Here is a 115,343-nt window from a genome sequence, read left to right as displayed (position 1 = left end):
TCATCCCACTTATCGCACAAGCCCTGCAAATCTTTGTTCCGACAGAAATCAGAAGTTTCCGAAACTTATTCCAATACCTAATGCAGCTTTCGACTCAACGGACTTTCAATCTGGTTATTGATGAATTTCAGGAATTCTATACTATTAATGAATCCATATTCAGCGATATGCAAAATATTTGGGACCAATATCGGAAGTCCTCACACATGAATTTGATCGTCAGTGGTTCCATCTATTCTCTGATGCAGAGAATTTTCCAAGACAATAAAGAGCCGCTCTTCGGAAGAGCTGATAACATAATCAAGCTGTCAGCATTCAAGCTCTCTGTTCTGAAAGAAATCATGTGTGAATATGCCCCGGCACATTCGAATGATGATCTTTTAGCACTTTATACTTTTACTGGCGGGGTACCTAAATACGTGGAACTTTTTTGTGACAACCATACGCTCCACGTGGAAAGCATGATCCATTTTATGGCTCGCGACAATTCTCCCTTTACCGAAGAAGGAAAAAATCTGTTGATAGAAGAATTTGGGAAAAATTACGGGACCTACTTTTCTATTTTAAGTGCAATTGCCGGAGGTAGAAATACACAAGCAGAAATTGAGGCAACACTAGGAGAAAAAAGCGTAGGAGGCTATCTGAAACGCTTGATAGACGATTATAATATTATCATACGCCAACGTCCCATTTTAGCTAAAGAAAGCTCAACAACTGTCCGATATGAAATATGCGATAATTTTATTAGGTTTTGGTTCAATTACTTCGACCGTAACCGTTCATTGATAGAAATTAAAAACTTTGTAGGGCTACGTAATATCATAGAAGCTGATTATCCAACCTACAGCGGAAAGATATTAGAACTTTACTTCAAACAGAAATTCGCTGAAAGTTATCAATTCCGTGCTATCGGGTCATGGTGGGAAGCCAAAGGGAATCAAAACGAGATAGACATTGTTGCACTCTGTCTTGAAAAAAACAAAGCAGTAGTTGCTGAAGTAAAACGCCAACGTAAAAATTTTAAGTCGGAGTTGCTGGAACAGAAAGTTGAACATTTGAAGAAAAAGCTACTGCCTCGTTATACCATTGAAACAATGTGTTTGTCGTTGGAAGATATGTAGTACTTAGTCAGGCACGGATTACAGGTTTTCTATGAGATCAGTACCTCATCACCTGCATTCCGTGCTCAATATAATATCATTGTTGGTTTTCTTCCCGATCTGTCCGGATAAACTCCAGAAGTCGTTCCACCGCCTCTTCTTCAGGAATATTTTTCTCTACGCACACCTTACCTTTATAGAGACTGATTTTCCCCCGTCCTGCTCCTACATAGCCGTAGTCTGCATCTGCCATCTCACCGGGACCATTCACGATGCATCCCATGATGCCGATCTTCAGCCCTTTCAAATGTGAAGTGGCTGCCTTGATACGGGCAATGGTCTTTTCCAAGTCGTAAAGTGTACGGCCGCAACCGGGACAAGATATATATTCCGTTTTGGAGGTACGGGTACGTCCGGCCTGCAAGATTCCGAAAGCAGTGGCATCGACCACGGCATGGCTCAAGTTGCCCTGATTGAACAGGAAGATGCCATCACAAAGACCGTCAAAAATCAAGGCTCCCATATCGGCTGCGGACTTTATCTGCAAATTCTCCGCATCATCTTCCGAATAATGCTGGAAGAAGACAACCGGATTTTGCAACCCTTCCGTCATTAGTTGATGAACCAGTGCACGGTGCTCACCCAAACGGTTCGGATGATTGCTTTGGGAAACCACCGCCACTTCCGGATGATGTTTCAGGCAGGCTATCACTTCGTCCGTTTGTGCCATGTAGGGCATAAACAGGAATTTAAGCTCTGCATTGCATTCTCCCATTAACGGCAACTGTGCATGATTGAATGCAGGCCAAGTTCCGTCTTCTCCCTGCCATACATCCGCATCAAGAATATATTCCACTCCGTCTTCCCGTTGATCGGGCAAAGCTCTTCCGGCATAAATATAGTCCGGTGTGAATTGCGGGTTTACCTCTGTCTTCCCGTCCATGCGGTCGGCAATAACCACAGGCACATGTTCACCTCCGATATTACGGACAGCTTTTGTCTTGCGGCGTTCGGGAGACAAATAATTGAATTCCGGCGCTTCCAATCCCGGGATATAAGGATGGTCCTGCCTCAACAGAACATAATCCACCAATTTGCGGGCTACCGGGATTTCAGCTTCAGGAGCTTCACTCAAAGATACCCGAATGGTATCTCCCAATCCGTCACTCAACAATGCACCGATGCCAAGGGCGGACTTGATACGCCCATCCTCTCCGTCTCCGGCTTCTGTCACTCCGAGGTGTAACGGGAAAGCCATCCCTTCTTTCTCCATGACGTCTACCAACAGGCGGACGGTTTTTACCATGACCACCGTATTGGAGGCCTTGATGGAAATCACCACATCTGTGAAGTTTTCCTCTACACAGATACGGAGAAACTCCATGCAGGACTCCACCATTCCTGCGGGGGTATCGCCATAACGGGACATGATACGGTCGGACAGAGAGCCATGATTTACTCCGATCCGGATAGCCGTGTGATTCTCTTTACAGATATTCAGGAACGGGACAAACCGGTTATGGATTTTCTGTATTTCCTGCGCATACTCCTCGTCTGTATATTCCAGTTTCTTAAAAGTACGCGCAGCATCTACATAATTTCCCGGATTGATTCGCACCTTTTCCGCATATTGAGCAGCCACGTCCGCCACTTTCGGATTGAAATGCACATCGGCAACCAACGGAACCATATATCCCTGGCTACGCAGTCCGATATTAATGTTCATCAGGTTCTCGGCTTCTTTGATGCCCTGGGTTGTGAGGCGGACATACTCTCCACCTGCATCAACAATACGTTTCGCCTGTTCCACACAAGCCTGTGTATCCTGCGTAGACGTGTTTGTCATCGACTGGACACGAATAGAATTGGGGCCGCCCAACGGCACAGCCCCAATATTTACTTCTGTGGTTTCTCTTCGAAAATAATTGAATAGATCAACCATTTTAATTTACGATTTAACGATTTACGATTAAAAGCACTTTGAGTATAACAAATGTGCAGACAATAAACGATTCGCGAAGATATTTCAATCGTAAATCGAAAATTGTCAAATCGTAAATCACATTAGTTTGTTTTATATTCAAACTTCACTTCTTTCAGTTCTTCGTTTGCTTTTACGATTTTCTTTTTCAGTCCTTCCTTGTAAGCAGCAAAAGCTTCTGCCAGTTTCTCATCGCTCAATGCCAGCATCTGGATGGCAAGGATAGCGGCATTCATCGCTCCGTTAATGGCAACCGTTGCTACAGGAATGCCCGGAGGCATCTGAATGATAGAATAAAGTGCGTCCACACCATCGAGCACGGAACCTTTTACAGGTACTCCGATCACCGGCAATGTAGTATTAGCCGCAATCACACCGGGAAGGGCGGCAGCCATTCCGGCAGCAGCGATAATTACTTTAATGCCACGGTTGCGGGCATTCTTCGCAAACTCTTCCACAGCCTCTGGCGTGCGGTGAGCAGAAAGAGCGTTCATTTCGAACGGTACATGCATATCATTCAGTAGCTGTGCAGCCTTCTCCATAACAGGAAGGTCGGACGTGCTGCCCATGATAATACTTACAATTGGAGTCATTTCAATTTACTATTTTACAATTTACTATTTACAATTTAAGTACGGTAAGAATTATCCGTTTACCACAGCTTTATAGGCTTCGGCATCCAGCAAATCTTCTACCGCTTTTACATCGGCCGGTTTCACTTTAATCAGCCAACCTTCGCCATAGGGATCTTTATTTACCAGTTCCGGGTTTTCTTCCAATGCTTCATTTTGTTCGAGCACCTCACCTGCTACAGGCAGGAAAAGATCGGAAATAGTTTTCACTACTTCAATCGTTCCGAAAGTTTCACCGGCTTCCAACGTTTCACCAACAGTCGGGATATCTACGAACACAATATCGCCCAATTGTTCCTGTGCATAATCGGTGATACCAACGTATGCAATGTCTCCTTCAACGCGAATCCATTCGTGTTCGTTCGTGTACTTCAAATTCTGTGGAAAATTCATAATGATTAGTTTTTAGGATTTATACTGTTTTAAAATAAAAATACTCGAAATAAGATGTTACTCACCGGATGAAGTACCAAAAGGGCACATATCAGACCGACAGCAAAACCGGAAAGCACCTCACCCAGCGTGTGATGCCCCAACACAATGCGCGCAGAACCTAATATACCGGCAATCAAAATAAACAGGCATAGCCATGCGACCGGATTGTAACCGAACAAGGCGCTGAAAGAAATCAATCCCCCGATCACTCCGCCCATTCCTGCCATGTGTTCGCTCAACTTCCATTTCAGGTTTACCGCAATGCAAATGATGGACACTACCAGAGAAGCAAGAATGATACCGGTCATATACCACGGGAGATTCAGCTTGCGCATCATCAGCAGGCAGAACACATACGAGATGATGGTCAGCAGGATAGGCACATAACGTTTCTTACGTTCACTCAACTCCTGACGGGCGAATCCATTGATTTTACGAAACAGGAAAATGGTAATAGTAGGTGTCAGTATGGTGAAGCAGTAAACGATTCCCAACACTATCAACTTATATTGTATCGGCATGATACGAAGATAAGAAAACAGGAATAACACCAGAAACGATAAAAACGGAATAGAAAATGGAGTAAAGACCATCGAAGTGACTCTCGCCACCTGCAACATCGTCTTATCCGCTATGATATGTTCTCTCTCTCTGTCCATCAGCACTAATACTTAATACTTTATACTTAATACTTAAAAAACTCTCATTTCCGCAGTCGTGCTACGGGGATATTCAGCTGTTGACGGTATTTGGCTACTGTCCTGCGGGCAATGGGATACCCTTTCTCCTTCAATATATCCGCCAATTCATCATCGGTCAGGGGTTTCTTCTTGTCCTCGCCTTCAATACACTCTTTCAGAATCTTACGAATCTCACGGACAGACATCTCTTCGCCATCCTCTGTAGTATATCCGTCGCTGAAAAAGTATTTGAGCGGATAGATACCGTAATTCGTCTGTACATATTTACTGTTACTCACACGGGAGATGGTCGAAATATCCAATCCCGTACGTTCCGCCACGTCTTTCAGAATCATCGGTTTCAACAGCGATTCATCTCCTTCCAAAAAGAAAGGACGTTGTAGGTCGATAATCGCCTGCATGGTAGTCATCAAGGTATTCTGACGCTGACGGACAGCATCGATAAATCCTTGTGCCGCATCCATTTTCTGTTTCAGAAACATCATCGCTTCTTTAGATTCCTTAGACTGGTTAGCCCTATTTTTTGTATGCTCCTCCACCATTTCCGTGAAATCACGACTCATACGGAGTTCGGGAACATTGCGGTTATTGAGGCTTACATTGATGGTTCCGTCATCATACGTTTCCACCATAAAGTCGGGAACTATTTGTTGGAGATTCCTGCCGATTGCTTCTCCCAAAGAAGCACCCGGACGTGGATTCAGTTTGGTTATTTCAGTAATGGCTTCCCGGAAAGTCTCTTCATCAATATCCAGTTTCTTTATAATCTTCTCCCAATGTTTACGGGTGAATTCTTCGTAACATTCTCTGATAATCCTTTCTTCCAGATTCAAGATAGGACTGGGAGTTTTCTCTTCTTCTTTTTTCCGGCAAATCTGTATCAACAGACATTCCTGAAGACTACGCGCACCGATACCTGCCGGATCGAAGTCCTGTAAGATGCTCAATGCTTCTTCCAGTTCCTCCTCGGTCGATTCGATACCGGCATAAATCGCCAGTTCGTCGCAGATACTTTCCAAAGATTTGCGAAGCAATCCGTCATCATCCAATGAACCGATCAGATATTCCACCAAGTCACACTGGTGCTCTGTCAGGTTACGTTCACGCAACTGTTCTTTCAGGATTTCATAAAAAGAGGTGGAGTCGGAAAATGGAATATCCTCCGCCTGTTCATCTTTCGAACGGTTGTTCTCTTGCAATTTATAATCGGGAATATCATCTTCTGTCAGATAGTCACTCAAAGAATCATAGTCGTTGGCATCGCTATCCATGCCATCCTCTGCATTGTCGGTATCAGAATATTCATCATCCGTAGCATTCTCTTCTTTACCTTCTTCAAGTGCCGGATTTTCAAGCAGTTCAGCATGGATACGGTCTTCCAGCTCTACTGCGGGAAGCTCCAACAGTTTCACGACCAGAATCTGCTGGGGCGAGAGCGTCTGTACCTGCTGTTGCGCCTGAGATTGTATTTGACGGGAACCTTGTGCCATATTCGTTTTTGCTTTCTACTGTTTCTCGCTACAAAAGTAACTTTTTAACGAGAGATTACACAGATTAGGGAGATAATTTTTAATCCTATAACACAAAATTCGTTATCTTTGTTGCACGAACTTAAAAACTAGGACCATATGTTTGCCAAAGAAACGTATATGCAGCGGAGAGCCCTGCTGAAAAAGAACTTAGGCTCCGGAGTGTTGTTATTTCTCGGAAATGACGAGTGCGGACTGAATTACGAAGATAACACGTTCCGTTATCGTCAGGATTCCACTTTCCTTTATTATTTCGGACTTTCATGTGCCGGACTTTCGGCTATTATCGATATAGATGAAGACAAAGAAATCATCTTTGGTGATGAGTTGTCTATCGACGCAATCGTATGGATGGGGTCACAACCGACATTGCACGAAAAATGCGAACGTGTAGGCGTAAAAAATCTGATGCCGTCTGCTGACATTGTAAGCTATCTCCATCAGTGTGTGCAGAAAGGGAAAGCAGTTCACTATCTGCCTCCTTACCGCCCCGAACATAAGCTGAAGCTGATGGACTGGCTGGGTATTCCTCCCGCACATCAGGAAGGTTCTGTTCCATTCATCCGTGCCGTGATCGCTCAACGCAACTATAAATCTGCAGAAGAAATCGCAGAGATAGAAAAGGCTTGCAATGTTACTGCCGATATGCATATTACAGCCATGAAGGTACTTCGTCCGGGTATGTATGAATATGAAGTGGTAGCTGAAATGAACCGGGTGGCCGAATCTAACAACTGCCAACTTTCATTCGCCACCATCGCCACTATCAACGGGCAGACTCTGCACAATCATTATCACGGAAATAAAGTGAAACCGGGTGATTTGTTCTTAATCGACGCCGGTGCAGAAGTTGAATCCGGTTATGCGGGTGATATGTCGTCTACCATTCCTGCCGATAAGAAGTTCACCACCCGTCAGCGTGAAGTATACGAAATTCAGAATGCGATGCACCTGGAATCTGTAAAAGCTCTCCGCCCGGGTATTCCTTATATGGACGTATACGAACTGTCGGCCCGCGTCATGGTGGATGGCATGAAGACGCTCGGATTGATGAAAGGAAATACCGAGGATGCTGTACGCGAAGGTGCCCATGCGTTGTTCTATCCACACGGATTAGGTCACATGATGGGATTGGATGTACATGATATGGAGAATCTGGGAGAGATATGGGTAGGTTACAACGGCCAGCCGAAGAGCACACAGTTCGGTCGCAAATCGCAACGCCTCGCCATCCCATTGGAGCCAGGATTTGTACATACCGTAGAACCGGGTATTTACTTTATTCCTGAATTGATCGATATGTGGAAAGCAGAAAAGAAGTTCACTGATTTCATTAACTATGATGTAGTGGAAACTTATAAAAACTTTGGTGGTATCCGCAATGAAGAAGATTATCTGATTACAGAAACCGGTGCCCGCCGATTAGGCAAAAAGATTCCATTGACACCGGAAGAGGTGGAAGCCTTAAGATAAAAGGTTCCATCCTAATAAAAGAAGAACCTTTCTTCTGTTCAATAGCGGAAGCTTTTCATCCGGGTGAAAAACTTCCGCTATTTTTGTCAGAGTACCAAATAGTCCATCTAAAATCACATTTTTTCTACCCTCCTTTTCCCGAATCTTGCGTAATATTGCAACAGAATTAAAACAACTTACTATTTCAAATCCATAAAAACAATGAATAACACCATGAAGAGACTACTTTTATCCGTATGGCTATTGTCACTAACTTTGTTATCCGCCGTAGCCGAAAACTACCCTTATAGAAGTGACGTTCTTTGGGTCACAGTTCCCAACCATGCCGACTGGCTCTATCAAACAGGAGAAAAAGCAACTGTAGAAGTACAATTCTATAAATATGGTATACCCAGGGATAACGTAACCGTCACCTATGAAATAGGGGGAGACATGATGCCTAACGCTGACACCAAAGGGAGTGTGACTTTGAAAAACGGCAAAGCCGTAATTCCTCTCGGCACAATGAAAGAACCCGGATTCCGTGATTGCCGGCTGAAAGCGACCGTAGATGGAAAGACTTACTCACATCATGTAAAAGTCGGTTTTTCGCCGGAAAAGCTTCTTCCATATACTACCATGCCTTCGGATTTCAATGAATTCTGGGAAAAAGCAAAAGCGGAACAAAAAGAATTTCCTCTAACGTACACCAAAGAGCATGTAGAAAAATACTCAACCGATAAAATAGATTGTTATCTCGTAAAATTGCAGCTGAACAAACGCGGGCAATGCGTCTACGGATATTTGTTCTATCCCAAGAAAGAGGGCAAATTTCCGGTTGTATTATGCCCTCCGGGAGCAGGAATCAAAACAATCAAAGAACCACTGCGACACAAATATTATGCAGAGCAAGGCTGCATCCGTTTTGAGATGGAGATACACGGCCTTCATCCGGAAATGAGTGACGAAGCATTCAAAGAAATCAGCAATGCTTTTAATGGCAGAGAGAACAGCTACTTAACCAATGGACTCGACAGCCGCGACAATTATTATATGAAACGGGTATATCTGGCCTGTGTACGCGCTATTGATTTCCTGACTTCCCTACCTGAATGGGATGGTAAAAACGTAATAGCACAAGGAGGTAGCCAGGGAGGAGCCTTGGCATTAATCACTGCCGGACTGGATCAACGGGTGACAGCCTGTGTCGCCAATCATCCTGCATTAAGTGACATGGCAGGCTATAAAGCCGGACGTGCCGGCGGATATCCTCATTTCTTCAGGAATTCGGTAGATATGGATACTCCTGAAAAAATAAAGACAATGGCCTATTATGATGTTGTGAACTTTGCGAAATTAATCAAAGCAGATACCTATATGACATGGGGATTCAACGATGATGTATGTCCTCCGACAACCAGCTACATCGTATACAATGTACTAGACTGTCCGAAAGAAGCACTGATTACTCCCATTAATGAGCATTGGACTTCCAACGATACCGAGTATGGACATCTGCTTTGGATAAAGAAGCATTTAAAGTGAAGTTTTAATCATTCCATCTGGATGCGGGCAATTCTTTCTTCCCGTACCATTTCTTCCAGGCATACGCTTTTCTCTTCCTGAGATAAAGCGTATCGCCACTATGCTTTATCGCCTCCCAATTAAAGATAGAATGAGGACGGAGGATCTTTTCAAACCAATAAAGTATGTGATAAGTCACGAATGGCAACACCATCCACCACCATGAAAACAGGATTGATAAAATAAGTGCTGGTATCAGGGTTAAAGAAAAACATTCCCAATACTGTCTGGCATGAATCCGTAGTTCCATTTCTTCCCAGACTTCCAGATATTTATAGCGGGTAAAGAAAAACCAGCCTAACATAAAATAGTGTTTCTTCCCTTTTCCTAAGAACCACTTCGCTAAAAGACTATTATAAAAAATCATATTCACATTTTTTTGTTGCATGTAGTCCCTTCTTAACAGCAAAAGCAATCAAAGGTTCAATATTTTAAAGTTTTGTATAACAACCATAACATTCTTTCCCTAAATATCACTCAAATATTGTTTATTTTTGTGTTCCTTTGCTTCACTACAACAAAAGGTTTATTTGTATTTTCTGCAAAGGAAATACAAATCACGAATATATCCTAATTTTTCTACTTAATATTTAAAGCTGCTTCCTCCTAAAAATTCACGCAACAAAGAAGTAGGCGGAATTTCCTTATCCTGCACCGGAATAAAATATTTGATAAACTTCAGTAACCGGTAGGCCTCACAATATTCAGGACAGTTTCGCGGGACACCCATCAGAATAGGTTCGGCATGCAAACGAAGTACGGCAAATTCAAAGAGTAGTGCTGAATTAAACATTACATCAGCATTCTCCTGATAAGGAAATATCCATTTATCTTCACCGGCACGCACACTAGGCCAACGTGATATGGTTTCACGTGCAGAGTATCCCCGATAATTAAAGTCGCGGATAATGCGGCGCAACAAACGGTTGTCAGTAGTCGGAATCCAGTTATGATCATCCAACGAAATAGTGGTCAATGCTGAAACGTAAATCTTGAATTTCCGTTCAGCCGGTATATGCGGTGTCAGTTCCGGATTTAGGGCATGAATACCTTCCAGAATCAGAATTGTATTATCTTCTATTTTCAGTTTATCCCCTTTATATTCCTTTTTGCCTAGAGAGAAATTAAAACGGGGCAGTTCCACCTCTTCGCCACGGAGAAGCGCCTGCAACTGTTGATTAAACAATTCCAGATCGAGCGCATAAAGTGATTCATAATCATAGTTTCCGTTTTCATCCAAAGGGGTTTCTTCACGGTCTACAAAATAATTATCCAAAGAGATCGGGAATGGCTTCAATCCATTTGTCATCAGCTGAATAGAAAGCCGTTTGCTAAAAGTTGTCTTTCCCGAAGAAGACGGTCCGGCAATCAAGACCAGTTTTACCCGGTTACCATTTTCGCCACGATGGAAAATAGTATCGGCTATCTGCGCTATCTTTTTCTCTTGCAATGCTTCCGCAACATTAATCAAGTCAGTGGCATGTCCTTCCTCACAGGCAAGATTAAAATCTCCGGCATTATTAAGTCCCATGATATAACTCCAGTTCAGATATTCCTTAAAGACATCCAGCATTTTCTCCTGTTTCACGACCTCTTCGAGCATATCCGGATTTTCCCGGCTCGGAATCCGGAGCAGCAGCCCGTCATAATACTTCACAATATCGAATAATTTAAGATATCCGGTGCTGGGCAGCAGATTACCATAATAATAATCAACAGTATCACCCAACGTATAATAATAGGTATAAAGGGAACCGGAAGTTTCCAATAACCTCACTTTATCATTCATCCCCCGCTCACTGAAAACCCGTACTGCCTCTGCCGTATGACATTCAATGCGGTGATAAGGAATATTTTCCGCAATGATCTCCTGCATCCGTTGCTTGATACGCTTCACATCCTCAAGTTCAATAGGGCGCCCAATCCGCAAATTACAGAAATAGCCTTTTGACACAGGATGTTCCACAAACAATTTTCCCTCGGGAAACAATTCCGTGACAGCTTTAAACAAGACAAAACAAAGCGAACGGACATAAGTACGCATACCGGACTGATCTCTCACATCCAGAAACTCTACATCCTTATTGTTATATACTCTGAAATTAAGTCCCTCGGAGCGATTATTGACCTTGGCACTCACTACTTGATAAGGAAAATTAAGATTAAAACCGTAATAAATATCCAAAAGTGAGCTTCCGATAGGGAATTCTTTAGAAATATTGTTATTTTTGCAACATATTTGTAACATCTGTTTCATCGAGTTCGTTAAAAGGTGAATAATTTGGTACTAATATACTTATAATCAGATAGAGAACAAATAACCATTAAAAATATTATAGATGGAATATTCTTTTTATGATTTTTTAAAGCTCATAGGCTCATTAGGACTCTTCCTCTACGGAATGAAAATCATGAGCGAGGGCTTACAAAAGGTCGCGGGTGATAGATTGCGAAGTATTCTAACGGCAATGACCACCAACCGGGTAACGGGAGTTCTAACAGGAGTGTTAATCACGGCCCTTATCCAGTCTTCTTCAGCAACGACGGTAATGGTCGTCAGTTTCGTTAACGCCGGACTACTCACACTCGCCGAATCCATCAGCGTCATTATGGGTGCCAATATCGGTACTACCGTAACCGCCTGGATCATTTCAATTTTCGGATTTAAGGTTGATATGGCTGCCTTTGCCCTTCCTCTCCTGGCCATCGCCCTTCCATTTATCTTCTCCGGTAAAAGTAACCGCAAATCCATCGGTGAATTCATTTTTGGTTTTTCTTTCCTTTTCATGGGGCTTTCTTATCTGAAATCAAATGCACCCGACCTGAATGCCAACCCGGAAATGCTTGCCTTCGTACAGAACTACACGGATATGGGATTTTTCTCCATCATTCTGTTCTTGCTTATCGGTACGATACTGACGATGATTGTGCAAGCCTCCGCAGCCACCATGGCAATCACATTAATTATGTGTGCCAACGGATGGATCAGCCTGGAACTGGGAGCAGCACTCGTATTGGGAGAAAACATCGGAACTACTATCACGGCCAATCTTGCCGCACTTACAGCCAACACACAGGCTAAGCGGGCAGCATTGGCCCATTTTGTTTTTAATGTGTTCGGCGTTATCTGGGTATTGATTGTCTTCCATCCTTTCATGGAACTGGTAAATTGGGTAGTAGATACTTTTTTCCAAAGCAATAATCCGGAAGTTGCCATCTCCTACAAATTGTCGGCTTTCCACTCAATCTTCAACATCTGTAACGTTTGTATACTGATATGGGCTGTGAAACTGATTGAGCGTACCGTATGTGCTTTAATTCATCCGAAAGAAGAAGACGAAGAACCCCGCCTGCGATTTATCACCGGCGGTATGCTTTCCACTGCCGAACTTTCTATCCTTCAGGCACGCAAGGAAATCCATCTTTTCGCAGAACGTACACACCGGATGTTCGGCATGGTGCAGGATCTGTTGCATACGGAAAAGGATGACGATTTTAATAAATTGTTCAGCCGGATAGAGAAATATGAAAATATCAGTGACAATATGGAACTTGAAATAGCCAACTACCTGAATCAGGTGTCCGAAGGCCGTTTGAGTTCTGAAAGTAAGCTACAAATACGTGCTATGTTGCGTGAAGTGACAGAAATCGAAAGCATCGGCGATAGCTGCTATAACCTGGCACGTACCATCAACCGGAAACGCCAGACTAATCTGGACTTTACCGAAAAACAATACGAACATATCCACTTCATGATGAAACTGACTAACGATGCGCTTGCTCAAATGATTGTGGTGGTAGAGAAACCGGAACATCAAAGCATCGATATTAACAAATCCTTCAATCTTGAAAACGAAATCAATAACTACCGCAACCAATTGAAGAATCAAAATATTCTGGATGTGAACAACAAAGAATATGATTATCAAATGGGAGTTTACTACATGGATATCATCGCCGAATGTGAAAAACTTGGTGACTATGTGGTGAATGTAGTGGAAGCCAGCAGTGATGTGAAAGAGAAAAAAGCTTCTTAATAGATAAAATAAAGAAAATAAAAGGAGAATCAAGTATGTATTGATACAACTGATTCTCCTTTTTATTTATAGCATTATCTTTTATAAATTAATTGTATATGTATGATTCAGCCAAGCGCCAAAATAACGTAGATTCCGGAACAGTAGTTGTACGAAGCACTTTTGCAGTCCCGTCTTCCGAGGTCGGATTGATATTGGCAAATATATTCCACCCTTTATTAAAAGAACAATTATTATAATAATACGATTTGTCACTGCCTGTCAACGTAAAAGGACGGTCGGCATACTGATACCCCACCAGTGTAGCTTTTCCGGCAGAAGACTCTTTACCGGACCAGTTAGAAATAGCAATCCGTCCCACTCTCTTATCGCCATTAAAAACAAAGAAATCCCCTAGGGTCGCCACAAGAGCATCCGCATCATCCGAGGTCCCGGTCCAGTAACCGCCCATGCCATTACGCCGGTCTACCGCCTGAAGCTTTTCCGAAGGAAAACTCGTGGGAAGTATCATCACAATCTGTCCGTCCTTATAAGGAAATTCAAGAGTCTCAATCACTTGCCAATCCGCCCCCGTCACTTTCACCTCAACCCGGTCGAATGTAAAATCCGCAGGTATATTCTGTATATCTTTCACTATGATCGTGCTATAATCCGGAACATCCGGAGCAGGAGGCTGTTCTTCATTTTCATCATCACTACAACCAGCCATCAGAAGGCCGCATATTAATAACAGAGAGAGAGATAAAAAACACCTCAGATCGGTCATAACAGTTGCTTTATTATACATAACTTCCGATTTTTGCGTCAAAGATATTACATTTATAATCAGCAGAATAATTTCCAGCCATAAAAATAAAAAAATGACCGGGCATATATTCATACACCCAGTCATTCTCCTCTTAATAATTCTCTCTCTTGGTTTTATCCTTCGTACGGTTCAAAGTCTTCTTTTCCGACTCCACATAATGGACAAGTCCAATCATCAGGAATATCTTCAAATGCTGTTCCTGGCTCAATTCCGCTTTCCGGATCTCCTTGTTCGGGGTCGTAAATATATTCACAGACCGTGCAAATGTACTTTTTCATAACGTTCGTATTTTTAATTGGTTTTCTAAATAATATAACACAAACAGCAAGATATTTGTTCAACACTATTTCCAAACTAAAGAAAAAAACTATCTTTGTATCCATATTATCAAGCTAAAACAACAATATCATACTATGCTTATAGCACTATTGTCTACCTTAATAGTTTTATGCGCAGTCCTACTAATCAGTTTTTTATGGGAGCGTAGAAAATGCCTGCGGATGCAACAACGATTGTTCCGTGAATCCAGAAAGTTGGAACGCACCAGCCATATCGCCGGTGCCATCTTAAAGAATGTACACGCCTTTATCCTATTAATAGATAATGACTTTAAAGTTCTGAAAACCAACTATTACCAAAAAACCGGAACCAAAAAAGGAACAGAAGAAAAAAGAGTGGGCGACCTGTTGCAATGTCGCAATGCATTAGCAGCCGAGGGAGGTTGCGGCACACATAGCTTCTGCGGTTCTTGTCCGATACGTACCGCCATACGCCAAGCTTTCGAACAGAGACGAAACTTCACGGATCTGGAAGCCACTTTATCCGTAGTTACGTCTGATAATACTACCGTAGAATGTGATGCTGTCATATCCGGTTCTTACTTCCTCCTTAACGAAGAAGAGAATATGGTAATCACCGTACACGATGTTACCCGGCGGAAACAAGCTGAAAAGGAACTGCTACTAGCCAAGGAAAAAGCAGAAAAAGCTGATATTTCAAAATCTGCCTTCTTAGCCAACATGAGCCATGAAATCCGTACCCCTCTCAATGCTATTACCGGATTTGCAGAGGTATTAGGCAGTGCAACTACAGAAGAGGAGAAAGCTCAATATCAGGAAATCATAAAAATGAATGCCGACCTCCTGATGCAACTGGTCAACGACATACTCGATATGTCAAAAATCGAAGCCGGAACATTGGAATTTGTGCAGGCAACAGTCGACGTCAATCTGTTACTCTCAGATTTACAACAACTTTTTCAAATGAGAGTTGATGACGTCGGAGGAAAGATACAAATTATAGCAGAGCCGTCTCGCTCTTCCTGCATGATTCAAACAGACCGGAACCGGGTGGCACAAGTGCTTTCCAACTTTGCCGGCAACGCCATTAAGTTCACCCATGAAGGTAGTATCCGCCTCGGCTATGAAGCCAGAGACACCGAACTTTACTTTTATGTCAAGGATACCGGAGCCGGAATTCCGGCAGAGAAATTACCGGATGTATTCGAGCGCTTCGTGAAACTGAACAAAGATAAGAAGGGAGCGGGACTGGGACTTTCCATTTCTCAAACCATTGTCGCCAAACTTGGCGGGCAAATCGGGGCGGATTCCGTAGAGGGCAAAGGCTCCACATTCTGGTTTACAATCCCTTATCGGTCATGCGGTAAACCACGCTAACATATTCGACTTCATAAAAAGTTTTAATTAAACATTCTATCACAATTATATGTTGTATTTTTGCAGTTCAAATTAAACGCATGTATCTGCATGAGTACAAATAAAAATGACTATTATCATTTAGGACTTACGGATAACGAAGTCCTACAAAGCAGGGAGAAAAATGGTATTAACCTGTTAACGCCCCCCAAGCGTCCTTCTCTCTGGAAGCTCTATCTGGAAAAATTTGAAGACCCGGTTGTGCGTGTGTTATTAGTGGCAGCCGCTTTCTCGTTAATCATCTCCATCATCGAAAACGAATATGCTGAAACGATCGGAATCATAGCCGCTATCTTACTGGCTACCGGAATCGGTTTCTTTTTCGAATATGATGCCAGCAAGAAATTTGACTTGCTGAATGCAGTCAATGAAGAAACATTGGTAAAAGTGATCCGGAACGGACGTGTACAGGAAATCCCTCGTAAAGACATAGTGGTAGGTGATATTGTGATTCTGGAAACAGGTGAAGAAATTCCCGCTGATGGAGAGTTACTGGAAGCTATCTCTCTGCAAGTGAATGAATCCAATCTGACCGGAGAACCTGTTATCAATAAAACCACTGTAGAAACGGATTTTGATGAAGAAGCGACTTATGCTTCTAATCTGGTGATGCGTGGTACTACAGTAGTGGATGGTCATGGAACCATGCGTGTGCTGCATGTGGGTGATGCTACTGAAATCGGGAAAGTAGCCCGGCAGAGCACAGAGGACAACCTCGAGCCCACCCCGCTGAACATACAGTTGACCAAACTTGCAAACCTGATCGGAAAGATCGGCTTTACCGTTGCCGGTCTTGCTTTTCTCATATTCTTTGTCAAGGATGTATTGTTATTTTTTGATTTCGGTTCGCTGAACGGGTGGCATGAGTGGCTTCCGGTTTTCGAACGGACACTGAAATATTTTATGATGGCAGTTACACTGATTGTAGTAGCTGTGCCTGAAGGATTGCCAATGAGTGTCACGCTTAGTCTGGCATTGAATATGCGCCGTATGCTTTCCACCAACAACTTGGTGCGGAAAATGCACGCTTGCGAAACAATGGGAGCCATCACCGTGATTTGTACGGATAAAACCGGCACACTGACGCAAAATCTGATGCAAGTGCACGAACCCAATTTCTATGGTATCAAAAATGGCAGCGACTTGTCTGATGATGATATCAGCGCACTTATCGCAGAGGGAATCAGTGCTAATTCAACAGCTTTCCTTGAAGAATCAACCCATGGAGAGAAACCGAAAGGTGTAGGAAATCCAACCGAAGTGGCTTTATTGCTCTGGCTTAACAAACAGGGAAGAGATTACCTGCAACTCCGCGAGCAAGCACATGTCCTCGATCAACTCACCTTCTCTACCGAACGGAAATTCATGGCAACTCTTGTTGAATCTCCCCTGATCGGCAAAAAAATACTTTATATAAAAGGAGCTCCTGAAATTGTTCTGGGCAAGTGTAAAGAAGTTGTTCTGGATGGACGGCGAGTGGATGCGGTAGAGTATCGTTCTACAGTGGAAGCACAACTGTTGAGCTATCAAAATATGGCTATGCGTACACTTGGATTTGCATTCAAGATTGTCGGAGAAAATGAGCCGAACGATTGCACGGAACTAGTTTCAGCCAACGACCTCAATTTCTTGGGAGTGGTTGCCATCTCCGACCCGATTCGTCCGGATGTGCCTGCTGCGGTTGCGAAATGCCAGTCTGCAGGTATCGGCATCAAGATCGTGACCGGTGACACTCCGGGAACTGCCACGGAAATCGCACGCCAGATCGGTCTCTGGAACCCCGAAACTGATACGGAACGAAATCGAATCACCGGTGTTGCATTTGCCGAATTGAGCGACGAAGAAGCACTGGACAGAGTGATGGACTTAAAAATCATGTCCCGCGCCCGCCCGACAGACAAACAGCGTCTGGTACAACTGCTTCAACAAAAAGGAGCTGTCGTAGCTGTGACCGGAGACGGAACGAATGATGCCCCGGCTTTAAATCATGCCCAAGTAGGCTTGTCAATGGGTACAGGTACTTCTGTAGCCAAAGAGGCCAGTGATATCACATTGCTCGATGACTCCTTCAACAGTATCGGAACCGCTGTTATGTGGGGACGTTCATTGTATAAGAATATCCAGCGTTTCATAGTTTTCCAGCTGACAATCAACTTTGTGGCATTGCTTATCGTTCTGCTAGGCTCCGTAATCGGTACGGAACTTCCGCTGACTGTAACACAGATGTTATGGGTGAACCTGATTATGGATACTTTTGCCGCTTTGGCTCTTGCCTCCATTCCACCCAGCGAAACTGTCATGCTTGAGAAACCCCGTCGCAGTACCGATTTTATTATCAGTAAGGCAATGAGATCTAATATAATAGGTGTGGGCTCTATCTTCCTCATCGTATTGCTCGGAATGATTTATTATTTCGACCACAGTACACAAGGAATGAATGTGCACAACCTGACCATTTTCTTCACCTTCTTTGTCATGCTGCAATTCTGGAATCTGTTCAATGCCCGTGTATTCGGCACTACCGATTCGGCATTCAAGGGACTTTCCAAATCGTATGGAATGGAACTTATTGTACTGGCTATTCTTGGCGGACAATTCCTCATCGTACAGTTCGGTGGAGCTGTATTCCGTACGGAACCGCTTGACTGGCAAACCTGGCTTCTTATTATAGGCGTTTCGTCCACGGTGTTATGGGTTGGAGAACTTATTCGCTTTGTTCAACGTATTATTCACAAAAAAAACAGAAATGAAAAGTAAAGGAATAAAAAACCTTCTTATTGATTTGGGTGGTGTACTTATCAATCTCGACCGCCAACGTTGCATTGAGCACTTTCAGAAGTTAGGGCTCCAAAACGTGGATGACTTGCTGGATATCCAGAATCAGGACGGAATCCTGATGCAACAAGAAAAAGGATTGATTACACCTGCCGAATTCCGTGACGGAGTTCGTAAAATGATAGGCAAAGCAGTTAGCGACAAACAAATAGATGCAGCCTGGAATAGTTTTCTAGTAGATATACCCACACAAAAACTTGATTTATTATTAAAATTACGTGAGAAATATGTCGTCTACTTATTGAGCAATACTAACCAAATTCATTGGGAATGGACATGCGCTCATTTGTTTCCTTACCGCACCTTTAAGGTGGAAGATTATTTTGAAAAAACATACCTCTCTTTTGAAATGAAAATGGCCAAGCCCGAACCGGAGATCTTCAAGGCAATCATAGAGGATGCCGGAATCGAACCGCAAGAGACGCTCTTTATTGATGACTCTGAAATGAACTGTAAGACAGCCCAAAATTTAGGAATTTCCACCTATACAGCGAAAGCAGGCGAAGACTGGAGCCATCTTTTCAACCTTAAATAAATTTAGAGATATGCAGATTATACGTGACACATCGGCAATTACCCCGGAACCCTGCGTAGCTACTATCGGTTTCTTTGATGGGGTGCATGCAGGACATCGCTATCTGATTCAGCAAGTGAAGGAGATAGCCGCCGCGAAAGGTCTACGCTCTGCATTGGTTACTTTTCCCGTTCATCCCCGAAAAGTGATGAATGCGGAGTATCGTCCGGAACTGCTGACTACTCCCGAAGAAAAAATAAGCCTGCTTGCAGACATCGGGGTAGATTACTGCCTGATGCTTGACTTCACTCCTGAAATTTCCCGGCTTACTGCCCGGGAGTTTATGACACAGCTGTTAAAAGAGCGTTATCAGGTAAAATATCTGGTTATCGGCTATGACCATCGTTTCGGACATAACCGCAGCGAAGGTTTCGAAGATTATGTACGTTATGGAAAGGAAATTGGCATAGAAGTGATTCGCGCCAAAGCGTATACCAGCAATATAGAAATAGGGAATGAACCCAACATTCCGGTGAGTTCTTCCCTGATCCGCAAACTTCTTCATGAAGGAGAAGTTAGCCTGGCCGCCCATTGTCTGAAATATGAATATTTCCTCGACGGGATAGTAGTAGGCGGCTATCAGGTAGGCAGAAAAATAGGTTTCCCAACAGCCAATTTACGAGTGGATGATCCCGATAAACTGATTCCTGCCGATGGCGTATATGCCGTATGGGTGACATTTGACGGGAAAACGTATATGGGAATGCTGAATATAGGCGTCCGCCCGACGATTGACAACGGTCCGAACCGGACGATTGAGGTGAATATCCTCCACTTCCATTCCGACATATATGATAAATTCATCCGGCTTACTTTTGTAAAACGGACACGTCCCGAACTGAAATTCTCCAGTATCGACGAGTTAATAACACAGCTCCATAAGGATGCTGAAGAGACAGAAACAATTCTTAAAAAATAGATTCTTATGCAAAAGTCATTTATGAGTATCTCTTTGGTGGTAATAGCTATATCCATGTTAGCAATGTTTATCTATAGTTTCTTTACCACTAAATAAAAAACCATGAAAACGGCTATCAAATTAGTATTAATAGACCTTCTCATTGCGCAGATTGTTGCTCCAATCCTGATTATGATTCCTTGTACGATCTATTTGTTCGTCACCACGGGAAATCTGGATAAAGTCACTCTGACGCAAATGATTATGATTCCGGCACAGCTAGCCGGTCAGATTATGATGGGTATTTATCTATGGAAAGCCGGTTATATCAGTAAAAAGAGGGCAACATGGTTACCAGTATCGGCCTCTTATCTGGTTTGCAGTGCCATCGCAATCCTCACTTGCGGGTTTGCAGTCTCCTCATTAATGAGCCTGCTGGATTGGATTCCTAATATCATGGAACAATCTTTCAACATTCTCCAATCCGGCTGGGGCGGTATTCTTGCAATAGCTATCGTAGGCCCCGTACTTGAAGAGTTATTGTTTCGCGGAGCCATCACCCACGCTTTACTTCAGCAATACAATCCGACTAAAGCAATTCTGATTTCCGCACTTCTGTTCGGTGTCTTTCATATAAATCCCGCCCAGATCCTTCCGGCATTTCTGATCGGTATCCTGTTGGCATGGACTTATTACAAAACAGGCAGTCTGATACCTTGTATACTCATGCATGTACTAAACAACTCATTGTCAGTCTATCTTAGTATCAAATATCCCGAAGCAGAAAATATGGACGACCTGATTAACGGTACCCCGTATCTCATCGTCCTATTCGGGTCAATCCTCCTGTTTATCGGTATCATACTGACCATGAATTTTCACCACAGAGGACTCAGAGGACACAAAGGTTTATACTGACAAGGGATATGTAGTAATCGCAAAATGTGTAATTCAAAAAAGACTCTGTGTACTCAGCGTCCTCTGTGGTGAATTTTATTTCTCTTTCGCTTTGAATGCTAATGCATACATTCGTATTTGTTTTACCATCGACAGCAAACCATTGCTACGCGTTGGCGATAGATGCTCTTTCAGTCCGATCTTGTCTATAAAATAAAGATCTGCATTCAAGATTTCATCAGGAGTATGTCCGGAAAGGACTTTAATCAACAAGGCAATAATTCCCTTTACAATCAAAGCATCGCTTTCTGCTTTAAAAACGATTTTACCATCCACATCATCCGCTTGAAGCCATACCCTGCTCTGGCATCCTTCAATCAGATTTTGTTCCGTCTTATATTTTTCTTCAAGTGGTTCCTGCTCATTCCCCAGATCAATAAGTAATTGATAACGGTCCATCCAATCGTCGAAGTCACTGAATTCCGCAATCACTTCATCTTGTAGTTCATTAATTGACATTATAGTAATTATTTAATTAGACAATATACCAATGTGCGAATAACAGATGCCGTATTTAAAAACGGCACACCAGTATATCGACACCTTATTATATTATTTCTCGATTCTATTATTTCTCATTGTAAATCACTTCCAATACGGTCTGACCGACTGCTTTCAACGTATTCTTATCAATATGTTCCATATTGTCATTGACAGTATGCCATGTCGGGGTAAAGTCACCCTCCTGATTATATGGAATAATATCAATCGTTTTAATACGTGCCAGACGATTAATGAACAGATGGTCGTCTGTTACAAATCCTCCGTTTCCATCCATGAAAGTCTTTCCGTAACCCGCTTTTTTTGCCGCTTTCCAAACCTTCTTATTTATGTCCGGAGCAAATTCCTCCGAATATCCTTCTTTCATAAACACACTGCCTTCACCTCCTACCATATCAAGCAGGATACCAAAACGTGCATTATATCCTTGTACATGAGGATTACGTGCCCAATACTGCGATCCCAGACACCAGAACTCCTCCTTGTGCTGCCCCGTGTAAAACTGTGGCGCACCATAGTCTTCTGCATCCAATAGAATGATGTCAATTCCCAATTCCGGTTGTTGCTGATTGACCAGACGGGCTATTTCGAGCAAAGCTCCTACCCCACTGGCACCATCATTTGCACCCAGAATCGGAGTTTTATGGTTCTTCTCGTCAGAATCGTTATCCGCCCATGGACGTGTATCCCAATGTGCAAACAAAGCGATTCTCTTTTTACTTTCCGGCTTATAAGAACCGATAATGTTTCTCGCTTTCAACAACGTCCCGTCATAAGCAATCAAATCGGCATATTGGTTAGTCACTTGAGCACCGAAAGCCTCCAACTGACCGGCAAGGTAATTGCCACAGGCAACATGTTCTTTTGTATTAGGAACACGAGGTCCGAAATCTACCTGATTCTTTACATACAAATAAGCACTATCCGCATCAAATTGAGGTACATTCACGACAGTTTCTTCATTTTGTTCACTCGTACTATTTGCCTTGTTACCTCCACCGCAAGAGAATGCTGACAATAACAAAAAGGCACTCATTAATACTATCATAGTTTTCTTTTTCATCGTCCTTTTATCTATTAAAGCCTCAAAATTAGTCATTTTCACCACAGCATCGTTCAGATGGAATGGATTATTAACATATAAACTTCAGTTCCACATTTTTCTTTCCCACCACAAGCTCTACTTTTGCACCGTTGATAAGCGGGAGATTATGAGTCACATGCCCCACCGGGAAATTGAAACAGACGGGATAATCATACTCTTTTACTAAATCTGCCAAAGCGGCATACAATTCCTTACCCAGTGAACAGTCTTCTTCATATTCCGTAAATTGACCGATAATCAATCCGGACAGTTTTTCAAGTACGCCTCCTAGTTTCAAATTATACATCATACGCTCGATAGCATGCGGACGTTCGCTAACATCTTCAATAAACAGTATAGTCCCTTCCGCCGGAATATCATAAGGAGTCCCACGCAAACCGTAGGCTACCGCCATATTACCGCCATGCAAAACACCTTGTGCAGTTCCCTGCTTGTTCAATTTATGCTTCTCGCACGTGTAAGAAGGAATATTTCCCAATAAAATATCCTTCAGATAGTTTGCACAAAGATCATCTTCGGGTTCCACCGTAAGATGACGGGCCATCAATGAATGAAGGGACGCATATCCATTTTTCTGAAACAGATTGTGCAAGGCGGTTATATCGCTAAACCCCAGTAACCATTTCGGATGCTCACGAAAGGCCGTAAAATCAATTTTATCGATCAAATGTACCGCCCCATACCCTCCACGGCTACAAAGAATAGCTTTCACTTTAGGGTCGTCCATCGCATCCTGCAAATCTTTCAGCCGCTGCTTGATTGTCCCGGCATATCTTCCGGACGAACTTCCGGCATGTTTTCCTATAGCCACTTTCAAGCCCCATAATTCCATCCGTTTCTTGGCTCCTTTCAGGAATTGTTGGTCTATCTTACTCGAAGGTGATACAATAACCACTTTATCACCATTCTGCAAAAAGGGAGGAAATTGAATATCCATATATGTTCTTATTTTATTGACTTTCGTTGATAAAAACGTACCCAGTCCACTTCCATTTCTACCGGAAGATCCTTGGGAGAGACTGCTCCCACCCACGAGCCTCCCAACTGCATATCAATCAGCAGATAAAATGGCTGATTAAAAGGGAATTGTCCCTCTTCTTGCGTTTGTATGCGGGGGTAAGTAAACGTATGCACATCATTGACATAAAATGAAAGACTGTCAGGATACATTTCGACTGCAAAAATATTGTAGCGGTCGGGGTGAATCACTCCCGTAGAATGTGATACCGGGTGATCCTTGATTCCCAGCGTATAAGTGTAATGGGAATGAACGGTCTGATAAGCAATAGAATCATTATTCAAACGTTCCATGATATCAATCTCACCACCGGATGGCCATGCCGCTCCTTCAGGCAGCATCCAGATGGCAGGCCATGCTCCTCCCGCCGCATTCAACTTGGCACAAATCTCAATACGCCCGTTCGTAAAAGCCTTTTTACCTTTCGTATAAACACCACCTGTCAAATAAGGGGCAGTGTCATTGGGTTGGGTATGATTGACAATACCTCTCAACACCAGTTTGCCTTTACGCATGGCATAACAGGAATCAAAGTCCGTCATATAGTTATTCCAGTCTGACTTTCCTCGTGGAATCTTGCTCCAGACCTGTGAATCAAAGTTCTTTTTCTGATTAAAGTTCTCTTCCCAGATCAAAGACCAACCGGAAGATATCTTGCTGCTTTTACAGGAAACAAGCGTCCAACAAAGGAAAATTAAGCTAAGAAATAATAGATTTTTAAACTGTTTCATGGTACTTTTATTTTATTGGGGGATTTATTTGCAAAAATACAGGAAAAAACGGTTCCATGCACATCCAACGGCCAAAACAAATAAAATATAGCAAAATGTTACATAATGGATGTAATTTTTCGGGTTATAATCGTTATTTTTTCAATCATTTTTCTGATATTTGCTAAAAATCTAACGTTATGGAACCTATTCTAAATTTTGCCCAGTTAACGGCTCATCTTAAAAAACTAAACCATAGAAAACGAATTGCCGTGGTCTGTGCGAACGATCCTAATACTGAATATGCCATCTCCCGTGCTTTGGAAGAAGGGATTGCAGAATTTCTGATGATTGGAGATTCTACCATTCTGAAGAAATATCCCACGCTCAAGCAATATCCCGAATACGTAAAAACCATCCACATAGAAAATCCGGATGAAGCGGCGCGCGAAGCTGTCCGCATTGTCCGTGAAGGAGGAGCGGATATTTTGATGAAAGGGATTATCAATACGGACAACTTACTGCGTGCCATACTCGACAAAGAAAAAGGTTTGTTACTGAAAGGGAAAATTCTCACGCATCTGGCAGTAATGGAAATTCCGACTTACCATAAACTGCTTTTCTTCTCGGATGCTGCTGTCATTCCGCGTCCCACGCTACAGCAACGTATAGAAATGGTCTGGTATGCTATCTGTACCTGCCGTCACTTTGGTATCGAACAACCGCGTGTCGCACTGATTCACTGCACAGAAAAAGTGAGTGCCAAGTTCCCTCATTCACTAGACTATGTGAATATCGTAGAACTTGCCGAAGCGGGAGAATTCGGAAATGTGATTATTGACGGTCCGCTGGATGTACGTACCGCCTGCGAACAAGCAAGTGGTGATATTAAAGGAATTGTATCTCCTATCAACGGACAAGCGGATGTATTGATATTCCCGAACATTGAATCGGGTAACGCATTCTACAAATCCGTTTCCCTGTTTGCACAGGCAGAAATGGCAGGATTGCTGCAAGGCCCCATTTGCCCTGTAGTGCTTCCATCGCGTAGTGATTCCGGCTTGTCCAAATATTACAGCATTGCGATGGCATGCTTACAAGTGTCAGGAGATTGCAAATGCAGAAAACAAGTCAGCCAAGTCACCGGCTCATCATTCTAAATTCACCACTAAAAGCCTACCATTCATGAAAATTCTGGTCATCAACCCCGGTTCTACTTCTACCAAAATAGCGGTTTACGAAAATGACACTCCTCTGTTCGTCAGCAATATAAAACATTCAGTAGAAGAACTATCCGCTTTTCCCGAGGTGATAGACCAGTTTAAATTCCGGAAAAACCTGGTGTTACAAGAATTGGAAAACAATAAGATACCTTTTTCTTTTGATGCCATCATCGGACGCGGCGGTTTAGTAAAACCGATACCAGGCGGAGTGTATGAGGTAAATGAAGCCATGAAACGTGATACCGTACATGCCATGCGTACCCATGCCTGTAACTTAGGAGGATTGATTGCCAGCGAACTGGCGGCTACATTGCCCGGCTGTCCGGCTTTCATTGCTGATCCGGGAGTGGTGGATGAACTGGAAGACATAGCACGCATCACAGGTTCTCCTTTAATGCCGAAGATTACTATCTGGCATGCATTAAACCAGAAAGCAATCGCCCGCCGCTTTGCCAAAGAGCAGGGAACCCAATACGAAAAGCTGGATTTAATTATCTGCCATCTGGGAGGTGGCATCTCTGTCGCAGTCCATCACCACGGACGAGCCATTGACGCCAACAATGCATTGGACGGTGAAGGTCCTTTCTCACCGGAACGTGCCGGTACACTTCCCGCCGGTCAACTGATCGACCTATGTTTTAGCGGTCAACTCACCAAAGACGAATTGAAAAAACGTATCTCCGGACGCGCCGGACTGACCGCCCATCTAGGTACAACCGATGTTCCCGCCATTATACAATCTATCGAAGAAGGAGATAAAAAAGCGGAACTGATACTGGATGCCATGATTTACAATGTTGCAAAAGCAATAGGAGCTAGTGCCACCGTACTTTGTGGAAAAATAGATGCCATCCTTCTGACAGGAGGCATCGCTTATTCGGACTATGTGATTTCAAGACTGAAAAAAAGAATTTCTTTCCTGGCTCCCATCTACGTTTATCCCGGAGAAAATGAAATGGAGTCGTTAGCATTTAATGCCGTAGGAGCACTAAAGGGGGAATTGCCGATACAAATCTATAAATAGGCAGTCGCACAAAAAGGCTATTTAGTAACCAATCACCAAGCAGTTGATTGTTTCTGTTTCTAATTGGAAACGGCTAACTGTACAGCACCATTCACAATGCTTGCTAATATAAAGCCTTGAGCACATAAATGGTTTGACAAAAAAAGAACACTAATACAAATAATAACAGTAAGGTATATTTGTCTATTTCACATAGATAGTTGAATAACATAGTAAAAAAATACTTTTGCGATAGTTTCTTTAGCGGGGTTAATAAAAAAAGCGCCTATTAGCCATCGCATTAACCACGATTTTAACCACGACCTTAACCACGAAGCTATACTTTTGTCATGTCTCAACCCGTTGGAACATTCAACGTTGGCAACGCATGAAAACGCTGTGATTACTTCGCAAGCTATAAACTCAAAAAGAAAATTATGAAGAAATGTTGGTTATTATTTTCAGTGCTTAGCTGCACGCTTCTTGCCCAGTCCAAAGACTGGACACAATACGTTAATCCGTTAATGGGAACACAATCATCTTTTGAATTATCAACAGGTAACACCTACCCTGCCATTGCCCGCCCTTGGGGAATGAATTTCTGGACGCCACAGACCGGAAAAATGGGAGACGGATGGCAATATGTCTATACAGCCAATAAAATCCGTGGATTCAAACAAACCCATCAGCCCAGCCCATGGATAAACGATTACGGACAGTTCTCCATTATGCCGATGGTAGGTAAACCTGAATTCGACGAAGAAAAGCGGGCTAGCTGGTTCGGACATAAAGGAGAAGAAGCAGCTCCTTATTACTACAAGGTGTATCTGGCCGAATACGATATTGTCACGGAGATGTCTCCTACTGAACGTGCTGTACTCTTCCGGTTCACTTTCCCGGAAAACGAACATTCGTATATTGCAGTCGATGCATTTGACAAAGGGTCTTTTATTCAGATTATCCCAGAAGAAAACAAAATTATCGGTTATAGTACACGCAATAGCGGAGGAGTTCCCGAAAACTTCAAGAACTATTTCATTATTCAATTCGATAAGCCTTTCACCTATAAAGCCACTGTGAATAATGGAAGTATTCAAGAAAATGCAACCGAACAGACTACTGACCATGCAGGAGCCATTATAGGTTTTAAAACTCAACGTGGAGAACAAGTACATGCACGCATCGCTTCTTCCTTTATCAGCTTCGAACAGGCTGCAAGGAATATGAAAGAATTAGGAAATGACAATCTGGAGCAGATAAAACAAAAAGGACAGAAAGCATGGAACCAGGTACTGGGAAAAATCGAAGTGGAAGGAGGAAATCTCGATCAATACCGCACTTTCTACTCCTGCTTATACCGTTCGTTACTTTTCCCCCGAAAATTCTACGAACTGGACGAAGCCGGAAAACCTGTTCATTACAGCCCCTATAACGGGCAAGTTCTACCGGGATATATGTTTACCGACACCGGGTTTTGGGATACCTTCCGGTGTCTTTTCCCATTACTGAATCTGATGTATCCGTCGATGAATAAAGAAATGCAGGAAGGGCTCATCAATACCTACAAAGAAAGCGGATTCTTCCCCGAATGGGCCAGCCCCGGACACAGAGACTGCATGATAGGAAATAATTCGGCTTCCATACTGACAGATGCTTATTTAAAAGGTATTAAAGTAGAAGATGTGAAAACCTTGTACGAAGGGTTAATACATGGAACAAAAAGCGTACATCCCACCGTATCTTCCACAGGAAGACGCGGATACGAATATTATAATAAGCTAGGCTACGTCCCTTATGACGTAAAAATCAATGAAAACACTGCCAGAACTTTGGAGTATGCCTACAACGACTGGTGTATCTATCAATTAGCCAAAGAATTAAAGCGACCGGAAAAAGAAATACAGCTCTTTGCCAAACGGGCGATGAACTATAAGAATGTATTCGATAAAGACTCCAAGCTCATGCGAGGAAAAAATGAAGATGGAACATTCCAATCTCCATTCTCACCATTGAAATGGGGGGATGCATTTACCGAAGGAAACAGCTGGCACTACTCATGGTCTGTATTCCACGATCCACAAGGATTAATTGACTTAATGGGAGGAAAAGATATGTTTATCACTATGCTGGATTCTGTATTCTCCGTACCTCCTGTCTTTGATGAAAGTTATTACGGGCAGGTTATTCATGAGATTCGTGAAATGACAATCATGAATATGGGGAATTACGCACATGGCAACCAACCAATCCAACACATGATCTACCTATACAACTATGCCGGTCAACCCTGGAAAGCGCAGTATTGGCTACGCCAGGTCATGGATAAAATGTACACACCGGGTCCTGACGGATATTGTGGAGATGAAGATAATGGGCAGACTTCGGCATGGTATGTTTTCTCCGCATTAGGTTTTTACCCCGTATGTCCGGGAACCGACGAATACGTCGTTGGTGCTCCTCTTTTTAAAAAAGCAACCTTACATCTTGAAAACAGTAACAGCCTCATCATCCAGGCAACCGATAACAGCAAGAAGAATATGTATATTCAAACAATGAATCTGAACGGCACAGAATATAAAAAGAACTATCTACGCCATGAAGACTTATTAAAAGGAGGAAACATCAACTTCCAAATGGGAAGCCAGCCCAATTTAAGCAGAGGAACAGAAGAGGAAAGCTTTCCTTACTCCTTCTCTAAAGTCCTAAAAAAGATTCATTAAATTCATAAAAAACAAGAGACTGTTTAATTAAGTCTCATGTTGATAAGTTTGCCTCTATTATGGGAATCCATAGCAGAGGCAAATTTTATTCTTCAAGACTTATTAGAGATATTCATTAAAAGGAAAAAGTTATCTCCTTATTCATCAACGTTTCAAAATCAGGCAAAAATAGATGAACCGCAAACCATCTAGCAACATTTATGGTATTTGTATTTTAAGAAAGAGTAACTTCTTCCAATAAGGCAAGCTCCCAACTACGCCAAACAATCGTAATTAACTTCAACCCACCTTTCGCTCTGGCTTCTGCCACCAGTTCGTCTTCGCTGTAACGCAGCAACTGACCACGTGCCTCATCGGCAAGGGTACGTATTTCTTTTTCCGAAGCACCGGCTTTTGCATATTTCACCTCAAGCAGATAGGTGAAAGGAGGCAGTACGGGAACCGACGGACTAGGTCTGAATAAGAAGTCTGCGAAGCCTTTATTCAATTCGTATTCCGGGTAGAGCTGATAATACCGATACATTCCTAAATAAGCAAGCAAGAAGCCTTTAATATGCGCTTCACCTTCAATATATTCACGAATACGGCTTTGCTCACGAACAGCGTCGGCAATAAAATCGAACAACGGTTTCCAGTCCCCTCTGAAAGCCATATTCTCAAATAAAGCACTCATCTTGTTCATATCCATTTTAAAGATACCATGCTTGACGTAGCCTTGTATCAGGAAATTAAACAGCTGCTCTCTTACAACTAAATTCGGCACATGCAAAATGGGTCTTCCCACCATATCTACACCTTTAATGGAGAGAAGCCCGAAATAGAATAATAAAGACTTGAAATTACTGGGATCTGTCATCTCCAATGCAGAAAAATGAGTAACAATGTCAGTAATAATCTCTCCTTGCTCGGCTATTTCCTTTATAACGGAAAAATTCTCTCCCAATCCGTGATCTAGCTTTATCAAGTATGCCAACTTATTAAAGTCGGTGCGAATGTTAGGGTCTACAATTTCTTTTGGCTTTTTATGATGAAGTACAAAAGATTTCAGAAAATAAAGTGCCATGTCAGAATTAAACATACACTGTTCCAATGTATCTTCACTAAAGCAATAATTGTCATAATTGGGTTTCATCATGGCAACTATTTCATCTATAGATTCTTGAAGTACTCCCTGCTCTTTATAATATGTCAACATCTCACGCAACTCTTTCTCACTGAATCCAACCAAATCATTAAACCATGAATCAGTCGTTATATTGGTTCCGATGTTAAAGCCACTAGTCACATCATCCATCGTCACCGGACTCACTCCGGTAATAAACAACCGTTCAAGAGCGGCTCCGGTTCCGGTAGTGGCAGATTTTATCACGTTAAAGAAGCCACGAATAAAACCTTCGCCATGCGTTGCTTTCCTATAAAATTCCGTACCGTAAGTCGAAAGAATGGTATTGGTGAAATTATCATATTCATCAATGAGTAAATAAATACGAATATTTTTCTTACGGGTAGCATAGGAATTAATCGCAGACAGAAAAGCACCGGGTTCTTCTTGTATTTTCTCATCAAGAACATCCCAAATTTCTTTTCCTAACAAATCTTCATACTTAAAGACAAAATCTTTAAGTTTGCTACAACAATGCAGCTTAAACGATAGTTCTACTTCATTGACATTGGAACTCACTTCCGAAAAATTAAATCGCATGATGAGAAACTGATTGTGGAGCTTCGTCGGATGCTGACCTATGTATAGCTGACCAAACAACTCGTCAAACTGTTCAGCATGACTTACGTCATAATAGGCCTCTAACATAGCCAAAGTCAGACTCTTCCCAAATCTACGGGGACGTATCAGAAACAGATAAGGCGGTTGCATCTCTATTTTTTCAATGAACATTGTCTTATCTACATAATAATAATTCTCTTTCTGAATTCGGCTAAAATCAGTTATTCCGTAAGGTATTTGTTTCATCATATTGCGATTCCTTTCAATTTATCTGTCCCTTATTTCTGCAGACTTTTTTCAATATTCTGCAAACGGCGTTCTAACGCTGCATACTTTTCATCCTTTTCTTTTAAAAGACGCTCGTAGAGTTCAGTGATTTTGTCGATAGGATTGAAGTTGTTAACTCGACTATCATTAATACTATCTTCGGTATCAGACTTAACTATACCCATGCTGATGTTTGCCCCACCTGCACTTTGTTCTGAATTATTCACCGTATTATTTTCAAACACCACCGTCTGTGCATCCTCCTCCAAAGTCTTGAGATAATCGAAAGGGACATTCAATGCACGTGCAAAACGTTGCAACATCTCATCATCAATCACTTTCATCTTCTCATATTTAGAAACAGCAGGTTGTGAGAGATGTACTAATTCACTCAAACCCTCCTGGTTCATATCCTTTTCAATACGGGTACGACGTATATTGCGTCCGTGATGGACTCTCCCAATTGTCAATTCTTCTGTTTCCATTTTTATTTTCTTTCTTTTTAAAATCCAACAAATATACAAATGAAAAGTTTCGCTCGAAGCAAATATACGAAAAAAACGAATAGATGTGATAATATGGATAAAAGGAATATTACAACCTGACAAATAGAATAAAATGAATACTTCAAACAGCGCATAATGTGTTAAATTATCACGAACTTTACCGCACGAAAGGGCAACAAAACAAAAGAGCTTACGGACATGAAAAGAATATTGACAAATAAAGAATACAGGTTCATAAAAGGGCTCAAAGAATTGATGATTAAATACAATGCGGTGATCTCTACAGATGCGCAAGGGAAAATTGAGATTGTGGTGAATGAAGACAACGAATCATTTGATTTTGAAGCAGAAAGCACGATCTATTTAGGAGCTTGTTTTTCAGATTATGAGTTAAATGAATTACTGAAAAAGAACTTCGCACACATAAAACGAATAAAAGAGGAGTATAAAACAAACTTGTAAACGGATCTATATAATTAAAAAATCATTAATCCTAATCTCTATATAAACACCCCACCGGTTTCTTTAAAACCAACGACCTCTTCCTTTTAAAGGAAGGGGTCGTTCCTTTAAAAGGAGTGAAGCTTTGGTTTTAAAGCAAGAAAAACAGCCTTATTTGCAGGTATATTTGCCTGTATCATAAACTTTTTAAATAAAAAAGCTCTTTCAAAGAAATTTTTCTCATATCTTTGCGACGTGTTAAGTTAATAAATTGATTAAGGTCGATTTTTGACTGTTTCGAATCGGGAAGTATGGGGGTACTTTCCGATTCTTTTTTTGGGGAGGATATAACAAGGTGTCTTTCATCTTTTTAAAGGTTTTAATAAACTGAATAAATCTAATATATACTAACTCTATATATAAAACAGTTCAACCCCGGATGATACTAATATATAAAGAAGGCTGTTTCAAAATTGAAACAGCCTTCTTTATATATAAACGCTATCGCGTTCTTATTTCTTTTCTGGTCTTGGCATCAACACTTTTCTTGAAAGTTTGAATTTACCAGTTTTCTGGTCAACATCAATCAGTTTTACTTCGATTTCATCACCTTCCTTAATTCCAGCTTCTTCTACTGTTTCCAGACGCTTCCAATCAATTTCAGAGATGTGCAGCAAACCATCCTTGCCCGGCAAGAATTCGATGAATGCACCGTAAGGCATAATAGAACGAACTTTACCTTTATAAACTTCGCCCACTTCAGGAACAGCAACGATTGCTTTAATCATGCGCATTGCATTATCAATACATTTTTTGTTTGTTCCGGAAACTTCGATGCGTCCCATACCATCAATTTCTTCGATAGTAATCACAGCACCGGTTTCTTCCTGCATACCTTGGATGATTTTTCCACCAGGGCCGATTACAGCACCGATAAATTCTTTAGGAATTGTCATCGTTTCAATGCGTGGAGCATGTTCTTTCAGGTCAGCACGTGGTTCAGCAATTGTTTCAGTAATCTTACCCAGAATGTGCATACGTCCTTCTTTTGCCTGATTCAAAGCACGTTCCAGAATTTCGTAAGACAGACCGTCTACCTTGATATCCATCTGGGTAGCCGTAATACCATCTTTTGTTCCCGTTACTTTGAAGTCCATATCACCCAAGTGGTCTTCGTCACCCAGAATATCAGACAATACAGCATATTTTTCTTCGCCCGGATTCTTAATCAATCCCATAGCGATACCTGATACCGGTTTCTTGATCTTCACACCAGCATCCATCAATGCCAATGTTCCGGCACATACAGTAGCCATAGAAGAAGAGCCGTTAGATTCGAGAATATCTGAAACCACACGTACTACATACGGATAGTCAGCAGGAATCTGTCCTTTCAAAGCACGCCAAGCCAAGTGACCGTGACCGATTTCGCGACGACCTACACCACGTTGTGCTTTTGCTTCACCTGTAGAGAAAGGAGGGAAATTATAATGCAATAAGAAACGTTCTTTTCCGTGTTCCAAAACATCGTCAATGATCTTCTCATCCAGTTTGGTACCCAGAGTAACAGAAGTCAGTGATTGTGTTTCACCACGAGTAAAGATAGCAGATCCGTGAGGACCAGGCAGAGGACCAACCTCACACCAGATCGGGCGGATTTCAGTAGTCTTACGACCATCCAAACGCTTACCTTCGTCAAGGATAGAACGGCGCATGGCTTCTTTTTCTACATCGTGGTAGTAACGGTCGATCAACGCACCCTTTTCGTCCAACTCTTCTTCAGAGAATTGAGCTTTGAATTCTTCACGGATAGCTTCGAAAGCAGCAAAACGTTCGTGTTTGTTATTGTTTCCGGAAGCGGCAACAGCGTAAGCTTTTTCGTAGCATGCTTCACGAACAGCCTTGCGCAAATCTTCGTCGTTCACTTCATGGTTGTATTCACGTTTCACTGTTTTTCCAACCTCTTCAGTCAACTCCATCTGTGCTTTACAATGAACCTTGATAGCTTCATGAGCTACTTTCATTGCTTCCAGCAATTCAGCTTCGGATACTTCGTGCATTTCACCTTCTACCATCATGATGTTCTCATAAGTAGCGGCCACCATCAGATCCATATCAGCTTTTTCCAGTTGTTCAAAAGTAGGATTGATAACGAACTGACCGTCGATACGTGCTACACGTACTTCAGAAATCGGTCCGTTGAAAGGAATATCTGAAACGGCAAGTGCTGCAGAAGCGGCAAGTCCTGCCAATGCATCCGGCATATCCACACCATCAGCAGAAAAGAGGATGATGTTCACATATACCTCTGCGTGATAATTATCGGGGAATAAAGGACGGAGAGCACGGTCGACAAGACGGCAAGTGAGAATCTCATAATCAGAAGCTCTACCTTCTCGCTTGGTGAAACCACCGGGAAAACGGCCGAATGCCGCAAATTTTTCTTTGTACTCTACCTGTAAAGGCATAAAATCTGTTCCGGGAACTGCATCTTTAGCGGCACAAACAGTAGCTAACAACATGGTGTTTCCCATGCGGAGCATTACAGAACCGTCTGCCTGTTTTGCCAACTTTCCCGTCTCGAGCGTGATGGTTCTTCCATCAGGTAACTCGATTGTCTTAACAATTGGGTTAATCATAAAAATTGTTTTATCTATACTTTTTCTTTCAAAATTCCTGCAAAGATATACATTTATCGTGGTAATTAGGTGGAAATGAGGTAAAAAGTTAGTGGCGAACTGATTTTTTTTCAAAATTAGGATGAAGAACACAGCAAAATGCTTTGACTAATCTCGAAAAGAAGTATATTTGCATCTCGTTAATAACACACACTATATGAAAAAGGTTACTTTTGCAGCGCTCGCCGCACTTACTATTACTGCTTGTAGTTCCGGCCCTAAATTCCAGGTGAACGGGGATGTATCAGGAGCCGACGGTAAAATGCTTTATCTCGAAGCTTCCGGTCTGGAAGGTATTGTTCCGCTCGATTCAGTGAAGCTGAAAGGGGAAGGTACATTCAGTTTCAAGCAGCCTCGTCCCGAGTCACCCGAATTTTACCGTTTGCGGATTGACGACAAAATCATCAATTTTTCTGTAGATTCTATCGAAACAATTCAAATCAAAGCTCCGTATGTGGATTTCTCTACTACTTATACGGTGGAAGGTTCGGAAAACAGCAATAAGATAAAAGAACTAACGTTGAAGCAGATTCGCCTTCAAAAAGAGGTGGACAATTTACTGGCATCCCTGCGCAGTAACGGAATAGGACATGATGTGTTTGAAGACAGCCTGGCAACATTGCTCAACAACTATAAGGAAGATATCAAAGTGAACTATATTTTTGCTGCTCCCAACACGGCTGCAGCTTACTTTGCCCTGTTCCAGAAGCTCAATAATTATCTGATATTCGATCCGTTGAACAATAAAGACGATGTGAAATGTTTCGCAGCTGTTGCTACGAGCCTCAACAATGCGTTTCCTCATGCGGTACGTTCCAAGAACCTTTATAATATTGTAATCAAAGGAATGAAGAACACGCGTCAGCCGCAAACAAAAGCTCTGGAAATTCCACAGGACAAAATCGTAGAAACCGGTATTATCGACATTGCCTTGCGTGATGTGAAAGGAAATGTGCGCAAGCTGACCGACCTGAAAGGCAAAGTCGTTTTGCTCGATTTCTCTGTATTCCAGTCGCCTGCCGGAGCTCCTCACAACCTGATGCTTCGCGAACTATATAATGAATACGCAAAACAAGGACTGGAAATATACCAAGTATCTCTCGACGCGGACGAACACTACTGGAAAACAGCGGCAGATAATCTTCCATGGGTCTGTGTGCGCGATGGAAACGGAGTTTACTCTACCAACGTAGCCGTATATAATGTTCGTCAGGTTCCATCTATCTTTTTGATTAATCGTAACAACGAATTGAAGCTTCGTGGCGAAGACATTAAGGATTTGGAAGCAGCTGTCAAGTCATTGCTCTAAGTTGTTATAATTTAGCATATTTCATTTAAATATGTTACATAGCATCTTTTTTCACTTGACACGTATCACTTAAAAGGCTATCTTTGCAAAGAAATAATGAAAAGAGGGTTCCAACATGGCTCATGTTGGAATTCTTTTTTGTTTATATGACCATTTAAAACAATTAAAGGAGGAAAACATCATGGCTTATATGTCAGAAGAAGGTTACAAGAAACTGATGGCGGAACTGAAGGAACTGGAAACAGTGGAACGCCCGAAGATCTCTGCGGCAATAGCCGAAGCCAGAGATAAAGGAGACTTGTCGGAAAATGCAGAATACGATGCCGCCAAAGAGGCGCAGGGTATGCTTGAAATGCGCATCAACAAATTGAAAGCTACCATTGCAGACGCAAAAATCATTGATGAATCTAAACTGAAAACAGATTCTGTACAGATTTTAAATAAAGTGGAACTGAAGAATGTAAAGAACGGTATGAAGATGACTTATACCATCGTTTCCGAAAGTGAAGCTAACCTGAAGGAAGGGAAGATTTCCGTTAACACCCCGATTGCACAAGGTCTGCTTGGCAAGAAAGTGGGTGATGTAGCAGAAATTACTGTTCCACAAGGTAAAATTGCACTGGAAGTAGTAAACATATCAATTTAACGTAAAGGCAGGTCTCCATGTGAGGCTTGCCTTAATTTATCAATAAAAGTTATGGCAACAATATTCAGTAGAATCATCGCAGGAGAAATCCCCTGCTACAAGGTGGCAGAAAACGAAAAGTTTTTTGCTTTTCTCGATATCAATCCGTTGGTAAAGGGACATACATTGGTAGTGCCCAAACAGGAAGTAGACTATATTTTCGATTTGAGCGATGAAGACCTGGCTGCTATGCACGTGTTTGCAAAGCAAGTAGCCTGTGCCATTAAAAAAGCATTCCCTTGCCAAAAGGTAGGCGAAGCTGTTATCGGACTGGAAGTACCCCATGCACATATTCATTTAATTCCTATTCAAAAGGAATCGGATATGTTGTTTTCGAATCCGAAACTGAAATTGTCGGATGAAGAATTCAAGTCCATAGCGCAAGCAATCAACTCCTCTCTATAAAACATGATGATGAAATAATGAAAGGCATTCCGTGATGGAATGCCTTTTTTCTTTACTTTTCTTTACTTTCGGCCACTTCAACCAGGTAAACTCCAATACAAATAAAAATGATTGCAAACGTCTGCGTCCAGCTAAAACGGTCTTGTCCGAGAGCAAGGGAGGTAATAGTCGCCACAATCAGAATCAGATAACCGTAGATAGCGACTACCGTTGTCTTTAGATATTTCAAACCGACAGGCAGCAGCATATAACTGATAGTGGTCGGGAAAATCAATACGAACATCAGAATAAGGAAAGGCGTCCAATGGAACGGCATGGAGAATACCGGGGCATCAAATCCTGTAATAAACGTGACTATAATGGCAGACACGGCAGCACCGGAAAAGGTATATCGCAACATCGTTATTGCTCCAATGGCCGTGAGGATGCGCTGACTAAGAATCAGATAGACAGCATACACCACAGAACTAAGAAGACAAAGCATATTCCCCATAAAAGCATCAGAGGCCAAATCATCGCTTTGCTGGGTTAAGATGCAAACCAACGCTCCTATCAGACCGATAGAAATTCCTATTATTTTTTTAGCGCCCGCCTTCTCCTTATAAAAGAATATCATCATTAGAAAAACCCAAATAGGCTGGAGACTGGTAAAAATGGAACTGGAAACAGGAGTTGTTTTACTCAATCCGGACAGATAGAGAAACATAAAACCGTAAAGTCCCAAAGCCCCCAACAGAAAGAGGAGCCATTTATCTCTGGCTGACGATTTCTCCGGAGGCATAAACCACCCGATCACCCAAAAAGCCGCCGCCGCAAATGTGCAACGAAGCGCGGCTCCCGTCAATGGACTCATCCACAAAGGCAGAAGATACTTTAAGGCATTCATATTTAAACCGCTAAATACTTTCGAGACAGCCATGCTAAGATTGGCCTCCAGTTTCTTATTCTTCATTTTTTATTTCAATTGGCCGTTAAACAAAAAGGTATTACGGCGCCGATATGCCCAGAAAAGAGTGACAATAGTTATCAGAAGATTAAAGATAAAAGGAAACTCCTGTGATTGGGTATGGAATATCCACTGGAAAAAATCGACAATAAAGGGATAAAGCAAGATAGCCAGATAATTCATCATCATCACAAATGCCAAAGCCAAGGTAGTCTTTTGCGGTAAGGCAGTCTGCGTGGTCTTATCATAAAGCATAGGCTGAATAATGCCATATCCCAAACCAACCAGGATACATCCGGGAATAATCAGCCATTCGATTGGAGCTATCCAGATTAATAGCAGTCCCAACGCTATTGACAGCAGGCTGTATGCTTTCGTACGTCCTTTCAGCAGGGCTACGATCTTATCCAGACAGAAACCCGGAGCGGTGATAGCCAGAAAGAAGAGCGAAATCATCAATCCTGAATTACCACTGGAAAAGTGATGCTTCTCCATTAAGAAAGGCAGATTGAAAATCACTACTACCACAATATAGGTTATCACCCCATAAAAGAGCATCAACTCTATCAGATGTTTGATGTGAATACCGTATTTACTGCCTCCTATATCTATGGAAGTAGATTGTTCGGAGGCTTCGTTGTCTTTTGTAGTATCTGCAGAAGAGGAAGGAGAGGGTGTATAAGCGACTTCTCCCGTCCGGTCTTCTTTCAAATGTCCTACCAGCAGAATGGAAATCAATGGGAGAAGATAGACAAGGAAAGGCAGATGCCAGCTGACTTCTGCAAGATAGCCCGTTACGGCAGTTGCTATCACTAACGTGAAATTAGTAATAGCGGAGCTTAATCCGAACTGTTTCACCCGATAGGTTCCTACAAAGTATCTGGAAACCAATCCGGTAGATAAAGGGATAATCAAACCGGAACCGATACCGAGCAAAGCACTTACCACAATTAATTGCCACATTCGATTGGAAATCAGATACAAAATACCGCTCGCGGCAAAAAGCCAGAGTCCGACCTTTAATACACGGACATAATCGACTTTCTCTGTCAGTTTACCACCCAGCAATATAAAAGGAATAATGAGCAGTGATGGCAGCGAAGTCAACATCTGTATGTCCAGATCCGTAGCTTTTGGAAATATCTTCGTAAGATCACCCAATATAGGTGAAACAGCCAGTCCCGGCAATGAAGTCAATGCCGAAATAGACCAGATGGCAATTAAAGTAATAAGAGGAATTGTTCCCCGTCCCGTCTGTATCTTCATAATGCTTATTCGTTAAAAGTTTAGGTTTGAAGAAAACAATAGTTGCTTTATAAAGTTCAAATATGCACCGAAATGAGCCAAATGAACATTTATTGAAACGCAGATTAACGCAGATTTTCGCAGATTATTAGAAGGCTGCGCCATGTTTGAGAACTTTTTTATTCTTTACGAAAATCTGCGTTAATCTGCGTTTCAATACTTATTTGCTAAAATATCAATTGATTCATAACCGTGTGGGAATGAACTAATCTTAGTTCTTCTAAAATTTAATTGGTAATATGCGATGATTTAATATTCATCATACATAAATTTATTCGTCTGACAGTTGTTGAACTTTCGTCTGACAGCTGTCAGACGAATAAAATTATGTATCATTAGCCATAAACCCATTAGGCATCAAAAATAAATCTGCACAAGCTCGAAATTAGTTCAAAACTAGTACGATCATAAGCTTTTCCGCTAAATCACAAAAGCTCCGCTTCAATAAGGGCGTCCTCCTCCTTAATAAACGCCAAATAATGTAAAACCGGGAAACTTTCAAACCTATCTGCTGTTGTTGTGGGAAATTCGACGGGGAAAATCCCCATCGCCCTAAACCTTTAAAAAAACAAATTAGTATGGAAGATTTAAATTTCAGAAAAGGTGATGCAAAAACCGATGTATTTGGTTCAGACAGAATGTTACAACCCTCTCCGGTAGAGAAAATACCTGATGGACCTACTACTCCTGAAGTCGCCTATCAAATGGTGAAAGATGAAACATTTGCTCAAACTCAGCCCCGTTTGAATCTGGCTACTTTCGTTACCACTTATATGGACGAATATGCAACCAAGCTGATGAATGAGGCCATCAACATCAACTACATTGATGAAACAGAATATCCGCGTATCGCTGTGATGAACGGTAAATGTATCAACATCGTTGCCAACTTGTGGAACTCTCCTGAAAAAGATACCTGGAAAACAGGTGCTTTGGCTATCGGTTCTTCAGAAGCATGTATGTTGGGTGGTGTAGCTGCCTGGTTGCGTTGGCGTAAGAAAAGACAAGCACAGGGCAAACCATTTGATAAACCAAACTTTGTTATTTCTACAGGTTTCCAGGTTGTTTGGGAAAAGTTTGCACAGTTGTGGCAGATTGAAATGCGTGAAGTGCCTTTGACACTTGAAAAAACCACTCTTGACCCCGAAGAAGCTTTGAAAATGTGTGATGAAAACACCATCTGTATCGTACCGATTCAAGGTGTTACATGGACTGGACTGAATGATGATGTCGAAGCATTGGATAAAGCTCTGGATGCTTACAATGCCAAGACCGGTTATGACATTCCTATCCACGTAGATGCCGCCAGTGGTGGTTTCATCCTTCCGTTCCTGTATCCGGAAAAGAAATGGGACTTCCGTTTGAAATGGGTACTTTCTATCAGCGTATCCGGCCACAAGTTTGGTTTGGTATATCCGGGACTCGGATGGGTTTGTTGGAAAGGCAAAGAATATCTGCCCGAAGAAATGTCATTCAGCGTCAACTATCTGGGCGCCAACATTACACAAGTAGGTTTGAACTTCTCTCGTCCGGCCGCACAAATTCTGGGACAATATTATCAATTCATCCGCTTAGGATTCCAGGGTTACAAAGAAGTGCAGTACAACTCCCTGCAAATTGCCAAATATATCCATAGTGAAATAGCCAAGATGGTTCCGTTCGTTAACTACTCAGAAGATGTTGTGAACCCGCTATTCATCTGGTATCTGAAACCGGAATATGCAAAGAGCGCCAAATGGACTTTGTATGATTTGCAAGACAAACTATCTCAACATGGTTGGATGGTTCCTGCTTATACATTGCCTTCTAAACTGGAAGATTATGTAGTGATGCGTGTCGTTGTTCGTCAGGGATTCAGCCGTGACATGGCAGATATGCTTCTGGGCGACATCAACAATGCCATCGCCGAACTGGAAAAACTGGAATATCCAACTCCTACCCGTATGGCTCAAGAAAAGAATCTTCCGGTAGAAGCCAAGATATTCAACCACGGTGGTCGTCGTAAAACCGTAAAAAAATAAAATGATCTATGGATAAAAAAGTAACACTCGCTCAATTGAAAGAAGTGGTACAGGAGGCATACGATCAGGTAAAGGCCAATACCGGCGGCAAGAATGCCGACTATATTCCTTATCTGGCAAATGTCAACAAGGATCTCTTTGGAATCAGTGTCTGCCTGCTCAACGGGCAGACCATCCATGTGGGAGATACTGACTATCGCTTCGGTATAGAATCCGTATCCAAAGTACATACGGCTATCCTGGCACTGCGTCAATACGGTGCTAAAGAGATTCTGGACAAGATTGGAGCCGACGCAACAGGCTTGCCCTTCAATTCAATCATCGCTATCTTGTTGGAGAACGATCATCCGTCTACCCCACTGGTAAATGCCGGAGCCATCTCCGCCTGTAGTATGGTACAACCTATCGGTGACTCTGCCAAGAAATGGGATGCCATCGTAGGAAATGTGACAGACCTATGCGGCAGTGCCCCGCAACTGATTGATGAATTGTACAAGTCGGAATCGGACACCAACTTCAACAACCGTTCTATCGCATGGCTACTGAAGAATTACAACCGGATTTATGATGACCCGGATCTGTCATTAGACCTTTACACCCGCCAGTGTTCATTGGGAGTTACTGCATTGCAGCTTTCCATCGCAGCCGGTACAATCGCCAACGGTGGTGTGAACCCTGTGACTAAAAAAGAAGTTTTTGATGCCGTCCTGGCTCCTAAAATCACTGCCATGATTGCCGCCGTAGGTTTCTACGAACATACCGGCGACTGGATGTACACTTCCGGTATTCCTGCTAAAACAGGTGTAGGTGGCGGTGTGATGGGCGTACTGCCCGGACAGTTCGGTATTGCCGCATTTGCTCCTCCCTTGGATAGTTCGGGCAACTCCGTGAAAGCGCAGTTAGCTATTCAATACATCATGAACAAGCTGGAATTGAATGTATTTAGCAACAACCATATCACCGTTGTTGACTAAAATTCTCTCAATCTCTTTTATAAGAAAGGTAAAGGTTACTATCTATTGATAGTAACCTTTTTCTATTCCCCTTACCCTCTTGATTTCCCGCCAATGTTTCAATACAAACGGCATCATTTTTCAAATGCTACAAATTGAACTTACCCCTGAACAACTCTAGTTATTAAAATGAGATAGCTGTTATTAACCCGGATAAGGTAAAGTTTGATTCATTCAATAACGGTTATAACAGCGTCGTGTCTTGTCTCTTCTCAACAAAGATAGAAAGTAATACCTCTTTCCCCCCCCTTTTCCTTCGCCGCTTAGTAACCATACTATTTTCCGCCACGCCAATTTTATCGGCTGTCTTTCAGCCGATAAAATAAAAATGCCCGTAAGAAAATATTTTTGTTTTAACATTCCGGTTTATAGAAACATGGCAGAAGAGCCTTCTTGTCGCAGTCCTTACCATGAAGAATACATTCAAACAAGTGTTTCAGGTAATTCTGAGGGTCTATGCCGTTCAACTTACAGCTTTCTATCAGAGAGAAGGTGAATGCAGAGTTTTCTGCCGCATCCTCACTGCCAACGTTCATACAGTTCTTGAGCAGCAGCTTTACAGGTTTCATCCTTTGCTCACAGAGGTTGTTCGAGATTTCTGCTGAACCGTCCTTGAGGATATTTCTCAAGGATTTCCACTGGTTTATCGTATAGTTCACGGCCTTTCTCATCAGTTCGTTAGCCATAATCTTCGCATCCTGCATCATAATGACCACCTTATGATGGATACGTTCAAGAATCGGTCCTGTTAGCTTAAGCCTTCTTTCCTTAATCTGCTCACCGCTGAGTTTCATCATACGGAACAGGTCTTCATTTCTGAACATCTCACCGATAGGATCTATTATGTCCATCGCTGTTCTGTCTGAAGGCAGGGCATCAACCCACAACCTTCTACAATGCGTCCAGCATCCTATATGAAGCACCTTTGAGTCGTCTCCGTCAAACATCCTGTAAACCGTATATCCGTCAGTGGATATGGTTCCCATAAAATATTCCAGGAATGATTTTGCCGCATCGGACGACCTGCTGCCGTTATTATAGTGATAATAGACCATCTTAATATGCTTGGCAAAGAAAGCCCATAAGTACTTTCTCCTGTAAGCCTTACCTTCCTTTGTTTCCACTCCAACAAGCTCAGTAGTCTCATCAACCATAAGGTAATTAGCTCTCTGTACAAACTCCTTGAAGACATCTTCCATGAACTCCCTTAGTTTGGCGATTCCGTTATGGATATAGCTGTTCAGCGTGGTATTGCTTATGTGGATACCCTCTCTTGCAAGCAGTCTTATCTGTCTGTTCTCAGGCATGCTGAAGTCATATTTCAGACAAAGCAGACGGGCAAGCAGTTCAGGAGAGAAGATACCTCCAAGGTTTTTCAGCGGATGTTCCATGGTGCTTGTGAAAGTGCCGTCCGCAAGCTTTACCCTTGCCACCTTGTAAACATGCTCCACGTTATAAGCCCTTACATGTTCTATGACCCTGTATTCCCACACATCAGGCATACCGTTGCGGTTCATAAACCGTCCCCCTTCTGGAAGCGTGTAATACTCGTCCACTTCATGTACTACCACCTTGTCAACTTTCAATTTTGTTTTCCCGGCACGTGGTGCGGTTTCCTTTCTCCTTGAAGGTTTGCTGTTCTGGGCAGGTATGTTGCCGGAAGAGGTATTGCTGCCGGTTTCGTTATCATCGGTCTTATTATTATCATCCTTCCTGTCAGAACCGTCATACTCGGATTGTTCCAGAGCGGACTTGTCGAGATTACGGTTGTTCAACAGCCTTCTTTGCTCGGAAGTACGGCCGAAACGGTGTTTCCTGCTGTCCTCAAGCTGAAGTCTGAGATTGGAGATCTCGTTTGCCAGCATCCTGTTCACCTCATCCTTTGCTTCAAGCTGCTTTCTCATAAGTTCCATTTCTTTCCTGTAATGTTCAACCGTGGTTGACTGCTTTTCGATGGTATCTTTGAGATCATTGATGGTATCTATCAGATTTTTAGAGTTCTCCCTGTTGGATTCTTCAATAGACTCAAGCCTCGCAATCAATTCTTTATTCTGTTTGCGAAGACCTGCCTTTTCCTCATTCGCCAGACCCAGCTGGCAGCAAAGTAACTCGTATGCTCTTTCATCAATCATGATATAAAGGTACGAAAAATCAGGCACTTACGCAAACTTTTTACCGTTTATTTTTTATACTATCCTGTTGATAATCAGTATGTTAATATTAGCCTTTCGGACTAACGTACATCTTGTCAACTACAATGCTTTCCGTAAGATAAGCCATGTCCGACCACTGTATCCGGTAGCACCTGGAGACTTCATCAAATACAGGTTTCTTGAATTTGCCCATAACAGGACGTTTTTCGTAAAGCACATAAAAACCGCGTTCGTAATGAAGTATCTTCACAACCTTTCGGTTCCGGGACATGAACATATATACATTGGACGCATCGCTCGGGTCAAGGGACATTTCTTCCCTTATACTCTCACACAGACGGAAAATGCCTTTCCGCAAATCAACATTACCGTTAAACAGGTAATAGTTAAGGTTAGCACTCAGTCCAAGCATATCATCCTATCATTTTATTAAGCAACAGGCTCAAATCAAGAACGGTGGTGTTTCTCAGGAACAGTGTTGCGCCAGACGCCAGCTGTAACTTGATCCATTTTATTGGTGGTTCACCTTCAGGATGTTTCACGTCCAACTTCACAGTTGGACTATTGCATGGTTTCCCGGTTATCTGGACTTTGGCAACCTTGGGCTGCTCAACCTGGACTGTCTTGCCTAACTTCTCACTCCACAACTGGTGACGCTGCCAGTTCATGAACTTGTCGTAATTTACACCATAATCAGCACAGAACTCTCGAAGATCTTTGGTCTCGCTGCATAACTGGTAGAGGTCATATACCTCCTGATAGTTTACTTTTTCTTTTGCCATAATCATTCTTGTTAAAGGTTACGGCGCAAAGATATGGCGGCTAACAACTTATGTCAAGGCGGAAAATAGAATGGTTACCGCCGCTTATAAAGAAAAGTAATTATAGTATTAAGAAAAGTAATTCATCTTTGGTTTTCAACACTTTACCGTCATCATCACTTCATCTGTTTTTTCATCTTATCCGCAAGCACATTATGATGTGCTTGCTTTCTGTACGGCTGCTTTTTCTGCCAATTCTTTTTTCTCGGAAGCCTTTTTCTCTAGTTCCTCCTCTTCGTAATATTGTTTTCTACGTTTGTTGGATTGCTGAATCAGATTTGTGATATAAACCGTAAAGATAGGGAACATCATCATACCCAGGGCAGCCAACAAAACGGAAAGTACACGTCCGGTCACCGTCTGCGCTATGATATTCGAACCGACGGTAGTGACATCCATAAAAGCCCACCACAAAGCATCTCCATAACCATTCACCAAGGGATTCACCCGATGCTCAAGCACAAAAAATGCCAGACTGGAAAAATAGACCGTTGCCAACAACATCGTCAGATAAGAGACAAACAAACTCGAAGCACGATTGTAGGTCAACCAGCCGACCACAATGGCAAGCGCATATCCTCCTCTCAATAAAGGTATGAAACGGAGAAGATAGGTGATCTCATCCGAAAATATCCACCCATAATAGGCGATAATATTCTGATAAGGAATCGCCACCAATAAAAAGATAAAATGCGTCCGCAAATAACGTCCCTTATGTTTTGCCAGAAAGAACTCCAATACAAAATCAAAAAGAAACCAAAGACAGATACATAGCTGTACTTTCATATACGAAGACTGTGTATAGAAAGGAATTCCCTTAAAAGTATCTACCGAGATACTAATAACCAGGAATAGGGACATTACTAATATAATAATGTGAAGAATACCATAGATTCCCTTTTTCCCGGAAATAAAATCTGAAAGCGCTGATTTCATAACTACTTAATTTATAATAAAATGATTCATTTATAATTTAGATTGCTTAAAAACAATTGGAGAAAGCGATTGTTTCGGAAGAAGTAAATCCGGGGTTACAATCTCCCATTTCGGGGATGTTAATTAACGAACTTTGAAAGAGATTGCGGAAACATCTCACGCAAAATGTTGTTATAACACTGACTTTAAAATATTTTTCACTTAAAACCTTAACTTATGGCGAATATTAAAAATGCAGTGAAGCTGGGTGTGTTTACCCTGGCTATCATGAATGTTACGGCAGTAGTATCCTTGCGTGGACTACCAGCCGAGGCCGTATATGGAATGAGTTCGGCCTTCTATTATCTTTTTGCAGCTATTGTCTTTCTAATCCCTACATCGCTCGTTGCAGCAGAGTTGGCGGCGATGTTTCAGGATAAGCAGGGTGGTGTGTTCCGGTGGGTAGGCGAAGCCTACGGCAAAAAACTGGGATTCCTCGCCATTTGGGTACAATGGATCGAAAGTACGATCTGGTATCCGACAGTGTTAACGTTTGGTGCCGTATCTATCGCTTTCATCGGAATGAATGACGTACATGACATGTCACTGGCAAACAATAAGTATTATACGCTCGTCGTAGTACTTATCATCTACTGGCTGGCTACTTTCATTTCCCTGAAAGGTATGAGCTGGGTAGGTAAGGTTGCTAAAATCGGTGGTATGGTCGGTACAATTATCCCGGCTGCCCTGTTGATTATCTTAGGAATCATTTATCTGGCAAGCGGCGGACATTCCAATATGGATTTCAACAGCAGCTTCTTCCCCGACTTTACCAACTTTGATAATGTTGTTCTTGCTGCCAGTATCTTCTTGTTTTATGCCGGTATGGAAATGGGTGGTATCCACGTAAAAGACGTAGAGAACCCTTCCAAAAACTATCCGAAAGCCGTATTCATCGGTGCACTTATCACAGTGTTGATCTTCGTTTTGGGTACTTTTGCATTAGGTGTGATTATCCCTGCAAAAGATATCAACCTGACTCAAAGTCTACTCGTCGGCTTCGACAACTATTTCAGATATATTCATGCTTCCTGGTTGTCACCAATCATTGCTGTCGCTCTTGCATTTGGTGTACTGGCAGGTGTATTAACATGGGTTGCCGGTCCGTCAAAAGGTATATTTGCCGTAGGTAAAGCGGGGTATATGCCTCCGTTCTTCCAGAAAACAAACAAACTGGGTGTACAGAAGAATATCCTGTTCGTACAAGGTATCGCTGTTACTGTATTAAGTCTGTTGTTCGTCGTTATGCCGTCCGTACAGAGCTTCTATCAGATTCTGTCACAGCTGACAGTTATTCTTTATCTGATTATGTACTTGTTGATGTTCTCCGGAGCTATCGCATTGCGTTATAAGATGAAGAAACTCAACCGTCCGTTCCGTATCGGTAAGTCAGGTAACGGTTTGATGTGGTTTGTTGGCGGTCTTGGTTTCTGCGGATCATTGCTTGCCTTTATCCTCAGCTTCATCCCGCCCAGCCAGATCTCTACAGGTAGCAACACCGTTTGGTTCTCCGTACTGATTATCGGTGCCATTATCGTTGTTATTGCTCCGTTTATTATCTATGCTTCCAAGAAACCGTCTTGGGTAGATCCAAACTCCAATTTCGAACCGTTCCACTGGGAAGTTCAGGCTCAACCTGCCACTGTCAATGTCAGTGCAAGTAACGCTAATGCTGCCCGTCCTACCGCAACTTCTGCACATACAGGAGGAGCAACCGGGGCAAGTACAGCTAAGCCTGGTGCAACCGTTTCTAATGCAGCAGCTCCTGATGCGGCATCCTCTGGTGCCACCGCTTCCGGTGCTACTCCATCAAGCAGCAGTTCTGCTACATCCGGCGGAAATTCTACTTCCGGCAAAGCATCTCCGGGAACCGGAGACAAAGATAAGGATGCACCTAAGTCGTAAAGACTAAGTGTTCATCCTGTTCACAAAAAAGTAAGAGGCTATTCAAACAGCTTTGAACTTATAAAATTACCCTCACTACAGTGAAGTGCTCCCCTTTAGTCGGTTATAAAACCTTTGGGATGCACTTCACGGTTGTAGTGAGGGTAATTTATTTTAGAGATTTTTGCAGGCCCTCTTATTTAGAAGTATGCCAATCATCATTTAATAGATACAATACCTAGCGATTGGAGATTACTTTATTGCCTGTGACTTTATTAGTTCCGGTTTTATCACCCGTGGCAACACAAAGCTGAAAGTAGATCCCCGGTTAATTTCCGAATCAAGTTCAAGATTTCCACCCAGATTTTGGATGATCGTTTGCGAAAGAGTCAGTCCAAGTCCTGTCCCCTGCATTTCACGATCAAGTTTTATGAAACGTGAGAATATTTTTTTCTGTTCCTCTTTCGGTATGCCAATGCCTGTATCGGACACAACAAAGCAAACCTCTTCCGTTCCTTTCAGGCTGCAACCCAAACGAATTTCACCCGATTCGGTGAATTTCATTGCATTATGTAACAGGTTAGACAATACCTGAATGATACGTTCCCGTTCCGAATACATCATTATAGGTTGTATGTGTGCCTCACAAACCAATTCCACCGACGAGTTATTCAATTTCGTCTTAAAAATTCCCTCCAACTCTCTTAGTAAATCATTGGCATCAAACTCCGTATAAACAAAATCTACTGTTCCCGATTCTATTTGAGAAAGATCGAAAATATCATTCACCAGGCGCAACAAGCGTTCATTATTCTCTGCAATAACATCAGCATACATTTTTCGTTCCTCTTCACTGGAAGCCGATACCATCAAACCGGAAAATCCGACAATTGCATTTAGCGGTGTACGTACCTCGTGACTCATATTAGCAATAAAGGCAGATTTCAATTTATCAGCAGAAATGGAATGTTCTCTTTCAATAGACAGCAGCCTTTGCGCATTTTTCAGCTCCGTCACATCATAAACAGTCAACACCATATAATCTTCACCATGAATATTCAAATAAGTACCCGATACCGATACATCGCAAGGAGTCACTTTCGTTTCATCCTCACTTAATAACTTCATGGAAGCTTCCAGATTTTTAAAACTTGCTTTCTTGTAAAAAGCTTTTCCGATAGACGCACGGATACAACATAGTTTGCATTGTTCATGCTGACCACATTCACCGGCTGCAATCGCATTTCTACAATGCAGCAAATCCCCGACTCTTTTGGTAACTCCACCTACCTGAATCGGAAAACGGTTTAAAGAATAATAATTGGTGTCACAAACCACAAAATCCTTGTCAATCAATAAGAAGTAAGCATTGATGTTCTGCAAAACCAGAGCCAACTTTTTAAGTTCATTCTCTTTGTTTTCCTTCGAATGCACCTCTTTCTGGAGTGAGTGGCACTTTGCCCACATATAGATGAAGGCAGCTAACAAAACTATTATAACAATAATCGCCAGTGATGACATAGTAATAGAGTGTTTATATTGTTTTGATCGTTTCAGTGCGTAAATTTATAAAATATGTCGCATAAATAGCTGTTTATCTACATATTTATTCTAACAAAAATGCATTTATATTTCCACGAGTCAGAAATTGGTAAAAATTTCCCTTTAAGTTATTGCGGTATTAAAAAATATACTTATCTTTGCACCCGCAAACGAGAAAGGTGCCATAGCTCAGTTGGTAGAGCAAAGGACTGAAAATCCTTGTGTCCCCGGTTCGATTCCTGGTGGCACCACTTCTTAAGCAATCGGAATGTAGCGCAGTTGGTAGCGCACTACGTTCGGGACGTAGGGGTCGGGCGTTCGAGTCGCCTCATTCCGACAAAGCAAAGGGTAACTTTCTGGAGTACAACAAGTTACCCTTTATCTTTATTTAGTTACCGGGACGAAATCGGGACGGCTATACAAAAAACACTAACCCATTATATCATGAAAAACAGAATTTATCTCTTTACAGTAGCAGTAGCTTCTTTTATGTGCATCAGTTGTACAAAGACTCAAACTACCCTCTCCGAGAATGAAAAGACAGTCAATCCTCCCATCATGGGATGGAGTTCATGGAATGCATTTCGCGTAGACATCAGCGAAGACATCATCAAGCATCAAGCCGACCTGATGGTAAAAAAAGGTCTGAAAGATGCCGGATATCATTATGTCAATGTTGATGACGGCTATTTCGGAAAGCGCGATGACAACGGAATTATGCATACCCACGAACAACGTTTCCCGAATGGGATGAAACCGATTGCGGATTACGTTCACGGCCTGGGAATGAAAGCCGGTCTCTATACCGATGCGGGCAACAGTACATGTGGCTCCATGTGGGACAATGATGCAGCAGGCGTAGGAGCTGGTATCTATGGACACGAACCGCAAGACGCCCAATTATACTTTGGCGACTGGGGTTTCGACTTTATCAAAATTGATTACTGCGGAGGAGATGCGCTGGGACTTAATGAAAAGGAACGCTACACTTCCATCCGGAACAGTATAGACAAAGTAAACAAAGATGTTTCCATCAATATTTGCCGATGGGCCTTCCCGGGCACTTGGGCTAAAGATGCAGCAACTTCCTGGCGTATCAGTGGAGATATTAATGCACATTGGGGATCATTAAGATATGTAGTCGGAAAGAATCTCTACCTGTCGGCTTATGCCGGAAACGGACATTATAATGACATGGATATGATGGTCATCGGATTCCGCAACGACAGTAAAGTAGGTGGACAAGGTCTTACTCCGACAGAAGAAGAAGCTCATTTCGGTTTGTGGTGTATCATGAGCTCTCCTTTGCTTATCGGATGCAATCTGGAAAACATGCCGGATTCTTCGCTCGAACTGCTGACAAATAAAGAACTGATCGCCCTCAACCAAGATCCGCTGGGCTTACAGGCTTATGTAGCTCAACATGAAAATGAAGGTTATGTACTCGTAAAAGATATTGAACAGAAACGTGGGAATGTACGTGCAGTAGCTCTTTACAATCCTTCCGATACCATCTGTAGTTTTTCCGTGCCGTTCTCTTCACTGGAATTTGGAGGAAACGTAAAAGTACGTGATCTGGTAAAACATAGCGATTTAGGAAACTTCTCCGGTACCTTCGAACAAACGCTTCCTGCACACAGTGCCATGTTCCTCCGCATAGAAGGCGAAACACGTCTGGAACCGACCCTCTACGAAGCGGAATGGGCTTACCTACCTCTTTTCAATGACCTTGGCAAAAATCCTAAAGGTATTATTTATGCCCATGATAAGGAAGCCTCCGGCAAAATGAAAGTAGGTTTCCTTGGCGGACAACCTGAAAACTATGCCGAATGGCGGGAAGTATATAGCGAAAATGGCGGACGCTATGATATGACCATCCATTATTTATATGGCAAAGGACGACAAATAGAACTGGACGTAAACGGTATCATTACCAAAATCGACTCTCTGGGAGAGGATAATGGTCATAACCAAATCACAGTTCCCGTTGAATTAAAAGCCGGATACAACACTATTCGCATGGGTAATAGTTATAACTGGGCACCGGACATCGACTGCTTCACTCTGAAGAAAGCGCTGTAATTTGACTATATAACCTCATATATTAAAAGGAGTAATAACGGAATAAATATGCCTCAGGCATTTTAAAATCCATTATTGCTCCTTTTTAGTTTAGATACTGTCTAGTAATTCGTATCATATTTTATCTCTTCATACCTATTCCTGTTTATTCCGGTGTTATCGTAATTTCCGCTTTCTCTCTTACATTCACCTGCAAACGTGCATCTTCTGTCAGAGGTGTCCAGACCACCCGCTTACATTCTCCTTTCTGCAGATCATTAGAGTGCTGATTGCTGCCACTCAGATATTCCGTCCCCACTTCTGTATTCTCAAATGTCCATCTCCATACACCATCCAAATTCAGATAGAAGTTTTCAATTTTACTATCCTTTGCATGAAAGTCCAGCCCATTTCCCTGAATATCACACGAACCAAGTCGGCAAGAATCCAATGATATGTTATAACGATTACCACGGACAAACAATGAATCTGTTTCAATACCTATCAGATTCAATTTCAAACCTTCTTCACCGGTAACTATACCGGTCAGTGAATCCACAGCCAAACTCACATCAAAACCACTCACAAAGATATAATCTCTGTCCCGATACTTTTCCGGAATATTGTTCACATTAAGATCTAACTTCATAAACAAAGTATCATTCTTTTGGGTAACATTCAAATAGTCTCCTTTCGGATATGAAACCTGTTCTTTCCCTGACGAAGCAGCAGTAGATCCTATTTTCATTTCGCCGCTAATAAACACACGTCTCGCTTCAGATACTCCATCCTGGCTGGTAAACACCTTTATAACATGTACGCCATTCAAATCCATTTTCACCTGTTCATTACCCAAAAAGGCTCCATCTTCCTGGTAAGGCTTCCCCGACATAAATATGAAAATAATAGTTGCCACAATTACAATCAATCCGGAAACGAGAAGGCCTATAAATATATAAGTAGTACGTTTCATAATATTTCGTCTTTATTCTATTTCTGCTTTTTTATAAACTCATGATACATTGTCTCTATTTCTTTTATCGGTATATCAAGCGTATACAACTGACGAAAGAAATAGTCCAATTCTTCTTTCAGAAAGGTATCCTTACGGAGAGAATGAATCAGCTCTTTTGCTCCTGAAGCTACAAAATACCCTATGCCACGTTTATTATAAATAACATTTTGTACCTGAAGATAGTCAAAGGAACGCATCACCGTATTAGCATTCACCTCCACAATGGCAGCATACTCTCTGACAGAAGGGATCCGCTCCTCTTCCGGATATTGCCCCAGCAATATCTCATCACAGATTCTATCTGCAATCTGTAAATAAATAGCTTTACTTTCTTTAAAATTCATAGGCTAAGGTATTACATTCTATTAATAATTTCAGACTCCTTAAAGCGGAAATAAGCCAGTACCCAATTCACCAACGCAAAAAAGATGCCGGCAACAATTACAATCCACAGAGTGGTTTCTTTCGACTCCAGCACACCTCCTGAATAATACCTGCCGCTTTCCAACAGCACTTTGCTTACCAAAGCACCGACAGCAAAATATACCATACCAATAATGGTTCCCGACGCAAATGTTTTCAGGAAAGAATTTTTAGGCCAAATCGAACTGCCCAGTACGAATAAGGATTGAACAAAGAAATAACCTGATATCAGCGCTCCAAATTCCAAGCCTCGCCTGCATAAAGTATAATATTTTTCATCACCAACCAAATGCGACAAGTCGACAGGAGCAATAAAATCCTTCTCCGGATAAGCCAAAGAATAAATAGTAAAACGCGTATAATCCGCCAACTTATAACATATCAGGAAAACAACCAGATACACAACTGTAAATACAAACCATCTGGAGAAAAACTTCTCAAAAGGAGTTGCCGGAATCATTAACATGGAAGTACGGCTCGTTTTCGTTTTCATCTTTTCCATTGTAAACGAAGCACTCAAACAGCCGAATCCCCACAGAGCCCAGATAAAAGTGACAAGAAGAAATATCCACGCCGGATCTTCCTGATAATTATAAGTACCTCTATACCTAAAATATCCATTCCAAACCATTACCACTGCCATCACTCCATACATCAACACCATACGAAGCACATTCGATTTCCAATTCTCCACCATCTCCTTACGGCAAAGATTCATAAAACGAGGCAAACTGAAAAAAGTATCTTTTATCATCGTCTTTTATTTTTGAGTGTGAAACAATCGGGCTATCTCTTCAGGAGTAGCCAGTGTAGCATTAAAAAGAAGTTCCAGGTTTAGTTCCGACTCGTCCTGCTTTTCATTAGGAAGGATCAGGTAGTTACCCTGAATAGTAGGAATTGCAAAAAGTGCACTTTTGGCCAATTCCCGATCATCACTTTCCACAAAGAAAAGTTTGTCACAAATACTACTTGTCGATTCATCCAGCAACACACGGCTGTCATCCATAATCAACACATGATCGAGCACTTTGTCGATGTCACGAACCTGATGCGTGGAAATCACAATCGTCTTATCATCCGACATACCCGATGCTATAAACTTACGGAACTGACTTTTGCCGGGAATGTCCAGTCCGTTAGTCGGCTCGTCCATCAACAAAAGAGAAGTGTTTGTAGCAAGCGCAAAGCTCATAAATACTTTCTTTTTCTGTCCCATAGAAAGTGATCCAAGATCAATATCTATATCCATCTCAAAATAATGGAGATATTTAATCATCTCTTCCTTGCTGAAACGGGGATAAAAAGGACCGTTCAACTCCACATAGCTGACCAGAGAGACTGAAGGCAATTCAAACTCTTCGGGAACTAAAAACATATCCTGTAAAGTAACCGGTAACCTACGGCGCACATCTGTATCATGAAACATCACTTTACCGTTTTCAGGAGTCAATAACCCGGACATCAGATAGAGAAGAGTAGATTTTCCCGCACCATTCTTTCCCAACAGTCCATATACCCTGCCGGATTCAAACGAAAGCGAAAAATCACGTAGTACCGCACGCTTCGATTTACGATAAGTAAATGAAAGATTTTCTACTGTAATCATAGTATCTTTGTTTAATGAATAATGATCTTTTAGTGTATTAGTGTAATAGTACACCACAAATGTAGACAATCTTTTGAATATTCCAATAGAAAAGGAGAAAAAAGTGCAAAAAAAGGAGGAGCTAAGATCACTCTCCACTCCTCCTGTCACGACAAACAACTAAAATTATTCACTATTTGATGCCATCCAATGCCCTTTTAGCAGTAGCATTAGCGGGGTCTATAGCCAGAATTTTACTCCAGTATTCTATGGATTTATCTTTGTTAGCCTTTGCTTCAGCTTTCAATGCCGGATTTTCGATAGCTAACAAATAGTAATATCCAAGATAACTGTAGCATTCAACCAAAGCTGAATTGTAATGAGGATCGTTTTTGCTTTCCAATAAAGCGGCCACTTCCTCATAGAAAGGTTTCGCAAGTCCTTGAGTTGTTTCAGGGTCAAGTGCAGAATTGGCACGTGCTCTCCAGAAGTTACCCAAATAGCTGTCCGGCGCTGCTTCCGCAATTGCATGGAAAGTAGAATCGGCGGACATTAACGCCTGCTTACGTTCTTCAACAGTGATTGCTAATGAATCAGGTTGCGTACCAGCACCGTAATAAAGTCTACCAAACTGGAACTGTAAGTCCGGAGTCTGTTTTTCCTTATCAAGAGATGCATAATATTTCTGGTAAGCACTGATTGCTTTTTTATAATCGTTCTTCTGTTCGTAAGCAGAAGAGATATTTTTAAATAAATCCGTCTTCGTCGGATCCATCTTTACCGCTTTCTCATATTGTACTACTGCATCATCATATTTTTTCAGACTCTCCAACAGATGTCCATAATACATATAATCCAAATACGAATAATCGGCTTTATCACATTCCTTGAAGAAGACATCGGCAGCCTTCAACGCTTCATCAAAACGTTTCAGGTCAGTATAATTATACATTGCCAAACGATTGAACGCAGCATGACGGGCATTCTTTTGCAATCCCATATTAGCTACTTCGAGTGATTTATCAAAATCATGGTTCAAAAATAAAGCAAAAGCATACTTCACCAAATCTTCTTCCGTAGCAGTAGGTCCCATTGCAAAATTCGCATAAGCTTCTACTGCCTTATTAAAATCATTTTTAAAATAGTAAATTTCGGCTAATTTTTTATCTACAGCTGTGTTGGACGGTTCCAGGTCCTTCAATTGGTTCAGCTTCTCAATGGCAAGACTTGCATTGGCTGATTTATAAATATCTGCATATTTCAGATAAGCTTCCGTACATTTCGGATCGAAATAAATTGCCTCCTCATACTTTTGAGAAGCAAGACCCGCATTTTTCTGTTTTACGGCAATATTTCCTTCCAATACAGAAGCAAGAGCCGATTTACCATTCGCTTTTCTGGCAAGAGCTGCATACTCCTGCGCTTCGGGAATCTTGTCAGCATTCAGATATGCGTCTCCAATAGCCACCAACAATTCCACATTTTTCTTATTTTTTCCTTTAATCAGATGTTCAGCTTCTTCAGCAGCCTGTGCCGGATTCGTCTGAATAGTTTCTTTCAATTTCGCAACCCCAGCCTGCCATTCGGCGTCAGATGATTGCGCATAGAGCGACCCTACTGCTATAAACGCTCCAGCTAAAAACATTTGTACTCTTTTCATTATAGTCTCTAATTTTAGTTATTATTCGTCTTTCACGTGGACAATACGCACCGGCTGAGTAGCCGGAACAAGTCCGGATTTTAATATAATCCTCTGCCCTTTATCGGATGTCATAAAAGAAGCAAATCCCCAAGGCAGCCCACTGCGAGGATCATTCAGCAATGCATAAATAGATCGTGCCAACGGATAGTTACCATAGAACAGGTAAGCCTGATAAGGTTTATAACTGTTAGCAGGAGTTGCCACATCCTCTGCACTCACTGACATCACTCTGATCTCTTCGCGAAAAGAAAGATTGGTTGTATCACTGCGGTTCCCCAACCAGTTTACTCCAACAACTCCCATAGCGTCGGGATTATTCGCTACATAATCTATCACCTGCTGGTTGGTTTTCAAGGCACTGACGTTACCTTCAGCCAACTCTTTTCCACCACAGATTGAGTCCATTGCAAAACGTACGGTACTGGAGTTCTTATTATCGAACACCACCTGAATCCCTTTCAAACGGGAATTCGGATTAACCTCTTTCCAGTTTTTCACCTCACCGGTAAGGATGCGGCGGAAATCACGTACACTCAACAAAGAATCCGGATTAGCACGATTCACAATCAATGCCAGACCGTCCGTAGCCAATTTTATCTCGCGAGGGAAAAACTTACGGCTGTGGAATGAATTCATTTCTTCCTTAGTCAGTGTCCGGGTTGTAATAGCCAACCGGACACTGTCTTTCAGAAGTAAATTTATCGCTTCCACTTCAGTTGTGTAGCGAGGGACAATCCCGGCCAAAGGGTACAGGCTCTCAAACACCTCTATCTCTTCTTGTATGATAGGTTCGAAACTCTCATCCGCTGCGATAGATACCACACCGGAAGAATAAGTATCCGTCGGTCCTTTTGATTTTGAGTTACAAGCACTCAAGACCACCAACGCTACGAGTCCTATCAGCCTAAATTGTCTCTTCATCATCTTTTATTGTAATCTAAACATTACCGGAACGGTGAACTTCACACGTACCGCTTTTCCATTCTGCTTACCAGGGAGCCATTTCGGCATGCTTTTTACCACACGAACAGCTTCCTTATCCAGATAAGGGTCTACACCACGAGCCACATGTACGTCAGAAATAGAACCATCACGTTCTACAACGAACTGTATAATAACGCGACCTTGTGTTCCATTCTCCTGTGCAATAGTCGGATATTTGATATTCTTACCCAGGTAAGCCATCAATTCAGTCTGTCCACCAGGGAAAGTCGGCATTTGTTCTACCATATCGAAAACCTTTTCCGGTTCCGGTGCAGCCTGTGTTACCACCTGCTTAAGGTCTGCGATATCTTTACCATTAGCCTCGTCATTACCTTTTACGTCGGCAATAGAGATGGATACTTTGGTAGCATTCAAATCTTCCTGGCTCTTGATTTCATTATCTTCATGCACTTCTTCATCTTTCTTGATGACAGGAGCTGTAAACTTGATAGAACTCTTCAATGCAGGGGGAGGAGGTGCAACCGGTTCTACGCGTTTCATCTCTTCCTGTTTGATTTCAGGTTCTTCCAATTTTGACAGAGTAGTTACTTCTGTCATCACTTCTTTCTGCTCCGGAGTTGCCAACTTAAGCAGTGTAGGGATACTAAATCCAACCGCTGCTATGACCACTACAATCAACATAGCGACATTATGTCGTTTTGTTGAATTGGCACGCATCCTATATGCGCCGTATGCTTGGTTCTTGCCTTCAAAAATCAGTTGACACCATTCCGAAGAAGCTAAATCTAATTTTGCCATTTTACTTTTCTTTTTTAGGTGTTACATCAATTATCGGCTAAGTTCTGTGACAATTCACCTTTCGCATCGTAATTCTTCATCAAGAATTCATCAGCTTCTGCAATGTCTGTTATCACATATTTACCAATATTACATATCTGCATTTCGTCTAGCGCGTCAATCAGATTCATATAAGAAGCATCATCCGTAGCCTTGATAATTACGGTCGGTGTATCCTTTCCGCTCTTTATCTCGGAAACCTGCTTCTTAAATTCGTCATCCGTGATCTTAAGATCAAGTTTTTGCTGCTTCAATTCTCTTACTTTATTGACAGCAACAGCATTCTTCTGAAGAAGTACGGCACGCAGTCCATCTGCACCGTAGCTAGTTTCTTTCAACGAGGTATAATCCTTATAGTTAGGTTCTCCCTCGTAATAATAGAGTTTGTTATCAGCTCCCAGCAATAACGTAATTGCTTGTGAAGCCTTCACCATACTCTTTTGGTTTTCAGTTATATCTTTGTCATTACTCGGCATGCTTATCTCCATCGTCTGAGGTTTGCTCAGTGTGGTACAAAGCATAAAGAAAGTAATCAGCAACATGTTCATGTCCACCATCGGTGTAAAGTCCACCCGGACAGTCATTTTCTTTTGCTTGCTCTTTCCTCTTTTTCCGCCGCTCTCTTGTACTTCAGCACTCATTGTATTTCCTCCTTTTTAATTTTCAGATTCTGCCTTGAGAGAAGTAATCAGATTGTACCGATTTTCCCGCAAATCCTGAAGTGAGTTCATAACGTTCTTTATCACTGAGTATGGAGTTGTAGCGTCTGCCTTGATAGCAATACGTAGATCAGCGTTAGCGGCACGTGCATTACGTACCCACGATTTAAACTGATTGTCAACACTATCGCATGGAATACCTTCATTCTTTAGGATCTTATCCCGTTGATCTTCCGGGAGATCAAGATATTTCTGCATACTTCTGATAGGTACTCCAAAAGTAGAAGACAAGATAAATCTCTTCTCCTGTTCCGGAGTAAACTTAATGCCATACTCTTCACCCATGCTCTCCAATACAGCCTGCATATCCTGCTGCTTGTCGAGGCTCATAAATATTTTTCCTTCCGGATCAACCAGAATCTGGAGTACATTCGTCTCCGGAATCTTGATTTCCGATACGGAAGCCGGAGTGGTAACTTGTACTGGTTCTTTCTTCACAAATGTTGAAGTCAACATAAAGAAAGTCAGAAGCAATACAGTAACGTCACTCATAGCTGTCATATCTATGAACGTACTTTTCTTTTTAATTTGCGCTCTACCCATGATTAATAATAGATTTTATAAGGGTTCGCAGAATTAGTGAGTAGCAGCAAAAGTTTGCACGATAGAGAATCCGACTTCGTCGAGTCCGTAAGTCAATTTATCGATTTTGTTAGTGTAATAGTTGTAAGAAATAACAGCCAATGCACCAGTCAAGATACCGAAAGCAGTATTAATCAAAGCTTCAGAGATACCTTGTGACAAAGCCATAGAGTCAGCACCACCACCAGCAGACAAAGCAGCAAATGAACGGATCATACCGATTACAGTACCAAGCAATCCCATCAATGTACCCAAAGTAGTGATAGTAGCGATGATCGGAAGATTTTGTTGCATCATAGGCATTTCCAAAGCAGTAGCTTCTTCAAGTTCTTTCTGGATAGCCAACAGCTTCTGTTCTTTAGGAAGAGCTGTGTTCTTTTCCATTTCTTCATACTTACGCAAAGTAGAAGTTACTACGTTAGCAACAGAACCACGTTGTTTGTCACAGATTTCCTGTGCTTTCTTCATGTCACCTGCAGCTAAAGCGTCTTTGATGTTAGCTACAAACTTAGACAATGAACCTTTACCGAAAGCAGAACGAAGAGCAAAATAACGCTCGATGCTCAAAGCAAGTACGGTTAACAACAATGTCTGGATAATAGGTACGATGATACCACCTTTGTAAATAGTACCCAACATGTTCAACGGGTGATTGTTAGGGTCATTGTTCATAAAGTTGGACGGGTTACCTAATAAGAATTGAAAGATACATACAGCTATTACTAAACAGCAGATGATTACGATACCGGCATTCTTTATACCTACAACTTGAGTTTTTTTAGTAGTTTCCATAATAAGTTTTTTTGTTAAGAAATTAATTTTAGTTATTTAGGAAGTAAATTTTTCAATTAGACACACTGCGCTACAGACCCTGCAACTTTTAATAGGTAAAGTCACACGGTTTCATACAGAGTACGAAAAAAAACGAATAAAAATGGAGAAAAGACTAAATAAGGATGCGTCTTAAAGCGAACACGTAGTAGTCGCTACACGTAATGGAGTAATGTGGATCCTTATCGGAATAAAATGATTTACTTTGATCCAATACTAAAGAGTTTTCTCTTAACACGAGAAACTTTTGCATAACGTCTTTCAAGGAGTCATTGATTTCAATGATTCTACGCAGACGATAATTATTAGAGTTTGATTCTGTTACGAGTTTAAGTCCTAATTCTACGTCAGAAACAGACAAAGAACGGACGCTATCATAGCTAACAGACTGCCCATCCACAGAAGAGCGTTGATTGCTGTCAGAAGATAATTCTGATAATTGACAAGGTGAGTCACTAAAAATACAAGTAGAGAAATTCATAGCATTTCCGCTTACGCTAAAAGATAGCATCAGCAGAAGAAAAGCTAATATGAATTTCGGGGAAAGTTTCATTGTATTTTTAGTTGTTTAATCAATTACAATAGATTCGGCCACAAATGTAGCAATTAATTGTATATGTTTATCGTCGTTCACATCATTTAAACATTTAAGTTTAACTCTTTTATAAAAACAAGCTACAATATGTTTTGTTCGATGAGTTTGCGACTTAATATGTTAAAAAAACATTTCCTCTGAATATCCAGAGTTTTAAGAAATTAAAAATCCCCTCCAATATTTCTACTGAAGGGGACTTTTCTTAAAAACGGCGGCTACCTACTCTCCCACTGTTACGCAGTACCATCGGCGTGACGAGGCTTAACTTCTCTGTTCGGAATGGGAAGAGGTGGAACCCTCGTGCTATAACCACCTGAATAAGGTTATGACATGATGAAAAGTAAAATTTCAGTGTCTAGAAAGCTAAACGTATATACCCAACCGGTACATGTTCGAAAGAAAGTGAACGGGCAATTAGTAATGCTCGGCTTTGATGTTACCACCTTTACACCTGCATCCTATCAACGTCATCGTCTTTGACGACCCTAAGAAATCTAATCTTGTGGCTGGCTTCGTACTTAGATGCTTTCAGCACTTATCCAATCCCGACTTAGATACCCAGCAATGCACCTGGCGGCACAACTGGTAAACCAGCGGTCAGTCCAACACGGTCCTCTCGTACTAGTGTCAGAGCCACGCAAATTTCATACGCCCACGATAGATAGAGACCGAACTGTCTCACGACGTTCTGAACCCAGCTCGCGTGCCACTTTAATGGGCGAACAGCCCAACCCTTGGGACCTTCTCCAGCCCCAGGATGTGACGAGCCGACATCGAGGTGCCAAACCCCTCCGTCGATATGAGCTCTTGGGAGGGATCAGCCTGTTATCCCCGGAGTACCTTTTATCCTTTGAGCGATGTCCCTTCCATACGGAAACACCGGATCACTATGCTCTAGTTTCCTACCTGATCGACTTGTCTGTCTCCCAGTCAAGCGCCCTTATGCCATTACACTCTACGGACGGTTACCAATCGTCCTGAGGGCACCTTTAGAAGCCTCCGTTACACTTTTGGAGGCGACCACCCCAGTCAAACTACCCACCAAACAGTGTCCTCGTATCTACGAGTTAGAACTCAAATAATCAAAGGGCCGTATTTCAACAGCGACTCCACAAATACTGGCGTACCTGCTTCAAAGTCTCCGGCCTATCCTACACATCAATTACCCAAATTCAATGTTAAGCTATAGTAAAGGTTCACGGGGTCTTTTCGTCCCATCGCGGGTAATCGGCATCTTCACCGATACTACAATTTCACTGAGCTCACGGTTGAGACAGTGTCCAGATCATTACACCATTCGTGCAGGTCGGAACTTACCCGACAAGGAATTTCGCTACCTTAGGACCGTTATAGTTACGGCCGCCGTTTACTGGGGCTTCAATTCAATGCTTCTCTTGCGATGACATCTCCTCTTAACCTTCCAGCACCGGGCAGGTGTCAGGCTGTATACGTAATCTTTCAATTTGGCACAGCCCTGTGTTTTTGTTAAACAGTTGCCTGGACCTATTCTCTGCGCCCAACTCTCGTTGGGACCCTTTATCCCGAAGTTACAGGGTCAATTTGCCTAGTTCCTTAACCGTGAATCACTCAAGCGCCTTAGTATATTCAACCCGACTACGTGTGTCCGTTTGCGGTACGGGTACCTTAAAGATTAAGTTTAGCGGATTTTCTTGGGAGTATGCTTACACGCACTATTACCTTATTCCGAAGAATTTGGTATACTATCAGGTTCGACTCTTATCCTGGATTTGCCTGGGATAATCAACATCTACACCCTTCAACGGACTATTCCGTCAGTCCGCGGCGCTGTCACTCCTCCGTCTCCACGTCACTCTTTAAGGTAGTACAGGAATATTAACCTGTTCTGCCATCGGCCTCACCGTTCGGCTGAGCCTTAGGACCCGACTAACCCTGATCCGATTAGCGTTGATCAGGAAACCTTAGTCTTTCGGCGAGGGGGTTTCTCACCCCCTTTATCGTTACTTATACCTACATTTGCTTTTCCACACGCTCCAGCAAAGCTCACGCTTCACCTTCGACGCAGAGTGGAATGCTCCCCTACCGATCCTTACGGATCCCATAGCTTCGGTAAATTGCTTGATGCCCGATTATTATCCACGCCAAACTCCTCGACTAGTGAGCTGTTACGCACTCTTTAAATGAATGGCTGCTTCCAAGCCAACATCCTAGCTGTCTTAGCAATCTGACTTCGTTAGTTCAACTTAGCAATTATTTCGGGACCTTAGCTGATGGTCTGGATTCTTCTCCTTTAGGACATGGACCTTAGCACCCATGCCCTCACTCCTGGGATCGAACTACTGCGCATTCGGAGTTTATCAAGACTTGATAGGCGGTGAAGCCCTCGCATCTTATCAGTCGCTCTACCTCACAGTAGTAATTCCCAAGGCTGCACCTAAATGCATTTCGGGGAGTACGAGCTATCTCCAAGTTTGATTAGCCTTTCACCCCCACCCTCAGTTCATCCGGAAGCTTTTCAACGCTTATCGGTTCGGTCCTCCAGTTAGTGTTACCTAACCTTCAACCTGACCAAGGGTAGATCACTTGGTTTCGCGTCTACTCCTTCCGACTAATCGCCCTGTTCAGACTCGCTTTCGCTTCGGCTTCATGTCTTGAGACACTTAACCTTGCCGGAAAAAGTAACTCGTAGGTTCATTATGCAAAAGGCACGCCGTCACAACCGAAGTTGCTCCGACCGCTTGTAGGCGCACGGTTTCAGGGACTATTTCACTCTTCTATTCGAAGTGCTTTTCACCTTTCCTTCACAGTACTGGTTCGCTATCGGTCTCTCGGGAGTATTTAGCCTTACCGGATGGTCCCGGCAGATTCACGCAAGATTCCTCGTGTCCCGCGCTACTCAGGATACCACTACGCTTCGTTTAGCTTCGAATACCGGACTATCACCGTCTATGGTCCCATTTTCCAAAGGGTTCTTCTCACTAAAGTTCTTGCGATATCGTGGTCCTACAACCCCAATATTGCCGTAACAACATTGGTTTGGGCTAATCCCCGTTCGCTCGCCACTACTAGGGGAATCATTATTATTTTCTTTTCCTACAGGTACTAAGATGTTTCAGTTCCCTGTGTTAGCCTCTTGCTATGCAAGATGTCATTCCTTCAGAATGACGGGTTGTCCCATTCGGAAATCTTCGGATCAAAGGTTATTTGCACCTTCCCGAAGCTTATCGCAGCTTATCACGTCCTTCATCGCCTCCGAGAGCCAAGGCATCCGCCATGCGCCCTTGCTTACTTTCTTTCAAACGTTTTATTCTTATACTGGTATTGGTATGGGAATTGCTTCCTTTTATCAATATTGCATACTCGAACACGTACGGTTTGATATATACTTTTAGCTCTTACTAAAATTTTACTTTTTGTACATCATGTCAAAGATCGTTTCTCTTTTCAGAGATGGTGGAGAATAACGGATTCGAACCGTTGACCCTCTGCGTGCAAGGCAGATGCTCTAGCCAGCTGAGCTAATCCCCCAAGAGGTTATCAAGAATTGCTTCATTCCGCTGACGCGTCATTCCTTCGTTCTTGAGCTTGGTAGTCCCAGGCAGAGTTGAACTGCCGACCTCTACATTATCAGTGTAGCGCTCTAACCAACTGAGCTATAGGACTAGTTCAACCTTGTCTACCTGTATGTTAGACTCGGCTTCTTTTTTCTCTTGTTTATCTCTATCTATACTTCTATAGATGGTTGATCTATATGTTATAAATAAACAAGTACCAGTAGTACAAAAAACAGAACCTTTAAAGTCTATAAGTGGCTGTCACGTTTGTGACAGTTACGACATCGCTCCAGAAAGGAGGTGTTCCAGCCGCACCTTCCGGTACGGCTACCTTGTTACGACTTAGCCCCAATTACCAGTTTTACCCTAGGACGCTCCTTGCGGTTACGTACTTCAGGTACCCCCGGCTTTCATGGCTTGACGGGCGGTGTGTACAAGGCCCGGGAACGTATTCACCGCGCCATGGCTGATGCGCGATTACTAGCGAATCCAGCTTCACGAAGTCGGGTTGCAGACTTCGATCCGAACTGAGAGAGGTTTTTGGGATTAGCATCACGTCGCCGTGTAGCTGCCTTCTGTACCCCCCATTGTAACACGTGTGTAGCCCCGGACGTAAGGGCCGTGCTGATTTGACGTCATCCCCACCTTCCTCACATCTTACGACGGCAGTCTCTCTAGAGTCCTCAGCATCACCTGTTAGTAACTAAAGATAAGGGTTGCGCTCGTTATGGCACTTAAGCCGACACCTCACGGCACGAGCTGACGACAACCATGCAGCACCTTCACAAATGCCTTGCGGCTATTCTGTTTCCAAAATATTCATTTGCAATTTAAGCCCGGGTAAGGTTCCTCGCGTATCATCGAATTAAACCACATGTTCCTCCGCTTGTGCGGGCCCCCGTCAATTCCTTTGAGTTTCACCGTTGCCGGCGTACTCCCCAGGTGGAATACTTAATGCTTTCGCTTGGCCGCTTACTGTATATCGCAAACAGCGAGTATTCATCGTTTACTGTGTGGACTACCAGGGTATCTAATCCTGTTTGATACCCACACTTTCGAGCATCAGTGTCAGTGACAGTCTAGTGAGCTGCCTTCGCAATCGGAGTTCTTCGTGATATCTAAGCATTTCACCGCTACACCACGAATTCCGCCCACCTCTACTGTACTCAAGACTGCCAGTTTCAACTGCAATTTTACGGTTGAGCCGCAAACTTTCACAACTGACTTAACAATCCACCTACGCTCCCTTTAAACCCAATAAATCCGGATAACGCTCGGATCCTCCGTATTACCGCGGCTGCTGGCACGGAGTTAGCCGATCCTTATTCATATGGTACATACAAAATTCCACACGTGGAAAACTTTATTCCCATATAAAAGAAGTTTACGACCCATAGAGCCTTCATCCTTCACGCTACTTGGCTGGTTCAGGCTCTCGCCCATTGACCAATATTCCTCACTGCTGCCTCCCGTAGGAGTTTGGACCGTGTCTCAGTTCCAATGTGGGGGACCTTCCTCTCAGAACCCCTATCCATCGTAGTCTTGGTGGGCCGTTACCCCGCCAACAAACTAATGGAACGCATCCCCATCGATAACCGAAATTCTTTAATAAAAATATCATGCGATATTCGTATACTATCCGGTATTAATCTTTCTTTCGAAAGGCTATCCCGGAGTTATCGGCAGGTTGGATACGTGTTACTCACCCGTGCGCCGGTCGCCATCTCTTCTATTGCTAGAAAAATGCTGCCCCTCGACTTGCATGTGTTAAGCCTGTAGCTAGCGTTCATCCTGAGCCAGGATCAAACTCTTCATTGTAAAAGTATTTTTTATCATCGGTTAAGATGACTTTTTTGCTCTGTTCAGGACGCCGTAAATTTATTGACCTTATTCAAATACCTATCAGTCTTAAGTGTATCACTACTGCATAAGACAAGTATTGACGGTTCTATTTTTTTTACTTGTACTACTTGTATTGTTTATCAATATTTCAAAGAACTTGTTGCTTTCGTTTTAAAAGCGGGTGCAAAGGTAAGGGCTTTATTTTTAACTACCAAACTTTTTCGGAAGTTTTTTTTTAGTTTTTCTTTTTACTCGGTTTCTCTGGCTCTCTATGCGAAAGGGAAAGAATGTATGAAAGAATAACTCTTGCCGTTTTTCTTTGCGAATCGGACTGCAAAGATAAGAACTTTATTTATTATAATCCAAACTTTTTCGGAAGTTTTTTGTTCTTTTCTTTAAGTGGGATTCCGCTTTTCACTAAGTCAATTTGTCAAGGCTTTCTTCTCTTGGAAAGCGGGTGCAAAAGTACGCCCTTTTCGTATACACTCCAAATATATCAAACTATTTTTTCTGAGTTTTTTTGAAGGAATTCGCTAAAGTGCTGATGCAGAACGATGTTGCAGAACATGTTTTTTATCATGAGTGGATTGGGGGCGGAAACAATAGGAGAAAGACACATTATTATATCACACGCGGGAGCGTGAACGGGATTACATCAGGAAGGCCGAGCGAGGAACGGGGAATAGGATGGATGGATTGGTTGATGGATGGATGGATGGATCGGTGTTGGTTGATTGATTGGTTGATTGGTGCGTTTTTTGAAAGAGGCCGGCAGCGGGCGACGGCAGTCAGGCTTTATTCTACATGCGGGGAGACTTGGGATAACTGGGATTCTGGGGTTTCCTCTGCCGTTCTTCCAATACGGGGTTCACCGCTTTCACAGGTGGAGCATCTTGTTGTGAATAAGGAGGATACGGGTGAAGGATGACTTGTGAAAGGGCGATTTAATCGTAAGCGTCTCCGCGATTCTATATAGTGTATTAAAATAAAAAGGCTAATGATCCCTTTTTAGTCATTAGCCTTTTCCCATCTGTCAGGAAGCAGTTCCCTGTATTTCTCAATTGGTGTGTTCGGTTGCCATTCGGCTGTTCTGTTTATCACATCCGTGAGATACTCAAATAGATTCACTTTATGCATCCTACAAGTGAGTGCTATCGTATAGAGTATGGCGCCTCGTTCGGCCCCCTTATGGCTGCCGAAGAACAATGAGTTTTTTCTTGATAAGGATATGTACCGGTTCATCCGTTCAACCATATTGTTGTCCAGATAAGTGTCACCATAATTAAAGATGTCCACCACTGCATTCCACTCATTGCGAAGATAGGTAATGGCTTCCTGCAGTTCGCTCTTAGGTAACAAATCCCCCCGTTCTTCTATTTCATCAAGCACATCTTTTGTTTCTCCGAGTATGTCCGGCGCATACTTTTTTCGATGCATAAGATTCTGTTCTACCGTCCATCCCTCAACCCCAACTTTATGCTTATGCTCGTTTTGATAAAGTGCGTTTATCAGCTCCACGATCCTTTTTGCATCCGGGTCCTTCTCACCGCAATCTATAAATTTCCGTTTTATATGTTGCAAGCACGGGATGCGTGTGATATTGGGATAAGCATCGCTTTCGAGCTTCCGGTAAGGTGAGTAACCATCGCTTTGTATGATACCTTTGCAACTGCCTAATTCGTTAAGAATAACTCTTTCAGACCGGGAGCCGTCATCATAGAGCAAGTATATCATCCTGGTGTTTATGCCGACAACCACCCAAAGGTATCCCTTCCTGACTCTTTTTCCCTTGCTGTTCTTTTCCGGGACGAGTATTTTGTAATAGGTTTCATCGGCTGCCTTATAAGGATCACTCAAAGCTGTCTGCCGGATGCACTTATAAAGATTTTCGAAGAGGCTTGAGGCTTTTTCTATCAACTTATGAGCCGTAGGTTTCTTCAGCGTAAAGCCATGCCCCTCGAAGTAGTTGATGATTCTTTCAACAGGTAGCGATTGTATATAACGTAATTCCATCAATCCGGCAATAAATGAACCGTCATAACTGGAATTCAAGAAGGCCGAAGCCGGTGTTTTTCCCTCAAACAGGCGACCTTCTTGCGTATAGGTGTGTATCTTGTAGACATGTTTGATGAAGCGCATGGGTACACATTCATAGCGGACGCATATTCTGGGAACAGTGGTAAACAACCGGGCCTTATTGATGTCAAAATCGGGATCATCGGGATAAACGACATGTTCTTCTTCCTCCATCTCATAATGCATGTCACGTTTGGCCCCATTGTTCTTTCTTGCTTTACGCTTATCTGCTTTTTCCGCTTCTATCTTCTGCCGCTCTTCTTCGGATATGGCAGATTGGGGAGCCTGTTGCTGTTCGGATGTGTTGGATACAAGTTTGGCGAGTCCCTTAGTAAGGCGCTGTTGCTTGCTAAGAGATTCGCCTTTTTGAAGGAGTGCCTCTTTAAGGGAAGAAACCTCCTTTATCAAAGCATCTATTTGGTCCAAGAGTCTGTTGTTGTCATTTCGTAATCCCTTGATTTGTTCCTTCAATAACTCTATGATCTCATCCTTTTTCATGGCATAAAGATATAAAAAATCAACAAATTAGCCAAATAAACCGGATGATATCTTTAGCACAAATAACTAATAGTCAGAATTTTGTATTAGATCCTAAAACGTTTTCTCAACCGTACAGACTTTAATGACACTCCATTTAAGATAAAAGACAAAACCTGATAAGAAATCTCGTAATTACCTGTATTGGGGTTAAATGTCGGTAACTCAAAACTTCCACCTTCGAGGCGCTTGTAGTACAGAAGAAAGCCATCGCCATCCCAACGCAGTATTTTTACACTTTGTCGGTTTTTACCAAAGAATAAAAAGATATCTCCAGAAACGGGAGACAAGTCCTTCATTTCCGATCGTATAATTTTGAATAAACCGTCAATGCCAAGGTTCATACGAACAAAGCCCTGGTACAGATAGTAGCGATTGGCTGATGTTAGAGAATACATGGATCTCCCTCCTTTCTTTCGTAATCGCGCAACATTTTAATAACACCACTGGGTGTGGCCCGTTTGACCGAAATGGTGGTTCCACTGTTAAAGGTGATTGTGATCCCGGCAAGACTAAACTCTTCTTCCGGCAACATGGCGGGTGCTATTTGAGTGAATGAAGGAGAGGAAGTTGTCGGTTGGGAGGGTTCAACGCCGCCATAATAATCACGGACCACATCTGCCTTGGCTTGTTTAACGCTATAGCCCCGTCTGGACATCCAGGAACTCATACCACCAAAAGTGGTATGCTGATCGCGGCAAACATCGGCTAAAGAACAATTGTAGTCTACTTTCAATACTTCAAGGAAATGTTTCCAAGTTTTTCCAAATCGATTTTCTGCTAAATCCATAATGCTTCATTTTTATACATAGCAAAAATATAAGAATGAAAAAAGGGCGACAAGATAGAATCGCGGAGACGCTTACATTTAATCCCTTCAACGCCTTCACCTCATTTCCCTATTTCTTCTATTTCGACCAAATACACATTCCTACGCTTCAGTCTACGACCTCAGTCTAATTCTCATCTTTCCCATTTTTCTCATCATTCTCATTTTTCTGACAAGTCCTCCTTCACCCGCAATTTTTTCAACAAAGGAATAAGCGATGATTTGGATATCATAAAGCCATGCTTTGGGTATCGTAAAGCTAATGATTTTGTGACAAGAAGCATGATTATGGCTTTGCATGCCGCAGCGAATACTAATTGTTAACTAATTAGGCATTAATTGTTGGGCGGACAGGCATTAATTGCTGAGACGACAAGTATTAATTGTTGAGACGACAGCCATTAATAGTCGAGATGACAAGTATTAATAGTTGGGCGGGCGAGTATTAATGGTTGACGTGATAGGCATTAATACACATCACGTCAACCATATATCCATCAAGCTGACCATACAGGCTTGCTCATCATCCTAAATCCGAAGGCGATAAAGATGGAGAAACAGGTGAAAGGGGCGAAAGCTGAAAGAACGCTCTTTTCGCATTCGCATTCACCCATATCTCTATCATAATCAACAGGTTGCGGACAAGGTGAAAGGGCGAACCTGATTCTTCAACATTCAACTGACGAAGCCCCGAATGGATGCCGTATAAATAGATTTACCGGAAACAGGCTGCCCCATGACAAGGCTATATTTCGGACTGATTACAATCGAACCATCAAAACGCTTCTTGAACTGACGGACTAAAGGAGATGATTTGTAAGAAAACGGAGGAACAAATGGATAAAGTCAGGAGGTATGCCTCACCATCATCCTTAGACTTTCATCAATCCTATATACAACGATCCTTGGTTTAGCATTTTCACATCAGAAGCCTCTTGGGCATTCTAATCACGCAAAAGAGGCTTCTGATGTGGACTTAATGAATAATGGCATCCAATAACTCATAGAATTTATCGTCGCTTGGACGAAAGGCGGATGCCTGATTGATAGTTCCATCCGGACTGATAATCACAAAACGAGGAATGCCCATGATACCCCAATCTTTCATCAGTTTGTTTATTTCTTCTTTGTTTGAGGAAATGAACTGCTGCCACTGTGGATTGTCTTTTTTGAGTTTCTTTTTCCACGCCTCATGATTGTGGTCGATGCTTATCGAGATAAACTGAATCTTATCATTGTCTTTGTAATGCTGAACATGCTTTTCTACAAAAGGAATCTCAGCACAGCAGGGGATACACCACGTGGCCCATATATCAATAAAGAGATACTTGCCTTTGTTGAAAAATTCAGAAAGCAAGTGTTTGTTACCCTGCAAATCCACAAAGCTCTCATCAGGACAAATGGCCCCGCTTGTGGTGGCATGATGCGAATCAATTGCATCCTGATAATAGGTTATCAATTCTTGATCGGCCAGCTTTGTATAGACACTCCAGAACTTATCTATATCGAGAGTATGCTTACTGCCATCCGTGTTGAACATAGACGAAGCCAATTCGTTGAATAGAATGTGCCGTATCTTCTCATTACTCACATATTTATCTATCGTCTGTGCAAACTCAATGCCATAAGCCGTTTGGTCAAGGTCTTCTTTTGTAGTTGACAGTTTTGATTTAAGGAAAGGAACAGTCAAGCCACGTTCATTCTCGTCTTCGCTATTGGGATTGACTTGCTTTAAAATAGCTTGTACGGAAGCACTTTTCATGGGATCACGCCCAGCCATTTGCTCCCGTGCATTCGCCATCGCAAATCGACTTGAAAGAAGAGTTGCCTCCACCTTTTTCAGATATTCCTGACTCAATTCGACCGGCTGAATCTTAGCAGCCAATTTCTTGCAGAGCGCATATTGCTTGTCTACACGGGCCGACTCCGTGTCAAAGTCAAACGATTTTTTAAAGGTCAGGACCTCTTCGCCATATTCATCGAATTCAATGTTTTCCCATCCGCGGGCACTCATGCGCCCAAACTCGTTTTGAAAAACACAGGCATCCCTGTTTTTACCTTTGTAATCGGCTTTCCAGAGATCGCCTTTCTTTGACAATTTCATCTGTAGAGTCTGTCCCGGTTCTACCACAGCACTAAACATAAAGCCACTAGGCGATAGGATGGAAACGGTGGTAAAAGGCTTCAGCTTATCACGATCATAAGACAATTTTTTATTTACAAAAGTCAGTGGTTGAAAATCGCCACCTGGTGCTAAAATCATACCATTAGACAATCCGGTCGTATCAGACACGGAGATTGTAAGAAGTTGAGCATGAGCCATTGTAGAGGCAAATGCCATGCAGAGCAATAATGCTAAACGCGGGAAAGTTTTCATATTAATAATTTTGAGTTAAAGTTGGATTTAGTCTGACAGCGTTTTGCGGGAAGGGGAACACCCATAATTTACTATCCGGAGCAAGTGAGAAAGTTTTCACCTCACCTGTCATATCCATAATGGTCCGGTTAAGAGTGCGTTTGTAAGCCTCTTCCGTGTTCCAACGCTTGCTGTCAAAAAAGTTTTCGTAGGTTCCTATACATTCTATCCATTTGGCATTGCGCAGCGTCTCCATTGCCTCCGCTTCGGTAGTAGCCGAAAGAGGGGTGTAATAGTCGGGGTGAATGCGATAGGTTCGCACTTGATTGATTTGCGCCATCCCCTCTTCAATCGAACGGGTACGAATCAAACATTCGGCCAGCGTGTAATACATACGATCGGTGGTGATGCCATAACTGTTGACATAGCTATTCATGCTGAAATACATTTCTGAGCCTATGACTCCCGAAAGCATCATACCATAAAGAGAACTCCAACTCGGGTTAGCAGCATTGAGAGGCATGTACTCGTCTTCTTCATCGTTGCCATCGCCCATTTCTTCATCCATAGCCATAAGATTGAAGGCTTTTACCTTTGCAACAATGGCTTCGCACTTTGCGTTGTATACTTCTTCATCGTCGTCGTAGTCCTCATCGTCGTCGTAGTCGTCACCGTCATCATCTCCTCCACCCATAGACGTTTGCCCGTTGGCAAAAGCATAATCTTTCACATAGTCGCCTTTTTCAAAGAGTGCCACGGTTTCAGGCGAGATAGTGCAGGTAAAGAATATAATTCCGGAATACAACAAATTATTGGTGTTTTGGCGTTGGTTGAAATAATCAAGATTGGTAAGCACTGACGAACGGTCTTCTATTTCGGGACGCAACTCTACCGCCTTTCGAGCATAAGGCAACGCATCGGCATAACGCTTCATCTGCATCAGCACCTTGGCACGAACGGCATTGCCCCATGCTTGGTCGGCACGCAGCACATCGTTGTTTTGCAGGGGCAGAGCATCAATGTATTCGTCGCTACAGTCGGCTAGGATATTCTCATACACCTTTGCCACCGTCTGCTTCTGCTTGGTGTCAGTAAGGTTAAGGTCTGTCACGTAAGCTATACCTCCATCGGTTTGCGCTGTGGCCTCATCGTATTGTTTTGCATAGATGTTGACGAGCAACCAATGCAGATAAGCCCTCATTACATGAGCCTCGGCTATAAGAGCCTTCTTCTTGGAGTCGCTTCCTGAAGCATCGGACATTTTTTCGATAAGGGTGTTCATGTAATTGATAAACTTATAGCCGTTGTTGTAGCGGTCGTCGGTGAGGGACAAACTTGCTCGGTCTACCGCTTCGTCCCATGCCAGCATGGCATAGTTTAACGTATTGGTTTGCGACAGCTCGGTAGGCACATTGATTGATTGCCCCAGCGTTTCGTTACATACGATGCCGAGATCGGTGTAAGCTACCCCTATTGAGAGATTATTATTGAGAAGCATCTCCAAATCATCCACCGTGGAAAGTGTAGACTGTCCTTTGGGAACGATGTCGAGTTGACTGTCGCAACCCGATATAAATAAAAGGGCGAAGAGGCTCAAAGGCAAAACCAAAAGAGTCTTAAAGCCTTGAAATCGATTTGTTTTCATTGTTTCCGTATTTTAAAAATTCACACTCAAACTCATTACATAACTCTTACGAGGTTTAGCTATAGCATAGCCCGAATAGGGGTCAACGGCTTCGGGGTCTATGCCTAAGTCGTTACGTACCCACTTGGCCACATTGTTCATTTGCGCGCGCAGACGCATACTGCCAATGCCAAGTTTCTTGCACATCTTCTTTGGGAAATTATAACCCAGCACGATGTAACGGAGCTTCATAAAGTCGGCCTTCACCACCGTTTGGTCAATGTAATAAGGATTTCCGATGGTACTCAAGCTGGTACAACCGTTAGCAATGCCTGTGTTTTTGTCGGTAGCCGTCCAGTAGTTGGCAAATGCCGAAGGCATAGGTTCTTCTAAGTTGCCGTATCCGTATTGTGAACCACCGTAAGTCCAATCTTCCATGGCGGCACGCATCACGTGTCCGCCATAGTAAGCAAACATAGCCGAAAGCGAGAAGCCCTTCCACGTAATTTCCGGTGAGAAAGTAATATTGATTTTTGGATCAAGCGAACCCGAATAAACAACATCAGCAGTGGTAAACTCACCATTCTGTACGTCGGTTGCATGAACATTCCCCTTTGCATCGTACCATCCATAAGCCTGCACCCCACTCTCATCAGTCTGCATTCCGGCAAAGCGGTAAGAATAAAGAGCATTTATCGGATCTCCTTGATGCATGGTATTGAGTGCCTCGTAACCCGATGAAGCAGCATGGTCCACCTTTAGTATCTTGTTACTATTGTGCGCAATACCCAAGGAGACATTCAATCCCACGTCGTTAGTGGTTCTGGCATCCAGGATGACACCATTGAGTTGAAGTTCGACACCCGTGTTACGTGCTTTTCCGTTGTTGATGGTGAGCGAAGTCCAACCCGTTGTAGGGTCAATGTCAGTAAGCGAAAGCAAGTCGGTACTCTTTTTATAATACCAATCAATGCCACCACTAAGTCTGTTGCCGATGAAAGAAAAGTCTACCCCTACATTCCAGCTAGCTGTTTTTTCCCAGCGCAGCTGGTCGTTGGGCGGTGTGTTGAGAGTAGCTCCCTTACTGCTGTTGATATCGTTGACAGCAATGGCAGCAGTCAGGTAAGAAGAAACGCTTTGGTCTATGTTTCCGGTGAGTCCATAGCTGGCGCGAAGTTTCAATACGTCAATCCACTTCAGACCTTTCATGAAATCTTCGTTCTGTAGATTCCAGCTTGCACCTGCCGACCAAAGCGGACGTCCTCTATATTTTGGATCTGCGCCAAAAAGGTCGGTCTTGTCTACACGATAGCTGAACTGGGCGGCATAGCGCGAGTCGTAGGTATAGTTTGCATTGGCATAAAGCGAATAGAAACGATGCAAGACATCTTGCGTCTTAAAATCTTCTTCGGAAGGCAAAGCACCGGCAGGTGAATAAGAAGTGCCCAAATCACTCGATTGCAACTGGTTTAAATCATAAAAGTTGATAAGGTGATTCATATTGGTCTGCGTTTGGTCATCGTATCCCAAGAGCACGTTTTTGGCATAACGGTTATGGGTCTGGCGATATTCAAAGCCGACAATTGCCTCTACCGCATGCTTTTCGGCAAAAGTCCTTGCATAGTTGCCCTGCACACGAAAAGTGTAATAATCGCCATTTTGGTTGTTGGTAGAGAGCATACCGCCTTCGGGCAAATGATGCACGCCATCGCTTGTGGCAAGGTTGTAGAGGTGGCGCATATAGTAACTCTGTCCCTCCAAATAGGTTTCGTCTTTGTAGATGATGTCTTCATATTGAAACTTGGTAGACAGAACCAATTCGGGCAGAATGTGGAAAGAAGCATGCACATAGGAGCGGATGTTGTTACGACGTTCACGACTAAAATTCAGGTTCGTCTCATTGAGCAAATTATAGCTTTCATCCTTCAGTCCTAACGACGAGTTGCCGAGCGACTCCTCACCAAGATAAGTGGCTGCCTCCATAGCAGCTACCGATCCATCGGCATTACGCATACTCATATAAGGTGCAAAGCTGTTGATGTCGTTATAAAGGTTTGCACCCGAAGCATGCGTTTTTGAACGCTCACTAATAAGATTTACCCCAAAAGAGAGGTCGAGCCATTTGGTCACATCCATTTCTCCGTTATAGCTAGCCCTAAAAGAGTTCTTGCTTTCATTCACACGTCCCAGATTATCACCTGTATAGTTGAGCACAATGTTCGAGTTGATGCGCTTACCTTGTGTGCGAAAGGCTAAATTATACTGATGCTGTATCTGCTGCCGTTCCATAGCATCCTGCCACTCACGGCGGTAATCATTTTGCCGCCACTGGTTCATAGTAGCAGCATAGTGGGCATCGCTCACTTCGCCCAATTTGTGCCGCAACATCAGCCGAGCAGCAGGCGACAGCGCAGAAGGTCTTGCATTATACTGTCCCAAAAGTCCGTTGTAAAGATTGGCATCGTTGCTCACATAGTTGAAGTTGGCCTCCTCCACATCAAGATACTGTGAAGCGTTGGCCCATCGACGGTTGCTATAGCTTTGATTTTCGGAAATGGTGAGATCGGCATTAAAATCTACCGAGATTCTGTCTTTGTGCGCTCGCTTGGTTGTAATAACAATCACGCCATTTGAAGCCCGCGCACCATAGATACTGGCAGCCGAAGCATCTTTCAACACATTGATGGTTTCAATATCATAGGAATTTACCGTTTCCAGCGAACCCTCAATGGGAAGCCCGTCTACCACGACCAGCGGACTGGTACGCGCATTAAACGACCCTGCGCCACGGATTACCAACGCATCTTCGCCATTTTTCCCATTTCCATTGTTGTATGACACCAGCCCGGGTACCTTCCCCTCCAAACGCGAAGCCACGTCGTTTGTAAAATAGTCATCCAAATCTTTCGAATGAATAGTCTGATAAGCTCCTACCGCACTCTCACGCTTGATGTTTTGGAAACCCGTCACAAGTACCTCGTCAAGAATAGTTTCATCCGGCTGTAGCTTTACTACAAAGAAAGGCATCTTGCGGTTTATCGTTACATTCTTCTTCTTGTAGCCCACGTAGCTCACCTCTACCGAAGGGTTCTTCCCCTCCACCAAAAGCGAGAAGGCGCCATCCACATCGGTAGCAACACCATTTTTTGTACTTCGTTGCATCACCGATACGCCCACCAACGGCTCATCGTTCTCGTCGGTCACCATACCGGTCACATTGCTTTTAAAATAAAAGTCATCGTCAGGATTCATCTTTTTCAAGACGATGGTCTGCTTCACAATCTCGTAGTCAATACTTGCCTCATTGAGAAAAATGCGGTTGAGCAACTGCTGCAATGTCATGTCTTTGAAATAGCCCGTAATGTGAGGAGCCTCCTCAATCACTTGTTTTTGATAAACGAACTCATAGCCTGTACGTTTGCGTAAGTCACGAATTACTAGCTCAACGCTTTGGTCGTTGTACTTCACGCTATAGGTTTGTGCGACTGCGAACTGAACATTCAGCACGAGCAACAACACAAGAACTCCCCAAAACTGAATGCAATGGTTGTATCTCATAAATCTTTCACTAATTAGTTATTAATGCGAATCAGTATTTGATTCCTTAGTTAAAAATTAGAGTAATTAATGCGATGGCAATTTTTCCCATCGTATGTACCAGAAGTCCAGATGTAGATCTGACCTTCATCGCTCTTTGAATATTTGTTTTTTCATTCAACCAGTTGAATAATGCTTCAATGGGTTGTCTGACTTTTGAGACTGCCGTTGAAAACAAGTCTCTTGCCGCTTTCTCCCTTTTTGTTATTTCAGGTGATTCTCCTTTGATAGCTTTTACAGGAGTAAATAGCTCGAGTTTTTTGCATTCTTTCGTCTCTTTATAGAATGGTATATCCGAATATATTTTATCGGCATATATTTCTCTATTGTTCAGATTTCCCACACATTCTCTTTTGAATACAGTGGAGTCATTTTCATCAGCAGCGGAAAGTATGAGCATTTCAGGAAAAGGTATAGTTCCTTTTCTACGGAAAGCCACTGCATGGAGTTTTATTCCGAAATAATACATGTTCTTTGTCGAACAATATCCTTTGGAAGTAATCTCAGTGGCGACCTTTCCTACTTTGTTCTTTCCTGCGCAAGTAATGATAGGCATCGAGTCAACTAATGATTTCATACTGTCACAATCTTGAGGTTTGAATGAATGGATTAACTGCCTGACCAGTTCGCTGATTGCTTCCGGCATCAAATTCAATCTATAATTGAATGTTTGGTAAGAAGGCAAGTCAGGGAACCATGAAAGCAGGTATTCCTTGGTAAAGGTATGTATGTCTTTGATTTTAAAGTATTGTTGATAAGCTCCACAGAACAGATATACAGTAAGCAGTTCCTGATCGGTAAAGATTGGATGATTGTTATTACTGAACCTCTGGCAGTAGAACTTGAGTGAAGACTCGTAAACATCGCAGATATACATATATATTTTTATAAGTTTTAATTCTTTCTCCTTGGGAATCATAATTAGAACAATGAGTGGTTTTATTCTTCTAATATACTGATTTTCAAGGAGATTAGAAAATTAATTTATGAGATAATTAACTGAATAATAACATTTTAACAAGCGAAAAGGCTGATGTTTATCAACTGCTGATTCGCATTATTAATAATGTATAAGGGTTTCTGTTAGATAAAGCAAAAACAGCCTGTTCCTACTTTTTGCTTATCAATATAGTCTTTCCTTTTTGACGGAACTTAATGCCTCCACTGGCTTCAAGGATTTGAAGCACTTCGGAGAAAGTTCCGTAGCGGGGCACACTGCCCATGAACTGCATTTGAGACAACTCTTCGTTACTGAAACGATAGTCGAAATCGTACCAGCGACTCAACGTCTTCATAATCTGCTCGAAAGTTTGATTCTCAAAGACAAACTTTCCACTGCGCCAACTGGTCACTACCTCTGTGTCGACGGTCTTGACCGTTGCCGCCATCGACTGTTTGTCAAAATGCGATTGGTGCCCCGGAGTAAGAGTCAGCTCCGCGCCATTGCTTTGCGCAGGCTTCAGGGCTATCGATCCTGAGACAAGCGTAGTGGTGACCTCCGCATCTTCGGGATAGGAGTGAATGTCGAATTCCGTGCCAACCACACGCACCAACTGTCCGGCAGTCTCCACATAAAACGGATGCAGCTCGTCTTTAGCCACTTTAAAATAAGCCTCCCCTTCCACTTCCACACGACGGTCGCCTTCGCCAAAAGTTTCTGGATATATCAGCCGCGACTCAGCATTGAGCCACACCTCCGTCCCATCCTCAAGAGTCACCTTGAATTCACCTCCTCGCAGTGTGGCAAGACTCTTTACGTGAATGTCCTCACTGCCTTCCACTTTTGCCAGCTTCGGTTCAGACACATTCTTGTTCAAGCAAAGTGTATCTCCTGCGTCGGTTGTAAGAATGGCTTGCGTGATTCCGTGCTGTATCTCCACGGATTCCACTTGAGCCAACACCTTTTTGGGGTGTTGCGGCTCTTGCAGGCGAATAAATCTGATAGAACAGAAAACAAGTAACACAACGGCAGCAACACCAATAAGCGATAACATTGCCTTTCGTCCACCAAGAGCTTTTGTCATTTTATTGTCACTACGTTCTACCAGGATGCGTGCTTTCATGGCCTTCATAGGCCGATGATAGTTTATGGCACGGCGACGGTTATATTGCTGTTTCAGATAATCTTCGTTGAGCAGTCGTTCATAAAGAGTTCGATGAGAAGGATTGGCGGCTATCCAGTCATCCAGTGTTTTCTGCTCCTCTTCTGACAAATCGCCCACCAGGTGGCGATAAATCAGCTTTGCGATGTATTCAGATTGCTCCATATCTATTCCGAGTTTACTTTCCACCTACCACTTTATCAAGAATTGCCGAAGTTTCTTCGTTTGAGGGACGGGGCGCATCTGCATTGAAAATGTTTCCCTTCTCATCTATCATAATGAAACGAGGGATTCCCGTGATGCCCCACTGTTTCGAGAACTCCGCATTCACTGCACCGTTAATGTTGAATTGAGGCCATGCGGGTTTGTCAGCCTCAATCATCTTCTTCCAAGCATCAACATTCTCATCTACAGAGATGGAAAGAAACTGAATATTGTCGGCACCCTTGTATTTCTCAACCAGTTTGGCCACAAACGGAATTTCCCGCTTACAAGGTCCGCACCAAGTTGCCCAGACATCAATATACGTAAATTTAGACTGAAGCAGTTCGCTAAGCCGAACGTTTTTCCCTTGCGCATCGGTGAGAGTGATGTCGGGAACTTTCGTGCCCGAAACCATTTCTTTTTGCGACTTTATTTTATCGAGAAATTGCTGTATCATAGTGTCAAGCATCGGTGCGTCTTTCCCAGCCCAAGCCTTCAAATCATTGATAAAAGCTTCGTGGTTTTCATGTGCCTCCCCAGACATCAGGTATTGCTGTCCTATCATCATCACCATCGTAGAGCGTAGACTGGGCAGTGTCACCTCATCGTCTATTAACTTCATCACTTCACGACAGAACTTTTCGCTCGCATCCTGCGCACAGGTAGTAGAAGCAAAAACTTTGGTAAGCGACAAGTTGGTTTGATAAGCAATGGGGTCGTTCACATCAATATCGGCAAGAGTCACCTTAAAGTCTGCATCTTTCCGATAGTCTGCATCCTTTCTTCCACCATATTCATCCATAATAAGGCGCAGCTTGCACCATCTATAATTATAATCGGCCAGTTTAGCATAATAGGTTTGCTGCTTTTTATCTTTAAGGGTTGGCAACAGCTCCTTCACCTTCTTATTCTCTTTTTCCAATAGAGCCCTATATTCAGCATTGCTCTTTTCTGTCGAGGGATCGGGCGACCAATAGCGCATTCCATCATAAGCCTGCTTCATCATATTAACAAAAGAGCTCAATCGGGCCTCATCTCCTTTAAACTGCACCTCATATCCCCCATCCGTTTTTTGAATGTCCATCACAAGCGTTTTTCCTTTTGCAAGATGGGCACCCAGCATATTATCACCCAACAGGACTTCCACGTCTGTTTCATCACCGTTAAAATCCATATCAAAAACAAAAGAGCCATCCTCTTTTATTCCCAAGTCAATCACTTGTGCATTGACTGCATATCCATCGGGGGAATAAGAAATGACGGCATCCTCCACCTTTTCGCCTTTAACCATTCCTTTTAGCAACTGTGCATGAGCCTGTGTTCCCATAACAAACAACAGTGCCGCGAAAGCATACTTTGTAGTTCTCATATTATCTCTTATTAGTATAATTAAAGAATATACTTCTTTGCGAAGTCATACACCTTATACGCACTGAGATATTAAAAAGACAACAATACGCCCATATTTTTTTATTTTCTTTTTGATTTGCCAATCATTTCATTACATTTGCAATGAATTTAAGCCAAACAACGTGATTCTTACAGAAGAAATTTTCAATGATTTCAAGCAAGGAAAGATAGATTGTTTCTACAAACAAGTCTACCCTTCCCTCATATTGTATGCTTCTCGCTGTTTGGGAGCCGACTTTGCGTTTCTATCAGAAGATTGCGTGCAAGACTCTGTCTACAGCACCTATACTTTACGCAAATCGTTCCACTCTGCCGGTCATTTAAAAACTTACCTCTACAATTCCATACACAACGCTGCCATATCGGTTTTGCGCAAAGGCAACAGTCATCAAAACTACCTGTCGGCATTTGACGACTTGTCTGTCGATTTAAGCGATTCTATCATAGAGCAAGAAACACTTGATTTGCTCTACGATGCCATTGAGCATTTACCCGACGAGCTGCGCACGGTTTTCTCTCTTAGTTTTGAACAGGGACTAAAAAACGAGGAAATAGCCATTCAACTGCAATGCAGCGTGGGCACTGTGAAAAACCGCAAAAACAGCATTATCCGTTTTCTTCGGCAACATATAACGGCACGCCAACTCGTCACGTTCTTGGCTATCTGCCCCGCTACTTATTGAAGCAAAACATCTTCTATCTCCTTCAATTCGGCGGCCGTAAACTCCAAATGCCCCAATACGTTCAAGTTGTCTGCCAACTGATTCACAGAACTTGCCCCCACTATCACCGATGTCATCCGTTCGTCCTTCAGCACCCATGCCAATGCCATTTCAGCTAGTGTTTGTCCGCGGCGGCGGGCGATTTCATTCAACTGCCGGGCAGCTGCCACCCTTTCGGGAGTGACCTGCGAACGTTGAAGGAAACCGGAAGAGCGTGCGGCTCGTGAACCTTCCGGGATGCCGTTCAGGTACTTATCCGTCAATAGTCCTTGCGACAAGGGAGAAAAAGCAATCAAACCGGAACCGTATTCTGATGCCAAAGGAATCGTTTCAGCCTCAACCGCACGGTCAAACATACTATACCGATATTGGCTGATGAGACAAGGGACTCCGGCTTTCGCCATCATCTCATAGGCTATACGCGCCTGTGCGGGCGGATATTTGGAGATTCCGATATAGAGGGCTTTCCCTTGCTTCACGATGTCAATCAATGTTTGGATGGTCTCTTCCACCGAAGTAACACCGTCATAGCGATGGCTATAAAAAATATCGAAATACTCCAATCCCGTGCGACGGAGACTCTGGTCGATACTTGCCATCAGATTCTTACGGGAACTATTGCCACCGTAAGGGCCCGCCCACATTTCATGTCCGGCTTTGGAAGAGATAATCATCTCATCCCGATAACCTTGGAAATTTTCTTTCAAAATACGTCCGAAGTTGGTTTCCGCACTTCCCGGAACAGGACCGTAGTTATTCGCCAAATCGAAATGAGTGATACCGTGGTCAAAAGCATACTTTATCATATCGGTTGCCACGGTGAAGTTGTCCACACTACCAAAGTTGTGCCACAAGCCCAAAGAAATAAGAGGTAACTGCAAGCCGCTCTTACCGCAATATTTATACTGCATACGTTCATAACGGTCGGCTGCCGGTTGATAAGTGAATGAATTATCCATTTGATTAATGATTTTTTCCTTTGCAAAGAAAGAAAAAATATACTGAATAGTATCCCTATTAATCAACAAAATGACTAGTTTGTCCTACATTAACCAATCCACCCTCCCTAGAGGAAGATTTTGTTTCGTGCATCAGAACTATTTATTCCCCGATGTGAAAAAGACTTTAAAACTGGAAATAAATAAACGGCTGAATTTCCGAACTCTTTATCTGAATAACCAGGTAAATCAAAGCGACCATCAATACTGCCTTTCCTAGGAACGGCAAACGAATAACGCCTCGACAAACTGCATTTTCCCAACTATCGGGAGCAAAATGAAGCAGGAAGCCAAGCAACATCAACGCAAACACTTTCCAATATCCTTCTAGTAATTGCGGGAACAGTTGCGGACGGAAAGTGGTGAATATCTGTCCCAACATATCCATTGAATTCTGGAAATCGGCATTGCGGAAGAATATCCAGCAGAAGCAGACAAAATGGAAAGTGATAATTACTCCAAACACATGACGCCAACCGTGACTTTCCTCTCCTTTCTTACGCCCGGTGATAGACATCCACATTTTATGGATTGCCAAGGCTACTCCATGAAAAGTTCCCCAAAGAACGAAGTTCCAGGAGGCACCATGCCACAATCCACCCAAAAACATGGTAATGATAAGATTCAGATATTGCCGGAACTTACCTTTCCGGTTTCCGCCTAAAGAGATATACAGATAATCTCGCAACCAACTGGATAAAGAGATGTGCCAACGATGCCAAAATTCAGTAATAGAGGCAGACTTATAAGGCGAATTAAAGTTGAGATTGAAATGGAAACCTAACAATAAGGCGATACCGATAGCCATGTCGCTATATCCGGAAAAGTCACAGTAAATCTGCAAAGCATAACCATAGACTCCCATCAGGTTCTCAACACCGGAATAGAGAGTAGGATTATCAAAAATACGTTCTACAAAGTTTATACTGATATAATCGGAGATAATGGCTTTCTTGAAAAGACCGGATACGATCAGAAAGATTCCGCGGCCGAACATCTCCTGCGAGACAAAGAGAGGTTTCCGGATTTGCGGGATAAAGTCGCGGGCACGCACGATAGGTCCCGCCACCAACTGGGGAAAGAAAGATACGTAGAAAGCATAGTCCAAAAGATTCGTCAATGGCTTTATGTCTCTCCGATAAACGTCGATGGTGTAGCTTAGCGACTGGAAAGTAAAGAAGGAGATACCGACCGGCAGGAATATATCAAGAGCGGTAAATTCTCCTCCCATCAATGACGCTATCACTCCACCCAGGAAATTGGTATATTTGAAATAGACAAGAAGTCCTAGATTAATACCCAGACTCAAAGTTACCAATCCTTTACGCTTCCAATGTCCTTGGGTATGCTCCATAAGTTGCGCAAGCAAGAAGTCGGCAACAGTGACTATGGCAAGCAGGAAAAAATAAGTACCGCTACTCTTATAGTAAAAATAGTAGGAGAAGAGGGTAACAAACAAGATACGGGCAGTATATTTACGTTGTAACAACACATACACTACCATGAAAGCAGCGAACAACCAAAGGAAGATGCCACTGCTGAATATCATCGGCGCTTGCGGATCGTAGGTAAGTACCTCTTTCAGTCTACTGAAATCTATATCAATGGGAAACATAGTCATTATATGCTTTGATAAGTGCTTGGTATAATAAATTTCCTTGCAGGATGTATCCTTCAGGTAAATAATGTACATGATCGGGACGCATCAGCTTTGCATCCGTCCAGTTCGTGCAGGCACGACGCTTTCCTCCGACGACATCGTACATATCCCACACGAGCAAGCGATGGTCTTTTGCATAACGGCGGATGGTTTCCGCTGCTGTTGCCGTACGGGGATTGATGGCATACGTGCGTCTACGCCTCCGTTGCCGGAAACTTTCATAGGAACCGGGAGGGGTAGTCAGAAGAATGGGGATGTTAGGAAGACTGTCGCGCAACAGTTTCACAAGTTCATCCATCTGATTGTAATGGGCATTTATATTATAACGCCGGTTATGGCTTTCATTGGTTCCGAAAGAGAGAATCAATAGTTCGGGCTTCAAGGAGGCGATTTCAGCAATACGATCCGGATGGGTAAATGTAAGGCACGTAGCTCCGTTGACGCCTTTATCTATATAAGAAACAGCACCGAAAGTTTCTGTCAAACGGGTACCAGTGGTTTGAGGGTAGATATGTCCACGTACATGACTGTCGCCAATATGAAAGATGCGGACTGTATCTTCAGAAAGTCCGGCACGCACTTGGCGGAGATGTTCAAAGACGGGAGCTAGCAGAGCAATACTATCAAGAATCTCATTCCGCCCAGTTTCGCGGAAGGCTGAAGGAAAGGCTATTTGTACAGCAATCGTATCATTCGCCCAGTTCATTTCCCGTAAGGGCTTTATCAGCTTTGTAGTCTTCCCTAATGGAGGACATATAGGCATACGGTCTTGTGCGATTGCTTCTGTAAGTAAACAAAGGGTACTTAACATACCGGTGAGAATAAGAATAAAGATCGACAACTGGTTATTCTTTCTCATAAGCACGCCTCCTGTCGTATTGTTCCTTACCATAAATCATGGTTTCATAAAGCAGTCCCGCCAAATGCTTGCCGCCTCGGAAGTTTATATGTGTATAATCGTAGTTTGCCATAGAAGGTTTAGCATGAACCAGTTTTGCCATACTTCCGTCTCCCCCCATGGCTTCAAACATATTCCAAAAAGCAATATTACTTTCGGCCGCAATATTTTGCTGATAACGAATCAGATTCTTAACACCGGGCATAGTGCGAAGTTCACCGTTCTCGTTTTTATAATCACGGTCGCCGACGCTCAACAGTAGGATTCCCGCTTGTGGGAAACATTCTTTCAGATGCTCGATAGCAGTAATCAATCCTTTCTGGTAATTATCATAATTGCGTCCTCGTTCGGTAGCTACATTCAGGCCATATTCGAGGATAATCAGGTCGTAAGGACGCTGGCGGTTAAACTGCTTCAGCATTTGTACCGGAATACCACGCAGAGAAAGACCAGAACTGCCACGTAACGAGAAGTTATCGAGAATAATTCCTTTCTTTCCATCCATTGCCAAGCCATAGAACAGGGTAGAGTCCGCACGATCTACTGTCCAACGGATAGAACCGATGCGTCCGTCCACCTGAACTTGTTGTAATCCATCGGAAGGACCTAATGAATAATTTTTGCTTTCCCCTTTGTTCACACGGGCAGAAAGAAGTACAGAATCCTTATTATAAAAGAAAATGGAGGCACGCTGGCAAGTATCAAGCAGGGAGGCATATTTATTTTGCCCGCGCAATTCTACATAAGCTCCATTCCGGGGAACGAAATAGTGACCGGATATGCCTTGTTTCTTCTTGTCAAAATAGACGCTGTCTGTTACTGCATGGCTGGACCATCCGCCAAATGTATGCCGTACTGTAGGGCGGTAACCGCTTGTCATGGAGGTGATGGTAACAAAACCTACACCGCAACCGCCGAATTGTTTCTGAAGCATTTCGCGCAAGTCGGCCGTAAATATATCCGCTTCGATAAAGGAGTCTCCGAATACGGCAATGCGTACCTGTTTGTCATCAGAGTCATCTGAATCACTGGAAGAGATACGATTGAGTGCTTCATAAAAAGGAGCCATCCCCCGGAGGGTGGAATCACTGTAATCTTCAATGCAAGTCATACCTGCACGACAAGTATCTACAAAGACCGGCTTTACAACTGGAGGCAAAGGGATACTGTCCGAATCAGCTGTGGCAATCTCCGATTCCGGATAACGAAGGTCGCTCAAAAGGTCTACACGCCTCATCGTGTGCCCGTCAATGGTCAGTACCGGAAGCCAATGAAGCCCGAGTAAGGCTGCAAATACAATCAGTACGAACCACAACGAATATTTCAAATAATTCTTTATTATCTCCATAATGTTTCTAAAATCCCAAACGACCGCAAAGATAGACAAAAGCCACAAAAAGAAAGGAGAATCTACATTATTTATTAGATTCTCCTTTCCTTTTTATCTATCTACCGGATCACATTTAAATGGTCCGTTCAATGTTCCACACAAATGCACGCAAACCTAATTGTTCCGTCTGCAAATCCATTTTATGCAAGGTGTCGAGCAATGAATCGACTTTGTTATCTTCTACCACTGTCAGGATAGCCGAGCACATACTTGGCCAGGCATGGCTTCCGAAATGCGGATCGCCTGTTTTCGAACCACGTCCCTGTACTTTTTCAAGGTATGTAAAGCCACGACAACCCAAACGGTCGAGCAACGCCATGATTCGTTCGTAATAAGCCTGGTCGAATGTTATCAATACTGATTTCATATTTCTTTTCTGTTATTTCTTAATAATGTTATCTTTATTCGCCTGGAAATAAACGTCCAATTCACGTTGACGGCGGAGTTTACGACGACGGTTCTTGATACCAGTTCCCGCGAATACACAATATAGAGTAGGAATCAAAATCAATGTCAAAACAGTAGATATCGTCAAACCACCGATTACGGCAATTGCCATCGGACTCCACATTTCCGAACCTTGACCGCCACCGATAGCCATCGGAATCATACCGAGAACGGTAGTAGCGGTGGTCATCAGTACCGGACGAAGACGGCTCTTACCTGCTGTTACCACAGAGTTCAAAACAGCCAATCCACGTTCTCGACAAAGGGTAATGTAGTCAATAAGCACAATACCGTTCTTCACCACAATACCAATCAACATGATACCTCCCAATAAACTCATGACACTCAATGTGCTGTTCGTAAAGAATAGTGCCATCAAGACACCACTAAACGCAAACGGCAGGGAGAACATGATGATAAACGGATAAGTCAGTGACTCGAACTGCGCTGCCATCACGATAAATACCAGAACAACAATCAGGATGGCAAGTGTTCCCAAATCGCGGAATGAATCCTGCTGATCTTCGTACGAACCGGAAATCTGAATGGTGACTTCTCCCGGAAGATCCATTTTATCTATCACCTTATTTCCGGCAGCCACTACGTCGCCCAGCGGAGCTCCGGAGATTACAGCGGAAACGGTCACGATACGTTCGCGGTCTTTACGTTCGATGGTAGGAGGTGCAAAACGTTCGACTACCTTTCCGACGTCTTTCACACGAACGGATTGTCCCTGTGCATTGTAAATGAGGATATTTTCGAGACTCTCCAGGCTTGTACGGTATTCAGGTGCGTAACGCACTTTGATATCATATTCATCTCCGTCCTCACGATATTTAGATGCTACCGCACCATTGACACGGTTACGCAGATAGTTACCAGCAGTTGAAAGATTCAAGCCATGCATCGCCAGTTTTTCACGGTCGAAGTCTACCTGATATTCCGGTTGGTAGTCACTACGGCTGATATTTACCTCGGTCACGCCTTTTACTTTCAATAATTCACGTTTCAGACGGGCTGCTACGCTATCGGTTACTGTCATATCGTATCCGTAAACCTCAAAGTCGGCACTTGCCTGCGCGGACATACCCGTGTTACTACCTCCGAGGATTACCTGTGCTTTACTGAATTCCGGATAGGCTTTCAAATCTTCACGCATCTCATCACAGACTGCTTCCAAAGTGATGTCACGATCACCCGGGTCTACCAAACTGATGTTGAACGAGATTATATGTGAGCCATTGTCCTGCATGGATGCCCAAGTGTTGTCAGAATCAGCCTGACCGACTGTATAGTTACAGACTTTCATTATGTCTTTATACTTCGTCAGCCATTGGTTGGTTAACTTCTGAGATAATTCCTGCGCTATCTCTTTTCGTGTACCGATTGGAAGTTCCAACTGTACGGCAATACGGGCATTATCCTGTGCCGGGAAGAACTCCGTACCGATGCCCTTTGCACACAGCAAACTGACAACGAAGAAAGCAATACATCCCACAATCACAATCGGACGATGACGTACAGCCCAGTTCAACATCTTCGCATACCAAGTATCAAGTCCGTCGAGCGCTTTCTCAATCGGAGTAAAGAAGAGCTTGAACATTTTCGATGGTTTCTTCTGCAAGCGAAGTAACTGAGAACAGAGCATCGGAGTCAAAGATAGTGCGGCGACCGTAGAAATAAACATGATGGCACACATCATCCAACCCAACTGTTTGAAAAGCACACCGGACATACCGCTTACCATCGTCAACGGGAAGAACACGGCAATCATGGTCAACGTAGAAGCAATTACAGAGATTGCCACCTCATTTGTTCCGTGCACGGCTGCCTGTTTCGGATCGGAGCCACGCTCGATATGGGTCGTTACGTTTTCAAGTACCACAATCGCATCATCCACCACCATACCGATAGCAATAGAAAGTGACGAAAGCGAAATAATATTAATCGTATTTCCACTAATCGCCAAGTAAATGAACGAAGCAATCAACGAAAGCGGAATAGTGATACAGATAATCAGCGTCGCACGCCAACGTCCCAGGAAGAGGAACACGACGATGACAACAAAGAGCAAGGCATAAACAACGGTTTCCGTCAAACTGTCGATGGTGTTCAAAATGTTGTCCGAGGTATCGACAATGACACCAATCTTCACGTCGCTCGGCAGGTTCTTTTGAAGCCTCGGCAGCGCGTCGGCCACTTTCTTGGAGATTTCTACCGAATTGGCTCCCGACTGTTTCTGAACTACAATCATAGCACCTTGCACACCATTATTATAGGTTTCCTGTGCACGTTCTTCCACGGTATCGACAATACGGGCTACATCACGCAAAAAGACATTCGCCCCATTGTGTGTACCCACCACTACATCTGCCAACTGACGGGAATCATCAAACTCACCTTCTACACGCAGTGCATAGGTTTCGCTACCAATATCGAAGTTACCACCGGGAATGTTCTTATTCTCGGCTCCGATAATGGAGCTGATTGTTTCAATAGTCAGGTGATAGGCTTCCAGTTTGTTGGGGTCGCAATATACCTGAATCTCACGTTGCGGTGCACCACTGATGGAGACGGTTCCGACTCCCGGAATACGTGCCAGCGGATTTACCACACGGTCGTCCAATATCTTATAAAGCGCTGACTGACTCTCATTGGCCTGTACGGAAAGTAACACGATCGGAATCATGTCCGTACTAAATTTGAAGATGATCGGATTCTCGACATCATCAGGAAGCTGTGAGCTTACCATGTCGAGTTTATCGCGCACATCATTGGTGAGAACGTCAATATCGTTACCAAACTCGAACTCCAATGTAATTAATGACATATTCTCGGAAGAACGGGAGGTGATATGTTTCAGGTTGCTCACCGCATTCAACGTATTTTCGAGCGGGCGAGTCACATTATTTTCTATATCCGAAGCACTTGCTCCGGGATAAGCGGTCATTACCATGATTGTATTCGTGTCAATGTCCGGATACAAGTCGATAGGTAACTTGGACAAAGAGAAAAGACCAAAAATCACCACTGCCAGAAAGCAGAGGGAGGTCATAATCGGTTTCTTAACCGCACCTTCGTATAAACTCATGTTGTTTTATTTAAAAGCTTCTCCCCGCTCCTCTCCCAAGAAGAGGAAGCCGGAAGATCGTTTTGAAATCAGGTTAATTAATAAAAGCATTGGGAGAAAGGTACTGTACATCTCTCATTTGGAAGAAAGTTGGGAAGAGGCTTCCACCTCTACTTCCATACCGTTCACCAAACGTGACTGTCCGGCAATTACAACCTGTGAGTTATCGGGCACACCGGATTTCAACTCGTACTCCGTACCCATGCGTCTACCCAGTTCAACCTTATTATAAGATACTTTACCGTCTTTATAAACGAATACATAACGGTCGCCGGAACCTGCCTGCTTAACGATAGCCAAATCAGGAACAACTACGTTTTCTGCTGTACCGAAGTTCAATGTCGCACGGGCAAACATTCCCGGACGCACACGCTGGTCTTTATTATCCAGTCTGATCTCCACCTGGAATGTACGGGTAGTAGCATCTATGGTAGGGTAAATCAGGTTGATGGTTCCTGTAAAGACTTCATCACCATATACATCGAGTTTCACGTCGACAGGAGTACCTTTTTTCACTTTCGTGAAGTAGGTTTCAGACACGTTAATCAGGAGTTTCACGGAAGTGATCTGTTCTACTACCAGAACCGGTTCTCCACCACTGTACATATCGCCATTATCATAGTTGCGCGCAGTGACTACACCATTGATAGGGCTTTGCAAAGAGGTATTCTCCAGCAGATTCTTATAAGCGGTTTTCTTCACATCGAGTTGCATCTTCGAAGCATCCCACTCTGATTTGGACGCACCGCCCACTTTATATAATTCGTCGATACGGTTGAATTCTATTTCCTGATTATCTAGTTGCAGCTTCGTCTGTTTCAGATTGGCTGCATCCATCTGCACAAGTTTCTGTCCTTTGGATACGCGGTCGCCCACTTCTACGAAAATCTGATCGATACGTACGGGAGACGAAGGCGCAATATTATTCTTTACTTCGGCTTCCACCGTTGCTGTGTAATCCTGTATTTGATCTACGGGGCGGGCTTTTACGTCTGCCAGCTTCACAATAGGCTTTGCGTCCACATGTTCCGCAGCAGCTTTGTCTTTTCCACCTGTACATGAGCCCATAAACACAGTTAACAGCAGGGCTACCAATTGGATACTTCTTTTCATATTCCTTACTTGTAATTTTTTAGTTGTCTATCTTTATTCTTTTCCCAGAACCTGATCGAGGTCTGCCTTAGCAACCAGGTAATCGTATATGGACTGATTGTAGGTGAGTTGCGCCTGTGTCAGTGACACTTGGGAACTGTTCAGTTCGAGCACCGTGCCCTTACCTACATCATAACGTTTTTCGGCAATCACCACCGCTTTCTTTGCCTGCATCACATTTTCCTTGTTGCTGACTACCTGCTCTGTGCTGGCACTCATATTATTGCGACAACTGACAATCTGCATATTCAACTGTCTTTCCGTATCGATACGATTCCAATCGAGCTGGCGCATCTGGATACGGGCAGATTTCACTTTCGTAAAATTGCTTGCCTTATATAAAGGTATGCTGATATTGAACATCAGGCTGGAACTGTTGCTCCAGTTATAATCGAAGAAATTGATATTCGGATTATACAATGACTGATATTGATAGGAGAAGCTCATGGAAAGAGTCGGCATAAAGTTTGTCTTTAAAGACTTTACATTCTTTTCGAGCAACTTCATGTTCAAGTCCAACTGCTTCATGGTGGTATTGTTGTTCAGATTCACATTCTCTTCTTTCAACTGATTGGCAAACATGGTCGTCTCATAGTTGGTCAGATTATCATTAATCTTTATCTCCACATCGGCAGTGATGCCCATCAGAACTTTTAACTGTAATTTAGCCAAAGTCACCGCATTGGCTGCCGCAATCAGGTTCGGCTTAATGCTGCGCATCTGTACTTCCGCACTGATCTTGTCATATTCGCTCACAGTTCCCTGCTGATATTTGGCATTCACTACATTGTAATTATCTTCTGCCAGTTTATAGCTGCCTTGAAGCACTTCATAGCTATCCTGTGCAAGCATTAACTGATAATAAGCCTTGCTTACCTGATTCACCAGATCCAGTTTGGAAGCACGTGACTTCTCTACTGCCAGTTCAATATCCGTCTTTGTCATCGACATAGCACGGTAAACACCCGGCACAAAGAGTGGCAGGTTAATACTCAACCCGGCATTGGCGGTATTCGAACCGTCTTGCCCCATCTTGAACGACATATCGTTCAATTTCATTTCAGCCGCTTTAATTGTATGGTCTAAGGAACCGGCAATGCTGGCCTCCGGCAACAGACTTTGCCAGGCTTCCTTGCTGGCAACTCTCTTTAAGGCGATTTCTTCCGCTGCCACTTTCATTGTCGGATTCTCATCCAATGCAATTTCCAAGGCTTTGTCTAAGGTTAAGGTTAGGGTATTCTTCTCCGTCTGCGTGTCCTGCGCCTTTGCAAAACCAAATGCACAGAATGCCACAGCTACCAGAAGGATCTTCCGACCTGTCAATCTTTTCATCTTGTTCATAAACTGAATTTCTAATTTAATCTTAATTGTTTGTCAATAGAACCTCACTTTTACTCTAGTCTTCGATGCGGTTCTTGCGATATTCTTGTATAAAGTCTTCCAGTACCCTTGCTCCTTTTTCGGTGGAGATACCGCGTATATAAGTAAACATGATGGATTCGTACACTTCAATGAAAGGGTATTCATTACAGATGTCCGTATTCAAAAGCACATCAAATTGCTCACGTACCAGCAAATTGACAATAGCGAAGTTTACATCCGAACGAAAGATGCCCTGCTCTACTCCTGTTTTGAAGAAGGACATGGTTTTCATCGAATCGCTGTCCTGCCGATTCTTCATCATCTCATATACTTTGGGATATTTCTTAATGTCTTCAAAAAAGCGTTTGTTCGTCTGATGAAACATCTCAATGCTTTTCTGAAAGACTGCAAGTATCACTTCCAACACATTGTGCGACTGTTCAAAGACTTTCTGCAAATACTTGTCTCTGTCTGCCTGTGCCTTCAGTATGCATTCTTTCAACAACGATTCTTTATCCGAAAAGACTTCGTAGAGCGTACGTTTGGAAATTCCTAATGCTGCTGCAATGTCATCCATTGTAATACTCTTGATGCCTTTTGAAGTAAAAGCTTCTGTTGCCGCCGTTATGATCCGTTCTCTTAACTCTACCCGTTGGGAAGCGTCCTTTCCATGCTCTGTCATCATCCGTTTTTCTATTTTATTAAAATGCAGTTTTCGTTTTCTCTTCATTTCCAAAGGAAAAACGGAACAAAGATATATAGAAAACTCAATTAACAAATTAAGTTTCCAGCTATTTATAGTCCATTTGGGATTTATTATCATTCAATAGAGTGAAATGAAAACAAGTGTTAATAGGAAATTTGGAACAAACACAAAAGAAAGGTAAAAGGAGGGAATATAGGAAGTAAAGTTTTATCGCTAATAGAAGAGATGGGAGCCAATAAATGCCGGATAAATATCGATAAGAATCGACACTTACCCGGCAATAACAGTCACCATTATTAACGAAAAGCGAAAAAGGGTCAATTTATTGTCAGTATTCAATCTGTGTCCTCTTCAGGAAGGCGACTGTTTTATGTATTTCCTTGTACATCACAATGTCATCTTTTACAAAAGGCACTTCTTTCCGATAGGCATGGAGGAAACGCTCAAGAACGGGAGAGGTTTTCTGCGGGCGGCGGAAGTCGATGCCTTGTGCGGCGTTCATCAGTTCGATGGCAAGGATATGTTCCAGGTTGTCCATCACTTTATAGAGTTTGGTGGCGGCATTGGCACCCATGCTTACATGGTCTTCCTGTCCGTTGGAGGAGACTATGGAATCGCTAGAAGCTGCATAGCAGTACATTTTATTCTGGCTGACCATGGAGGCGGCGGCATACTGGGGAATCATGAAGCCGGAGTTCAGACCGGGGTTGGCTACGAGAAATTCAGGTAGTCCACGGAGTCCCATAATCAGTTGGGAGACACGGCGTTCGGAGATATTTCCCAATTCGGCCAGGGCGATGGCGAGGAAGTCATAAGAGATGGCAAGCGGTTGCCCGTGAAAGTTTCCGCCGGAGATGATCCGGTCTTCATCGGGGAAGATGGTGGGGTTGTCCGTGACGGAATTGATTTCGGTCAGCAGTACGGAGGCAACGTAGCGGATGGCATCTTTGGTGGCGCCATGTACTTGTGGGATGCAGCGGAAGGAATAGGGATCTTGCACATGTTCCTTGTGGCGTTCGATTAGTTCGCTGCCTGCCAGTAGTTTGCGGAAGGCTTCGCCTGTCTCAATCTGTCCCTGATGGGGACGGATTTGCTGGATGCAGTCCATAAACGGGTCGATACGGCCGTCAAAGGCTTCGAGGGAAAGGGCGGCTATCAGGTCGGCCTTTTTCGAGAGGCGAAAGGCTTTGAGCATAGCAAACACACCGTTGGCACTCATAAATTGGGTGCCGTTCAGCAGGGCTAGTCCTTCTTTGCTCATTAGTTTGACCGGTTCCCAGCCAAACTCGTCGAGTACGCTGATGGCTTCGCACTTTTTTCCTTTATAGTAGACATCACCGACACCTATCAGAGGAAGGAAAAGATTGGCGAGCGGTGCCAGGTCGCCGGAGGCTCCAAGGGAACCGCGGTCGTAGACAATTGGCATGACGTCATTATTGAAAAAATCGAGGATGCGTTGCACGGTGATAACTTGTACGCCGCTATGTCCCAATGAGAGGGCGTGGGCTTTGAGAAGCATCATCAGTTTGATGATGACGGGGCGGATTTCTTCGCCTACGCTGCAAGCATGGCTTTTTATCAAGTTCTCCTGGAGGGTTCCCAGTTCATCGGGAGATATATTTTTAGTGCATAGAGAGCCGAAACCTGTTGTTATGCCGTATAATGGTTCTTCGGAAGAAGCTATTTTTTGGTCGAGGTAGTCACGGCATTTCTGGATGCGTAACTTGGCTTCGGGGGCTAGTTCCAGTTTCAGGTTTTCGTTTATAATTCGTTCGATGATTTCGAAGGTCAGTGCTCCGGAACCGATATGGTATACATTCTTACTCATACGCGCAGGTCTTGATTTACGGCATCCAACAATTCTTTTTCTCTCTGACAGGCGGTTTGCTCGATGGCATCGGCTTCGGTTTGCAGCTGGAGGACAAAATCTCTGTCTTTGAGCGAACCGAGGTTGATACGGACATTCAGTAAGGCTCCCAATACGGCGGTACGGGCGGACATCATTGCTACACAGGCATCTGTGACAGCATTCCGGTTACCGAGACGGGCAACATCTGCTATAACGGACATCATATCCAGTGCTTTGCGGGCTACTTCCAACGGAACGAGGGCGGCTTGTTTGGTTGCCTTCTGGATAGCAGCACTTCGGGCGGCTTTCTCTTCGTCGGTTGTTTTAGGTAGTTTAAAGCAGGCAAATACTTCGTTGTAGGCAGCTGAATCTTTGTCAATAAGCGCCATAAATTCGTCTAGCAAACGGAGGGTGATGGTTTGTGCGTGCTGCATTACTTCTTCACTGACTTCGTATCCTTTTTTTCCTACGGTCAGCCGTGCCACCATCGTAGAAAGGGAGGAAGCCAGCGCTCCATTCAAAGCGGCAATACTACCGCCACCGGGCACAGGGTCACTGCAAGCTACTTTATCTAAGAAATCTTTTACGGTTAAATCTGCTAACATGGTATTCTGTTTTTTAAGTGATTAATGAATGAGAGTTTTTCAACTATTAAGCGACGGGATAAAGTATGCCGCCTTTAATAGTCATGATTACGCAATTCATGCCTATATAGTAAGGTAGAATATGATAGTTGTCGGAATTGAGAATGACGAAATCGCCTTGTTTACCTACTTCGATACTTCCAATACGGTCGGCTCGTTGAAGGGCGGCAGCTCCGTTCAGGGTGAGAGCAGTGATGGTTTCTTCGATGCTCATTTGCATATAGATGCAGGCCAGAGCAATGGTCAGCGGGATGGAACCGGAGAAACAACTGCCGGGATTCAGGTCGGTGGCAAGTGCCACAGCACAACCGACGTCAATCATTTCACGCCCTCGCGCGTAGGGTTCTTTCAAGGCGAAAGCTGTCAGAGGTAACAGCGTAGCTACTACTCCGGCATCGGCCATTGCACGGATGCCGGCATCGGAAGCGTGCAGGAGATGGTCGGCAGATAGTGCTCCGAGTTCGGCGGCCAGTTCGGCACCGCCGAGAGAGACGATTTCGTCGGCATGAAGTTTCAACAAGAAACCGTGCTCTTTGGCCGCCTGAAGCAGGCGACGGGATTGTTCGACAGAGAAAACGCCTTGTTCGCAAAAGACATCACAACATTCTGCCCACTTACCGGAATGGATAAGGGGAAGCATTTCACGAATCAGGAAGTCGATATATTCGTCGCTTCTTCCTGCGTATTCTTCGGGAAGGGCGTGGGCGCCGAGGAAAGTGGAGACTATATCAACGCGTTTATGCTCGGCGTTATCCAGGCTGCGCATTACTTTTAGTTGTAGTAATTCTGTGTCCCGATCCAGACCGTAGCCACTTTTACCTTCTACGGTGGTTACTCCCATAGTGCTCATCTTCTTCAGGAAGCTTTCGGCGGCTGAACGAAGTTGCAGGTAGTTCATTTGCCGGGTGGCTTTTACGGTACTTGCAATTCCCCCTCCCCGCTCCATGATTGACATATAGCTTTCGCCTTTCAGACGCCAGGAAAATTCTTCGGAACGTTCTCCACCAAATACAAAATGGGTATGGGAATCGACGAAACCGGGCAAAAGGCAATGTCCGCGAGCGTTATAATGCCAGTAGTGCTGGTAGTAACCATCCCGGTCTTCGCCACGGTTTTCACCAACGTAGGTAATGATTCCTTTGGTCACTTCCACGGTTCCGTTTTCTATGATTTGCAGTTGGGACATTTCCTCTCCTTTACGGGCGGAAAAGCCGATGGGGGTTACGATACGGGCGTTAAATATGATTAGGTTTTCACTCATAAATAGTTCATCATAATTAGTTCATATAATAAATGGAGATATGAATGGGACGTTCTTTTAGAATGATGTTTGCCATAAAGCAATTGTGATTCATTCTATTTTCTTATTGTCTATTCCATGATACGAGCTTCGAGAACTTGCTGCATGGAAAAGTTTTCGAGTCCGAGATAGTAGGAAGCGGTATCAATCAGAGCTTCCATCGGTACAAGGCCGATTATTTCGCTACCTACAATCGTAACACCGTAACGACGGGCCTCGATACGTACCAGTTCGAAGGCACGGTAAAGTGCGGTATGGGTATAGTCGGTCATGTTAATTGACACTTGGGTGATGTTTCGCTCTTTCAGCTCCACTCCCATTGCTTTCACATAACGGAGGCCTCCATTGATATGGCGGATATTTTTCGCTATCTTAGTGGCTATCTCCAGATTATCTGTACTTAGATTGACATTGTAGGCTACGAGTGGCATACGGGCTCCGATTGCTACGGTACCTGCGGTCGGATGTCGTTCAGCAGGTCCGAAGTCAGGTTGCCATTCGGGCAGTTTGATCTTTTCGGCCATTCCTTCAAATTCGCCTTTACGAACGGAAGCGAGATTTTCCCGGTGTGGTGCAGTAGCGGACTTTTCATACAGAAAGACGGGAAGATTAGATAGCTCCGCAACTTTCGCAGCCACTTTTTTAGAAAGCTCAATGGCTTCTTCCATACTGGTGTTCTTAATCGGGATGAAAGGAATTACATCTACCGCTCCCATACGAGGATGTTGCCCGGTGTGCTGATTCAGGTCGATCAAACGGACAGCTACACCAACGGCTTCAACTACTGCTTCACACAGTGCTTCCGGCTCTCCCACAAGTGTGACAACCAGACGGTTATGGTCTTCATCATTACTATAATCAAGCAGTTTTACTCCAGCTTTACCACGGAAAGGGGCTACTATCTGATCTATTTTCTCTAAATCACGTCCCTCACTAAAATTGGGGACGCACTCAATAATCTTATTCCAACTCATATCAAATATCTATTATTATAGAGGTTATACTTTACTGAATAACTATATGTTTTACATCAAATAACTACTTGGTTTATCCAAAATAACTGCATGTTTAAACTGTTCCATATATTATGGGAATTTATTCCCTCATTTTATGGGAATGTTTTCTCTTATATTGTGAGACTACTTTCCCACAATATATGGAACTATCTTCTTTATTAATTCTTCGTCCGCCACATAAGGCATTGTTATCTGATAATCTCCTGCATGGGACTCATTAAATGCTTCACTCGTTTCCATCGCATGCGGATTACGCGCCCATGAACGGCGGGCTACTCCTCCCATCACGTCCCAAAGCATTGCCGAACGAAGTATTTCATCTACCCGTTCGCTACCGTCGCATACCATACCAAAACCGCCATTGATTGCTTTGCCGATACCGACTCCGCCTCCATTGTGCAAAGCTACCAGACTCATTCCACGGGCACAATTTCCGGCAAAGCATTGCACAGCCATATCTGCCATCACATTACTTCCGTCTTTGATATTCGACGTCTCCCGGAAAGGAGAATCCGTACCGCTTACATCGTGGTGGTCTCGTCCCAGCATAATAGGTCCTACTTCACCCCGGCGAACCATCTCATTGAAACGGAGGGCTATCTTCATTCTTCCAACTGCATCCTGATAAAGAATACGTGCCTGTGTACCCACCACGAGTTGATTCTTTTCTGCATCCCGTATCCAATTGTAGTTGTCCAGATCCTGACCACGCCGATGGACGTCGATACATTCCATAGCCGCGCGGTCTGTTTTTATCAGATCTTCGTGTTTACCACTCAAACAGACCCACCTGAACGGACCGTAGCCGTAATCAAAGAGTTGGGGCCCCATAATATCTTCGACATAGCTCGGCCAGATAAATCCGTCTTTTTCATCAACACCATTACGGGAGATTTCTTTTACTCCGGCATCGTATATGGCTTTCATGAAGGAGTTTCCATAATCAAAGAAATAAGTTCCGCGGGCTACTAATTTCTTGATAACTTCGAAATGACGGCGTAGAGATACGTCTACCAAGTGACGGAATTGCTCCGGCGATTCGTGAAGAAGTCGTGTGCGTTCCTCGAAAGTCAGTCCGGCAGGGCAGTATCCACCTTCGTAAACGGCGTGACAGGAGGTTTGATCGGATAATAGTTCGATCAGAATCTTTTCTCGCTCGGCATATTCGAGTAGGTCTACTATATTTCCATGATAGGCAATGGAACAAGGTTCACGGTGTCGCATTGCTTCAGCTGCCATCCGGTATGCTTCTGTTATATCTGCAGTCACATGCCCCACCCATCCTTGGCGATAGCGTGTTTCAATGCGTGAACGATCTACTTCGGCTATGATGGAGACTGCTCCTGCTATTTCGGCTGCTTTAGGTTGTGCACCACTCATTCCTCCCAAACCGGAAGAAATAAATAAGTGTCCCCGCAAATCTTGGTCTTGTGGAATACCGAGTTTCAATCGTCCGGCATTCAGGAGGGTGTTGAAAGTGCCATGAACAATCCCTTGAGGGCCGATATACATCCAGCCTCCGGCTGTCATCTGTCCGTAATTGGCAACTCCCATCTGGGCGGCAATATGCCAATCATGTTGATTGTCGAATTGCCCGATCATCATCGAATTGGTAATTATAACGCGGGGAGCATCGGGACGGGAGCGGAAAAGCCCTAATGGATGTCCGGATTCAATAACCAGTGTCTGTTCCTGGGTAAGTTCTTCCAGATATCGCTTGATCAGTCGGTATTGCATCCAATTTTGGCAGACTTGCCCGGTTTCACCGTAAGTAACAAGCTCATAGGGATATAAGGCGATATCGAAGCAAAGGTTATTATCAATCATTACCTGAAAGGCTTTGCCCTCAATACATTGTCCTTGATATTCATCAATCGGCTTTGCTTTCAAGTCTCCGGCAGGACGGAAACGGTATCCGTAAATCCGCCCGCGAGTGCGTAGTTCTTCCATAAATTCAGGAGCCAGTTGCTCGTGCCACTCGGAGGGAATATAACGCAAAGCGTTTTTTAATGCTGTGATTGTCTGCGCCGGGGTAAGTGTATAACCACGGTCGGGAGCTCTCCGGATACCTTCTACAAAATCCGGATAAGGAGGTAGTGTGTTGCCAAGAGTTATTCTCATAATAAACAGAATTAAGGATTACAAACTGTAAGCAATACAGTCTTATAACTCTTCGCAATATAGAAAAAAAGAAGATAAAAGACAAGAAAAAAGACGGTTTTATTATCAGAAAGGCATTATTAGGTTTACAATTTAATAGAATGATAAAATATAAGCTATCTCAAGAGTCGCTTATACTTTTATACAGATACAAATGCAGGCCTTTTATCCAAACGGATTAATAGGTCTTTTATTAAAATGGATAGCGGATTTTTCCATTAAATCAGAGCTATGAGTTCTATGCTATTGACATAATCCGCACCCCTAATCATATCACTATGACCATGGTTGTATATGAATACACTCCTTCCCTGCTATACCAACAGAGATCGACAAGGTTACTTTTTTTGCTTATTCCGCAACTCCAACAAATATTTAAAGGTATGCTTCGCCTCCTGGCTATCATCGTTCAAATATGCCTGTCTCAGTTCCGGATCATTCTTCAATAATTGAAGCATTTTATCTTTCCCCAGAAAATCGACTTTTCCTGTTTCACCATTTAGCTCATAACAGACACGTTTCGTAACCAAGCTTGAAGCGGCAAGAGCATCACCGATATTCCCTCCCAGTTTTACGTCATCTTCTTCCACAAAGTTTCCTCCGATAACCGAGCCTAAAGGCATGGCACAAAAATAGATATTTTTCCCCAACTGAACGGCAGGGGCATACCATGCTCCGAAGCGTAACTTTTTATAGCGCAACTTACGACAATTCAAATATAAATCTCCTTTTTCGTCACGCACGGCAAAACAACGCTTCTTCAAACGTCGGCACATCGACTCGTCATCACCGGCTGTTATCCGGTAATCAGCCCCTCCTGTCAATACAATCTGATTTCTGGAGCGTTTTTCTATACGCAACACGGCTGTCGTATCGCCATGTTGAGCCAACAACTCTTTCAGGTTGGAATAAGTAACATTCTGCGCAATTAACGGAAGGCTAATCACGCTTATCAGCAAACATAAGATACATCCTTTCTTCATAAGCATCCTCCTTTCCTGTCTAACGCCTTTTCGAGTGGAAAGTTATAAATTTTAGCGGATAAATGCAAGAATGAGAAAAGAAATATTGAAAAAAAACTACTATCAGGAAATACCCCCTACTTTCGTTAAACGGAAACAGAACTTATATACCCATTCCTTACAGCTAGCAAAGGCGTTATCCAGGCAAGTCGCAATATGAGCTTGTTATTCCTTTCTATCTTCCGTTAATAAACAGTAAATCTGCTCTCGACAAAAACAAGCTCTTATCCCGACCGTTATGAATTATATTACCTTTGTGGAAAAGAATTAAATTTGTCATGGAAAAACAAGAGCAGATCATTACTACATATCAGCAAATCATTCAGAAAACAGAACTGGAGTTACAGAATGCCCGGAAACGTATCTATTATATCAGTCTCCTCCGTCTGATCTTATTCGTAGGAGCTGTAGCAAATGCTATAATCTTTTGGCCTGATGGGTGGTTATGTCTCTTTGCTTTTGCTATCCTGCCTTTTATCTTATTCATCTGGCTGGTAAAACGCCATAATTTCTGGTTCTACCGGAAAGATTTTCTGAAAAAGAAAATAGAAATCAATGAGCAGGAGCTACGTGCCATGCAATATGACTTTTCTGATTTTGATGATGGAAAAGAATTTGTTAATCCATCTCATCTCTACACTCTTGATTTAGACGTATTTGGTGAACATTCTCTTTTCCAATACATCAACCGCACTGCAACGCCTATTGGCAAACAGCATCTTGCAAACTGGTTCAATGCACATCTGGAAAACAAAGAAGCTATTGAACATCGCCAGGAAGCTATACATGAATTGTCCACAGACTTAGAATATCGTCAACAAATCCGCTTACTCGGCTTACTCTATAAAGGAAAACCTGCCGATACCACCGAAATCAAGGAATGGGCAAACAGTCCAAGTTATTATCGGAAGCGAACGCTTCTACGTATCCTCCCGACAGCGGTAACGATCATTAATTTCTTATGTATAGGTTTAGCCATTTTAGGTATTATCTCGGCTAATATAGCTGGAGGAGTATTTGTTAGCTTTGTATTATTTAGCACTATTTTCTCTAAAGGAATCACTAAATTGCAAACGACCTACGGGGAAAAGCTACAAATTCTTTCGACATACGCCGACCAGATTCTTCTCACTGAACAGAAAGAAATGCAAAGCCATATACTGCAAAAGTTAAAAGCGGAGCTTACAAGCCAGAATCAAACCGCTTCTCAAGCAGTACGCCAGCTTTCAAAACTGATGAACGCGCTCGATCAACGAAGTAATCTGCTAATAAGCACGATACTCAACGGACTGATATTCTGGGAGCTGCGCCAAGTAATGCGAATCGAGAAGTGGAAAGAAATCCATGCATCCGATCTCCCCCGCTGGATAGAAACCATCGGAGAGATTGATGCTTATTGTTCTCTGGCAACATTCGCATATAATCATCCGGATTATATCTATCCTACCATTGCTGCTCAATCTTTCCATCTGCAGGCTGAAGCTTTGGGGCATCCTTTAATGGATCGCAACAAATGTGTACGCAACGGAATAGACATTGAAAAACGTCCTTTCTTTATTATTATCACAGGAGCCAATATGGCAGGAAAAAGCACGTATTTACGTACTGTAGGAGTGAACTATCTACTAGCATGTATAGGGGCTCCCGTTTGGGCAAAGCAGATGAAAATATATCCGGCTCGCCTCGTTACCAGTCTTCGGACCAGTGACTCCTTAGCCGACAACGAATCTTATTTCTTTGCCGAACTCAAGCGACTTAAATTAATCATAGACAAGCTTGAAGCAGGAGAAGAACTTTTCATCATCCTTGATGAAATATTGAAAGGTACAAACTCCATGGATAAACAGAAAGGTTCTTTCGCCCTCATCAAACAATTCATGCACATGAACACCAATGGCATCATCGCCACCCATGACTTGTTGCTAGGGACTTTAGTGGACTCCTTCCCACAAAATATCCGGAATTACTGTTTCGAAGCTGACATTACGAACAACGAACTTACCTTCTCTTACCAAATGAGAAATGGAGTTGCACAAAATATGAATGCCTGCTTCTTAATGAAGAAAATGGGAATCGCCGTCATTAACGACTAATCCCCATTCCTTATATGAAAATCAAAGTTTTCTATTGCGGTAACATCCAAAACCTGCTTTATTTAGCAGCAGCAAACTGAATATAAAATTTCAAGCTACCTGTTTTAATCTGCCGGAAAACAAAGTTAAACAGTTTCTGGAGATATACTTTTACTGCATTTTACTTTTTGCCAGAAATGCTATGACCGCTGAAGCTTGTTCATTAGTGAAATACTGCACTGATGTTATTGGCTGATATGTATAAGGTATAAACTGGAATAACTGTACAGCTGCAAATTTTTTATCAGCAGAGAGTATCACATCCATACGTATATTACCACTAGCCTCACTCTTTATATTCGAACCTGCAGAGAATGCCCCCGAATTCACAAGATCCCTCAAAGCATCCATGTGTTTCAAATCAAAAAATATACTATGCTCTTTAGCCACACTTTTGGTTGGCAAATAAATAACTTCTTTTGATTTCCAGAAGAGACGGAAAATCCCCATAAGGAATAAACCTGTTCCCAGAACCATCAAAGCCATACTAACCGTAGAAGACTTATCATCCAATTCGAAAGTGGAAGCAAAAGCTAAGATACCGACCAATAACATTACAGAAGAAATTAAAACTCCTGAAATACTTGTACGTTTTGCGATATCGGGGTGTGAAGATGTGAAGATAGTAGCATCAATCATTTGAGTAGTTGCCATAATATTTAAAGTTTAAATTATTAGTGAAAATATAAAGATAAAAAGATATAGTCACCGGTATTACAGAAGATACCAGTAACCACAAAATAAACAAAACTAATAAGTTACTACTAAATAATTATGCGCCTCAAAGTATATACATAGTATTCACTTGATGGCTGGCAATAATAGGAAGTTGTTGTACCATAAATCCGCCCCAAGTGTTGTGAAAGTGAGTTCTCACGATCAGCACAACATTGTAGCGCATTCTTCAAAGAAAAGAAATATTCTCCAAGTTGCACACGTTGAATACGTGTTACAGATATTTGATGGCTTTGCGAGTTGTTCAATTCAGCCACAGGCTTACCTGGAAGATCCGGTGCGCTGATTTCCCCATGTTGTCTCATTGCATATGTAATAGCACGCTCCTGTTCATCCACCACTTTCGCGGTAGAAATATTGCCTGCTATGCTATGAAAAGCAACTGTCAGCAACAGAAACAATATTACCTTTACAAATTTTGCCATATTCACTTGCAAATATAACAGATTCTCTCTATGAAAAGTTCTATTAAGATATATTTTAATGTATCTTAGTATTAGTAAACGGCAGACAAACAAAAAAGGCTACCTATGAGGGTAGCCCTTTTTATATCTATAAGAATAACTGTAAAATTATTCAGCTGATTCAGCTTTTGGTTCTTCAGCCTTAGGAGCTTCAGTTGCAGGAGCTTCAACAGCAGCAGGAGCAGCTTCAGCAGATTTCTTCGAACGACGAGTACGAGTAGCTTTCTTAGCCACTTTTTCCTTAGCCATGTTTTCATTGTAGTCAACCAACTCGATGAAGCACATTTCTGCATTGTCACCCAAACGGTTACCAGTCTTGATAATACGAGTATAACCACCCGGACGATCAGCAATCTTAACAGAGATTTCTTTGAACAACTCTGTTACTGCAATCTTATCTTGCAAATTGCTAAATACAACACGACGAGAGTTCGTAGTATCTTCTTTAGACTTAGTAATCAAAGGCTCAACAAACTTTTTCAAAGCTTTCGCCTTTGCAACAGTCGTAGTGATTCTTTTGTGCTTGATCAAAGAGCAAGCCATGTTAGATAACATAGCGCTTCTATGAGAAGCAGTACGACCTAAATGATTGAATTTTTTATTATGTCTCATTTTTTATTCTTTATCTAATTTATATTTAGAAATGTCGGTTCCAAACGACAGATTCAGACTTTCCAGCAAATCATCAAGCTCGGTAAGCGATTTCTTTCCGAAGTTTCTGAATTTCAGCAGGTCAGTTTTGTTGAATTGTACCAAGTCACCGAGAGTTTCTACGTCAGCAGCCTTCAAGCAATTGAGGGCACGAACTGACAAGTCCATATCAACGAGTTTGGTTTTCAACAGCTGACGCATGTGCAATACTTCTTCATCAAACTCTTCATTGCCATCAGTATCATTACTTTCAAGCGTGATCTTCTCGTCAGAGAACAACATGAAGTGATAAATCAGAATTTTTGCAGCTTCTTTCAGCGCTTCTTTCGGATGTATAGAACCGTCGGTACTAATTTCAAGTACTAGCTTTTCGTAGTCAGTCTTCTGTTCTACACGGAAGTTTTCTACAGCATACTTGACATTACGTATCGGTGTATAAATAGAGTCGATTGGAATTACATTAACATCCGTGCAATACTCGCGATTCTCATCAGCAGGTACATAACCACGGCCTTTGTTAATTGTAATATCAATCTGCATAGTTGACTTAGAATCTAAATGACAAATAACTAATTCCGGATTTAACACTTCAAATCCAGTCAAATACTTACCTATGTCACCTGCTTTAAATTCACTGGAATTCTCGACAGTGATGCTCACTTTTTCGCTCTCGAACTCTTCAACTACTTGCTTGAATCTCACTTGTTTCAGATTCAAGATAATGTTGGTAACATCCTCTTTTACTCCAGGTACACTAGAAAATTCATGCTCCACACCATCAATTCTGATAGTAGTGATAGCAAAACCCTCTAATGAAGAAAGAAGGATTCGGCGTAATGCATTACCTACAGTAATACCAAAACCCGGTTCCAACGGACGGAATTCGAATTTACCGAATCTGGAGTCCGCCTCCAACATTAATACTTTATCAGGTTTTTGAAATGCTAATATCGCCATGAAATTAATTATTATTTAGAATACAATTCAACGATCAAATGTTCTTTAATGTTCTCAGGAATGTCAGCTCTTTCAGGTATGTGCAACATTTTACCAACCTTAGAAGCTTCGTCCCATTCCAACCAAGCATACTTGCTGTGATTGAAACCTGCAAGAGAATTAGCAATTACTTCCAAAGATTTAGATCTTTCACGAACACCAATCAATTGTCCTGGTTTTACTGCAAATGAAGGGATGTTTACCACTTCACCATCTACAGTAATATGCTTGTGACTAACCAACTGACGAGCAGCAGCACGTGTAGGAGCAATACCCAAACGGAATACTACGTTGTCAAGACGGCCTTCCAACAATTGAAGAAGTACCTCACCGGTAATACCTTTAGCAGTAGCTGCTTTTTCAAACAAATTGCGGAATTGTTTTTCTAGAACTCCATAGGTGTATTTAGCTTTCTGCTTTTCACGAAGTTGCACACCGTATTCAGAAGTTTTTCTTTTTCTTGAATTACCATGTTGTCCGGGAGGATAGTTCTTCTTTGACAAAACTTTATCAGCTCCAAAGATTCCCTCACCGAATTTACGGGCGATTCTCGATTTTGGTCCAGTATATCTAGCCATTTCTTTTTAAATATTTAATTGTTTATTCATGAACTTAATTTGTTGCAGCCGCGATTACAGAGAGAAATTAAATGTAATCCAAAAACAAAATCAAGATCATTGTAAGTTAAAGGTAAATTAAACTCTACGTCTTTTTGGAGGACGACAACCATTATGTGGAAGCGGAGTTACGTCAATGATTTCAGTAACTTCGATACCAGCACCGTGGATAGTTCTAATAGCAGACTCACGTCCGTTACCTGGACCTTTCACATAAGCTTTTACCTTTCTCAGGCCAAGATCAAATGCAATCTTTGCACAATCCTGGGCAGCCATCTGAGCTGCATAAGGAGTATTCTTTTTAGAACCTCTAAATCCCATTTTACCAGCAGATGACCAAGAGATAATCTGCCCTTCACTGTTTGCAAGAGAAACAATAATATTGTTGAAAGATGAATGAACATGCAACTGTCCATTAGCGTCTACTTTCACATTTCTCTTTTTAGCTGCAACTGTTTTTTTTGCCATATCAACAATTATTATTTAGTAGCTTTTTTCTTATTAGCAACGGTTTTCTTTCTACCTTTACGAGTACGTGCATTGTTCTTTGTGCTCTGACCTCTAACAGGCAGACCAATACGATGACGTACACCACGATAGCAACCAATATCCATTAATCGCTTAATGTTCAATTGGATTTCAGAACGAAGATCACCTTCCACTTTATACTCTGCACCGATAATCTCACGAATCTTAGCAGCTTGATCATCTGTCCAGTCTTTAACCTTCAGATCTTTATCTACACCAGCTTTATCTAAAATTTTTGCTGAACTACTGCGACCTATTCCATATACATAGGTCAACGCAATTTCACCTCTTTTGTTCTGAGGTAAATCTACACCAACTATTCTTATAGCCATATACTTAATTATTTTTTTTGCAAAAATAACAAATTATCCTTGACGTTGTTTATACTTAGGATTTTTCTTGTTAATAACATACAAACGGCCATTACGTCTAACGATCTTACATTCTGGCGTGCGTTTCTTTAATGATGCTCTTACTTTCATATCTTATTTTATTTATATCTAAACACAATTCTTCCTTTCGATAAGTCGTAAGGAGACATTTCGACTCTCACTTTATCTCCCGGCAAGATCTTGATGTAATGCATCCGCATCTTACCTGAAATATGTGCAGTAATCTCATGTCCGTTTTCTAATTCAACACGAAACATTGCATTTGACAATGCTTCAACTATAACTCCATCTTGTTCTATTGCAGATTGCTTTGCCATATTATATTGCTTTATCTCCTAAAACTTCTTCTATGAATTTGAATGAAGACAAAATATCAGCTTCACCAGCTCCAACAGCTATCGTATGTTCAAAATGTGCAGCACATTTACGATCTCTGGTCCTCACAGTCCATCCATCACGTTCCATAATCACTTGTCGATCTCCCAATGTTATCATCGGCTCTATCGCTATGCAAAGGCCTCTTTTCATCAAAGGTCCATATCCTCTTTTACCATAATTAGGCACTTGAGGATCTTCGTGCATCTCTTTACCAATGCCATGACCAACAAACTCACGCACTACACCATAAGAGTGAGACTCACAATATTGCTGAATAGCATACCCGATGTCTCCGATTCTTTTGCCTTGCACTGCGTTCTGAATGCCAATATATAACGCTTCTTTAGTTACCTTCAACAAGTTACGAATTTCTTCGTCCACCTCTCCTACACAAAAAGTATAAGCAGAATCACCACAAAAACCATTCATGTAAGTTCCGCAATCCACTGATACGATATCGCCATCTTTCAGTACAATATCCCCTGGGATTCCATGTACAACCTGCTCATTAACAGAAGTACAAAGAGATGCGGGAAATGGTTCTCCATATTGATTCGGAAATCCTTTGAAAGTTGGAGTTGCCCCATGATCTCTAATGAACTCTTCAGCAACCTTATTCAACTCACGTGTAGTTACACCAGGCTTCACCAGTTTGGCAACCTCTGCAAGAGTTTTACCAACAAGCAGGTTACTCTGACGGAGCAATTCTATTTCATCTTCTGTTTTAAGAAATATCATTTCTAATCTAAAGAATTAATATGCCGCTACACCAGCGCGTCCTTTAATACGACCAGACTTCAACAGACCATCATAGTGTCTCATCAACAAATGACTTTCAACCTGTTGCAGTGTATCAAGAACAACACCTACAAGAATTAACAAAGATGTACCGCCGAAGAATTGAGCAAATCCTGCTTGCACTCCGAATATACCGGCAAAAGCAGGCATAATAGCAACTAAAGCCAAGAAGAAAGAACCCGGCAAAGTAATACGAGACATTATATCATCAATATACTCTGCAGTTTTCTTTCCCGGTTTAATACCAGGGATGAAACCATTATTTCTCTTCATATCCTCAGCCATCTGAGTCGGATTAATTGTAATTGCAGTATAGAAATATGTAAATAATATAATCATTACCGCAAAAACAAAATTATACCAGAAACTTGTATGATCTGTAAACGCATGCAAGAAACCGCCCGCATCATTTACATTTGAAAAACCGATAAACGTAATTGGAATAAACATGATTGCCTGAGCAAAGATGATAGGCATAACACCAGCCGCATTCACTTTCAAAGGAATGTACTGTCTAGCACCACCATATTGCTTGTTACCAACAATTCTTTTTGCATACTGTACAGGAATCTTTCTTGTACCTTGTACCAAAAGAATAGCAGCACCAATCACTAATAACAAGAATACGATTTCAATTATAAACATGATCAAACCACCACTCTTATTTGCTACTCTGGATACAACTTCTTGCAACAAAGCATCAGGGAAACGAGCGATAATACCAATCAAGATGATAAATGAAATACCGTTACCAATACCTTTATCAGTAATTCTTTCACCAAGCCACAAAATAAACATACTACCTGCTGCCAAAATAATGGTAGAGGTAACCATAAACAGAGTCCAATCTAATGAAGCATTTAAGGAAGGGCCAGCCTGCATTTTAAGATTGAGCAAATAAGAAGGGGCCTGAACTAACAATATAGCAATCGTCAAATAACGAGTATATTGATTCATTTTTCTTCTGCCGCTCTCACCTTCGCGTTGCAGCTTCTGGAAATACGGCACAGCGATTCCCAACAACTGGATTACGATAGATGCAGAGATATAAGGCATGATTCCTAATGCAAAAATAGAGGCATTAGAAAATGCTCCTCCAGAGAACATATTTAACAAGGCTAAAAGGCCTTCACTTGTTTGTTCGTGCAATTTAGCCAGCATCGCCGGATTGATACCCGGTAATACGACATATGATCCGAAACGGTAAATTGCCACAAACAATATGGTGATGAGGATCCGCTGTCTCAGATCCTCAATCTTCCATATATTCTTTAATGTTTCAATAGCTTTTCTCATTGAATCAGAGTTTTACTACAGTTCCACCAGCAGCTTCAATAGCAGCAGTTGCAGTCTTAGAGAATGCATGAGCTTCTACTTCCAGCTTATTAGTCAGAGTTCCGTTACCCAATACTTTTACCAACTGATTTGAAGATATAAATCCTGCTTCGATAAAGTCGTTTACACCAACTTTTGCCAAGCTCTTAGCTTCAGCAAGTTTCTGGATAGTATCCAGATTGATGGCTTTATATTCTACACGATTAATATTCTTGAAACCAAATTTAGGAACTCGACGTTGAAGAGGCATCTGACCACCTTCAAAACCGATCTTCTTAGAGTATCCAGATCTTGATTTAGCTCCCTTATGACCTCTTGTAGAAGTACCGCCTAAGCCAGAACCAGTTCCACGTCCAATTCTTTTTCTTGTCTTAGTAGATCCCTCTGCAGGTTTTAAATTACTTAAGTTCATATTGTAATTTCGTTTTATTATTCAACAAATAATTACTTAACAATGGCAACCAAGTGTTTTACTTTATCTACCATCCCAAGAATTGAAGGAGTGCTTTCGTGTTCAACCACACGGTTCAGTTTACGAAGTCCCAGTGCATCAAGAGTTCTTTTCTGATCAGCTGGAGCACCAATTCTACTTTTAACTTGTTTAATCTTTATAGTTGACATATCTCCTCCTTATCCTCTAAATACTTTTTCAACACTAATACCTCTGTTCTGAGCAACCATTCTTGCATCACGCATTTCACTCAAAGCTTCGATTGTAGCTTTAACAAGGTTGTGCGGATTGGAAGAACCTTTAGATTTAGCCAAAACATCAGTAACACCAACACTTTCCAAAACAGCACGCATAGCACCACCAGCTACAACACCAGTTCCGTGAGATGCAGGTTTGATGAATACTTCAGCACCACCAAATCTAGCTGATTGTTCATGAGGAACAGTACCTTTCAAAATAGGCACTTTCACCAAGTTCTTTTTAGCTGATTCAACACCTTTAGCGATAGCAGCTGTTACTTCACCTGCTTTACCAAGTCCCCAACCAATGATACCTTCTTCGTTACCTATAACAACGATTGCAGAGAAACTAAAAGTTCTACCACCTTTGGTAACTTTAGTAACACGATTAATAGCAACCAATCTATCTTTCAGTTCTATATCGTTAGTAATCTTAACTCTATTATTAACTCCTGCCATAATGATTAAAATTTAAGTCCACCGTTACGAGCAGCATCAGCTACTTCTTTTACTCTCCCATGATACAAGTAACCATTACGGTCGAAAACAACAGTAGTTATACCTGCTTCCTGAGCCTTTTTAGCAATCATTTCACCCACTTTAGCAGCTTGTTCTTTTTTAGCAACTTTATCAGTCAAACCTAAAGAAGAAGCGGCAGCCAGTGTCTTACCAGAAAGATCATCGATAATCTGGACATAAATTTGCTTGTTACTTCTAAATACACTCATACGCGGACATTCAGTAGTACCTGAAATTTTGTTGCGTACTCTATATTTGATCTTAACTCGTCTTTCTATTTTTGTTGTCATAATAATCTAATTTTATATGAATTACTTAGCGCCGGCTGATTTACCAGACTTTCTACGAATTACTTCGCCAACAAACTTAATACCTTTACCCTTGTATGGTTCAGGCTTACGGAAAGAACGTATTTTAGAGCAAACTTGACCAAGCAATTGTTTGTCACACGATTCCAATATAATAAGAGGATTCTTATTTCTTTCAGACTTAGTTTCAACTTTTACCTCAGCAGGTAATTGAATGAAAATATTGTGTGTATAACCTAAAGCAAGCTCAATGATGTTACCTTGGTTAGAAGCACGATAACCTACACCAACAAGTTCCAGTTCCTTCTTGTATCCTTCAGATACGCCCACAACCATGTTGTGAACCAAAGAACGATACAAACCGTGGAAAGCATGTTTTTGCTTTGGGTTATCAAGCATTTCTTTATCGTTTTCTGTTAAAGTTACGTGTCCGTCTTCAATGGCAACATTGATAGCAGGATTCACATATTGGCTCATTTCGCCTTTGGGTCCCTTTACGGTAACCACATTATCCTTCAGAGTGACTGTCACTCCAGCAGGGATACTAATGGGTAATTTTCCTATTCTTGACATTCTAATTCCTCCTAATTAATATACATAACACAAGACTTCACCACCGATCTTCAGTTCTGCAGCCTCTTTGTTAGTCATTACACCTTTGGAAGTAGATATTATAGCAATACCCAACCCATTAATAACACGCGGCATATCTTTGTAACCAGTATACTTACGCATACCCGGAGAAGATATTCTTTCTAACTTTTTGATTGCGTTAACTTTGTTAACAGAATCATACTTCAAGGCAACCTTAATAGTTCCTTGAGGACCATCTTCTACAAACTTATAATTAAGAATGTAGCCTTTTTCAAAAAGAATCTTAGTGATTTCTTTTTTCAAGTTCGAAGCGGGAACTTCAACAACTCTGTGCTTTGCACCAATCGCGTTCCGCAACCTCGTTAAATAATCTGCTATTGGATCAGTCATATAAAAATAAATTAAATTAATCAGGACTACCCTGACAATATTTAAACAATAATTACCAGCTTGCTTTTTTTACGCCTGGGATCAGTCCGTTAGATGCCATCTCACGGAATTGAATTCTCGAAATTCCGAATTGACGAATATAACCTTTAGGACGTCCAGTCAGTTTGCAACGGTTGTGCATACGAATCGGATTAGAATTCTTTGGCAACTCTTGCAACTTCTGTGCAGCTTCAAAAGCATCAGCAGGATCACCTGTTCTTACGATTTGCTTCAAAGCAGCTCTTCTTTCGGCGTATTTGGCTACTAATTTAGCACGTTTTACTTCACGTGCTTTCATTGATTCCTTTGCCATATCTATTAGTCTTTTTTAGCGTTTTTAAAAGGTAAACCGAATTCCTTCAGCAAAGCATAACCTTCTTCATCTGTTTCCGCAGAGGTTACAAAGGTAATATTCATTCCGAGAATTCTTGTAATACTATCGATATTTATTTCAGGGAAAATGATTTGTTCCTGAATACCAAGGGTATAGTTACCTTTACCATCAAACTTACTTTCGATACCTTTGAAGTCACGAATACGAGGAAGAGCTACACGAACCAATTTTTCAAGGAATTCGTACATTCTTTCACGACGTAAAGTTACCATAACACCAATCGGCATTTTTTTACGCAACTTAAAGTTTGCGATATCTTTACGAGAAATGGTAGCTACAGCTTTCTGACCTGTGATAGCTGTCATTTCATTGATTGCAACTTCGATAATCTTCTTATCAGCAACAGCCATACCTAACCCTTGATTGATAACAATCTTCTTAAGTACGGGTACCTGCATTGTAGAAGAATACTGGAACTGTGATTTCAATGCAGGTGCTATACGCTCTGCATATTCTTTCTTAAGACTAGCAGTATTACTCATTACTTAATCTCCTCTCCTGATTTTTTAGAATAACGCACTAAAGTTCCTTCCGAACTCTTTTTTCTCCCAATACGCGTTGCTTTACCAGTTTTTGGATCAACCGGGTTCAAGTTTGAAATGTGGATAGAAGCTTCCTGCTTCACGATACCACCTTGCGGATTCTTAGCATTCGGTTTTGTGCTTTTAGATACCATATTGATACCTTCTACAAATGCACGTCCTTCTTTAACAAGAACCTTCAATACACGACCAGTTTTGCCCTTATCTTCGCCAGCATTTACGTAAACTGTATCGCCTTTTTTAATATGTAATTTACTCATTACTTAAATCTTTTACAAATTAAAGTACCTCAGGCGCAAGTGACACAACTTTCATGTTTGTAGCACGAAGTTCTCTTGCTACAGGACCGAAAATACGACTACCTCTAATTTCACCTGCATTATTCAACAACACGCAAGCATTATCATCAAAACGTATATAAGAACCATCAGGACGACGGATTTCTTTCTTTGTACGTACAATCAAAGCCTTTGATACTGCACCTTTTTTAACATCACTAGAAGGGATAACACTCTTCACTGAAACTACAATGACATCCCCCACTGAAGCATAACGACGACCTGTACCACCCAAAACGCGGATACACAACGCCTCTTTCGCTCCACTGTTATCACATACTGTAAGTCTGGATTCTACTTGTATCATAATTACTTAGCTCTTTCAATTATTTCTACTAATCTCCATCTTTTAGTCTTGCTCAAAGGACGAGTTTCCATGATGCTTACAGTATCACCGATATTGCATTCATTCTTTTCATCGTGAGCATGGTACTTCTTCGTTTTACTAAC

103 protein-coding genes, 4 tRNA genes and 3 rRNA genes (2 of these 110 cut by a window edge) are annotated in these 115,343 nt (G+C 42.5%); 25 read left to right on the top strand and 85 right to left on the bottom strand.

Annotation, left to right across the window (positions count from 1 at the left end; all coding sequences use genetic code 11):
* On the top strand, window positions 1-1,121 hold the 3' portion of the coding sequence (locus CJF29_RS02840; protein ID WP_099146905.1) for an ATP-binding protein. 202 nt of this gene lie to the left of the window's left edge; the window shows 1,121 of its 1,323 coding nt (coding positions 203-1,323); its start codon lies off the left edge, out of view; the stop codon is at window positions 1,119-1,121.
* A 76-nt stretch (window positions 1,122-1,197) separates the two neighbouring features.
* Here the strand turns inward: CJF29_RS02840 and CJF29_RS02835 are convergent, their stop codons facing one another.
* From CJF29_RS02835 to rpoN, 5 genes are all read right to left on the bottom strand, one after another.
* Entirely contained in the window at window positions 1,198-3,042 is a 1,845-nt protein-coding gene (locus CJF29_RS02835) for a 4-hydroxy-3-methylbut-2-en-1-yl diphosphate synthase (protein WP_074636442.1), read from the bottom strand.
* Window positions 3,043-3,164: 122 nt separating this feature from the next.
* Window positions 3,165-3,674, bottom strand: a complete 510-nt coding sequence (purE, locus tag CJF29_RS02830; protein ID WP_004296231.1) for a 5-(carboxyamino)imidazole ribonucleotide mutase — start codon at window positions 3,672-3,674, stop codon at window positions 3,165-3,167.
* Window positions 3,675-3,725: 51 nt separating this feature from the next.
* On the bottom strand, window positions 3,726-4,106 hold the full coding sequence (gene gcvH / locus CJF29_RS02825) for a glycine cleavage system protein GcvH (RefSeq protein ID WP_074636444.1): 381 nt from the start codon (window positions 4,104-4,106) through the stop codon (window positions 3,726-3,728).
* A gap of 29 nt (window positions 4,107-4,135) precedes the next feature.
* A complete protein-coding gene (locus CJF29_RS02820; RefSeq protein WP_074636447.1) occupies window positions 4,136-4,807 on the bottom strand; it encodes a phosphatase PAP2 family protein in 672 nt (223 codons plus the stop codon).
* Window positions 4,808-4,851: 44 nt separating this feature from the next.
* Window positions 4,852-6,339, bottom strand: a complete 1,488-nt coding sequence (gene rpoN / locus CJF29_RS02815) for an RNA polymerase factor sigma-54 (RefSeq protein WP_074636450.1) — start codon at window positions 6,337-6,339, stop codon at window positions 4,852-4,854.
* 138 nt (window positions 6,340-6,477) lie between these two features.
* Between rpoN and CJF29_RS02810 the strand changes: the two genes are divergently transcribed.
* On the top strand, window positions 6,478-7,851 hold the full coding sequence (locus CJF29_RS02810) for an aminopeptidase P family protein (RefSeq protein WP_099146906.1): 1,374 nt from the start codon (window positions 6,478-6,480) through the stop codon (window positions 7,849-7,851).
* Between the two features lie 213 nt (window positions 7,852-8,064).
* Entirely contained in the window at window positions 8,065-9,375 is a 1,311-nt protein-coding gene (locus CJF29_RS02805) for an acetylxylan esterase (protein ID WP_074636502.1), read from the top strand.
* 4 nt (window positions 9,376-9,379) lie between these two features.
* On the opposite strand, the gene CJF29_RS02800 is transcribed toward CJF29_RS02805, so the two are convergent.
* The gene (locus CJF29_RS02800) at window positions 9,380-9,781 is read right to left on the bottom strand and encodes a hypothetical protein (protein WP_099146918.1); all 402 of its coding nucleotides are present in this window, start codon (window positions 9,779-9,781) and stop codon (window positions 9,380-9,382) included.
* A gap of 216 nt (window positions 9,782-9,997) precedes the next feature.
* Window positions 9,998-11,671, bottom strand: coding sequence for a nucleoside kinase (locus tag CJF29_RS02795; RefSeq protein ID WP_074636456.1), 1,674 nt, complete (start codon window positions 11,669-11,671; stop codon window positions 9,998-10,000).
* A gap of 82 nt (window positions 11,672-11,753) precedes the next feature.
* Here CJF29_RS02795 and CJF29_RS02790 point away from each other — a divergent pair, with 82 nt between their 5' ends.
* Window positions 11,754-13,451: a Na/Pi cotransporter family protein gene (locus tag CJF29_RS02790; protein WP_074636458.1), complete on the top strand. Its 1,698-nt coding sequence runs from the start codon at window positions 11,754-11,756 to the stop codon at window positions 13,449-13,451.
* Window positions 13,452-13,539: 88 nt separating this feature from the next.
* Here CJF29_RS02790 and CJF29_RS02785 read toward each other — a convergent pair whose 3' ends face one another.
* Window positions 13,540-14,160: a hypothetical protein gene (locus tag CJF29_RS02785; protein ID WP_254883836.1), complete on the bottom strand. Its 621-nt coding sequence runs from the start codon at window positions 14,158-14,160 to the stop codon at window positions 13,540-13,542.
* A 212-nt stretch (window positions 14,161-14,372) separates the two neighbouring features.
* A complete protein-coding gene (rd, locus tag CJF29_RS02780) occupies window positions 14,373-14,537 on the bottom strand; it encodes a rubredoxin (protein WP_004306971.1) in 165 nt (54 codons plus the stop codon).
* 222 nt (window positions 14,538-14,759) lie between these two features.
* Here rd and CJF29_RS02775 point away from each other — a divergent pair, with 222 nt between their 5' ends.
* The 5 genes from CJF29_RS02775 to CJF29_RS02755 all read left to right on the top strand — a co-directional run bounded on the left by CJF29_RS02775 (window position 14,760) and on the right by CJF29_RS02755 (window position 21,199).
* Window positions 14,760-15,935, top strand: coding sequence for a sensor histidine kinase (locus CJF29_RS02775; RefSeq protein WP_099146908.1), 1,176 nt, complete (start codon window positions 14,760-14,762; stop codon window positions 15,933-15,935).
* Between the two features lie 90 nt (window positions 15,936-16,025).
* Window positions 16,026-18,731, top strand: a complete 2,706-nt coding sequence (locus CJF29_RS02770) for a calcium-translocating P-type ATPase, PMCA-type (protein ID WP_099146909.1) — start codon at window positions 16,026-16,028, stop codon at window positions 18,729-18,731.
* The gene (locus CJF29_RS02765) at window positions 18,721-19,344 is read left to right on the top strand and encodes an HAD family hydrolase (protein WP_074636464.1); all 624 of its coding nucleotides are present in this window, start codon (window positions 18,721-18,723) and stop codon (window positions 19,342-19,344) included. Before CJF29_RS02770 ends, CJF29_RS02765 begins: the two co-directional genes overlap by 11 nt.
* Before the next feature lie 10 nt (window positions 19,345-19,354).
* Entirely contained in the window at window positions 19,355-20,302 is a 948-nt protein-coding gene (locus tag CJF29_RS02760) for a bifunctional riboflavin kinase/FAD synthetase (RefSeq protein ID WP_074636467.1), read from the top strand.
* Window positions 20,303-20,404: 102 nt separating this feature from the next.
* Complete coding sequence (locus CJF29_RS02755; RefSeq protein WP_074636469.1) at window positions 20,405-21,199, top strand: CPBP family intramembrane glutamic endopeptidase; 795 nt, start codon at window positions 20,405-20,407, stop codon at window positions 21,197-21,199.
* A gap of 75 nt (window positions 21,200-21,274) precedes the next feature.
* On the opposite strand, the gene CJF29_RS02750 is transcribed toward CJF29_RS02755, so the two are convergent.
* From CJF29_RS02750 to CJF29_RS02735, 4 genes are all read right to left on the bottom strand, one after another.
* A complete protein-coding gene (locus CJF29_RS02750; RefSeq protein ID WP_074636471.1) occupies window positions 21,275-21,697 on the bottom strand; it encodes a SufE family protein in 423 nt (140 codons plus the stop codon).
* Between the two features lie 109 nt (window positions 21,698-21,806).
* Complete coding sequence (locus CJF29_RS02745) at window positions 21,807-22,802, bottom strand: M20 family metallopeptidase (protein WP_074636473.1); 996 nt, start codon at window positions 22,800-22,802, stop codon at window positions 21,807-21,809.
* A 70-nt stretch (window positions 22,803-22,872) separates the two neighbouring features.
* Window positions 22,873-23,781 carry a S66 peptidase family protein gene (locus tag CJF29_RS02740; RefSeq protein ID WP_074636475.1) on the bottom strand — a complete coding sequence of 303 codons (909 nt, stop codon included), beginning with the start codon at window positions 23,779-23,781 and terminating at the stop codon, window positions 22,873-22,875.
* Between the two features lie 8 nt (window positions 23,782-23,789).
* On the bottom strand, window positions 23,790-24,593 hold the full coding sequence (locus CJF29_RS02735; protein ID WP_074636476.1) for a glycoside hydrolase family 16 protein: 804 nt from the start codon (window positions 24,591-24,593) through the stop codon (window positions 23,790-23,792).
* 179 nt (window positions 24,594-24,772) lie between these two features.
* Between CJF29_RS02735 and CJF29_RS02730 the strand changes: the two genes are divergently transcribed.
* The 3 genes from CJF29_RS02730 to CJF29_RS02720 all read left to right on the top strand — a co-directional run bounded on the left by CJF29_RS02730 (window position 24,773) and on the right by CJF29_RS02720 (window position 29,518).
* Entirely contained in the window at window positions 24,773-25,732 is a 960-nt protein-coding gene (locus CJF29_RS02730) for a phosphate acyltransferase (protein ID WP_074560084.1), read from the top strand.
* 25 nt (window positions 25,733-25,757) lie between these two features.
* Complete coding sequence (buk, locus tag CJF29_RS02725; protein WP_074560082.1) at window positions 25,758-26,819, top strand: butyrate kinase; 1,062 nt, start codon at window positions 25,758-25,760, stop codon at window positions 26,817-26,819.
* A 416-nt stretch (window positions 26,820-27,235) separates the two neighbouring features.
* Window positions 27,236-29,518: a GH92 family glycosyl hydrolase gene (locus CJF29_RS02720; RefSeq protein WP_099146910.1), complete on the top strand. Its 2,283-nt coding sequence runs from the start codon at window positions 27,236-27,238 to the stop codon at window positions 29,516-29,518.
* A 214-nt stretch (window positions 29,519-29,732) separates the two neighbouring features.
* Here CJF29_RS02720 and CJF29_RS02715 read toward each other — a convergent pair whose 3' ends face one another.
* The gene (locus CJF29_RS02715; protein ID WP_099146911.1) at window positions 29,733-31,490 is read right to left on the bottom strand and encodes an ATP-binding protein; all 1,758 of its coding nucleotides are present in this window, start codon (window positions 31,488-31,490) and stop codon (window positions 29,733-29,735) included.
* A 29-nt stretch (window positions 31,491-31,519) separates the two neighbouring features.
* Complete coding sequence (locus CJF29_RS02710; RefSeq protein WP_004296256.1) at window positions 31,520-31,993, bottom strand: helix-turn-helix domain-containing protein; 474 nt, start codon at window positions 31,991-31,993, stop codon at window positions 31,520-31,522.
* Window positions 31,994-32,212: 219 nt separating this feature from the next.
* Between CJF29_RS02710 and CJF29_RS02705 the strand changes: the two genes are divergently transcribed.
* Complete coding sequence (locus CJF29_RS02705; protein WP_074559516.1) at window positions 32,213-32,476, top strand: hypothetical protein; 264 nt, start codon at window positions 32,213-32,215, stop codon at window positions 32,474-32,476.
* Between the two features lie 491 nt (window positions 32,477-32,967).
* Here the strand turns inward: CJF29_RS02705 and pnp are convergent, their stop codons facing one another.
* Window positions 32,968-35,094 (bottom strand): polyribonucleotide nucleotidyltransferase, encoded by a 2,127-nt coding sequence (pnp, locus tag CJF29_RS02700; RefSeq protein WP_004323285.1) that lies wholly within the window; start codon window positions 35,092-35,094, stop codon window positions 32,968-32,970.
* A gap of 196 nt (window positions 35,095-35,290) precedes the next feature.
* Here pnp and CJF29_RS02695 point away from each other — a divergent pair, with 196 nt between their 5' ends.
* From CJF29_RS02695 to CJF29_RS02685, 3 genes are all read left to right on the top strand, one after another.
* On the top strand, window positions 35,291-36,442 hold the full coding sequence (locus CJF29_RS02695) for a TlpA disulfide reductase family protein (protein ID WP_099146912.1): 1,152 nt from the start codon (window positions 35,291-35,293) through the stop codon (window positions 36,440-36,442).
* A gap of 181 nt (window positions 36,443-36,623) precedes the next feature.
* Window positions 36,624-37,088 carry a transcription elongation factor GreA gene (gene greA / locus CJF29_RS02690; protein ID WP_032811363.1) on the top strand — a complete coding sequence of 155 codons (465 nt, stop codon included), beginning with the start codon at window positions 36,624-36,626 and terminating at the stop codon, window positions 37,086-37,088.
* A gap of 51 nt (window positions 37,089-37,139) precedes the next feature.
* On the top strand, window positions 37,140-37,532 hold the full coding sequence (locus CJF29_RS02685) for an HIT family protein (protein ID WP_004311936.1): 393 nt from the start codon (window positions 37,140-37,142) through the stop codon (window positions 37,530-37,532).
* 52 nt (window positions 37,533-37,584) lie between these two features.
* Here CJF29_RS02685 and CJF29_RS02680 read toward each other — a convergent pair whose 3' ends face one another.
* On the bottom strand, window positions 37,585-38,484 hold the full coding sequence (locus CJF29_RS02680; RefSeq protein WP_099146913.1) for a DMT family transporter: 900 nt from the start codon (window positions 38,482-38,484) through the stop codon (window positions 37,585-37,587).
* Window positions 38,485-38,487: 3 nt separating this feature from the next.
* Window positions 38,488-39,744 carry an MFS transporter gene (locus CJF29_RS02675; protein WP_099146914.1) on the bottom strand — a complete coding sequence of 419 codons (1,257 nt, stop codon included), beginning with the start codon at window positions 39,742-39,744 and terminating at the stop codon, window positions 38,488-38,490.
* A 617-nt stretch (window positions 39,745-40,361) separates the two neighbouring features.
* Between CJF29_RS02675 and CJF29_RS02670 the strand changes: the two genes are divergently transcribed.
* Together CJF29_RS02670 and glsA are read left to right on the top strand one after the other, a co-directional pair.
* Window positions 40,362-41,804 (top strand): glutamate decarboxylase, encoded by a 1,443-nt coding sequence (locus tag CJF29_RS02670; RefSeq protein WP_099146915.1) that lies wholly within the window; start codon window positions 40,362-40,364, stop codon window positions 41,802-41,804.
* Between the two features lie 8 nt (window positions 41,805-41,812).
* Window positions 41,813-42,778, top strand: a complete 966-nt coding sequence (gene glsA, locus CJF29_RS02665) for a glutaminase A (protein WP_074559519.1) — start codon at window positions 41,813-41,815, stop codon at window positions 42,776-42,778.
* A 392-nt stretch (window positions 42,779-43,170) separates the two neighbouring features.
* Here the strand turns inward: glsA and tnpC (CJF29_RS02660) are convergent, their stop codons facing one another.
* The 4 genes from tnpC (CJF29_RS02660) to CJF29_RS02645 all read right to left on the bottom strand — a co-directional run bounded on the left by tnpC (CJF29_RS02660) (window position 43,171) and on the right by CJF29_RS02645 (window position 46,727).
* Window positions 43,171-44,949, bottom strand: coding sequence for an IS66 family transposase (tnpC, locus tag CJF29_RS02660; protein ID WP_004300191.1), 1,779 nt, complete (start codon window positions 44,947-44,949; stop codon window positions 43,171-43,173).
* Between the two features lie 88 nt (window positions 44,950-45,037).
* A complete protein-coding gene (tnpB, locus tag CJF29_RS02655) occupies window positions 45,038-45,382 on the bottom strand; it encodes an IS66 family insertion sequence element accessory protein TnpB (RefSeq protein ID WP_004297053.1) in 345 nt (114 codons plus the stop codon).
* 1 nt (window position 45,383) lies between these two features.
* Window positions 45,384-45,752: a hypothetical protein gene (locus CJF29_RS02650; protein WP_170834904.1), complete on the bottom strand. Its 369-nt coding sequence runs from the start codon at window positions 45,750-45,752 to the stop codon at window positions 45,384-45,386.
* Window positions 45,753-45,944: 192 nt separating this feature from the next.
* Window positions 45,945-46,727 carry a potassium channel family protein gene (locus tag CJF29_RS02645; protein WP_008649760.1) on the bottom strand — a complete coding sequence of 261 codons (783 nt, stop codon included), beginning with the start codon at window positions 46,725-46,727 and terminating at the stop codon, window positions 45,945-45,947.
* A gap of 216 nt (window positions 46,728-46,943) precedes the next feature.
* Here CJF29_RS02645 and gadC point away from each other — a divergent pair, with 216 nt between their 5' ends.
* A complete protein-coding gene (gene gadC / locus CJF29_RS02640; RefSeq protein WP_004296275.1) occupies window positions 46,944-48,671 on the top strand; it encodes a putative glutamine/gamma-aminobutyrate antiporter GadC in 1,728 nt (575 codons plus the stop codon).
* 231 nt (window positions 48,672-48,902) lie between these two features.
* Here the strand turns inward: gadC and CJF29_RS02635 are convergent, their stop codons facing one another.
* Window positions 48,903-50,171: a sensor histidine kinase gene (locus CJF29_RS02635; protein ID WP_008649757.1), complete on the bottom strand. Its 1,269-nt coding sequence runs from the start codon at window positions 50,169-50,171 to the stop codon at window positions 48,903-48,905.
* 199 nt (window positions 50,172-50,370) lie between these two features.
* Here CJF29_RS02635 and CJF29_RS02630 point away from each other — a divergent pair.
* The 3 genes from CJF29_RS02630 (at window position 50,371) to CJF29_RS02620 (ending at window position 52,274) form a co-directional block, all read left to right on the top strand.
* Window positions 50,371-50,443, top strand: a tRNA-Phe gene (locus CJF29_RS02630).
* Between the two features lie 13 nt (window positions 50,444-50,456).
* Window positions 50,457-50,529: transfer RNA gene (locus CJF29_RS02625), tRNA-Pro, on the top strand.
* A 107-nt stretch (window positions 50,530-50,636) separates the two neighbouring features.
* Entirely contained in the window at window positions 50,637-52,274 is a 1,638-nt protein-coding gene (locus CJF29_RS02620) for an alpha-galactosidase D (protein WP_009000231.1), read from the top strand.
* Between the two features lie 145 nt (window positions 52,275-52,419).
* Here the strand turns inward: CJF29_RS02620 and CJF29_RS02615 are convergent, their stop codons facing one another.
* From CJF29_RS02615 to CJF29_RS02540, 16 genes are all read right to left on the bottom strand, one after another.
* On the bottom strand, window positions 52,420-53,226 hold the full coding sequence (locus CJF29_RS02615; RefSeq protein WP_032844182.1) for a hypothetical protein: 807 nt from the start codon (window positions 53,224-53,226) through the stop codon (window positions 52,420-52,422).
* Between the two features lie 17 nt (window positions 53,227-53,243).
* Window positions 53,244-53,612 (bottom strand): GntR family transcriptional regulator, encoded by a 369-nt coding sequence (locus CJF29_RS02610; protein WP_032844181.1) that lies wholly within the window; start codon window positions 53,610-53,612, stop codon window positions 53,244-53,246.
* Between the two features lie 11 nt (window positions 53,613-53,623).
* Entirely contained in the window at window positions 53,624-54,445 is an 822-nt protein-coding gene (locus CJF29_RS02605) for a hypothetical protein (protein ID WP_032844180.1), read from the bottom strand.
* 6 nt (window positions 54,446-54,451) lie between these two features.
* Window positions 54,452-55,297, bottom strand: coding sequence for an ATP-binding cassette domain-containing protein (locus tag CJF29_RS02600; protein WP_074559528.1), 846 nt, complete (start codon window positions 55,295-55,297; stop codon window positions 54,452-54,454).
* Window positions 55,298-55,469: 172 nt separating this feature from the next.
* Window positions 55,470-56,936 (bottom strand): tetratricopeptide repeat protein, encoded by a 1,467-nt coding sequence (locus tag CJF29_RS02595; RefSeq protein WP_032849915.1) that lies wholly within the window; start codon window positions 56,934-56,936, stop codon window positions 55,470-55,472.
* A gap of 21 nt (window positions 56,937-56,957) precedes the next feature.
* A complete protein-coding gene (locus tag CJF29_RS02590; RefSeq protein WP_099147533.1) occupies window positions 56,958-57,902 on the bottom strand; it encodes a PstS family phosphate ABC transporter substrate-binding protein in 945 nt (314 codons plus the stop codon).
* Window positions 57,903-57,905: 3 nt separating this feature from the next.
* Window positions 57,906-58,721, bottom strand: a complete 816-nt coding sequence (locus CJF29_RS02585) for an energy transducer TonB (RefSeq protein WP_004311925.1) — start codon at window positions 58,719-58,721, stop codon at window positions 57,906-57,908.
* Between the two features lie 26 nt (window positions 58,722-58,747).
* The gene (locus CJF29_RS02580) at window positions 58,748-59,401 is read right to left on the bottom strand and encodes an ExbD/TolR family protein (protein ID WP_004327119.1); all 654 of its coding nucleotides are present in this window, start codon (window positions 59,399-59,401) and stop codon (window positions 58,748-58,750) included.
* Between the two features lie 15 nt (window positions 59,402-59,416).
* Window positions 59,417-60,022 carry an ExbD/TolR family protein gene (locus CJF29_RS02575; RefSeq protein ID WP_004311924.1) on the bottom strand — a complete coding sequence of 202 codons (606 nt, stop codon included), beginning with the start codon at window positions 60,020-60,022 and terminating at the stop codon, window positions 59,417-59,419.
* A gap of 33 nt (window positions 60,023-60,055) precedes the next feature.
* On the bottom strand, window positions 60,056-60,853 hold the full coding sequence (locus CJF29_RS02570) for a MotA/TolQ/ExbB proton channel family protein (RefSeq protein ID WP_004311923.1): 798 nt from the start codon (window positions 60,851-60,853) through the stop codon (window positions 60,056-60,058).
* Window positions 60,854-61,007: 154 nt separating this feature from the next.
* Entirely contained in the window at window positions 61,008-61,445 is a 438-nt protein-coding gene (locus CJF29_RS02565; RefSeq protein ID WP_004327118.1) for a hypothetical protein, read from the bottom strand.
* A gap of 248 nt (window positions 61,446-61,693) precedes the next feature.
* A 5S ribosomal RNA gene (gene rrf / locus CJF29_RS02560) occupies window positions 61,694-61,804 on the bottom strand.
* Between the two features lie 77 nt (window positions 61,805-61,881).
* A 23S ribosomal RNA gene (locus tag CJF29_RS02555) occupies window positions 61,882-64,761 on the bottom strand.
* A gap of 156 nt (window positions 64,762-64,917) precedes the next feature.
* Window positions 64,918-64,994, bottom strand: a tRNA-Ala gene (locus CJF29_RS02550).
* A gap of 58 nt (window positions 64,995-65,052) precedes the next feature.
* Window positions 65,053-65,129: transfer RNA gene (locus CJF29_RS02545), tRNA-Ile, on the bottom strand.
* Window positions 65,130-65,313: 184 nt separating this feature from the next.
* Window positions 65,314-66,838 (bottom strand): 16S ribosomal RNA (locus tag CJF29_RS02540).
* Together the 16S, 23S and 5S rRNA genes with 2 tRNA genes alongside form the textbook arrangement of a ribosomal RNA operon.
* A 544-nt stretch (window positions 66,839-67,382) precedes the next feature.
* Here CJF29_RS02540 and CJF29_RS02535 point away from each other — a divergent pair.
* On the top strand, window positions 67,383-67,790 hold the full coding sequence (locus CJF29_RS02535) for a hypothetical protein (RefSeq protein WP_099147675.1): 408 nt from the start codon (window positions 67,383-67,385) through the stop codon (window positions 67,788-67,790).
* Window positions 67,791-67,870: 80 nt separating this feature from the next.
* On the opposite strand, the gene tnpC (CJF29_RS02530) is transcribed toward CJF29_RS02535, so the two are convergent.
* From tnpC (CJF29_RS02530) to CJF29_RS02490, 9 genes are all read right to left on the bottom strand, one after another.
* Entirely contained in the window at window positions 67,871-69,436 is a 1,566-nt protein-coding gene (tnpC, locus tag CJF29_RS02530) for an IS66 family transposase (protein ID WP_413544520.1), read from the bottom strand.
* 86 nt (window positions 69,437-69,522) lie between these two features.
* Window positions 69,523-69,873, bottom strand: coding sequence for an IS66 family insertion sequence element accessory protein TnpB (tnpB, locus tag CJF29_RS02525; RefSeq protein WP_004296723.1), 351 nt, complete (start codon window positions 69,871-69,873; stop codon window positions 69,523-69,525).
* A complete protein-coding gene (locus CJF29_RS02520) occupies window positions 69,861-70,265 on the bottom strand; it encodes a hypothetical protein (RefSeq protein WP_122138311.1) in 405 nt (134 codons plus the stop codon). The genes tnpB (CJF29_RS02525) and CJF29_RS02520 overlap by 13 nt, the downstream gene beginning before the upstream one ends.
* Before the next feature lie 1,015 nt (window positions 70,266-71,280).
* Window positions 71,281-72,681 carry a TlpA family protein disulfide reductase gene (locus tag CJF29_RS02515; RefSeq protein WP_099147618.1) on the bottom strand — a complete coding sequence of 467 codons (1,401 nt, stop codon included), beginning with the start codon at window positions 72,679-72,681 and terminating at the stop codon, window positions 71,281-71,283.
* Between the two features lies 1 nt (window position 72,682).
* Window positions 72,683-74,305: a RagB/SusD family nutrient uptake outer membrane protein gene (locus CJF29_RS02510; protein WP_099147619.1), complete on the bottom strand. Its 1,623-nt coding sequence runs from the start codon at window positions 74,303-74,305 to the stop codon at window positions 72,683-72,685.
* Between the two features lie 12 nt (window positions 74,306-74,317).
* The gene (locus CJF29_RS02505; protein ID WP_099147620.1) at window positions 74,318-77,842 is read right to left on the bottom strand and encodes a SusC/RagA family TonB-linked outer membrane protein; all 3,525 of its coding nucleotides are present in this window, start codon (window positions 77,840-77,842) and stop codon (window positions 74,318-74,320) included.
* Window positions 77,843-77,888: 46 nt separating this feature from the next.
* Window positions 77,889-78,758, bottom strand: a complete 870-nt coding sequence (locus CJF29_RS02500; RefSeq protein WP_154289602.1) for a transposase — start codon at window positions 78,756-78,758, stop codon at window positions 77,889-77,891.
* A 232-nt stretch (window positions 78,759-78,990) separates the two neighbouring features.
* Entirely contained in the window at window positions 78,991-80,148 is a 1,158-nt protein-coding gene (locus CJF29_RS02495; protein WP_141561008.1) for a FecR family protein, read from the bottom strand.
* A 13-nt stretch (window positions 80,149-80,161) separates the two neighbouring features.
* A complete protein-coding gene (locus CJF29_RS02490) occupies window positions 80,162-81,556 on the bottom strand; it encodes a TlpA family protein disulfide reductase (protein ID WP_099145762.1) in 1,395 nt (464 codons plus the stop codon).
* Between the two features lie 163 nt (window positions 81,557-81,719).
* On the opposite strand from CJF29_RS02490, the gene CJF29_RS02485 reads away from it, so the two are divergent.
* On the top strand, window positions 81,720-82,280 hold the full coding sequence (locus tag CJF29_RS02485; RefSeq protein ID WP_176553087.1) for an RNA polymerase sigma factor: 561 nt from the start codon (window positions 81,720-81,722) through the stop codon (window positions 82,278-82,280).
* Here CJF29_RS02485 and CJF29_RS02480 read toward each other — a convergent pair.
* The 15 genes from CJF29_RS02480 to CJF29_RS02410 form a co-directional block, all read right to left on the bottom strand.
* Entirely contained in the window at window positions 82,274-83,278 is a 1,005-nt protein-coding gene (locus tag CJF29_RS02480) for an aldo/keto reductase (RefSeq protein WP_099145760.1), read from the bottom strand. The two genes, CJF29_RS02485 and CJF29_RS02480, sit on opposite strands and share 7 nt — an antisense overlap.
* Window positions 83,279-83,444: 166 nt before the next feature.
* Window positions 83,445-84,932 carry an MBOAT family O-acyltransferase gene (locus tag CJF29_RS02475; RefSeq protein ID WP_099145759.1) on the bottom strand — a complete coding sequence of 496 codons (1,488 nt, stop codon included), beginning with the start codon at window positions 84,930-84,932 and terminating at the stop codon, window positions 83,445-83,447.
* Entirely contained in the window at window positions 84,919-85,836 is a 918-nt protein-coding gene (locus tag CJF29_RS02470; protein WP_099145758.1) for an SGNH/GDSL hydrolase family protein, read from the bottom strand. Before CJF29_RS02470 ends, CJF29_RS02475 begins: the two co-directional genes overlap by 14 nt.
* Complete coding sequence (locus CJF29_RS02465; protein WP_099145757.1) at window positions 85,823-87,223, bottom strand: SGNH/GDSL hydrolase family protein; 1,401 nt, start codon at window positions 87,221-87,223, stop codon at window positions 85,823-85,825. The genes CJF29_RS02470 and CJF29_RS02465 overlap by 14 nt, the downstream gene beginning before the upstream one ends.
* A gap of 115 nt (window positions 87,224-87,338) precedes the next feature.
* A complete protein-coding gene (locus CJF29_RS02460; protein WP_004307513.1) occupies window positions 87,339-87,632 on the bottom strand; it encodes a PG0541 family transporter-associated protein in 294 nt (97 codons plus the stop codon).
* Window positions 87,633-87,644: 12 nt separating this feature from the next.
* Window positions 87,645-90,803 (bottom strand): efflux RND transporter permease subunit, encoded by a 3,159-nt coding sequence (locus CJF29_RS02455; protein WP_004310863.1) that lies wholly within the window; start codon window positions 90,801-90,803, stop codon window positions 87,645-87,647.
* Window positions 90,804-90,917: 114 nt separating this feature from the next.
* On the bottom strand, window positions 90,918-91,955 hold the full coding sequence (locus CJF29_RS02450; protein ID WP_099145756.1) for an efflux RND transporter periplasmic adaptor subunit: 1,038 nt from the start codon (window positions 91,953-91,955) through the stop codon (window positions 90,918-90,920).
* A 33-nt stretch (window positions 91,956-91,988) separates the two neighbouring features.
* Entirely contained in the window at window positions 91,989-93,335 is a 1,347-nt protein-coding gene (locus CJF29_RS02445; protein ID WP_004310868.1) for a TolC family protein, read from the bottom strand.
* Between the two features lie 55 nt (window positions 93,336-93,390).
* On the bottom strand, window positions 93,391-94,041 hold the full coding sequence (locus CJF29_RS02440; protein ID WP_004323670.1) for a TetR/AcrR family transcriptional regulator: 651 nt from the start codon (window positions 94,039-94,041) through the stop codon (window positions 93,391-93,393).
* A gap of 349 nt (window positions 94,042-94,390) precedes the next feature.
* Window positions 94,391-95,890: a histidine ammonia-lyase gene (gene hutH / locus CJF29_RS02435; RefSeq protein ID WP_004296315.1), complete on the bottom strand. Its 1,500-nt coding sequence runs from the start codon at window positions 95,888-95,890 to the stop codon at window positions 94,391-94,393.
* Complete coding sequence (locus tag CJF29_RS02430) at window positions 95,887-96,516, bottom strand: cyclodeaminase/cyclohydrolase family protein (protein ID WP_004296316.1); 630 nt, start codon at window positions 96,514-96,516, stop codon at window positions 95,887-95,889. The genes hutH and CJF29_RS02430 overlap by 4 nt, the downstream gene beginning before the upstream one ends.
* A 46-nt stretch (window positions 96,517-96,562) precedes the next feature.
* On the bottom strand, window positions 96,563-97,816 hold the full coding sequence (gene hutI / locus CJF29_RS02425; protein ID WP_074559194.1) for an imidazolonepropionase: 1,254 nt from the start codon (window positions 97,814-97,816) through the stop codon (window positions 96,563-96,565).
* A gap of 110 nt (window positions 97,817-97,926) precedes the next feature.
* The gene (gene ftcD, locus CJF29_RS02420; RefSeq protein ID WP_074559195.1) at window positions 97,927-98,829 is read right to left on the bottom strand and encodes a glutamate formimidoyltransferase; all 903 of its coding nucleotides are present in this window, start codon (window positions 98,827-98,829) and stop codon (window positions 97,927-97,929) included.
* Window positions 98,830-98,994: 165 nt separating this feature from the next.
* Window positions 98,995-100,992 carry a urocanate hydratase gene (locus CJF29_RS02415; protein ID WP_099145755.1) on the bottom strand — a complete coding sequence of 666 codons (1,998 nt, stop codon included), beginning with the start codon at window positions 100,990-100,992 and terminating at the stop codon, window positions 98,995-98,997.
* A gap of 377 nt (window positions 100,993-101,369) precedes the next feature.
* Entirely contained in the window at window positions 101,370-102,014 is a 645-nt protein-coding gene (locus tag CJF29_RS02410; RefSeq protein ID WP_176553086.1) for a DUF6563 family protein, read from the bottom strand.
* A 317-nt stretch (window positions 102,015-102,331) separates the two neighbouring features.
* Here CJF29_RS02410 and CJF29_RS02405 point away from each other — a divergent pair, with 317 nt between their 5' ends.
* Window positions 102,332-104,146: a MutS family DNA mismatch repair protein gene (locus CJF29_RS02405; protein ID WP_099145753.1), complete on the top strand. Its 1,815-nt coding sequence runs from the start codon at window positions 102,332-102,334 to the stop codon at window positions 104,144-104,146.
* A gap of 150 nt (window positions 104,147-104,296) precedes the next feature.
* On the opposite strand, the gene CJF29_RS02400 is transcribed toward CJF29_RS02405, so the two are convergent.
* The 22 genes from CJF29_RS02400 to rpsQ form a co-directional block, all read right to left on the bottom strand.
* Entirely contained in the window at window positions 104,297-104,839 is a 543-nt protein-coding gene (locus tag CJF29_RS02400; protein WP_099145752.1) for a hypothetical protein, read from the bottom strand.
* A gap of 110 nt (window positions 104,840-104,949) precedes the next feature.
* Window positions 104,950-105,345, bottom strand: coding sequence for a hypothetical protein (locus CJF29_RS02395; protein ID WP_099145770.1), 396 nt, complete (start codon window positions 105,343-105,345; stop codon window positions 104,950-104,952).
* Window positions 105,346-105,492: 147 nt separating this feature from the next.
* Window positions 105,493-105,996, bottom strand: coding sequence for a 50S ribosomal protein L17 (gene rplQ, locus CJF29_RS02390; protein WP_099145751.1), 504 nt, complete (start codon window positions 105,994-105,996; stop codon window positions 105,493-105,495).
* A 3-nt stretch (window positions 105,997-105,999) separates the two neighbouring features.
* Window positions 106,000-106,992 carry a DNA-directed RNA polymerase subunit alpha gene (locus CJF29_RS02385; RefSeq protein WP_004296325.1) on the bottom strand — a complete coding sequence of 331 codons (993 nt, stop codon included), beginning with the start codon at window positions 106,990-106,992 and terminating at the stop codon, window positions 106,000-106,002.
* Window positions 106,993-107,003: 11 nt separating this feature from the next.
* Window positions 107,004-107,609, bottom strand: a complete 606-nt coding sequence (gene rpsD, locus CJF29_RS02380; protein WP_004296326.1) for a 30S ribosomal protein S4 — start codon at window positions 107,607-107,609, stop codon at window positions 107,004-107,006.
* A 117-nt stretch (window positions 107,610-107,726) separates the two neighbouring features.
* Complete coding sequence (gene rpsK, locus CJF29_RS02375) at window positions 107,727-108,116, bottom strand: 30S ribosomal protein S11 (RefSeq protein WP_004296327.1); 390 nt, start codon at window positions 108,114-108,116, stop codon at window positions 107,727-107,729.
* A gap of 11 nt (window positions 108,117-108,127) precedes the next feature.
* Window positions 108,128-108,508, bottom strand: coding sequence for a 30S ribosomal protein S13 (gene rpsM, locus CJF29_RS02370; protein WP_004296328.1), 381 nt, complete (start codon window positions 108,506-108,508; stop codon window positions 108,128-108,130).
* Window positions 108,509-108,541: 33 nt separating this feature from the next.
* On the bottom strand, window positions 108,542-108,658 hold the full coding sequence (gene ykgO / locus CJF29_RS02365) for a type B 50S ribosomal protein L36 (RefSeq protein WP_002558051.1): 117 nt from the start codon (window positions 108,656-108,658) through the stop codon (window positions 108,542-108,544).
* A gap of 8 nt (window positions 108,659-108,666) precedes the next feature.
* Window positions 108,667-108,885 (bottom strand): translation initiation factor IF-1, encoded by a 219-nt coding sequence (gene infA / locus CJF29_RS02360; RefSeq protein ID WP_002558052.1) that lies wholly within the window; start codon window positions 108,883-108,885, stop codon window positions 108,667-108,669.
* A gap of 1 nt (window position 108,886) precedes the next feature.
* A complete protein-coding gene (gene map, locus CJF29_RS02355) occupies window positions 108,887-109,684 on the bottom strand; it encodes a type I methionyl aminopeptidase (RefSeq protein ID WP_074559198.1) in 798 nt (265 codons plus the stop codon).
* A gap of 15 nt (window positions 109,685-109,699) precedes the next feature.
* A complete protein-coding gene (gene secY, locus CJF29_RS02350; protein WP_004296330.1) occupies window positions 109,700-111,040 on the bottom strand; it encodes a preprotein translocase subunit SecY in 1,341 nt (446 codons plus the stop codon).
* A 4-nt stretch (window positions 111,041-111,044) separates the two neighbouring features.
* Entirely contained in the window at window positions 111,045-111,491 is a 447-nt protein-coding gene (gene rplO / locus CJF29_RS02345; protein WP_044655423.1) for a 50S ribosomal protein L15, read from the bottom strand.
* Window positions 111,492-111,523: 32 nt separating this feature from the next.
* Complete coding sequence (gene rpmD, locus CJF29_RS02340) at window positions 111,524-111,700, bottom strand: 50S ribosomal protein L30 (RefSeq protein WP_004296332.1); 177 nt, start codon at window positions 111,698-111,700, stop codon at window positions 111,524-111,526.
* 9 nt (window positions 111,701-111,709) lie between these two features.
* Window positions 111,710-112,228, bottom strand: a complete 519-nt coding sequence (gene rpsE / locus CJF29_RS02335; RefSeq protein WP_074559199.1) for a 30S ribosomal protein S5 — start codon at window positions 112,226-112,228, stop codon at window positions 111,710-111,712.
* A 5-nt stretch (window positions 112,229-112,233) separates the two neighbouring features.
* Entirely contained in the window at window positions 112,234-112,578 is a 345-nt protein-coding gene (gene rplR / locus CJF29_RS02330; protein ID WP_004296334.1) for a 50S ribosomal protein L18, read from the bottom strand.
* 21 nt (window positions 112,579-112,599) lie between these two features.
* Entirely contained in the window at window positions 112,600-113,169 is a 570-nt protein-coding gene (rplF, locus tag CJF29_RS02325; protein ID WP_004296335.1) for a 50S ribosomal protein L6, read from the bottom strand.
* A gap of 15 nt (window positions 113,170-113,184) precedes the next feature.
* Window positions 113,185-113,580 carry a 30S ribosomal protein S8 gene (gene rpsH / locus CJF29_RS02320; protein WP_004296336.1) on the bottom strand — a complete coding sequence of 132 codons (396 nt, stop codon included), beginning with the start codon at window positions 113,578-113,580 and terminating at the stop codon, window positions 113,185-113,187.
* A gap of 52 nt (window positions 113,581-113,632) precedes the next feature.
* Window positions 113,633-113,932: a 30S ribosomal protein S14 gene (gene rpsN, locus CJF29_RS02315; RefSeq protein ID WP_004296337.1), complete on the bottom strand. Its 300-nt coding sequence runs from the start codon at window positions 113,930-113,932 to the stop codon at window positions 113,633-113,635.
* 5 nt (window positions 113,933-113,937) lie between these two features.
* Complete coding sequence (rplE, locus tag CJF29_RS02310) at window positions 113,938-114,495, bottom strand: 50S ribosomal protein L5 (protein ID WP_004296338.1); 558 nt, start codon at window positions 114,493-114,495, stop codon at window positions 113,938-113,940.
* On the bottom strand, window positions 114,495-114,815 hold the full coding sequence (gene rplX, locus CJF29_RS02305) for a 50S ribosomal protein L24 (RefSeq protein ID WP_004296339.1): 321 nt from the start codon (window positions 114,813-114,815) through the stop codon (window positions 114,495-114,497). The genes rplE and rplX overlap by 1 nt, the downstream gene beginning before the upstream one ends.
* 19 nt (window positions 114,816-114,834) lie before the next feature.
* On the bottom strand, window positions 114,835-115,200 hold the full coding sequence (rplN, locus tag CJF29_RS02300) for a 50S ribosomal protein L14 (protein ID WP_004296340.1): 366 nt from the start codon (window positions 115,198-115,200) through the stop codon (window positions 114,835-114,837).
* A 2-nt stretch (window positions 115,201-115,202) separates the two neighbouring features.
* Window positions 115,203-115,343: the 3' portion of a 30S ribosomal protein S17 gene (gene rpsQ / locus CJF29_RS02295; protein ID WP_004296341.1), read on the bottom strand. Its footprint extends 129 nt past the window's final position; the window shows 141 of its 270 coding nt (coding positions 130-270); its start codon lies off the right edge, out of view — the gene reads right to left on this strand; the stop codon is at window positions 115,203-115,205.

This window comes from Bacteroides celer, from assembly GCF_002632415.2.
Classification (GTDB): Bacteria; Bacteroidota; Bacteroidia; order Bacteroidales; family Bacteroidaceae; genus Bacteroides.
Note: the sequence above shows the minus strand (reverse complement) of the source record. Positions and strands in the feature narration are given on the sequence as shown.

What these genes read in the sequence shown, in the direction of transcription:
- CJF29_RS02720 (WP_099146910.1), top strand. Translation starts at nt 27,236, where the DNA reads ATGAAGAAATGTTGGTTATTATTTTCAGTGCTTAGCTGCACGCTTCTT.
- tnpC (WP_004300191.1), bottom strand. Translation starts at nt 44,949, where the DNA reads ATGATTGATGAAAGAGCATACGAGTTACTTTGCTGCCAGCTGGGTCTG.
- CJF29_RS02450 (WP_099145756.1), bottom strand. Translation starts at nt 91,955, where the DNA reads ATGAAAAGAAGTATCCAATTGGTAGCCCTGCTGTTAACTGTGTTTATG.
- CJF29_RS02605 (WP_032844180.1), bottom strand. Translation starts at nt 54,445, where the DNA reads ATGATAAAAGATACTTTTTTCAGTTTGCCTCGTTTTATGAATCTTTGC.
- CJF29_RS02635 (WP_008649757.1), bottom strand. Translation starts at nt 50,171, where the DNA reads ATGTCATCACTGGCGATTATTGTTATAATAGTTTTGTTAGCTGCCTTC.
- CJF29_RS02620 (WP_009000231.1), top strand. Translation starts at nt 50,637, where the DNA reads ATGAAAAACAGAATTTATCTCTTTACAGTAGCAGTAGCTTCTTTTATG.
- rplR (WP_004296334.1), bottom strand. Translation starts at nt 112,578, where the DNA reads ATGACAACAAAAATAGAAAGACGAGTTAAGATCAAATATAGAGTACGC.
- rpsH (WP_004296336.1), bottom strand. Translation starts at nt 113,580, where the DNA reads ATGACTGATCCAATAGCAGATTATTTAACGAGGTTGCGGAACGCGATT.
- buk (WP_074560082.1), top strand. Translation starts at nt 25,758, where the DNA reads ATGAAAATTCTGGTCATCAACCCCGGTTCTACTTCTACCAAAATAGCG.
- CJF29_RS02645 (WP_008649760.1), bottom strand. Translation starts at nt 46,727, where the DNA reads ATGAAATCAGCGCTTTCAGATTTTATTTCCGGGAAAAAGGGAATCTAT.
- rpoN (WP_074636450.1), bottom strand. Translation starts at nt 6,339, where the DNA reads ATGGCACAAGGTTCCCGTCAAATACAATCTCAGGCGCAACAGCAGGTA.
- tnpC (WP_413544520.1), bottom strand. Translation starts at nt 69,436, where the DNA reads ATGAAAAAGGATGAGATCATAGAGTTATTGAAGGAACAAATCAAGGGA.
- rpsN (WP_004296337.1), bottom strand. Translation starts at nt 113,932, where the DNA reads ATGGCAAAGGAATCAATGAAAGCACGTGAAGTAAAACGTGCTAAATTA.
- CJF29_RS02695 (WP_099146912.1), top strand. Translation starts at nt 35,291, where the DNA reads ATGAAAAAGGTTACTTTTGCAGCGCTCGCCGCACTTACTATTACTGCT.
- gadC (WP_004296275.1), top strand. Translation starts at nt 46,944, where the DNA reads ATGGCGAATATTAAAAATGCAGTGAAGCTGGGTGTGTTTACCCTGGCT.
- rpsD (WP_004296326.1), bottom strand. Translation starts at nt 107,609, where the DNA reads ATGGCTAGATATACTGGACCAAAATCGAGAATCGCCCGTAAATTCGGT.
- CJF29_RS02495 (WP_141561008.1), bottom strand. Translation starts at nt 80,148, where the DNA reads ATGGAGCAATCTGAATACATCGCAAAGCTGATTTATCGCCACCTGGTG.
- CJF29_RS02770 (WP_099146909.1), top strand. Translation starts at nt 16,026, where the DNA reads ATGAGTACAAATAAAAATGACTATTATCATTTAGGACTTACGGATAAC.
- CJF29_RS02455 (WP_004310863.1), bottom strand. Translation starts at nt 90,803, where the DNA reads ATGAGTTTATACGAAGGTGCGGTTAAGAAACCGATTATGACCTCCCTC.
- CJF29_RS02465 (WP_099145757.1), bottom strand. Translation starts at nt 87,223, where the DNA reads ATGGAGATAATAAAGAATTATTTGAAATATTCGTTGTGGTTCGTACTG.
- map (WP_074559198.1), bottom strand. Translation starts at nt 109,684, where the DNA reads ATGATATTTCTTAAAACAGAAGATGAAATAGAATTGCTCCGTCAGAGT.
- CJF29_RS02745 (WP_074636473.1), bottom strand. Translation starts at nt 22,802, where the DNA reads ATGAAAAAGAAAACTATGATAGTATTAATGAGTGCCTTTTTGTTATTG.
- pnp (WP_004323285.1), bottom strand. Translation starts at nt 35,094, where the DNA reads ATGATTAACCCAATTGTTAAGACAATCGAGTTACCTGATGGAAGAACC.
- CJF29_RS02785 (WP_254883836.1), bottom strand. Translation starts at nt 14,160, where the DNA reads ATGGCTGGTTGTAGTGATGATGAAAATGAAGAACAGCCTCCTGCTCCG.
- CJF29_RS02575 (WP_004311924.1), bottom strand. Translation starts at nt 60,022, where the DNA reads ATGGGTAGAGCGCAAATTAAAAAGAAAAGTACGTTCATAGATATGACA.
- CJF29_RS02615 (WP_032844182.1), bottom strand. Translation starts at nt 53,226, where the DNA reads ATGAAACGTACTACTTATATATTTATAGGCCTTCTCGTTTCCGGATTG.
- CJF29_RS02415 (WP_099145755.1), bottom strand. Translation starts at nt 100,992, where the DNA reads ATGAGAATAACTCTTGGCAACACACTACCTCCTTATCCGGATTTTGTA.
- CJF29_RS02430 (WP_004296316.1), bottom strand. Translation starts at nt 96,516, where the DNA reads ATGTTAGCAGATTTAACCGTAAAAGATTTCTTAGATAAAGTAGCTTGC.
- CJF29_RS02685 (WP_004311936.1), top strand. Translation starts at nt 37,140, where the DNA reads ATGGCAACAATATTCAGTAGAATCATCGCAGGAGAAATCCCCTGCTAC.
- CJF29_RS02600 (WP_074559528.1), bottom strand. Translation starts at nt 55,297, where the DNA reads ATGATTACAGTAGAAAATCTTTCATTTACTTATCGTAAATCGAAGCGT.
- CJF29_RS02775 (WP_099146908.1), top strand. Translation starts at nt 14,760, where the DNA reads ATGCAACAACGATTGTTCCGTGAATCCAGAAAGTTGGAACGCACCAGC.
- CJF29_RS02505 (WP_099147620.1), bottom strand. Translation starts at nt 77,842, where the DNA reads ATGAGATACAACCATTGCATTCAGTTTTGGGGAGTTCTTGTGTTGTTG.
- CJF29_RS02795 (WP_074636456.1), bottom strand. Translation starts at nt 11,671, where the DNA reads ATGAAACAGATGTTACAAATATGTTGCAAAAATAACAATATTTCTAAA.
- rplQ (WP_099145751.1), bottom strand. Translation starts at nt 105,996, where the DNA reads ATGAGACATAATAAAAAATTCAATCATTTAGGTCGTACTGCTTCTCAT.
- CJF29_RS02710 (WP_004296256.1), bottom strand. Translation starts at nt 31,993, where the DNA reads ATGGAAACAGAAGAATTGACAATTGGGAGAGTCCATCACGGACGCAAT.
- CJF29_RS02820 (WP_074636447.1), bottom strand. Translation starts at nt 4,807, where the DNA reads ATGGACAGAGAGAGAGAACATATCATAGCGGATAAGACGATGTTGCAG.
- CJF29_RS02395 (WP_099145770.1), bottom strand. Translation starts at nt 105,345, where the DNA reads ATGGCAAAATTTGTAAAGGTAATATTGTTTCTGTTGCTGACAGTTGCT.
- CJF29_RS02760 (WP_074636467.1), top strand. Translation starts at nt 19,355, where the DNA reads ATGCAGATTATACGTGACACATCGGCAATTACCCCGGAACCCTGCGTA.
- rplF (WP_004296335.1), bottom strand. Translation starts at nt 113,169, where the DNA reads ATGTCAAGAATAGGAAAATTACCCATTAGTATCCCTGCTGGAGTGACA.
- rpsM (WP_004296328.1), bottom strand. Translation starts at nt 108,508, where the DNA reads ATGGCTATAAGAATAGTTGGTGTAGATTTACCTCAGAACAAAAGAGGT.
- CJF29_RS02470 (WP_099145758.1), bottom strand. Translation starts at nt 85,836, where the DNA reads ATGAGAAAGAATAACCAGTTGTCGATCTTTATTCTTATTCTCACCGGT.
- CJF29_RS02385 (WP_004296325.1), bottom strand. Translation starts at nt 106,992, where the DNA reads ATGGCGATATTAGCATTTCAAAAACCTGATAAAGTATTAATGTTGGAG.
- CJF29_RS02445 (WP_004310868.1), bottom strand. Translation starts at nt 93,335, where the DNA reads ATGAACAAGATGAAAAGATTGACAGGTCGGAAGATCCTTCTGGTAGCT.
- ykgO (WP_002558051.1), bottom strand. Translation starts at nt 108,658, where the DNA reads ATGAAAGTAAGAGCATCATTAAAGAAACGCACGCCAGAATGTAAGATC.
- rplN (WP_004296340.1), bottom strand. Translation starts at nt 115,200, where the DNA reads ATGATACAAGTAGAATCCAGACTTACAGTATGTGATAACAGTGGAGCG.
- hutH (WP_004296315.1), bottom strand. Translation starts at nt 95,890, where the DNA reads ATGAGTAAGAATGTATACCATATCGGTTCCGGAGCACTGACCTTCGAA.
- CJF29_RS02675 (WP_099146914.1), bottom strand. Translation starts at nt 39,744, where the DNA reads ATGAAGATACAGACGGGACGGGGAACAATTCCTCTTATTACTTTAATT.
- CJF29_RS02765 (WP_074636464.1), top strand. Translation starts at nt 18,721, where the DNA reads ATGAAAAGTAAAGGAATAAAAAACCTTCTTATTGATTTGGGTGGTGTA.
- CJF29_RS02650 (WP_170834904.1), bottom strand. Translation starts at nt 45,752, where the DNA reads ATGGCAAAAGAAAAAGTAAACTATCAGGAGGTATATGACCTCTACCAG.
- CJF29_RS02565 (WP_004327118.1), bottom strand. Translation starts at nt 61,445, where the DNA reads ATGAAACTTTCCCCGAAATTCATATTAGCTTTTCTTCTGCTGATGCTA.
- CJF29_RS02590 (WP_099147533.1), bottom strand. Translation starts at nt 57,902, where the DNA reads ATGATGAAGAGACAATTTAGGCTGATAGGACTCGTAGCGTTGGTGGTC.
- CJF29_RS02475 (WP_099145759.1), bottom strand. Translation starts at nt 84,932, where the DNA reads ATGTTTCCCATTGATATAGATTTCAGTAGACTGAAAGAGGTACTTACC.
- CJF29_RS02595 (WP_032849915.1), bottom strand. Translation starts at nt 56,936, where the DNA reads ATGAAAAGAGTACAAATGTTTTTAGCTGGAGCGTTTATAGCAGTAGGG.
- CJF29_RS02515 (WP_099147618.1), bottom strand. Translation starts at nt 72,681, where the DNA reads ATGAAAACTTTCCCGCGTTTAGCATTATTGCTCTGCATGGCATTTGCC.
- CJF29_RS02730 (WP_074560084.1), top strand. Translation starts at nt 24,773, where the DNA reads ATGGAACCTATTCTAAATTTTGCCCAGTTAACGGCTCATCTTAAAAAA.
- CJF29_RS02715 (WP_099146911.1), bottom strand. Translation starts at nt 31,490, where the DNA reads ATGATGAAACAAATACCTTACGGAATAACTGATTTTAGCCGAATTCAG.
- secY (WP_004296330.1), bottom strand. Translation starts at nt 111,040, where the DNA reads ATGAGAAAAGCTATTGAAACATTAAAGAATATATGGAAGATTGAGGAT.
- CJF29_RS02405 (WP_099145753.1), top strand. Translation starts at nt 102,332, where the DNA reads ATGGAAAAACAAGAGCAGATCATTACTACATATCAGCAAATCATTCAG.
- CJF29_RS02480 (WP_099145760.1), bottom strand. Translation starts at nt 83,278, where the DNA reads ATGGATAATTCATTCACTTATCAACCGGCAGCCGACCGTTATGAACGT.
- CJF29_RS02670 (WP_099146915.1), top strand. Translation starts at nt 40,362, where the DNA reads ATGGAAGATTTAAATTTCAGAAAAGGTGATGCAAAAACCGATGTATTT.
- rplE (WP_004296338.1), bottom strand. Translation starts at nt 114,495, where the DNA reads ATGAGTAATACTGCTAGTCTTAAGAAAGAATATGCAGAGCGTATAGCA.
- CJF29_RS02585 (WP_004311925.1), bottom strand. Translation starts at nt 58,721, where the DNA reads ATGGCAAAATTAGATTTAGCTTCTTCGGAATGGTGTCAACTGATTTTT.
- CJF29_RS02410 (WP_176553086.1), bottom strand. Translation starts at nt 102,014, where the DNA reads ATGAAGAAAGGATGTATCTTATGTTTGCTGATAAGCGTGATTAGCCTT.
- gcvH (WP_074636444.1), bottom strand. Translation starts at nt 4,106, where the DNA reads ATGAATTTTCCACAGAATTTGAAGTACACGAACGAACACGAATGGATT.
- purE (WP_004296231.1), bottom strand. Translation starts at nt 3,674, where the DNA reads ATGACTCCAATTGTAAGTATTATCATGGGCAGCACGTCCGACCTTCCT.
- CJF29_RS02750 (WP_074636471.1), bottom strand. Translation starts at nt 21,697, where the DNA reads ATGTCAATTAATGAACTACAAGATGAAGTGATTGCGGAATTCAGTGAC.
- CJF29_RS02740 (WP_074636475.1), bottom strand. Translation starts at nt 23,781, where the DNA reads ATGGATATTCAATTTCCTCCCTTTTTGCAGAATGGTGATAAAGTGGTT.
- rpsE (WP_074559199.1), bottom strand. Translation starts at nt 112,228, where the DNA reads ATGGCAGGAGTTAATAATAGAGTTAAGATTACTAACGATATAGAACTG.
- CJF29_RS02805 (WP_074636502.1), top strand. Translation starts at nt 8,065, where the DNA reads ATGAAGAGACTACTTTTATCCGTATGGCTATTGTCACTAACTTTGTTA.
- CJF29_RS02755 (WP_074636469.1), top strand. Translation starts at nt 20,405, where the DNA reads ATGAAAACGGCTATCAAATTAGTATTAATAGACCTTCTCATTGCGCAG.
- CJF29_RS02400 (WP_099145752.1), bottom strand. Translation starts at nt 104,839, where the DNA reads ATGGCAACTACTCAAATGATTGATGCTACTATCTTCACATCTTCACAC.
- CJF29_RS02510 (WP_099147619.1), bottom strand. Translation starts at nt 74,305, where the DNA reads ATGAAAACAAATCGATTTCAAGGCTTTAAGACTCTTTTGGTTTTGCCT.
- ftcD (WP_074559195.1), bottom strand. Translation starts at nt 98,829, where the DNA reads ATGAGTTGGAATAAGATTATTGAGTGCGTCCCCAATTTTAGTGAGGGA.
- CJF29_RS02800 (WP_099146918.1), bottom strand. Translation starts at nt 9,781, where the DNA reads ATGATTTTTTATAATAGTCTTTTAGCGAAGTGGTTCTTAGGAAAAGGG.
- hutI (WP_074559194.1), bottom strand. Translation starts at nt 97,816, where the DNA reads ATGAGTGAAAACCTAATCATATTTAACGCCCGTATCGTAACCCCCATC.
- CJF29_RS02835 (WP_074636442.1), bottom strand. Translation starts at nt 3,042, where the DNA reads ATGGTTGATCTATTCAATTATTTTCGAAGAGAAACCACAGAAGTAAAT.
- rpsK (WP_004296327.1), bottom strand. Translation starts at nt 108,116, where the DNA reads ATGGCAAAAAAAACAGTTGCAGCTAAAAAGAGAAATGTGAAAGTAGAC.
- CJF29_RS02440 (WP_004323670.1), bottom strand. Translation starts at nt 94,041, where the DNA reads ATGATGACAGAGCATGGAAAGGACGCTTCCCAACGGGTAGAGTTAAGA.
- CJF29_RS02810 (WP_099146906.1), top strand. Translation starts at nt 6,478, where the DNA reads ATGTTTGCCAAAGAAACGTATATGCAGCGGAGAGCCCTGCTGAAAAAG.
- rplO (WP_044655423.1), bottom strand. Translation starts at nt 111,491, where the DNA reads ATGAACTTAAGTAATTTAAAACCTGCAGAGGGATCTACTAAGACAAGA.
- CJF29_RS02580 (WP_004327119.1), bottom strand. Translation starts at nt 59,401, where the DNA reads ATGAGTGCTGAAGTACAAGAGAGCGGCGGAAAAAGAGGAAAGAGCAAG.
- CJF29_RS02500 (WP_154289602.1), bottom strand. Translation starts at nt 78,758, where the DNA reads ATGTATATCTGCGATGTTTACGAGTCTTCACTCAAGTTCTACTGCCAG.
- CJF29_RS02520 (WP_122138311.1), bottom strand. Translation starts at nt 70,265, where the DNA reads ATGGATTTAGCAGAAAATCGATTTGGAAAAACTTGGAAACATTTCCTT.
- tnpB (WP_004297053.1), bottom strand. Translation starts at nt 45,382, where the DNA reads ATGCTTGGACTGAGTGCTAACCTTAACTATTACCTGTTTAACGGTAAT.
- CJF29_RS02460 (WP_004307513.1), bottom strand. Translation starts at nt 87,632, where the DNA reads ATGAAATCAGTATTGATAACATTCGACCAGGCTTATTACGAACGAATC.
- CJF29_RS02570 (WP_004311923.1), bottom strand. Translation starts at nt 60,853, where the DNA reads ATGGAAACTACTAAAAAAACTCAAGTTGTAGGTATAAAGAATGCCGGT.
- rplX (WP_004296339.1), bottom strand. Translation starts at nt 114,815, where the DNA reads ATGAGTAAATTACATATTAAAAAAGGCGATACAGTTTACGTAAATGCT.
- CJF29_RS02490 (WP_099145762.1), bottom strand. Translation starts at nt 81,556, where the DNA reads ATGAGAACTACAAAGTATGCTTTCGCGGCACTGTTGTTTGTTATGGGA.
- CJF29_RS02735 (WP_074636476.1), bottom strand. Translation starts at nt 24,593, where the DNA reads ATGAAACAGTTTAAAAATCTATTATTTCTTAGCTTAATTTTCCTTTGT.
- greA (WP_032811363.1), top strand. Translation starts at nt 36,624, where the DNA reads ATGGCTTATATGTCAGAAGAAGGTTACAAGAAACTGATGGCGGAACTG.
- rd (WP_004306971.1), bottom strand. Translation starts at nt 14,537, where the DNA reads ATGAAAAAGTACATTTGCACGGTCTGTGAATATATTTACGACCCCGAA.
- glsA (WP_074559519.1), top strand. Translation starts at nt 41,813, where the DNA reads ATGGATAAAAAAGTAACACTCGCTCAATTGAAAGAAGTGGTACAGGAG.
- rpmD (WP_004296332.1), bottom strand. Translation starts at nt 111,700, where the DNA reads ATGTCAACTATAAAGATTAAACAAGTTAAAAGTAGAATTGGTGCTCCA.
- infA (WP_002558052.1), bottom strand. Translation starts at nt 108,885, where the DNA reads ATGGCAAAGCAATCTGCAATAGAACAAGATGGAGTTATAGTTGAAGCA.
- tnpB (WP_004296723.1), bottom strand. Translation starts at nt 69,873, where the DNA reads ATGTATTCTCTAACATCAGCCAATCGCTACTATCTGTACCAGGGCTTT.
- CJF29_RS02610 (WP_032844181.1), bottom strand. Translation starts at nt 53,612, where the DNA reads ATGAATTTTAAAGAAAGTAAAGCTATTTATTTACAGATTGCAGATAGA.
- CJF29_RS02790 (WP_074636458.1), top strand. Translation starts at nt 11,754, where the DNA reads ATGGAATATTCTTTTTATGATTTTTTAAAGCTCATAGGCTCATTAGGA.
- CJF29_RS02680 (WP_099146913.1), bottom strand. Translation starts at nt 38,484, where the DNA reads ATGAAGAATAAGAAACTGGAGGCCAATCTTAGCATGGCTGTCTCGAAA.
- CJF29_RS02705 (WP_074559516.1), top strand. Translation starts at nt 32,213, where the DNA reads ATGAAAAGAATATTGACAAATAAAGAATACAGGTTCATAAAAGGGCTC.